The organism is Streptomyces sp. NPDC001904, from assembly GCF_040297005.1.
In the GTDB taxonomy this organism is placed as follows: domain Bacteria; phylum Actinomycetota; class Actinomycetes; order Streptomycetales; family Streptomycetaceae; genus Streptomyces.
Genome location: NZ_JBEOYI010000017.1, coordinates 1 through 115343, shown reverse-complemented (window position 1 = coordinate 115343; position 115343 = coordinate 1). Strand labels below are relative to the sequence as shown.

The window sequence follows — 115343 nt, the reverse complement described above, 5'->3', positions numbered from 1 at the left end:
TCCGGGCCACCCCGGCCCCCGGCGACTTCGAGCACTCCTCCGCGTGCTTCACTGGAGGGGCGCTCGTCCTGTAAGAGGACCTTTTCGGAACGGAAGAGTGGATTGACATGCTCCGATACACGCTGATGCGCCTCGGGATCTTCGTGGGCTGCTTCCTCGTCGTCTGGGGTCTCGTCGCCACCGGCATCGTCCCGCGCGGCCTCGGCGGCTCGAACTACCTGTGGATCATCCTGCTCGCCCTGGTGATCTCCGCGCCGCTCAGCTTCGTGCTGCTGCGCAAGGAGCGCGACCGCGCCTCCCAGAAGATCGTCGCCCGCGTGGACCGCGCGAAGGCGAACATGGAGGCCAGCCGCACCATGGAGGACGAGGCGGACGACGCCGCCCGCGCGCACCGCGCGTAACTTACGTCACACGCAGGCCCCGGCCCCGGCACCGTATCGGTGCCGGGGCGCCTGTGTTTTCAAGGTAAATGCGGCTTAAGGGGCATGCGGGCAGCGCACCCTACCCAAAGAAGCCCTTTGATGTTCCCAAAGCGCCGGTGTTAACGTTCCCGACATGAAGACGACAGCCGCGCCCCGCATCACCACGAGCGTCCCGCTCGTGGAGCGCCTGCATGTCGATCTCTGCCGCTGCATGTCCGCGGCCTGTCGCGCCTGAGCGCACATTCCGATGCAGCGACGCCGTTGACCTCGTAACACGGTCGCCGCTCCCGTACGAAGCGAAGACTCGCTGACCCCCGTACGTTCCCGCCTTGTCCCCGCGCGTCATCACTGGAGTGCTTCCGTGTCCGCGAACACCACCCCCGCCGACGCGAAGCCGGCTTCCCCGAAGTCCGGCTTCCGTATACCGAAGGTCCCGTTCTGGGCGCAGATCGTGGGCGGTCTCGTCCTCGGTGTGCTGCTCGGCTGGCTGGCCCGCAGCCAGGACATCTCCTGGCTCGTCACCACGCTCGACAAGATCGGCGGCATCTTCATCCAGCTGCTGAAGCTGGCCGTCGCCCCGCTCGTCTTCTTCGCGATCCTGGTGTCGATCACCAACCTGCGCAAGGTCAACAACGCCGCGCGCCTCGCCACCCGCACCCTGCTCTGGTTCATGATCACGTCGCTGATCGCGGTCGCCATCGGCCTCGTCATCGGCCTGGTCACCAACCCGGGAGCGGGCACCGGCCTGACCCCGAAGGACGGCGGCAAGCCGGACCACGCGGGCTCCTGGATCGACTTCCTGACGGGCATCGTCCCGGAGAACGTCATCACGCCGTTCACCGACCTGAACGTCCTGCAGATCGTCTTCATGGCCGCCGTCGCGGGCATCGCGATCCTGCAGATCGGCGAGAAGGCCAAGCCGATCCTGACCCTGTCGGAGTCGATCCTCGAACTCCTCCAGAAGGCCCTGTGGTGGGTCATCAAGCTGGCCCCGCTCGGCACCGTCGGCCTCATCGGCTACGCGATCGCCACCTACGGCTGGGACCTCATCAGCAAGTACGCGACCTTCACCGCCGACATCTACGTCGGCTGCGCCCTGGTCCTCTTCGGCGTCTACCCGCTGCTGCTCGCGACCGTAGCCAAGCTGAACCCGGTGCAGTTCTTCAAGGGCGCCTGGCCCGCCATCCAGCTGGCCTTCGTCTCGCGCTCCTCGGTCGGCACCATGCCGCTGACCCAGAAGGTCACCGAGCGCCTCGGCGTCCCGAAGGAGTACGCGTCCTTCTCCGTGCCGTTCGGCGCCACCACCAAGATGGACGGCTGCGCCGCGATCTACCCGGCGATCGCCGCGATCTTCGTCGCGCAGATCTTCGACATCAACCTCTCGGTCGGTGACTACCTGCTCATCGCCTTCGTCTCGGTGGTCGGTTCCGCCGCGACGGCCGGTCTGACGGGCGCCACGGTCATGCTGACCCTGACCCTGTCGACGCTCGGCCTGCCCATGGAGGGCGTCGGCCTGCTCCTCGCGATCGACCCGATCCTCGACATGATGCGCACGGCCACGAACGTCGCCGGCCAGGCGCTCGTCCCGGTGATCGTCTCCGCCCGCGAGAACATCCTGGACCGCGAGGCCTACGACCACGCGACCTCGTCCCCGGTGGAGGAGCCGCAGCAGGTGGCCGTCGCCGCCTGACGCGTCCCCCGGCTCGCACCACCGCCGCACCGTGCCCCGCCCCGGATCTCCGGGGCGGGGCACGGTCGTGTGCGGAGGCGGTCCGTCCGGTCCGTAGGGTGAGGGGTGCACAGCGGGTGAGAGGGAAGGCGGCTGGGGTGGGCGGCGACGGCAGGGCCGAGGCGGCGGCGCGGCAGAAGCGGTTGCCGCGGGCGGAGCGCGAGCGGCAGATGATGGACGCCGCGGTGCGGGTGTTCGGCGAGCGCGGTTACCGGGCGGCCTCGATGGACGAGATCGCCGAGCTGGCCGGGGTCTCCAAGCCGCTGGTGTACCTGTACCTGAACTCCAAGGAAGAGCTGTTCACCGCCTGCATCCGGCGTGAGGCGGCCGCCCTGATCGCCGCCGTACGGGCCGGGGTGCGCGCCGACGTGCCCGCCGACCGGCAGCTCTGGGAAGGGCTCACCGCCTTCTTCACGCACACCGCCGAGCACCCCGACGGGTGGGCGGTCCTGCACAGCCAGGCGCGGTCGGGCGGGGACCCGTTCGTGGCCGAGGTCGGCGCGATGCGGGACGAGATCGTCGCCTTCGTGACGGCGCTGATCGCCGCGGCCGCCCGGGAGGCGCACGGCGATCCCGAACTCGCCGAGCGGGAGGTCACCGGGCTCGCCCAGGCGCTGGTCGGCGCGGCCGAGGCGCTGGCCGGCTGGGCCAACACCGACCGGTCCGTCTCCGCCGGGGAGGCCGCGACGACCATGATGAACTTCGCCTGGTCCGGGCTCGGCAATCTGATGGACGGGCGGCGCTGGTCAGCCCGGTAGCCCCGTGACCTCGCCGGTCAGGTGCACCCGCTCGCCCCCGGCCGACCGCAGTTCGAAGGCCGGGCCCCGAGCCGCGTACGTCACCGTGCCCGGCAGCAGCACCGGCGCCCTGAACCGTGCTTGGACGTGAACGGGCCCGTGCGCCCCGAACTCCGCCAGGCACCGGGCCACCGTCCACATGCCGTGCGCGATGGCGCGCGGGAAGCCGAAGGCACGGGCCGTGAGCGGGTGCAGGTGGATGGGGTTGCGGTCACCGGAGGCCGCGCCGTAGCGCCGCCCGAGGTCTGCGGCGAGGCGCCACTCGGTGCCGCCGGGAAGCGGAGCCGTGGCCTGCTGCTGTTCCTGCTGCTCGCCCGGGGCGCTGTCCGTCCGGTGCCGGGCCAGATACGTGCTGGTCGACTCCCATACGGGCGTCTCGCCGGTGTCGCCCGTGGGCCGCAGACCGGTGACGACGACGGCCTCCGTGCCGCGCCGGTGGGGGCGCAGCTCCGGTATCGCGACGGTCAGCTCGTAGGTGCCGGTGGGGGCCAGGTCCCGCTGCTGGGTGATCTCGATCGAGGTGTGCACCAGTCCGAGCAGCGGCAGCGGGAAGGAGCGGGCCGACATCAGGCGCATGGCGAGGGGGAAGCCCAGGACGTGCGGGTAGGTGACCGGGAGTTCGTCGCGGGTGGTGGGGTAGGCGCAGACGCGCTCGTACGCCGTGAGGTGCTCCGCGCGGACCTGGAGTTCTGTGATCCGGGTCGCTGCGTGCGGGGGTGGGGTGCTGCCGGTGGCCCGGGGCCGCTTGAACGGTGACTGCAGCGCGCCGCGCAGCATCAGGGGGAGCAGGGGCGGGGGCGAGGTCATGGTGGCGGGGTCCTTGGGGTGGTGGGTTCGTCGGCGTGGTGGGTGCGGTGCGGCTCCGGTGGGGGCTTCTCGCGCAGTTCCCCGCGCCCCTGAGGCATGCGCTGCGCGCCGCCTCCCCTGAAGGCCGCAGGCCTGTCAGGGGCGCGGGGAACTGCGCGACCAGCCACGACGAGAGCCGCGCCCGAAGAACGACCAGGGGACGCGGGGCGCACCCCGATCACCCGGGCTCAGCGGAGCGTTCAGGCTCCGAGGAGGCTCTGGCCGCAGACCCGGACGATCTGGGCGTTGACGGCGGGGGACGCCGCGAACCAGGACGTCGTCTCGGCGACGTCCACCGGAAGCCCACCCTGACCGAGGGAGTTCATGCGGCGCCCGGCCTCCCGGATGAACAACGGAACGGCCGCCGTCATCTTCGTCTCGATGAACCCGGGCGCCACGGCGTTCACGGTGACCCCGTGCTCGGCGAGCGCGCGCGGCGCCAGCGACCGGACGAGACCGACGATGCCGGCCTTGCTGGCGGCGTAGTTGGTCTGCCCGGCGTTGCCCGCGATCCCGGCGATGGAGGCGGTGGCCACGATGGCCCCGCCGCGCCGCACGGCCCCCGCCTTGAGGAGCGAGTCGGTCGTGCGGAGCACACTGGCGAGGTTGACGTCGAGCACCGAACTCCACCGCTCGGCAGGCATGTTGGCGAGCCGCCGGTCCCGGGTGATGCCCGCGTTGTGGACCAGGACGTCCAGCCCGTCGGGAACGAACTCGGCGATGCGCTCACCCGCGTCCCCGGCCGTGATGTCGAGCGGCAGCGCCCGCCCGCCGAGCCGCTCCGCGACCTTCGCCAGGTCGGCCTCGGCGGACGGCACGTCGAGCAGCACGACCCGCGCGCCGTCGCGGACGAGCGTCTCGGCGACGGCCTCCCCGATCCCGCGTGCGGCGCCGGTGATCAGCGCGGTGCGCCCGGCGAGCGGCCGTGCCCAGTCCTCGGGGGCCGTCGCCCCGTCGGCGTCGCCGCCGACCTCGACGACCTGGCCGCTGACGTAGGCGGACCTGGGGGAGAGCAGGAAGCGCAGGGTGGACTCGGCGCCCGCCACCGGACCGGCGACCCGCACGAGGTTCACGGTCCGGCCGCGCCCGATCTCCTTGCCGAGCGAGCGGACGAAGCCCTCGAGGCCCTGCTGCACGGCCGCCTGGTGATGGTCGTCGGCCGACGGCGGGGCGCCGAGCACGACGACACGGCCGCCCGCCGCGACGGACCGTACGACGGGGTGCAGAACGGCGTGCACCTCGGCGAGCGCGTCGACGTCGGCCACGGCCGTGGCGTCCACGACGACGGCGGCGGGCCGCTCCGCACCGGCGGCGACCGTGAGCCCGGTCCCGCCCAGCAGCGCCGCCAGCTCCTCCTCGTACGCGGACGAGCCCGCCGTGACATGCAGCAACGGACCGTCGAGGGAGGGGTGTTCGGCGTTGAAGCGGCGCAGCGGAGCGGGTTGCGGAAGTCCGAGGCGTTTGGTCAGGAAGCGGCCCGGGGCCGTGCCGGTGAAGTTCAGATAGCGGTCGGCCATTGTCCAACTCCCTGCTCGGTCGTAAATTTACTTCGGAGTAAGGTTACTCAGTAGTCAGGAGTTGTCGAGATGGCCCCAGCGAAAACCGCGAAAACCCCGGTGAGCCCGGCGGCGGGGGTGCCGCGGCGCGTCGCCGTCGTCGCCGGCAGCCGGACCCCCTTCGCCCGCTCCGACGGCCCGTACGCGACCGCATCCAACCAGGAGATGCTGACGGCCGCACTCGACGGCCTCGTGGAGCGCTGCGCGCTGCAGGAGCCGGGCGCCGTGGGCGAGTTCGTGGCCGGCGCGGTCCTCAAGCACAGCCGGGACTTCAACCTGGCGCGCGAGACCGTACTCGGCTCGAAGCTGGATCCGCGCACCCCCGCGTACGACATCCAGCAGGCCTGCGGCACCGGCCTGCAAGCGGTGATCGCCGCCGCCAACAAGATCGCCCTCGGCCAGACCGAGAGCGCCGTCGCGGGCGGCTCGGACACCGCGAGCGACGCCCCGCTCGGTGTCAACGACGACCTGCGCAAGATCCTGCTGGAGGCGCGCCGGGCGAAGTCGGCGGGCGCCCGGCTCAAGGCCCTCGCCCGGATCAGGCCCGGCCACCTCGTCCCCGACATCCCGCGCAACGCCGAGCCGCGCACCGGCCTGTCGATGGGCGAGCACGCCGCGGTCACCGCCCGCGCGTGGGGCATCGCGCGCGAGGCCCAGGACGAACTGGCCGCCGCCAGCCACCAGCGGCTCGCCGCCGCGTACGACCGCGGGTTCCTCGACGACCTGGTCGTGCCGTTCCGGGGACTCGCGCGCGATCAGAACCTGCGCCCCGGCTCGACGGTCGAGAAACTCGCCACGCTCAAGCCGGTGTTCGGGACCGGGCAGCCCGGGGCGACGATGACGGCGGGCAACTCGACGCCGCTGACGGACGGCGCGGCCGTCGTACTGCTGGCGAGCGAGGAGTGGGCCGAGGCCCGCGGGCTGGCGCCGCTGGCGTATCTGACCGCGTACGAGACGGCGGCCGTGGACTTCGCCGGTGACGGCGGGGACGTCACGCGCGAGGGCGGCGACGGCCTCCTCATGGCGCCCGCGTACGCCGTGCCCCGGATGCTGGAACGGGCCGGGCTCGGCATCGAGGACTTCGACCTGTACGAGGTGCACGAGGCCTTCGCCTCACAGGTGTTGGCCACCCTGGCGGCCTGGGAGAAGCAGGGGCTCGCACCGGTCGACCGGGACCGGCTCAACGTCGCCGGATCCTCCCTGGCCACCGGCCACCCCTTCGCCGCGACCGGCGCCCGCATCGTCGCCACCCTCGCCAAACTCCTCGCGGAGCGCGAGGGTCCGGGCCGCGGCCTCGTCTCCGTCTGCGCCGCGGGCGGCCAGGGAGTGACCGCGATCCTCGAACGCGCCTGACGGCTAGGGCGATTGAGGATCCAGCTTGAGCATGGCCTCCTCGTCCGGGGAACCGGCCGGCGCCTGGTACGCCACCAGGCGCTGGCCACCGGTCCTGGCCAGCTGCATGACCTCGTACGTCAGGGTCATCGTGCCCACCTTCGGGTGGGCGAACGTCTTGGTGCCGCCGCTGCGCTCCTGCACGTCGTAGCGGTCCCAGATGCGGGTGAACTCCGGTGACTTGAGCAGGAGTTCACCGACCAGCCCGGTCAGGCGCGGATCGTCGGGGTCGCCGCCCGCGATGGCCCGCAGATGCGCGACCGACGCCGTCACCGTCTCCTCCCACGGCACGTACAGCTCGCGGCCGACCGGGTGCAGGAAGAGGTAGCGGGTGATGCTGCGCTGCTCGGCCGGCCAGTCCCACAGTCCGGGCATCAGCCGGCGGCCCGCGGGATTCGCGGCGAGCGTGAAGTTGTAGCGGTTGACGACGTACGCGGGCAGCGGCCGCAGCGCCTCCAGCATGCTCGACACCGACGGGCGCACGGTGTCCTCGTCCGTCGGGCGCGGTTCGCCGGACTCGGACGGCCGGCCCGAGGCCAGTTCGGCCAGGTCGTGCAGTCGCTCGTAGGCGTCGCCGCGCAGGCGCAGGGCGCGGCCGATGGCGTCGATCACGGCGGTCGACGGGTTCGTCTCGCGGCCCCGCTCCAGGCGCGTGTAGTAGTCCACGCTGACCCCGGAGAGCGTGGCCAGCTCCTCGCGGCGCAGGCCCGGGGTGCGGCGCAGTCCGGTGCCCGCGGGCAGCCCGACGTCGGCGGGGGTGACCTGGGCCCTGCGGGCCCGCAGGTAGCGGCCCAATTCCGTGGTTTCAGCCATGTGTTCCATTCTCCACGGCCGCCCGGCGCCGTGAGGGGGTGTGTCAGGGCCAGGAACGCCCCACCCCGGTGAAGCGCGGCCTGCCACCTTCGCGCCGCCGGTCCCAGAGTGGTGGTCGTAGCGAGTGGCCGGGGGCTTCGGGCCCAGGGAGTGCACGTCACAGGGCCGCGGCCCGGCGCCCCCGCCCACTCGCCCGTACCGGAACCGACCGGAACCGTCCGGACCGACCTGGAGGCCCCGCGTGACCACCGCCACCGCCACCCCCACCGCTCGCGCGGCGACCGCCGAGGCCGTACCCGGCCGTCGGCCGCCGGCCGCCTTCGCGCTGATCGCCGCGCTGCTCGGCTTCACCGTCATCACCATCGACGTCTCGGCCGTGAACATCGCGCTGCCCGCCGTCGGCGCCTCGCTGCACGGCGGCATGACCGGCCTGCAATGGGTCGTCGACGCCTACACGCTGCTCTTCGCCGGGCTGATGCTGTCGGCCGGCGCGCTCGCCGACCGGGCCGGAGCCCGCCGCGCCTACGCCTTCGGCGTCGGCCTGTTCACCCTCGCCTCCCTGGCCTGCGGGCTCGCCCCCGGGATCGGCACGCTCGTCGCGGCCCGGGTGGTGCAGGGCGCGGCGGCGGCCGTCGTCATGCCGGCCTCGCTGTCGCTGATCCGGCAGGCGTACGACGACGCGCGGCACCGGGCGCGGGCCATCGCGCTGTGGACGGTGGGCGGTTCGGTCGCGATGGCGGCGGGGCCCGTGCTCGGCGGGGTGCTGACCGAGTCCGTCGGCTGGCGGGCCGTGTTCTTCCTCAACCTGCCCGTCGGCGCGGCCATCCTGGCCCTGCTCGTCAAGGTCGTGCCGTCGCCGCGCAGGCCCGCGCCGATCGACGTTGCCGGGCAGGTCACGGCCGTCCTCGCGCTGGCCGGGCTGACCTTCGCCGTGATCGAGGGCGGGCACGCGGGCTGGACCTCGGTGCCGGTGCTCGGGTCGCTCGTGGTCGCCGTGGTGTCCGCCGTCGCCTTCCACGCCGTCGAGAAGCGGCACCGGGCGCCCGTGGTGCCGCCGGCCATGCTGCGCGACCGCACCGTCGCCGTCTCGCTCGCCGTCGGCTTCGCCGTGAACCTCGCCTTCTACGGCCTCGTCTTCCTCCTCGGGCTCTACCTCCAGCAGGCGCGCGGCATGTCCGCCCTGACCGCGGGCCTGGTCTTCGTGCCGCTCGCCGTGATCATCACCTCCACGAACCTGGTCTCCCCGCGCGTCGCCGAACGCATCGGACGGCGGCCGGTCATCGTCATCGGCCAACTCGTCCTGGCGCTGGCCATGTTCGTCCTGCTGCCGCTCGACGCCGGTACGCCGATGTGGCTGGTGCTGCTGCTTCTGGTGCCGACGGGGCTCGGCGGCGCGTTTGCGGTCCCCGCGCTGACGGCACTCCTGATGGACTCGGTGCCGGGGCCTCGGGCCGGTATCGCCTCGGGTCTGCTGAACGCGCTCCGGCAGACCGGTGGGGCGCTGGCCGTGGCGCTGTTCGGGTCGCTGGTGGCGGGTGACGGCTTCTCCTTGCCGGGCATGCGCGTCAGCCTGCTCATCGCGGGCTGCGTCCTCCTGGCCACGTCGGTCCTGGCCCGCGCCTTCCTCCCGGCCAAGCCCGAGTGACGCCCTCGGTCGGGTGCACCACCGTCGTGGCTGGCCGCGCAGTTCCCCGCGCCCCTGAGATGCGCACTTCGTGCGCCGTCTCATCAGAGAGGCGTGCCGCGTGCGGCATCTCATCAATGGAGGCGCGGCGAAGCCGCAGCCTCAGGGGGAGGCGGCGCGAAGCGCCTGCCTCAGGGGCGCGGGGAACTGCGCGACCAGCCACGACGAGAGGCGCACGGGGCGGACGGGGTCCCGAGACGCAGGGAGCCCGGTGATCAGCGGCGAGCGGACGCGTGGGCGTAGCGGCCCGGAGGGATGCCCACCACTCGTTTGAAGTGACGCGTCAGATGCGACTGGTCGTAGAAGCCGAGATCGGCCGCGACCTCCCCGACGGGCCGCCCGGCGAGAAGCAGCCGCCGGGCCCGATCCACCCGCCGCGCCATCAGATACTGATGCGGAGCGATCCCGTACGCGGCGCTGAACGACCGCACCAGATGCGCCGGATGAGCATCGATCACCCCCGAAGCCTCCTCCAGCCCGACCCCGTCCACCACTCGCGCGTCGAGCAACTGCCGCAACCGGTCCGCCACCCGCCGATCGGGCACGGCCCGCACCGGATCGCCGACTCCGGGCCGCAGCCGCTCCCGCAACCGCTCACCGACAAGAGCCAGCCGCGCCGCCGCCTCCAGCTCGTCACCGGGCCGGCCGAGCGCGGTGTGCAGCTGCCCGATCCGGTGCCGCAGCAGCGGATCGACCAGGTCGGGAGAGTCCGCCGCGGCCCCGATCAGCGAGGTGTCGAGGGGACCGTCGTCCGAGGCCTCCAGATACAGGACGCGCTTGCGGAAGCCGTCCGGCGTCGCGGCCGAACCGTTGTGCGGAACCCCGGGCGGCAACAGCGAGACGGTGCCGAGCGGAGTGCCGTGCTCGTGCCGCTCCAGGTCGTAGCGGATCGCGCCCTCGTCGACGATCAGCAGGGTCCAGGTGTCATGGACGTGCATCGGATAGGAGTGGTGCGTGAAATGGGCGTGGAAGACCTCCGCGACGCCCTTCACCTCGGGGCGCCACGCGGTGATCCGGTCCGGATCCGTTTCGCGCTCCACCACGCAAAGAACGTACAAGACGCGGAAGCGCCGCGCGCGGGAGTCTCACGGCATGAGCACCGACCACGACACCGCCGCCCCCGTCCGCTTCGACACCAAGATCGCCGTACTGCTCCGGGACGACCTGGAGACCTGGCAGCGGCTGAACGTGACCGCGTTCCTCGTGAGCGGCCTGGGATCCCAGCTGCCCGAGGTGATCGGCGAGCCGTACGAGGACGCCGACGCCACCCCGTACCTGCCGATGTTCCGCCAGCCGGTGCTGGTCTTCGAGGGCGGCAAGGAGACGCTGCGGGCGGCGCACGCCAAGGCGCTGCAGCGGGGCCTGCCGCGCGCCCTGTTCACCTCGGACCTGTTCACGACGGGCAACGACCGCGACAACCGGGCGGCCGTACGGGCCGTGGGCACCGACGCCCTCGACCTGGTCGGCATCGCCGTGTACGGGCCGAAGAACGCGGTCGACAAGGTCCTGAAGGGCGCCCGTATGCACCCGTGAGCAGGGTGCGGAAAGGCAGGAGCCCCGCTGCCGTGAGGCGCGGGGCTCCTTGGGTACTGCTCTAGGTTCCGGATCAGGTCACGCCGGCACCTGCCGGTGCGACCTCAGTGATCGGAAAGGTCACATGGGGGTGACGTTCTCCGCCTGCGGGCCCTTCGGACCCTGCGTGACGTCGAAGCTGACGGCCTGGTTCTCCTCGAGGGAGCGGAAGCCGTTCGCGTTGATCGCCGAGTAGTGGACGAAGACGTCCGGGCCGCCGCCCTCCTGGGCGATGAAGCCGAAGCCCTTTTCAGCGTTGAACCACTTCACGGTTCCGGTAGCCATAAGCCCTCCTATGGGCCAAAGGGTTGCCCTGCTCCAGAACCTGCAAATGCGCTTGCGAACAACTGCAAAAGTCTGAAAACGACGAGAGCCCGCGGTCACATGCTCCGCAGGCTCTGTACTGCAAGGGAAACCAAACTGCAACTTGCGGCGAGCCTAGCACGCAGGCAGCCGAACGCAATAGAGGGCAAGATCACGTCACCCACAGGTTTGACGTGATCCCGATTCGGGTTGACGGAAGCCACCCGAGGGGCCCGAGGCCCGCACCGTATCTCATGGGGTCTAGCCTCGCGATGTGGACAATTCTCCCGAGACTCCCCAGGCCGCGCGGCGCACCCGTCCGCGCGTGGGCCACATCCAGTTCCTGAACTGCATGCCCCTCTACTGGGGCCTGGCCAGGACAGGTTCCCTGCTCGACTTCGAGCTCACGAAGGACACCCCGGAGAAGCTCAGCGAGCAGCTGGTGCAGGGCGGTCTGGACATCGGTCCGATCACCCTCGTCGAATTCCTCAAGGCCGCCGACGACCTGGTGGCCTTCCCCGATCTGGCCGTCGGCTGCGACGGCCCCGTCATGTCCTGCGTGATCGTGTCGCAGGTGCCCCTAGACCAGCTGGACGGGCGGCGGGTCGCCCTCGGCTCGACGTCCCGTACGTCGGTCCGGCTCGCGCAGCTCCTGCTCGCCGAGCGCATCGGCGTGTCGCCCGACTACTACACGTGCCCGCCGGACCTCGGCCTGATGATGCAGGACGCCGACGCCGCCGTCCTCATCGGCGACGCCGCGCTCCGCGCCAACCTGCACGACGCGCCGCGGCTCGGCCTCCAGGTGCACGACCTGGGCGCCATGTGGAAGGAGTGGACGGGACTGCCGTTCGTCTTCGCCGTGTGGGCCGCGCGCCGGGACTACGCGGAGCGGGAGCCCGCGATCACCCGCCAGGTGCACGAGGCGTTCCTGTCCTCCCGCGACCTCTCCCTCGACGAGGTCACCAAGGTCGCCGAGCAGGCGGCCCGCTGGGAGGCCTTCGACGAGGAGGTCCTGGAGGAGTACTTCACGACACTCGACTTCCGCTTCGGGCCGCCGCAGCTGGAAGGCGTCACCGAGTTCGCGCGCCGGGTCGGGGAGACCACCGGATTTCCCGCCGATGTGAAGGTCGAACTTCTCGGACGCTGAGAGAACGGGACATTCGCCGGAATTCCACGGTGGGCCCCGGGTGGAATTCCGGTGAACACCGTCCCTTTCTTCCGGACCGATGTGAAATCGGGCTAAGCCGAACGCCGTATGACCCGTGCGGTGAAGGGCCTACGCTGCTGGGGTGCGTGCCGTCTCAGGACCCGGGGGAGGTTCTTCGCATGCAGCCCCTTCAGGCCGACGAACCGACGACGGTCGGCCCCTACCGCCTCCTGGGCCGGCTCGGGGCCGGCGGGATGGGCCGGGTGTACCTGGGCCGCAGCGCGGGCGGCCGGACCGTCGCCGTCAAGATCGTCCATCCGCACTTCGCGCTCGACGACGAGTTCCGGGCGCGCTTCCGGCGTGAGGTGGCCGCGGCCCGGCGGGTCGGCGGCGCGTGGACCGCGGCGGTGCTCGACGCCGACCCCGAGGCGCCGGTGCCGTGGGTGGCCACCGGATACGTCGCCGGGCCCGCCCTCGCGCAGGCCGCCGGTCCCGGCCGGGCGCTGCCCGAGCACTCCGTACGGGTGCTCGGCGCCGGGCTGGCCGAGGCGCTGGCGGCGGTGCACGGCCTGGGCCTCGTCCACCGTGACGTGAAACCGGCCAACGTGCTGCTGACCGTCGACGGCCCGCGCCTCATCGACTTCGGCATCGCGCGGGCCACCGACGGCACGGCCTCCCTCACCTCCACCGGCGTCTCCATCGGCTCACCCGGCTACATGGCGCCCGAGCAGATCCTCGGCAAGGGCGTCACCGGCGCCTCCGACGTCTTCTCGCTGGGCGCGGTCCTGGTGTACGCGGCGACGGGGGAGTCCCCCTTTCCCGGCGACTCCTCGGCCGCCCTGCTCTACAAGGTCGTCCACGAGCAGCCGGAACTGGGCTCCCTGAGCGGAGAGTTGCGGGAGATCGTCGCCGGGTGCCTGGCGAAGTCGGCCGCCGACCGGCCCGCCCCCGGCGAGGTGGCCCGCCTCCTGGCTCCCGAGGGCGCCGCGGCCCTGGTCGCCGCGGGCTGGCTGCCGGGGGCGCTGGTCGAGCAGGTGATGCGCGGCGCGGCGCGGCTCCTCGACATGGAGGGCGCGGACCCGGCCACGGGACCGGTCGGCTTCAGCAGCCCGGCCGTCACCGGCGGTGCGCCGGGCGTCTTCGGACCGCCCGACCCGTCCTACACGGCCGTACCGGCGCCGCGCGCCGGGGACGCGGTGGAGGACGCCGGGCCCGGGCGGCTGTCGATGTCCGTGTCGGCGACCTCGACCCCGGCGACGGCGAACGGGCGCGGCCGCAAGGTCAGTTGCTCGGTCGCGCTGGCCGTCGCGGGAGCCCTGGCCGCGGTCACGGTGGGCGGGATCCTCGTCGTGAACATGCTGCCGGGCTCCGGGCACGACGAGGCGGGCGGCGCGGCGGACGGCGCGCGCCCCACGGCATCCGCCCAGCCGTCGGCCCCCGCCACGGGCCGCCCGTCGGCCTCCGCCACGGCGTCGTCGCAGCCCTCCGGCGCCGTCCCCTCCTTCTACCTCGGCACCTGGGAGGGGAAGGCCACGGTCTTGGGCATCCAGGCCGACACCTACCGCGTCGAGCTGAAGCAGACGGGCGTCGGCCGCCGGCTCGGCACCGTCACCTCGACCGATCTGACGGGCAACCGCTGCGTCGACGAACTGACCCTGAAGTCCGTCACCGCGACCGAGGTGGTGGCCGACGGCAAGAAGATCTCCGGCGACGACTTCAAGTGCGCCGACGGCTCCAGCACGGTGCACCTCTCCCGCGACGGCGCGGGCCTGCGCTACACCTCCGAGTACCCGGAGGCGGGCAACCCGACGGCGGACCTGAAGCGGGCGGGGCGGTGACCGATCCGCTGGTCCTCGTCGCCGCGCTGTGGGGCGCCGCCACCGGGCTGCTCCTGCCGCGCGCCGCCTACCGCCTCTCCGTCGAGCCGGACGAACCCTGGCGCCCGGCCCGCGGCTGGCTCGGCCCCCGGCCCGGCCCCGCCGCCCCGCTCCTGGCCGCCGTCACCGCCGTCGCCTGCGCCCTGCTCGCCGCCGCCACCGGCACCCGCCCCGAGCTGGCCGCCTGGCTGCTGCTCGCGCCGCCCGCCGTGCTCCTCGCCACCGTCGACTTCGCCGTGCACCGGCTGCCCGACGTGCTGACCCTGCCGTTCGCGGGCGCGGCCCTGCTCGCGCTCGGCGCCGCCGCGCTGCTGCCGGAGCCCGGCGGGTCGTGGCGCGGGGCGGTGCTGGGGGCGCTCGGCATGGGCGCCGGGTACCTGGTGCTGCACCTGATCAACTCCCGGGGCATGGGGTTCGGCGACGTGAAGCTGGCCGTCGGCCTCGGGGCGGTGCTCGGCTGGTACGGGCTGGGGGTGCTGTTCATCGGCGCGTTCGCGGGCGTGCTGTTCAACGGCCTGTACGCGCTCGTCCTCGTCGCCGCCCGGCGCGCGGGCCGCAGGACGGAGATCCCGCTCGGCCCCTTCATGATCCTCGGGGCGTTCGCGGGGGTTCTGCTGGGCGCTCTGGCGGCCTGACGTACGCTGAGAATTCAGCTCTACCTCCTCTGAAAGGGGCCCGCACGGTGACCGAGAAGGCCGCACTGCAGTCCGTCCTCGACCGTGCCGCCGCCGGCGGGCGCATCACCCCGGAAGAGGCCGTCGCCCTGTACCGGGACGCCCCGCTGCACGCCCTGGGCGCCGCCGCCGACGCGATCCGCCGCCGCAAGTACGCGGGCATCGAGCACATCGCCACGTACATCATCGAGCGGAACATCAACTACACGAACGTGTGCGTCACGGCGTGCAAGTTCTGCGCCTTCTACGCGGCCCCGAAGGACACCAAGAAGGGCTGGACCCGCGACCTCGACGACATCCTGCGCCGCTGCGCGGAGACGATCGAGCTGGGCGGCACCCAGATCATGTTCCAGGGCGGCCACCACCCGGACTACGGTGTCGAGTACTACGAGGAGCACTTCTCCGCGATCAAGAAGGCGTACCCCGAGCTGGTCATCCACAGCCTGGGCGCCTCCGAGGTCGAGCACATGGCCCGCATCTCCAAGGTGTCGGTCGAGGAGGCGATCCAGCGGATCCACACCGCCGGGCTCGACTCCTTCGCCGGTGCCGGCGCCGAGCTGCTGCCGGAGCGCCCCCGCAAGGCCATCGCCCCGCTGAAGGAGTCCGGCGAGCGCTGGCTGGAGATCATGGAGACCGCCCACAACCTGGGCGTCGAGTCCACCTCCACCATGCTCATGGGCACCGGCGAGACCAACGCCGAGCGCATCGAGCACCTCCGCATGATCCGCGACGTACAGGACCGGACGGGCGGCTTCCGCGCCTTCATCCCGTACACGTACCAGCCGGAGAACAACCACCTCAAGGGCCGTACGCAGGCCACGCTCTTCGAGTACCTGCGCATGATCGCCATCGCCCGGATCTTCCTGGACAACGTCCAGCACATCCAGGGCTCCTGGCTGACCACGGGCAAGGAGGTCGGCCAGCTCTCCCTGCACTACGGCGCCGACGACCTCGGCTCGATCATGCTGGAGGAGAACGTCGTCTCCTCGGCCGGTGCCAAGCACCGCTCCAACCGCATGGAGATCATCGACCTGATCCGCAAGGCGGGCCGCGTCCCGGCGCAGCGCGCCACCACGTACGAGCACCTCGTCGTGCACGACGACCCGGCGAACGACCCCGTCGACGACCGGGCCTCCTCGCACATCTCGTCCATCGCGATCGAGGGCGGCACGGCGCACCCCGAGCTCAAGCTCGTCTCCACCAACTAAGGGCGTCCGGTAGCTCCGTGCTGACACTCCACACCGTCGCCGACGGGTCGTCCGTCGTCGTCGAGGGCGCCGTCGTCGCGGCGCTCGGCCCGTACGAGGAACTGGCCGCCGCGTATCCGGGGGCCCGGGTGCGGCGGTGGCCCGGGATCCTCACTCCCGGGCTGCTCAATCCGTACGGTCCGGAGATCCTGGAGCACACGTACCACCCCGATCCGCGGGAGGCCGATACGTACGGCACCGTGCCGATCGGCGGGGCCCGGGCGCGGGAGATCTTCCGCGCAGATCCGTCCCGGCTGGGGGCCAGTGCGCGGCGCGGGGTGCAGCGGTTGTTCGCGCACGGGACCGTTGCCGTCGCCGGGGAGCTGCGGGCCAAGGCCGTTCTCGACGTGGTGCAGCGCTCGGGTCTCGTGTTCGCGGCGCGGCCCGACCGTTTGCCGGGGCCCGTCTCCCTGTCGCCGAAGCCGCTCGTTCTGCTGCCGGGGCTCGCGGTGGGCGGGCCTGCGCGGTTCGCTGTTTTCGACGTTCCGGATCGGGCCGGACTGGTCGCCCGCGGGGCCGCCACCTGTGTGGCCACCGTGATCGAGGGCCGCCTGGTCTTCCGGGCCCGCTGACCCCTCCGGGGCAGTCGGGTCGTTCTCCGGCCGCGGCCCGGTGGGGGCTGATCGCGCAGTTCCCCGCGCCCCTGGACCGTCCGTCACGCGCGCCACCGTCGTGGCTGATCGCGCAGTTCCCCGCGCCCCTGAGATGCGCACTTCGTGCGCCATCTCATCAGTGAGGCGTGCCTCGTGCGGCATCTCGTCAATGGAGGCGCGGCGAAGCCGCAGCCTCAGGGGGAGGCGGCGCGAAGCGCCTGCCTCAGGGGCGCGGGGAACTGCGCGAGAAGCGGCCACCGGTGCGCGCACGGAGAACTGCCCAGGGGCGCGGGGAACTGCGCGACCGGCCCCACCTACGCGCGGGCGGCGGCGTGCCCCCTGACACAATGGCGGAGTGACCCGTGCATCCCTGGACAAGCAGCCCCGCGAAGTCGCCTCGATGTTCGACGACGTGGCGGAGAAGTACGACCTCACGAACGACGTGCTGTCCCTGGGACAGGCACGGCTGTGGCGGAAGGAGGTCGCCAAGGCCGTCGACGCCCGCCCGGCGCAGAAGATCCTCGACCTCGCCGCCGGCACCGCCACCTCCTCCCAGCCCTTCGCCCAGGCGGGCGCCTACGTCGTCCCCTGCGACTTCTCGCTCGGCATGCTGCGGGTCGGCAAGCAGCGCCACCCCTGGATGCCGTTCACGGCGGGCGACGGGACGAAGCTGCCGTTCAAGGACGACACGTTCGACGCCGTCACCATCTCCTTCGGCCTGCGCAACATCCAGGACACCGACCAGGCGCTGCGCGAGCTGTACCGGGTCACGAAGCCCGGCGGCCGCGTCGTCATCTGCGAGTTCAGCCACCCCACGGCGGCCCCGTTCCGCACGGTCTACACCGAGTACCTGATGCGCGCCCTGCCGCCCGTCGCCCGCGCCGTCTCCTCGAACCCGGACGCGTACGTGTACCTGGCGGAGTCCATCCGCGCCTGGCCCACCCAGCCGGAACTGGCCGCCCGGCTCCAGACCGCGGGCTGGACCCAGGTCGCCTGGCGCAACCTGACGGGCGGCATCGTCGCCCTGCACCGCGGCATCAAGTAGACGTGGATCTGTAACGGTTCAACTTCACTGATTTCAGGGGGCGTCGAAGGGAACCGGCGCGGCGGGAAGATGAGTCCGTTGATTGCGTGGTGACGCCTCGTGACGGGGCGGCGCCTGTGCGTCCACGGATCGGAGCGCCCCATGACGTCGTTCTGCCCGCACTGCGGAGCCGAGGCTCCGACAGAGGCCCGCTTCTGCATGAGATGCGGGAAGGAGCGCTCCCCGCAGTTCCCGCCCCCGGCGACCCCGACGGCCCTGGACCAGCCCCTGCCACCGGTCCCCGCGACCCCGCCGCCCCCGGCCCGGCCCCCGGGACCCGCCCGGCCGTCGCCGGTCGGCGCCTTCTTCGGGCGGGCCCTGCGCGGTGACTGGGCCGGCGCGGCGCAGGCCGCGCTGTGGCCCGTGGGACTGCTGCTCGTCGGCGCGGTGGCGCTGGCGATTCCCGGCTACGGCCAGGACACGGACGCCGGTGACGCCGTCGGCTTCGGCGACCGGCTGCGGATCGCCCTGACCGTGCTGATGCACGGCCTCGGCGGCAGCTTCCGGGTGACCGCGTCGAGCGGCGGCGGCTCGTCGCCGTTCGGCAGCGCGTCCGAGTCGTCGGCGGGCGGCGCGCTCGACCTCTTCATGCCGCCGCTGCTGGTCCCCGTGCTGTGGTGCACGGCCCTGCTGATCGGCGTACGGATGCTGCGGGCGCGCCTGCTCCTGGCGCAGCGGCCGGACCTGTCGTGGGGGCCGCCGCCCGCGCGCACCCTGGGCCTGGAGACCGCGGTCCGGGTCGGGCTGCTCGCGATGGCCGGGACGGTCGTGCTCGCCCTGTTCGGGCAGCCGACGATCCAGCAGGCGGAGTTCCACAGCGCCCCGTTCCTGGTGGCGCTCTGCACGCTGGCGCTCGGCACGGCCGTCACCGTCGCCGTGTTCCAGCGGGCCGACGTCGCCCAGTGGCTCGCCGTCCGCCCCGGCGTCGCGGTCGCGAGCCGCGCCTTCGGGTCCGCGGTGCGGGCGATGGCCTGGGTGCTGCCGCTGGTGCTGATCGCGGGGTTCGTCGTCGGCATCGTCGCCGACGACGGCCGGGACGGCGGCGACATCGACGGCGCCACCGGCGGCAGCGCCGTCGCCGGCATCGTGCTGATCGCGCTGTACCTGCCCAACCTCGCGGTGACCGGCCTCGGTTTCGTGTGGGGCGCACCCGTCGAGACCGATCTGCGCGGCTCCGGCTTCGCCGGCGGCCAGTACGAGCACGACGCGTACGGGCTGGGGCGGCTCGGCGACGACGTCAACAGCGGTGCGGTCGTCGGCGTCCTGGCGTTCGGCCTGGTGCTCGCGCTGCTCGTCGGCGTGCTCATCGCCCGCCGCTCGCGGGACCGGCGCGAGCTGTACCTGGGCGGCGGCTTCTTCTACGCGCTGCTGCTCGTCCTGGGCGCCGTCAGCGGGTTCTCGATGACGACCTCCGGCGGCCTCACCAGCGAGATCTCCTTCGGGGGAACCGGCGAGGGCGGCCTGGACCTGCCGCAACTGCTGCTGTTCGGGCTGCTGTGGACCGGCGGCGGGGTCGTCCTCGCCCCGTACCTGCTGCGGCTCGGCGGATCCGGCCCGGCGCCCGCCGGGGCACCGGCGGGCCCCGCGCCCGTCGCCACCGGACCGCACGAGCCGCCCCCGGCCGACGACTTCGCCGCCGCGCCCACCCGCACCAGCGCCGTGCTGCCCCCGCCGCCGAAGGGACCACCGACCCCGCCGCCCGCCCCGTACGGCGTCCCCTACGCCGCGCCGCCCGCCCCGTCCCGGGAGACCGGCCGGCCCGTGGGCGTCTGGGTCGGCACCCTCCTCGGCGCCTTCGTCATCGGCGGCGCCGCCGCGGCCGGAGTGGTGCTGGTCCGGGACGACGGCGACGGCGGCACGGACGACGCGCGGGACAACACGCCGGTCGCCGCGCAGAGCGAGCAGACCGCGCGGACCGGCGGCACCGGGGCGTCCCAGGAGCCGACCCAGGAACAGGCGCCGCCCGCATCGCCCACGCCGACCGCGAGCCTGGACACCGGCGCCCCGTCGGCGGCACCCGGGATCCCCGCGGGCTATCGCCAGGTGACCGACCCGAAGGGCTTCTCCTTCGCCGTGCCCGAGTCCTGGAGCCGGACCGGCGTCAAGAACGGCAGTCAGATCACCTACGCGGGCGGTTCCGGCCCGGAGAAGTACCTCGTCGGAGTGATCCCGATCGCGCCCTACACCTCGTACGAGAACCTCCAGAACCTGGAGAAGCACGCCGTGGAGGACCCGAAGAAGACGGACTACCGGCGGATCCGGCTGGAGCGGAACACCTTCCAGGGACAGCCGGGCGCCCTGTGGGAGTACACGTACGTGGACGAGGCCGGGCGCCTCGTCCACGGCATCGACCAGTCGTACATCGCCGCCGACGGCACCGAGTACGCCATCTTCCTCACCGGCAGGGACGACAGCTGGGCCGCGCTGGAAGAGACCTACCGGATCGGGCTCGACTCCTGGCGGCTCACGGACACGGAGTGAACGGCAACGGCGCGGCGGGCTCGTCCAGTTCGCGGCGCATGCCACCGCCCCGCGGACCGGGACCGAGGGGCTCGCGCACCCCCGCCCCGCCGCCGCCCTCGCCCTCCCCGAAGTCGAACCAGACCGTGACGGCGGCGTCCCGGGGGATCTCCACACCGGGCAGCGGGTACTGGCGCACCACGTGGTCCACGGCGGCCTCGTCCAGGGCGGGGCGGTCCGCGGGGATCAGCCGCAGACCGAACGCGAGCGCCGTGGCCTGCGCGTCGACCGCCATCAGGCCGACGAGCGCGGGCACGTGCACCTCCGGCGGATCGGGCGTGCTGGGCGTCTCGGGCGTCCTCGGCACAGATGTCACCCCCTGGGCGGTACCGGCAGGGTAGACCGCCGTACCGCCGCCCGGAAGGCCGCGGACGGCCCGCGACACCGGCAGCGGGAACAGCCGCGACACCAGCGGCCGCACCGGCTGCCGACGCAGCTACAGCACCAGCCGGAAGCAGTGCCCCTGACGGCCCGTCGGCGTCACGAACGTCTCGGCCAGCTCCATGCCGAGGCGTCGGGTCACCGCGATCGAGCGCGTGTTGAGGGCGTCGACCATCGCGACGACGCTCGGGACCCCCGCCTCCCGCAGCCGGTCGACCGTGGTGAGCGCCGCCGCGGTGGCGTACCCCTTGCCCCAGTACGCGCGCCCGAGCCGCCAGCCGATCTCGATCTCGCCGACCGGCCCCCAGGGGTGCCGCCACGGCTGGGCCCCGGCGAAGCCCATCACCTCGCCCTCCCCGTTGACCAGGGACCACAGGCAGTAGCCCAGTTCGGCGTCGTGCATGCGCTGGCGGGCCGTCGCCTCGTGGTGCACCGACAGTTCGGCGGCGGCGGCCCGGCCGCCGAGGAACTCCATGACGTCCGGGTCGTCGAACACCCGGTGCCAGGCGAAGGCGTCCTCATGGGTGGGGACGCGCAGATCGACGGCGGGAAGAGTTCGGGTCATGGGCTGGCCCTTCGGCTGAGTGATCGGTACCGCTGAATAGACTGCCCATGTCCGTGCCCCGCGGCACACCGTTTTCGAACCTGGGGAGAACCCGCCGTGACCGAACAGTCCAAGCCCCTCACCGAGAACACCGCGGACGTCATCGTGGTCGGCGCCGGGCCGGCCGGTTCGACGACCGCCTACTACCTCGCCAAGGCGGGCCTGGACGTCCTGCTCCTGGAGAAGACGGCGTTCCCGCGCGAGAAGGTGTGCGGCGACGGTCTGACCCCGCGCGCCACCAAGCAGCTCGTCTCCATGGGCATCGACATCTCCGAGGAGGCGGGCTGGCTGCGCAACAAGGGGCTGCGCATCATCGGCGGCGGCGTCCGGCTCCAGCTGGACTGGCCGGACCTCGCCTCGTACCCGGACTACGGCCTCGTCCGCAAGCGCGACGACTTCGACGAGCAGCTCGCGCGGCAGGCGCAGAAGGCGGGCGCGCGCCTGTACGAGCAGTGCAACGTCGGCGCCCCGATCATCGACGACCGCACCGGCCGCATCACGGGCGTGCACGCCAGGCTCGGCGACGAGAAGCGCGAGGTCACCTTCCACGCCCCGCTGGTCGTGGCCGCCGACGGCAACTCGACCCGGCTGTCCCTGGCGATGGGCCTGCACCGCCGCGAGGACCGCCCGATGGGCGTCGCGGTGCGCACGTACTTCACGTCGCCGCGCCACGACGACGACTACCTGGAGTCCTGGCTGGAGCTGTGGGACAAGCGCGGGCCCGGCGAGGACCGGCTGCTTCCCGGCTACGGCTGGATCTTCGGCATGGGCGACGGCACGTCCAACGTCGGCCTCGGCATCCTCAACTCCTCCAAGGCGTTCCGCGAGCTGGACTGGCGCGAGGTGTTGAAGGCGTGGTGCGCGTCGATGCCGGAGGACTGGGGCTACACGCCGGAGAACATGACGATGCCGATCCGCGGCGCCGCCCTCCCGATGGCCTTCAACCGCCAGCCGCACTACACCAAGGGCCTGCTCCTGGTCGGCGACGCGGGCGGCCTGGTCAACCCGTTCAACGGCGAGGGCATCGCGTACGCCATGGAATCGGGGCAGCTCGCCGCCGACGTCATCGTGCAGGCGCACGCCCGCCCCACCGACGCCAGCCGCGAACTCGCCCTCCAGCGCTACCCGCAGATCCTCAAGGACACCTACGGCGGCTACTACACGCTGGGCCGCGCCTTCGTGAAGATGATCGGCAACCCGAAGGTCATGAAGATCGCGACGCAGCGCGGCCTGACCCACCCGATCCTGATGAAGTTCACCCTGAAGATGCTCGCCAACCTCACCGACCCGACGGGCGGCGACGCCATGGACCGGATCATCAACGGGCTGAGCAAGGTCGCGCCGAAGGCCTGACCTCGCCCGGTTTTGCCCGGTCAGGCAGCTCGGGGCAGGGTGGACGCATGATTTTCATCGCCGTGAAGTTCACCGTCCGCCCCGAGCACACCGACTCCTGGCTGGAGAAGACCGCCGCGTTCACCGCCGCGACCCGCGCCGAGGAGGGCAACCTCTTCTTCGACTGGTCGCGCAGTGTCGAGGACCCGAACCAGTTCGTCCTGATCGAGGGGTTCCGGGACGCCGACGCGGGCGCCGCGCACGTCGGCTCCGACCACTTCAAGGCCGGCCTCGACGCCATGGCCCCGCTGATCGCCGCCACCCCCGAGATCATCAACGCCGACATCCCGAACGAGGGTTGGGGCCCGATGGGGGAGCTGACGCCGCAGGGCTGACCGCTGTCGCGCGCTCGTGAGCGCGTGCACGAAGGCCGCCGCACCCCCGGGGAAGGGGAGCGGCGGCCTTCGCCGTGCGCAGGGGTTCCTCAGAGGACGCGGACCGCGCCGCTCGCCGGGTAGCCGGACAGGTCCTGGATGACGACGCCCTTCGAGGGGTTGGCGGCATCGAGGTACTGGCCGTTGCCGATGTAGACACCGACGTGGTACGCCGAGCCCGCGCCGCCCCAGTACAGGATGTCGCCGACCTGGACGCTGGAGAGCGAGACCGAGGTGCCGGCCGTCGACTGCGCCTGCGAGGTGCGCGGCAGGTCGACACCGGCCTGCTTGAACGCGGCCTGGACGAGGCCCGAGCAGTCCCACGAGCTGGGGCCCGTACCGCCCATGACGTACGCGTCGCCGACCTGGGCCTTCAGGAAGCTGATGACGGAGGCCACGGAGCCGCTGGCGGGCGCGCTGGCGGTCTCGGTGGAGCCGGTGGAGGCCGAGAGGGTGGTGCGCTCGCTGGAGCGCGAGGCGGTCTGCGCGGCGGCCTCACGCTCGGCCTTGGCCTTGGCGGCGGCCTCGGCCTTCTTCTTGGCCTCCGCCTTCTTCTCCGCCTCGGCCTGGTCCTTCTTGGCCTGGTCCGCGGCCTTGGCGAAGGCCTCGTCCCGCTCCGCCTGGAGCTGGTAGTTGGCCGCGGCCTGCTGGGTGGCGTCCGCGGACTGGGCGACCTGCGTGGACAGGTCGGCGGTGAGCGTGGGCAGTTCGATGGTCTGCGTCACGGGCTCGGCAGCGCTGGCCGCACCCGACGCACCGGCCACTGCCAGGGTGCTGAGGACGCCACCAGTAACTCCGGCGCGCAGGGCCATCTTCGAGGCGCTGCGACGGGGCTTCCGGTGGCTGGGTATGTGAGCGGTGTGGGACATGAGTACAACCGCTATCAGGGCTTCACGGTTCTCATCAAGAAACGTGTGGTGCGCCACAGTTGTGAAGAACGGGCACGAATTCCACACCTCACAGCTCGCATTGACGCCGTAAAGGGCAATTCGGGCAGCTTTCGGTGCGGTCGATCAAGGCTGTGATCATGTGGTTTCGGCAAAACGCCCGAATTGCCCTGGGCCTACCACCGGTTGAGGCCGTTGGCCAAGCCCGGTTTCCGGGACGTTACATGGTGCGTGACGCAGGTCACACGGAACCCCTAGGGGGTGCCCCGATGTCCACTTCCGTCCTCGGCCCTCCCTCTGACGCGTGAACGCCGCGCACTATCAGCCAAAGGTGTCCAACGCCAATTTGCCTGTGAAGGCTCCGCCTTGATAGTGAACGCGCCTCTCTGACCAGGGGTAACCGGTCAAGTTGTCACCTCTGGTGATCACTCAGGCGCTTCGAGTGTGAAGATCACCGCTCATCCGACTTCATGATCCTTCGTCAGGTGGTGGAGATCACAAAGTAGTTGGCGTACCCCGTGTCGCAGATCACAGAGGAGCAGGCATAGGATGCGGGGCAAGTTGGGCTTGTGACCTGCTTCACATGTGGGCGATCTTCGACCGTTCGCAGGGGGAGTCGGGGCCGCGAGCCCGTGCAACCGCCAGCAGTCAGCGCCGACTGAGAGGAGCGAGGAGCGGTGAACGCGTATGCGCCCATCCTCGTACTGGGAGCCCTCGGGGCAGGCTTTGCGATCTTCTCCGTGGTCATGGCCACGCTTATCGGTCCAAAGCGGTACAACCGGGCGAAGCTCGAAGCGTACGAGTGCGGCATCGAGCCCACCCCCACGCCGGCCGGCGGCGGGCGCTTCCCCATCAAGTACTACCTGACGGCGATGCTCTTCATCGTCTTCGACATCGAGATCGTCTTCCTCTATCCCTGGGCCGTCACCTTCGACGCCCTGGGGGTTTTCGGGCTCGTGGAGATGCTGCTCTTCGTGCTCACCGTCTTCGTCGCGTACGCGTACGTATGGCGGCGCGGCGGCCTGGAATGGGACTGAGCCCCGTATAGGGGAGACCGGGAGCCACAGACCAATGGGACTCGAAGAAAAGCTGCCGAGCGGATTCCTGCTGACCACCGTCGAACAGGCCGCGGGCTGGGTGCGCAAGTCGTCCGTCTTTCCCGCCACGTTCGGCCTCGCGTGCTGCGCCATCGAGATGATGACGACGGGCGCGGGCCGCTACGACCTGGCGCGGTTCGGGATGGAGGTCTTCCGCGGATCGCCCCGCCAGGCGGACCTGATGATCGTCGCCGGGCGGGTGAGCCAGAAGATGGCGCCCGTCCTGCGCCAGGTCTACGACCAGATGCCCAACCCCAAGTGGGTCATCTCCATGGGCGTCTGCGCCTCGTCCGGCGGGATGTTCAACAACTACGCGATCGTGCAGGGCGTCGACCACGTCGTCCCGGTCGACATCTATCTGCCCGGCTGCCCGCCCCGGCCCGAGATGCTGATGGACGCGATTCTCAAGCTCCATCAGAAGATCCAGTCCTCCAAGCTCGGCGTGAACGCCGAGGAGGCGGCCCGTGAGGCGGAGGAAGCGGCGCTCAAGGCGCTCCCGACGATCGAGATGAAGGGGCTGCTGCGGTGAGTGACGCGCAGAGCGACGGGGCCAACCCCGAGAAGGACCGTGTTTCATCAAGTCCCTCCAACCTGCCAGGGCAGCGAGGCGACACCGGCGAGGAGATCCGCGTCCAGCGCGGCATGTTCGGCGCGAACAACGGCGGCGACACCTCCGGGTACGGCGGCCTCGTCCGCTCGATCCGGCTGCCCGGCGAAGCCGCCCGCCCGTACGGCGGCTGGTTCGACGAGGTCGCCGACGAGCTGGAGGGCGCCCTGGAGGAACAGGGCCTCGTCCCCGAGAACGCCATCGACAGGACGGTCGTCGACCGCGGCGAGCTCACCTTCCACATCGAGCGCGAGCACCTGGAGCGCGTGGCGCGGACGCTGCGCGACGACCCGGCCCTGCGCTTCGAACTGTGCACGGGCGTCTCGGGGGTCCACTACCCCGGCGACAAGGGCCGCGAGCTGCACGCCGTCTACCACCTGCGGTCGATCACCCACAACAGGCTGATCCGCCTGGAGGTGTCGATGCCCGACGCGGACCCGCACGTCCCGTCCCTGGTCGCCGTGTATCCCACGAACGACTGGCACGAGCGCGAGGCGTACGACTTCTTCGGCATCGTCTTCGACGGCCACCCCGCGCTGACGCGGATCATGATGCCGGACGACTGGCAGGGCTTCCCGCAGCGCAAGGACTACCCCCTCGGCGGCATCGCCGTCGAGTACAAGGGCGCCCAGATCCCGGCTCCGGACCAGCGGAGGTCGTACTCCTGATGACCACTTCTTCTGCCTCCCCCCGCGAGACCACCGAAGGCACCGTCTACACGGTCACCGGTGGCGACTGGGACGAGATCGCCCAGTCCGCGGCGAAGTCCGACGACGAACGCATCATCGTCAACATGGGCCCCCAGCACCCGTCCACGCACGGTGTGCTCCGCCTGATCCTGGAGATCGACGGCGAGACGGTCACCGAGGCCCGCTGCGGAATCGGTTATCTGCACACCGGCATCGAGAAGAACCTCGAGTACCGCACGTGGACGCAGGGCACCACGTTCGTGACGCGCATGGACTACCTGACGCCGTTCTACAACGAGGCGGCCTACTGCCTCGCCGTCGAGAAGCTCCTCGGCATCGAGAACGACGTGCCGGACCGGGCCTCGATCATCCGCGTGCTCCTCATGGAGCTGAACCGGATGTCCTCGCACCTGGTCTGCATCGCCACCGGCGGCATGGAGCTCGGCGCGACCACGATCATGATCTACGGCTTCCGTGATCGTGAACTCATTCTCGACATCTACGAGCTGATCACCGGCCTGCGGATGAACCACGCGTACATCCGGCCCGGCGGGCTCGCCCAGGACCTGCCGCCCGGCGCGGTGGACCAGCTGCGCGAGTTCGTGAAGAAGATGAAGAAGAACCTTCCCGAGTACGACAAGCTCGCCACCGGGAACCCCATCTTCAAGGCCCGTATGCAGGACGTCGGCTACCTCGACCTGGCCGGTTGCATGGCGCTCGGCGCGACCGGCCCGATCCTGCGCTCGGCCGGACTGCCGCACGACCTGCGCAAGGCGCAGCCCTACTGCGGCTACGAGACGTACGACTTCGAGGTCCCGACCGCCGACACCTGCGACTCCTACGGACGCTTCCTGGTCCGCCTGGAGGAGATGCGCCAGTCGCTGCACATCATCGAGCAGTGCCTGGACCGCCTGGAGCCGGGCCCGGTCATGGTCGGCGACAAGAAGATCGCCTGGCCCGCCCAACTGGCCCTCGGCCCGGACGGACTCGGCAACTCGCTCGACCACATCAAGAACATCATGGGCACCTCCATGGAGGCCCTCATCCACCACTTCAAGCTGGTGACCGAGGGCTTCCGCGTCCCGCCGGGACAGGCGTACGCCGCCGTGGAGTCGCCCAAGGGCGAGCTGGGTGTGCACGCCGTGTCCGACGGCGGCACCCGCCCGTTCAGGGTCCACTTCCGCGACCCGTCCTTCACCAACCTGCAGGCGATGGCCGCGATGTGCGAAGGCGGCCAGGTCGCCGACGTCATCGTCGCCGTCGCGTCCATCGACCCCGTGATGGGAGGCGTCGACCGGTGACCACCAGTTCTACAGGGGCTTTCAATTCTGCACAGCCTGCGGGCCAGGGCGTCAGCCTGGGCATGCCCGCGCTGCCCGCCCCCGGCTATCCGGACGACGTCCGGGCCCGTCTGGAGACGGACGCGAAGGCGATCGTCGCCCGCTACCCCGGCTCCCGCTCCGCGCTGCTGCCGCTGCTGCACCTCGTGCAGGCGGAGGAGGGCCACGTCACGCGGACCGGCATGCAGTTCTGCGCCGACGTGCTCGGCCTGACCACCGCCGAGGTGACGGCGGTGGCGACCTTCTACACGATGTACCGCCGCAAGCCGAGCGGCGACTACCAAGTGGGCGTCTGCACCAACACCTTGTGCGCCGTCATGGGCGGCGACGCCATCTTCGAGACGCTCCAGGAGCACCTCGGCGTCGCCAACAACGGCACCACGGACGACGGCAAGATCACGCTGGAGCACATCGAGTGCAACGCCGCTTGTGATTTCGCTCCCGTGGTGATGGTCAACTGGGAGTTCTTCGACAACCAGACGCCCGACTCGGCCAAGCAGCTCGTCGACGACCTGCGCGCGGGAGCGCAGGTGTCGCCCACCCGCGGCGCTCCCCTGTGCACCTTCAAGGAGACCGCCCGCATCCTGGCCGGCTTCCCCGACGAGCGCGAGGGCGCCGTCGAGGCGAGCGGCAGCGCCGGACCGGCCTCGCTGATCGGACTGCGCCTGGCCAAGGGCGAGACGCCGCCCGCGCGCGTGGTCCACCCGCGCGGCGAGGCCCGCGACACGCAGCCGCCGCACGATCCGTCGCCCGGCGAGCACCTCAGCTCGCACGACGCGCCGCAGGACACATCGGCCTCGGACCCCGACCACCCCGCGGGGCCGACCGCCGAGGAGGGGGAGTGATGACCTTGGCAGCCGAAGTCAACGACCACGACACCAGCCCGGAGAAGCTGCTCGCTCCGGTCCTGTCGGCCTTCTGGGACGAGGACAGGTCCTGGTCCCTGGACGTGTACCGCCGCCACGAGGGCTACGAGGGACTGCGCAAGGCGCTCGCCATGTCGCCGGACGACCTCATCGCCTACGTGAAGGACTCGGGCCTGCGCGGGCGCGGCGGCGCCGGATTCCCCACCGGGATGAAGTGGCAGTTCATCCCGCAGGGAGACGGCAAGCCGCACTACCTCGTCGTCAACGCCGACGAGTCGGAGCCCGGGACCTGCAAGGACATCCCCCTCCTCTTCGCGAACCCGCACAGCCTCATCGAGGGCATCGTGATCGCCTGCTACGCGATCCGGTCCGAGCACGCCTTCATCTACCTGCGCGGTGAAGTGGTCCCCGTACTGCGGCGGCTGCACGAGGCCGTCCGCGAGGCGTACGAGGCAGGGTTCCTCGGGCAGGACATCCTGGGGACGGGTCTGAACCTCGAACTCACCGTGCACGCGGGCGCGGGCGCGTACATCTGTGGCGAGGAGACCGCACTCCTGGACTCGCTCGAGGGCCGCCGTGGCCAGCCGCGACTCCGCCCCCCTTTCCCCGCGGTCGCGGGCCTGTACGCATGCCCCACTGTGGTGAACAACGTCGAGTCCATCGCGTCGGTTCCCGCGATCCTGAATCGCGGCAAGGACTGGTTCAAGTCGATGGGCAGCGAGAAGTCCGCGGGCTTCACGCTCTACTCGCTCAGCGGCCACGTCGCCAACCCCGGCCAGTTCGAGGCCCCGCTCGGCATCACGCTGCGCCAGCTCCTCGACATGAGCGGCGGCATGCGGCCCGGACACCGCCTCAAGTTCTGGACGCCGGGCGGCAGTTCCACCCCGATGTTCACCGAGGAGCACCTCGACGTCCCCCTCGACTACGAGGGCGTCGGCGCCGCGGGCTCGATGCTCGGCACCAAGGCGCTCCAGTGCTTCGACGAGACGACCTGCGTCGTGCGCGCCGTGACCCGCTGGACCGAGTTCTACGCCCACGAGTCCTGCGGCAAGTGCACGCCCTGCCGCGAAGGCACGTACTGGCTCGTCCAGTTGCTCCGCGACATCGAGGCAGGCAAGGGCTCGCCGGACGACCTCGACAAGCTGAACGACATCGCCGACAACATCAACGGCAAGTCGTTCTGCGCCCTCGGCGACGGCGCCGCCTCACCGATCTTCTCCTCGCTCAAGTACTTCCGCGACGAGTACGAGCAGCACATCACGGGCAAGGGCTGCCCCTTCGACCCGGCCCGCTCGACCGTCTGGGCCGACCGGACCGACCAGCACCGCACGGAGGTGACCGCGTGACCGTCACGACCAACGCTCCCTCCGGGGGCGGCGAGGCGGCTGTTCCGCCGGAGGACCTCGTCTCCCTCACCATCGACGGCATCGAGATCAGCGTCCCCAAGGGGACCCTGGTCATCCGCGCCGCCGAGATGCTGGGCATCGAGATCCCCCGGTTCTGCGACCACCCGCTCCTCGACCCGGCCGGCGCCTGCCGCCAGTGCATCGTGGAGGTGGAGGGCCAGCGCAAGCCGATGGCGTCCTGCACCATCACCTGCACCGACGGCATGGTGGTCAAGAGCCAGCTCTCCTCCCCGGTCGCCGAGAAGGCGCAGAAGGGGGTCATGGAGCTGCTGCTCATCAACCACCCCCTGGACTGCCCGGTCTGCGACAAGGGCGGCGAGTGCCCGCTGCAGAACCAGGCCATGTCGCACGGCCAGTCCGACTCCCGCTTCGAGGGCAGGAAGCGCACCTACGAGAAGCCGGTGCCGATCTCCACCCAGGTGCTGCTCGACCGCGAGCGGTGCGTGCTGTGCGCGCGCTGCACCCGGTTCTCCAACCAGATCGCGGGCGACCCGATGATCGAGCTGATCGAGCGCGGCGCGCTCCAGCAGGTCGGCACGGGCGAGGGCGACCCCTTCGAGTCGTACTTCTCCGGGAACACCATCCAGATCTGTCCGGTGGGCGCGCTGACCTCGGCGGCGTATCGCTTCCGCTCGCGGCCCTTCGACCTCATCTCGTCGCCGAGCGTGTGCGAGCACTGCTCCGGCGGCTGCGCGACCCGCACCGACCACCGGCGCGGCAAGGTCATGCGCCGCCTCGCGGCCAACGACCCCGAGGTCAACGAGGAGTGGATCTGCGACAAGGGCCGCTTCGGCTTCCGGTACGCGCAGAAGCCGGACCGGCTGACGACGCCCCTGGTCCGCGACGCGGAGTCGGGTGAACTGCGGCCCGCCTCCTGGCCCGAGGCGCTGGAGACCGCGGCCCGCGGGCTGACCGCGGGGCGCGGCCGGTCCGGCGTCCTCACCGGCGGCCGGCTCACCGTCGAGGACGCCTACGCGTACAGCAAGTTCGCGCGGGTCGCCCTCGACACCAACGACATCGACTTCCGCGCGCGCGTGCACAGCAGCGAGGAGGCCGACTTCCTGGCGGCCCGGGTCGCGGGTCGCGGGCGCGACCTCGACGGCACCGGCGTCACGTACACGAAGCTGGAGAAGGCCCCGGCCGTGCTCCTCGTCGGCTTCGAGTCGGAGGAGGAGGCGCCCGGCGTCTTCCTCAAGCTCCGCAAGGCCTGGCGCGGGCACGGACAGCGGGTGTTCTCCCTGGCCACGCACGGGACGCGCGGTCTGGAGAAGGCCGGCGGCACCCTGCTGCCCGCCGCGCCCGGCACCGAGACCGAGTGGCTGGACGCCCTGTCGTCCGGCGTCGGTCTGGAGGCCGGGGGAGCGGCGGCGGGCGAGGCGCTGCGCGCCGAGGGCGCCGTGATCGTCGTCGGCGAGCGGCTCGCGGCCGTCGCCGGCGGGCTGACCGCCGCCGTCCGGGCCGCCGCCGCGACCGGCGCCGCCCTGGTGTGGGTGCCGCGCCGGGCCGGTGAGCGCGGTGCCGTCGAGGCGGGCGCGATCCCCTCGCTGCTGCCCGGCGGCCGTCCGGCGACCGACCCGCGCGCGCGGGAGGAGGTCGCGTCCGTCTGGGGCGTGGCCGAACTGCCGCACCGCTACGGCCGCGACACCGGCCAGATCGTGGAGGCCGCCCTCACGGGCGAGCTGCGGGCCCTGGTGGTCGCGGGCGTCGAGATCGCCGACCTGCCGAACCCGGGACGCGCGCGTGAAGCGCTTCACGAGGTCGGTTTCCTGGTCTCCCTGGAGCAGCGGCCCAGCGAGGTCACCGACCACGCCGACGTCGTCCTGCCGGTGGCCGCGGTCGCCGAGAAGGCGGGCACCTTCCTCAACTGGGAGGGCCGGGCGCGGATGTTCGAGGCCGCGCTCAAGCCCGACCAGATGACGCGCCGCGTGGCCCCGACCGACGGGCGCGTGCTGCAGATGCTGGCCGACGCCATGGACGTCCACCTCGGGCTGCCCGACCTGCGCACCGCGCGCGGTGAGCTGGACCGGCTCGGCCACTGGGACGGCCCGCACGCCACCGAGCCCCTGGAGACCGGCGCGGTGCTGCCGCGGCCCGCCTCCGGTGAGGCCGTCCTCGCCGGACACCGGCTGCTGCTCGACCAGGGCCGTCTCCAGGAGGGCGACGAAGCGCTCGCCGGGACCCGGCACGCCGCCCACGCGCGCGTGTCGGCCGCGACGGCCGCCGAGGCGGGCGTCAAGGACGGCGACGTGCTGGCCGTCACCGGGTCCGCGGGAAGCGTCCGCTTCCCGCTCCAGATCACGGAGATGCCCGACCGGGTCGTCTGGCTGCCGCTCAACTCCGTCGGCGGGGGCGTCGCTTCGGACACCGGTGCGGTCCCCGGCGACCTCGTGAAGATCGGCCCGGCCGTCGCCGAGGCCCCGGAGGTGCAGTCATGAGCCCCATGGCGCTGAGCCCGCTCGCGCTCGAGGACCTGTCGATGTTCGGCCGCGACCCGTGGTGGCTGGTCGTCGTCAAGGCGGTCTTCTGCTTCGCCTTCCTGATGCTGACCGTGCTGTTCTCCATCGTGTGGGAGCGCAAGGTCGTCGCCTGGATGCAGCTGCGCATCGGCCCCAACCGGCACGGCCCCTGGGGCATGCTCCAGTCGCTCGCCGACGGCATCAAGCTGATGCTGAAGGAAGACCTGATCGTCAAGCGCGCCGACAAGGTCGTCTACGTCCTGGCGCCGGTCATCGCCGCGATCCCCGCGTTCATGGCGATCGCCGTCATCCCGTTCGGCCCGGCCGGCAACGAGATCTCGATCTTCGGCCACCGGACGACGATGCAGCTCACCGACCTGCCGATCGCGATGCTCTACATCCTCGCGGTCGCCTCGGTCGGCATCTACGGCATCGTGCTCGCCGGCTGGTCCTCCGGGTCCACGTATCCGCTCCTCGGCGGTCTGCGGTCCTGCGCGCAGATGATCTCGTACGAGATCGCGATGGGCGCCGCGTTCGCCTCGGTGTTCCTGTACTCGGGCTCGATGTCGACCTCGGAGATCGTCGCCCAGCAGCACGACCGCTGGTACATCGTGCTGCTGCCGGTGTCGTTCCTGATCTACATCGTGACGATGGTCGGCGAGACCAACCGCGCCCCGTTCGACATGCCGGAGTCCGAGGGCGACCTCGTCGGCGGCTTCAACACCGAGTACTCGTCCATCAAGTTCGCGATGTTCATGCTCGCCGAGTACGTGAACATGGTGACGGTCTCCGCGGTGTCGGTGACGCTCTTCCTCGGAGGCTGGCGCGCACCGTGGCCCGTCTCGACGTTCTGGGAGGGCGCGAACCACGGCTGGTGGCCGATGCTCTGGTTCGTCATCAAGGTGCAGCTGCTGCTGTTCTTCTTCATCTGGCTGCGCGGCACGCTCCCGCGCGTGCGCTACGACCAGCTGATGAAGCTCGGCTGGAAGGTACTCATCCCGGTCTCCGTGGTCTGGCTGATGCTGGTGGCGACCGTGCGCACGCTGCGCAACGAGAACTACGACTTCGCCGACATCGCGCTGTACGTCGGCGGCGGCATCCTCGTGCTCCTGCTGCTGTCGTTCGTCGTCGACATCTTCCGCGACCGGGGCGCCAAGCAGTCCCCCGAGGGCGGTGTGGCCGAGGAGCCCGCGGCCTTCGACCCGATGGCGGGCGGATTCCCCGTCCCGCCGCTGCCCGGACAGGCCCTGCCGCCCGTCCCGCGCCGACGCCCGCGCCGTGAGCGGGAGTTGATTGTCAGTGGCGGCCCCGATACTGCGAGTGACGGACCGAGTGACGCTCGTGACGGAAAGGAGGCGTCCGATGGCTGACGAGACGAACGAGAAGGACACCAGCCCCGGGTTCATGAATCCGGTCGCCGGCTTCGGCGTGACCTTCAAGGCCATGTTCAAGAAGCGGCTCACCGAGCAGTACCCGGAGCAGCAGAAGACCACCGCTCCCCGCTTCCACGGCAGGCACCAGCTCAACCGCCATCCGGACGGCCTGGAGAAGTGCGTCGGCTGCGAGCTGTGCGCCTGGGCCTGCCCGGCGGACGCCATCTACGTGGAGGGCGCGGACAACACCGAGGAGGAGCGCTACTCCCCGGGCGAGCGGTACGGCCGCGTCTACCAGATCAACTACGCCCGCTGCATCCTGTGCGGCCTGTGCATCGAGGCGTGCCCCACCCGCGCGCTCACGATGACGAACGAGTTCGAGCTCGCGGACAGCAGCCGGGCCAACCTGATCTACACCAAGGAGCAGCTGCTCGCCGGCCTGGAGGACACCATGGTCGACAGCCCGCACGCGATCTACCCGGGCATGGACGAGCAGGACTACTACCGGGGCCTGGTCACCGAGGCCGCGCCCGGCACCGAGCGCCAGGTCGCCGTCTCCAAGGGCGAGAAGCCCGCTGAGGGCGCTGGGGCCGCCGAGGCCGAGGAGGTGGAGGCATGAGTGCGCTCGCCGCCTACTCCACCTCCACCGGTGAGGCGTTCCAGTTCTGGGTCCTCGGCACCGTCGCCGTCATCGGCGCACTCTGCACGATCCTCATGAAGAAGGCCGTGCACAGCGCCCTGTGCCTGGCCGGGACCATGATCATCCTCGCGGTCTTCTACCTGGCCAACGGGGCGTACTTCCTGGGCATCGTCCAGATCGTCGTCTACACGGGCGCGATCATGATGCTGTTCCTCTTCGTCGTCATGCTGGTCGGTGTCACCGCGGCGGACTCCCTGAAGGAGACCATCAAGGGGCAGCGCTGGCTCGCCGCCGCGTGCGGTCTCGGCTTCGGCATCCTGCTGATCGCGGGCATCGCGAACGCGTCGCTGACGCAGTTCAACGGCCTGGGCAAGGCGAACGCGAACGGGAACGTGGAGGGACTGGCCTCCCTCATCTTCACCAAGTATGTCTTCGCCTTCGAGATCACCGGCGCCCTGCTGATCACCGCCACGGTCGGCGCGATGGTGCTCACGCACCGGGAGCGCACCGAGCGGGCCAAGACCCAGCGGGAGCTGGCCGAGCAGCGCGTGCGCGAGGGCAAGCACCTCCCGCCGCTGCCGGCCCCGGGTGTCTACGCCCGGCACAACGCCGTGGACATCGCGGGCCTGCTGCCCGACGGCACCCCGTCGGAGCTCACGGTCATGCAGACGCTGCGCGAGCGCGGACAGATCCGGGACGTCTCCGGTGAGGCGCTCGATGACCTCAAGGCCCTGGAGCAGCGGTCGGCCGAGCGCCTGGAGCGCAGCGAGGAGGCGTCGAAGTGAATCCGGTCAACTATCTGTATCTCGCCTGCCTGTTGTTCACCATCGGCGCCACCGGCGTCCTCATCAGGCGGAACGCGATCGTCGTGTTCATGTGCATCGAGCTGATGCTGAACGCGTGCAACCTCGCGTTCGTCGCGTTCTCCCGGATGCACGGCAATCTCGACGGCCAGATCATCGCGTTCTTCACGATGGTCGTCGCCGCCGCGGAGGTCGTCGTGGGGCTCGCGATCATCGTGTCGCTGTTCCGTTCCCGCCACTCGGCCTCGGTCGACGACGCCAGCCTGATGAAGCTGTAAGGGGTCGGAGAAATCGTGAACAACCTGATTGCGCTGCTCGTCGCGGCGCCACTGCTCGGAGCGGCCGTACTCCTGTGCGGCGGGCGGGCGTTGGACCGGGTGGGTCATCTGCTCGGCACCCTGCTCGCGGCCGGCTCCTTCGTGATCGCGGTCGTGCTCTTCTCCGATCTGCTGGGCAGGAGCCCGGAGGACCGCACGCTCAGCCAGCACCTGTTCAGCTGGATCCCCGTCGAGGGCTTCCAGGCGGACGTCGCCTTCCAGCTGGACCAGCTGTCGATGACGTTCGTACTGCTGATCTCCGGTGTGGGCACGCTGATCCACATCTACTCGATCGGTTACATGGAGCACGACGAGCGGCGCCGCCGCTTCTTCGGCTACCTGAACCTGTTCCTCGCGGCGATGCTCCTGCTGGTCCTCGCCGACAACTACCTGCTCCTCTACGTCGGCTGGGAGGGCGTGGGCCTCGCCTCGTACCTCCTCATCGGCTTCTGGCAGCACAAGCCCAGCGCGGCCACCGCCGCCAAGAAGGCGTTCCTCGTCAACCGTGTCGGTGACATGGGTCTGTCCATCGCGATCATGCTGATGTTCACGACGTTCGGGACGTTCGCCTTCAAGCCGGTGCTCGACAGCGTCGGCGACACGAGCGAGGGCAAGCTCACCGCGATCGGCCTGATGCTGCTGCTCGCCGCGTGCGGCAAGTCGGCGCAGGTGCCGCTGCAGTCCTGGCTCGGGGACGCGATGGAGGGCCCGACCCCGGTCTCGGCCCTCATCCACGCCGCGACCATGGTGACCGCGGGCGTCTACCTGATCGTCCGCTCCGGCGCGATCTTCAACGGCGCGCCGGACGCCCAGCTCGTCGTCACCATCGTCGGCGCGGTCACGCTGGTGTTCGGTGCGATCGTCGGTTGCGCGAAGGACGACATCAAGAAGGCGCTGGCCGGCTCGACGATGTCGCAGATCGGCTACATGGTGCTCGCCGCGGGCCTCGGCCCCATCGGCTACGTCTTCGCGATCATGCACCTGGTGACGCACGGCTTCTTCAAGGCGGGCCTGTTCCTCGGCGCCGGTTCGGTCATGCACGGCATGAACGACGAGGTCGACATGAGGAAGTACGGCGCCCTCAGGAAGTACATGCCGGTCACCTTCGTGACGTTCGGCCTCGGGTACCTCGCCATCATCGGCTTCCCGGGGCTGTCCGGCTTCTTCTCCAAGGACAAGATCATCGAGGCGGCGTTCGCGAAGGGCGGCACCGAGGGCTGGATCCTCGGCTCCGTGGCCCTGCTCGGCGCGGCCATCACGGCGTTCTACATGACCCGCGTGATGATCATGACCTTCTTCGGCGAGAAGCGCTGGCAGCCCGACGCGGACGGCCATGAGCCGCACCCGCACGAGTCGCCGTCGTCCATGACGATCCCGATGATCGTGCTCGCGGTCGGCTCGGTCTTCGCCGGTGGCTTCTTCTCCATCGGCGACCGCTTCCTGCACTGGCTGGAGCCGGTCACCGGCCACGACCACGGGCACGCGCCGATCAGCGCGGGCGTGGTCACCGGCGCCACCATGGTCTGCCTGGTGATCGGTGTCGCGATCGCCTGGTTCCAGTACGGGCGCCGCGAGGTCCCGGTCGTCGCCCCGCGCGGCTCGCTGCTCACCCGCGCGGCCCGCCGGGACCTGCTCCAGGACGACTTCAACCACGTCGTCCTGGTCCGCGGCGGCGAGCACCTCACGCGCTCCCTGGTCTACGTCGACCACACCCTGGTCGACGGAGTGGTGAACGGCACGGCGGCTTCCGTGGGCGGCCTCTCCGGCCGGCTCCGCAAGCTCCAGAACGGCTACGTGCGCTCGTACGCCGTCTCGATGTTCGGCGGTGCGGCGGTCATCGTCGCGGCGACCCTGCTGATGAGGGCGGTCTGATACCGATGTCCTTTCCTCTGCTGACAGCGACGGCGGTACTGCCGGCCGTGGGCGCCATCGCCACGGCCGCCGTACCGGCGAAGCAGCGCACGGCGGCCAAATGGCTCGCGCTGTTGTTCTCGCTCGCGACCCTGGTGGTCGCGGCGGTGGTCGCGGTGCGCTTCGACCCGGACGGCGACCGCTACCAACTCACCGAGTCCCACGCCTGGATCAAGGACTTCGGGGTCCGTTACGAACTGGGCGTGGACGGCATCGGGGTGGCGCTCATCGCGCTGACCGCGCTGCTGATCCCGTTCGTGATCCTCGCGGGCTGGAACGACGCGGACCCGCTGGAGACCGGAAGCAGGCGCTGGCGGCCGACGCAGGGCTTCTTCGCCCTGATCCTCCTCGTCGAGGCGATGGTGATCATCTCCTTCGAGGCCACCGACGTCTTCCTCTTCTACATCTTCTTCGAAGCCATGCTGATCCCGATGTACTTCCTCATCGGCGGCTTCGGGGACCGCGCGGGCCCGCACGGCGAGAAGGAGGCCGCGACCCAGCGCAGTTACGCGGCCGTCAAGTTCCTCCTCTACAACCTGGTCGGCGGGCTCATCATGCTGGCGGCCGTCATCGGTCTGTACGTGGTCGCCGGGAGCTTCTCGCTCTCGGAGATCGCGGCGGCCCGCGCGAGCGGCTCGCTGGACATGGCGACCAACACCGAGCGGCTGCTCTTCCTCGGCTTCTTCTTCGCCTTCGCGGTGAAGGCCCCGCTGTGGCCGCTGCACACCTGGCTGCCGAACGCGATGGGCGAGGCCACGGCCCCGGTCGCCGTACTGATCACGGCCGTCGTCGACAAGGTCGGCACCTTCGCGATGCTCCGCTTCTGCCTCCAGCTGTTCCCGGAGGCCAGCAAGTGGGCGACGCCGGTGATCCTGGTGCTCGCCCTGATCAGCATCGTCTACGGCGCGCTGCTCGCGGTCGGCCAGCGGGACATCAAGCGGCTGGTCGCGTACGCGTCGATCTCGCACTTCGGCTTCATCATCCTGGGCATCTTCGCGATGACCAGCCAGGGCCAGTCCGGCGCGACGCTCTACATGGTCAACCACGGTATTTCCACGGCCGCGTTGATGCTGGTCGCCGGGTTCCTGATCTCCCGCCGCGGCTCGCGGCTCATCGCCGACTACGGCGGTGTGCAGAAGGTCGCCCCGGTGCTCGCCGGCACGTTCCTGATCGGCGGCCTGGCCACGCTCTCGTTGCCGGGGCTCGCGCCCTTCGTGAGTGAATTCCTGGTCCTGGTCGGCACGTTCTCGCGCTACCCGGTCATCGGCATCATCGCGACCATCGGCATCGTGCTCGCCGCGCTCTACACGCTGGTGCTCTACCAGCGCACCATGACGGGCCCGGTGAAGCCGTCGAACGAGGGCATCGCCGACCTGAAGGCGCGCGAACTGACCGTCGTGGTCCCGCTGATCGCCGTACTGATCTTCCTGGGTGTCTACCCGAAGCCGCTGACCGAGCTGGTGAACCCGGCGGTCAAGCACACCATGTCCGACGTCCACAAGAAGGACCCGAAGCCGGAAGTGGAGGCGGCTCACAAGTGAGTTCCCTGGTGAGTGCTCCAGTCGTCCACAGCCTGTGGACAACGGCGGCCGACCCGATCTCCAAGATCGACGCCCCGAAGATCGAGTACGGGCAATTGTCCCCGACCTTGATCGTCATCGGTGCCGCCGTCCTGGGGATCCTGGTCGAGGCGTTCGTGCCGCGTAAGTCCCGTTACTACGTCCAGGTGTTCCTGTCGGTCGTGGCCCTCGCGGCGGCCTTCGCCGCGGTCGTCGGCCTCGCCGCCGGCGGGTACGGCACGACCAAGGCGCACATCGCGGCCATGGGCGCGATCGCCGTCGACGGACCCGCCCTCTTCCTGCAGGGCACCATCCTGCTGGCCGGGCTCGTCTCGATCTTCACGTTCGCCGAGCGGCGGCTCGACCCGGAGGCGCACGGCAACCGCGTCGACTCGTTCGCCGCGCAGGCCGCCTCCGTACCGGGCAGCGAGAGTGAACAGGCCGCCGTGAAGGCCGGGTTCACGACGACCGAGGTGTTCCCGCTCGCGCTCTTCGCGATCGGCGGCATGCTGGTGTTCCCCGCGGCGAACGACCTGCTGACGCTCTTCATCGCCCTGGAAGTCTTCTCGCTCCCGCTGTACCTCCTGTGCGCCGTGGCCCGCCGCAAGCGGCTCGTGTCGCAGGAGGCCGCGGTCAAGTACTTCCTGCTCGGCGCCTTCGCGTCCGCGTTCACCCTGTTCGGCATCGCGCTGCTCTACGGCTACGCGGGCTCGGTCTCGTACGCCAAGGTCGCGAGCGTCGTCGACGGCACGGTCACCAATATCGACCCGGCCCTCGCCGACACGATGGGCAACGACGCGCTGCTCCTGATCGGCGTCGCGCTCGTCGTCATGGGCCTGCTGTTCAAGGTCGGCGCCGTCCCGTTCCACATGTGGACGCCGGACGTCTACCAGGGCGCCCCGACGCCCGTCACCGGCTTCATGGCGGCGGCGACCAAGGTGGCCGCCTTCGGCGCGCTGCTGCGCCTGCTGTACGTGGTCCTGCCGGGCCTGCGCTGGGACTGGCGGCCGGTCATGTGGGCCGTCGCCATCGTCACCATGCTCGGCGGCGCGATCGTCGCGATCACCCAGACCGACATCAAGCGGCTCCTCGCGTACTCGTCGATCGCGCACGCCGGGTTCATCCTGGCCGGTGTGATCGCGACGACCCCCGAGGGCGTCTCGTCGGTGCTGTTCTACCTGGGCGCGTACTCCTTCGTGACCATCGGCGCCTTCGCCGTGGTGACCCTGGTGCGCGACGCGGGCGGCGAGGCGACGCACCTGTCGAAGTGGGCGGGGCTCGGCCGGCGCTCGCCGCTGGTCGCGGCCGTCTTCGCGGTGTTCCTGCTCGCCTTCGCCGGAATCCCGCTCACCTCCGGCTTCGCGGGCAAGTTCGCCGTGTTCAAGGCGGCCGCCGAGGGCGGTGCGGGCGCGCTCGTCGTCGTCGGTGTGGTGTCCTCGGCGATCGCCGCGTTCTTCTACATCCGCGTGATCGTCCTCATGTTCTTCAGTGAGCCGAAGGCGGACGGGCCGACCGTGGCCGTGCCGTCGCCGCTGACCATGACGACGATCGCGGTGGGCGTCGCGGTCACGATCGTGCTGGGCCTCGCGCCGCAGTACTTCCTGGACCTGGCGAACCAGGCCGGAGTCTTCGTCCGGTAACGCCCTCGCGCACGCGTGAGCCGGTGCCCGGCGCCCTGGGAGGGGTGCCGGGCACCTCTGTGTGCGGCCAGGTTCTCCCGAGCCTGTGGATAACTTTCGGGGTTGTCGGTGCGGACCCCTATCGTTGGCGGAGCAGTCGGACGACGGACGGGACAGACGGTATGAGCGAGGTGACGGAGAGCGAGGCCCTTGCCACGCTCCACCGCGTCTTCGGGTACGACGCATTCCGCGGCGAGCAGGAAGCGATCATCGAGCACGTCGTGGCGGGCGGTGACGCCGTCGTCCTGATGCCCACCGGCGGCGGCAAGTCGCTGTGCTACCAGATCCCGGCCCTGGTCAGACCAGGTACGGGCGTCGTCGTCTCGCCGCTGATCGCGCTCATGCAGGACCAGGTGGACGCGCTGCGGGCGCTCGGCGTCCGCGCCGGGTTCATGAACTCGACGCAGGACTTCGACGAGCGGCGGACCGTCGAGGCCGAGTTCCTCGCCGGCGAGCTGGACGTGATCTACCTCGCCCCGGAGCGGCTGCGGATCGACAGCACCCTCGACCTGCTCTCGCGCGGCAAGATCTCCGTCTTCGCGATCGACGAGGCGCACTGTGTGGCGCAGTGGGGGCACGACTTCCGGCCCGAGTACCGGGCGCTGTCCGTGCTCGGCGAGCGGTGGCCCGACGTGCCGCGCATCGCCCTCACGGCGACCGCGACGCACGCCACCCACCAGGAGATCACCCAGAGCCTCGGCATGCCGCGGGCCCGGCACTTCGTGGCCAGCTTCGACCGGCCCAACATCCAGTACCGGATCGTGCCCAAGGCCGAGCCGAAGAAGCAGCTGCTGACCTTCCTCAAGCAGGAGCACGAGGGCGACGCGGGCATCGTGTACTGCCTGTCGCGCAAGTCCGTGGAGGCGACCGCCGAGTTCCTGAGCAGGAACGGGATCGAGGCGGTGCCGTACCACGCGGGCCTCGACGCGGGGACGCGCGCGGCGCACCAGTCCCGCTTCCTGCGCGAGGAGGGGCTGGTGGTCTGCGCGACCATCGCGTTCGGCATGGGCATCGACAAGCCGGACGTGCGGTTCGTGGCCCACCTCGACCTGCCGAAGTCCGTCGAGGGGTACTACCAGGAGACCGGCCGCGCGGGCCGGGACGGGCTCGCGTCGACGGCCTGGATGGCGTACGGGCTGCAGGACGTGGTGCAGCAGCGCAAGCTGATCAACATGGGGGAGGGCGACGAGGCGTTCCGTCGCCGGGCCTCCTCCCACCTCGACTCGATGCTGGCCCTCTGCGAGACCGCGCAGTGCCGGCGGGCCCAGCTCCTGACCTACTTCGGGCAGGAGGCCCCGGCCGCGTGCGGGAACTGCGACACCTGTCTGACCCCGCCCGAGACCTGGGACGGCACGGTCGCCGCGCAGAAGATCCTCTCCACCGTGGTGCGGCTCGACCGGGAGCGGCGACAGAAGTTCGGCGCGGGCCAGATCATCGACATCCTGCTCGGCAAGCGCACCGCCAAGGTCATCCAGTTCGACCACGACCAGCTCTCCGTCTTCGGCATCGGTGAGGAGCTGAGCGAGAACGAATGGCGTGGCGTGGTGCGGCAGTTGCTGGCGCAGGGGCTCGTCGCCGTCGAGGGGGAGTACGGGACGCTCGTGCTCACCGACGACAGCGGGAGCGTGCTGGGGCGGGAGCGGGAGGTGCGGCTGCGCAAGGAGGCGCCGAAGCCCGCCTCTTCCCGGTCGTCCTCGCCCCGCGAGCGCAAGGCCAAGACCGTCGCGGCCGATCTGCCCGCCGAGCTGGTGCCCGTCTTCGAGGCGTTGCGGGCCTGGCGCGGGGCGCAGGCCAAGGAGAACGGGGTGCCCGCGTATGTGATCTTCCATGACGCCACGTTGCGGGAGATTGCTCTTCAGCGGCCCGCGTCGTTGGCGCAGTTGGGCACGCTCGGTGGGGTCGGGGAGAAGAAGTTGGCCACCTGGGGGCCCGGGGTGCTGGAGGTTCTTGCCGGGCTTGAAGGTGCCGGTGCCGTGGCCGGTGCCGGTGATGTCGAGCCGGAGTTCGACCCCGGGCCCGAGCCTGATTTCGGGCCGGAGCCGGAGCCGGAGGATGTCGACTGGTGACGCCGGCCTGCCGCGCCGTTGTTTGTCGTTCGTCCCCGGCCCGGTGGGGCTTCTCGCGCAGTTCCCCGCGCCCCTGAAGGCATGCGCCGCGCGCAGCCTTCCCCTGAGGCCGCTGCTCCGCCGCGCCTCTCTTGATGAGATGGCGCACGAAATGCGCATCTCAGGGGCGCGGGGAGCTGCGCGCTCGGTCCCGCCGGCTACGGCTGCGGCGTGATGCGGCCCGTCACTTCGCCCAGGGCCACCCGGGTCCCGGTGGGGCCGGGGGCCCAGGCCGTCATCGTCACCACGTCGCCGTCCTCCAGGAAACCCCGCTTGCCGTCGGGGAGTTCGAGGGGACGCTGCCCGTTCCAGGTCATCTCGATCAGCGAGCCGCGCTCGTTCTCGGCGGCGCCGCTGACGGTGCCGGAGCCGTAGAGGTCGCCGGTGCGCAGCGAGGCGCCGTTGACCGTCATGTGGGCCAGCATCTGCGCGCCCGTCCAGTACATGCCGGCGAAGGGCGGCTCGGAGACGACCTGGCCGTTGACGGCGACGGTGAGGTGAAGGTCGTAGCCCGCCGGGTCGAGAGCGGGGTCGGTGTCGTCCAGGTAGGGCAGCAGGGGCACGGTGCGCGCGGGCGCGGGCACGCGGGCCGCGTCCAGCGCCTCGAGAGGCGTGATCCACGCGGAGATCGAGGTCGCGAAGGACTTGCCGAGGTGCGGGCCGAGCGGCACCGTCTCCCAGTTCTGGATGTCGCGCGCCGACCAGTCGTTGAGCAGGCACAGGCCGAAGACGTGGTCGCGGTAGGCGGCGAGCGGGACCGGGGTGCCCTGCGGGGACGGCACCCCGACGACGTAACCGACCTCGGTCTCGATGTCGAGGCGGACCGACGGGCCGAAGACCGGGGCCGGGTCCTGCGGGCCCTTGCGCTGCCCGCTGGGCCGGACCACGTCGGTGCCGGAGACCACGACCGTGCCGGCGCGGCCGTGGTAACCGACCGGCAGGTGCTTCCAGTTGGGCTTCAGCGCCGCCTCGTCGGGACGGAAGAGCTTGCCGAGGTTCGTGGCGTGGTTCTCGGACGCGTAGAAGTCGACGTAGTCCGCGACCTCGAACGGGAGGTGCAGGGTGACCTCCGCGAGCGGGTGGAGGTGGGGGCGGACCACGTCGCGGTGGGCCGGGTCCGTCACCCATGACGTCACGGCACGGCGCACCTCCGACCAGGCCGTACGGCCCGCCGCGAGAAGGGAGTTGAGCGTGCGCCGGGCCAGGAGCGGGCTGTGGGGCGAACCGAGGGCGTCGGCCACCGCGCCCGCGTCCAGGACGTGGTCGCCGAGGCGGACCCCGACGCGTCGGCTCTCACCGGCGCGGCCGAAGACCCCGTAGGGGAGGTTGTGCGGGCCGAAGGGGTGGCCTTCGGGGAGGTCGAGCGGGTCGAGCGGGGTGTGCTCGGACGCGGCTGCGGCTGCCATGCCTACGTGCCTCACTTTCCAGGGTGGATCACATGGGCGGATCACACGAGTGGGCCACACGTTACGTGGACGCCGGGTGTTCGGGCAGGGGCTAAAGAGTTCGTAATGTCCGAATGACCCGTTGTTGGAGTGGTCAGTTCCGGCATAGCGTCCATGTCCGGCGAACGCGGACGGGGTGGATCCGGGTTCGGAGGGGGATCAGGACACGTGGGGGGCCCGTGGCCAGACATGCCGGTGACGCACGCGGTGCTGCCCGACCCGCGCCGCTCGCCGTGGACCGCGAGGTGCCGGGCCTCATCGTGAAGTTCGGCGACTATCCGCTGCATCACGGGGGAGTGGGTGCCATCCGCAGCCTGGGCCGCCTCGGCGTCCCCATGTACGCGATCACCGAGGACCGTTTCACGCCCGCCGCGGCATCCCGCTATCTGCGCCGGGCCTTCGCCTGGCGGACCACCGGGGCGGAGCCGCCGGAGCACCTGGTCGACGGGCTGCTCAGGATCGCGCGGCGGATCGGCCGGCCCGCCGTGCTGATCCCGACCGACGAGGAAGCGGCCGTGCTCATCGCCGAGCACCAGGGTCCGCTGGCCGGCGCGGGATACCTCTTCCCGCCCGTCGAGCCGGCGCTGCCCCGGCGTCTGGCCAGCAAGCAGGGCCTGCACGAGCTGTGCGCGGAGCACGGGTTCCCCACGCCGGCGGCGTCCTTTCCCGAGAGCCGCGCGGACATCGAGGAGTTCGCGGCGAAGGCCCGCTTCCCGGTGGTGGCCAAGAACCGGGACGCGTTCACCCGCCGGGCCCGCCCCGCGGTGGCCGGGACGACCCGGATCGCCACCCCCGAGGGCCTGCGCGCCCTCGCGCGGGACTGGGGCGAGCCGCCCGGGGTGATCCTCCAGGAGTATCTGCCGCGCGAGGACGCCGAGGACTGGATCGTCCACGCCTACCTCGATCAGGACTCCGCGCCCCGGGCGATGTTCACCGGGGTCAAGGTCCGCTCCTGGCCGCCGCACGCGGGGATGACCGCGCACGCGTACGTCGTCGACAATCCGGAACTCGCGGACCTGGCCGCACGGTTCGTGAAGCAGATCGGCTTCACCGGGATCGTCGACCTCGACCTGCGCTTCGACCGCCGCGACGGCCGCTACAAGCTTCTCGACTTCAATCCGCGGATGGGCGCCCAGTTCCGCCTGTTCGAGAACGAGGCGGGGGTGGACGTCGTCCGCGCCCTGCACCTGCACCTCACCGGCCGCGACGTCCCGGAGGGGGAACAGCGGGCAGGACACCGGTACATCGTCGAGAACATCGACCTGCCGGCCCTGCTCGCCTACCGGCGCAGCGGCTACACGACCCCGCACGCCCCGCCCCGCGCGAGCGGCACGGAGCTGGCGTGGTGGGCGGCCGACGATCCGCGGCCGTTCTTCACGATGCTTGCCCGGTTCGTCAGACCCGGCGCACGGCATCTCTACCGGCTGTGGCGGACCAACCGCCGCGGCGGCACGACCGGCATCTCCGTCTAGAGGGGCGGGGACCGGCGAGCGGTACGCGAAGCAAGAGACGCAGGGGGCAGTGCGACTGCCGTCGACTGCCGTTTCGGGGAGGGAACTTCGTGATCCATCCGGTAGCTGTCATCGGCGCGGGCCCGTACGGCCTGTCGACCGCCGCGCACCTGCGGGCGCGCGGCCTTCCCGTCAGGGTCTTCGGGGAGCCCATGGTGAGCTGGCGCTCGCACATGCCCGAGGGCATGATCCTCAAATCGGTGCCGTCCGCGTCGTCCATCGACGCGCCCCAGCGCGGCCACGACCTCGCCGACTACTGCGACGCGGCCGGCATCAGGCGCCTGGTCACGGACGAGGACCTGATCAGCGCCGAGACCTTCGTCCGGTACGGCGAATGGTTCCAGCAGCGGCTGGTGCCGGGGCTGGAGCGGGTGCGGGTCGTCTCGGTCGACCGGCGCGGCACCGCGGGCTTCGACCTGAAGCTGGACTCCGGCGAGCAGTTCACCGCGCGCGCCGTCGTCGTCGCCAGCGGACTGTCGGGCCTGGAGCACCTGCCGCGCGAGTTCGCCGCGGCCGCGCCGGACGGGCCCTCGCCCACGGGCCCGCTCTCGCACAGCGCCCAGCACCACGACCTGTCGCGGTTCTCCGGCAAGGAGCTGATCGTCGTCGGCGCGGGCCAGTCCGCCCTGGAGACGGCGGCGCTGGCGGCCGAGGCCGGGGCGAGCGTGCGGGTCGTGGCGCGCGGCCGGGGCCGGGTGCGGTTCGGCGCGCCGCCGTGGGAACAGCCGCGGCTGCGCCCGGCGACCCCGTTCGGCAACGCCTGGTCGCTGTACGCGCTCACGTACTACCCGCACCAGTACCGCCAACTGCCGCCCGGCCTGCGGCACTACCTGGTCAGGCGGGTGCTCGGCCCGCTCGGCGCGTGGTGGCTGCGGGAACGGTTCGAGGGCAAGGTCGCCGTGCGCGAGGTCGCGGCGGTGCGGCGGATCACGGTGGCGGGCGGCGCGCCGGTGGTACAGGTGGGGACGCTCGGCGGACGGCGGGAGGAGCTGACCGCGGACCATGTCGTCGCGGCGACCGGGTACCGGGTGGATCTGGCGGCGATGCCGTTCCTCGGCGACGGCCTGCGCACGCGCCTCGCGGCCAGCCGGGGGACCCCGCGGCTCGGCCCGGGCTATGTCTCGTCGGTCCCCGGCCTGTACTTCACCGGGATGCTGGGCGGGTCGTCGTACGGACCGGTGATGCGGTTCGTGTGCGGCACCGAGTTCGCCTCGCCCCGGCTGGCGGCGCATCTCGCGTCCCGCCACGGCTAGCGTCAGCCGGCGGCCACGCGTTGACCCGAAGAGATGACAAGACGGTCAGTGCTGCCTGTGCGGGCGATCGGCGCAAGGGCGGCCGGTACGCGTCGGTGCCCCGGTGCCTTTGGTCCGTATTCTTCGGATCATGCCCGCACCCGCATATGCACTCATCGCCACTGACCTGGACGGCACGCTGCTGCGAGGGGACGACACCGTCTCGGACCGGACGCGGGACGCCCTCGCGCGGGCCGCCGCGGCCGGGGCCCGGCACATCGTGGTCACCGGGCGGCCCGCACCCCGGGTGCAGCCGCTCCTCAGCGATCTCGGCGGGGCGGGGCTCGCGGTGTGCGCGCAGGGCGCGCAGTTGTACGACGCGGCGCACGACCGCCTGCTCTGGTCGCTCACCCTCGACCGGGAGCTGGCCGAGCAGGCGCTCGGAAAGATCGAGGCCGAGGCGGGGCAGGTGTACGCGGCCGTGGACCAGGACGGTGTGGACGGGCTGACGCTGATCGAGCCCGGCTATCTGATGCCGCACCCGACGCTGCCCGCCGTGCGGGTGCACCGCCGGGCCGACCTGTGGGCCGAGCCCATCAGCAAGGTGCTGCTGCGCCATCCCGCGCTGGCCGACGACGAACTGGCCGCCGTGGCACGGGCGGCGGTCGGTCCGCTCGCCACCGTCACCATGTCGGGGCCGGGCACCGTCGAACTTCAGCCGCGCGGCGTCACCAAGGCGACGGGGCTCGAACTCGCCGCCGAGCGGGTGGGCGTGGGCCCCGCCGACACCATCGCCTTCGGCGACATGCCCAACGACGTACCGATGTTCGGCTGGGCCGCGCGCGGGGTCGCCATGGCCAACGCCCACCCCGAACTGAAGGCCGTCGCCGACGAGGTCACCGCGTCCAACGAGGAGGACGGGGTGGCTGTCGTCCTGGAGCGGCTCCTGGGCTGAGCCGGGCCGGCCGTCGGGTGTCGTTCGGCTGCGGGCCCGGTGGGGGCTGGTCGCGCAGTTCCCCGCGCCCCTGAAGCATGCGCTGCGCGCAGCCTTCCCCGATGAGATGGCGCACGCAGTGCGCATCTCAGGGGCGCGGGGAACTGCGCGAGAAGCCCCACCGGCCCGCAGCCGACGAACAACCCGGAAGCCGCCGTGCGGAGAACACGTCACCCCGCCGTGCGCGGAATGCGTTCCTCCCACGTCCGGTGGAACACCACCTCGCCGCCGTCCCGGCACACCACCTCGTTCGAGGTCACGAACTCGGTGGCCGTGCAGGAGATCTCGGAGCGGGTCTGCACGGTCGCGTCCCACGCCATGTCCGGCCGGTGCAGCCGGATCGACCAGTCGGAGCGGGTGCGCGCCGACAGCGGATCGTCCTCCTGGATGGTGTACGTCTCCAGCGCGTCCTCGGTGAACTCCAGGCCGTCCGGGTAGACCCGCGTGCCGCCGTAGCGCGGGTCCACCTCCAGCTTCCACTCGCCCTTGGCGACGTCCCGGACGACCAGCCGCTCGGGGCGCTGCTCCTCCAGGGAGGCCGGGTACACGACGCCGAGCGGCGGGGACTGCTCCGGTTCCTCGAAGCGGATGGTGCCGCCCGGCTCGGCCGACCTGACCGGCAGCTCCAGCGCGCTGCCCAGCGGGTTCAGCGTGAACCCGGCCTGCGAACCGGCCTGCGGCCACACCCAGGGCCAGTACGCCGAGGAGACCGCGAGCCGGATGCGGTGGCCGGCCGGGAAGGAGTGGCCGATGCCGTTCAGCTCGAAGGTGACGTCCTCGGTCGATCCGGGCAGCCAGGGCACGTTCGCCGAACGGCCGTGCCGGGACGACAGGTTGAGCACTCCGCGGGTCACCAGGGTCGACGAGCCGTCCGGCGCGACGTCGCACAGCCGGGCCACGACCTGCCCGCGCGACGCCTCCGACGACACCCGCAGGGTGACGCGGGGGCGGCCCAGCACCCGCACGTCCTCGGGCACCTCGAACTCGAAGCAGGCGCTCTGGGCGTCCTCGTCCCGCTGGTCGGGCGGCAGGTCCGCGTCGTTGCCGAACGGGAAGAAGCGGCCCGCGTCCAGGCCCGTGTGCTGCGGGGAGCGCACGACGACGGGGGAGCCCTGGAGCGCGTAGCTCACCGTGGTGACGTTCGGGGACGGCCAGGACGGGTCGCCGACCCAGTGGCCGGGCAGGGTGTCGTAGACCGTCGCGGGCGGGTGCGAGTCGCTGATGTACGAGCGGAGTTTCGGCTCGGCCATCACTCCGGTGTCCTCGCCCTTCAGCCAGTGGTCCCACCAGCGCAGCGTCTCCTGGAGGAAGCCGATCGCCGGTCCCGGCGGCAGGCCGCGGTCCGGGTACTGGTGCGACCACGGGCCGATGAGGCCGCGCACCTGGTCGTCCGGGAGGTGCTCGACCAGCCGCAGCACCGTGTCGCGGTACGGGTCGTGCCAGCCGCCGACCGCGAGGACCCCGGCCTTGATCGCCGAGTAGTCCTCGCAGACGCTGCCGTGCTTCCAGTAGGCGTCGCGGGTCTGGTGCCTGAGCCAGGTGTGGATGAAGGGGTCCACGGCCTCCAGCCGCTCGGTCCACATCTCGCGCCAGCCGTCGCCGACGAACTGCGGGTCCGGCGGGCGCGAGACGAACGCCAGCATCGTGGCCGCCCAGGCGTGCATGTCGACGGCGAGGACCGAACCGCCCGTGTAGTGCACGTCGTTGTCGTAGCGGTCGTCCGCGGAGCAGACCGTGATGATCGCCTTCAGCGGCTCGGGGGCCAGGGCCGCGATCTGCAGGGAGTTGAAGCCGCCCCAGGAGATGCCGAACATGCCGACCTTGCCGGACGACCAGGGCTGCTCGGCCAGCCAGTTGACGACCTCGACGCCGTCGCTCAGCTCCTGCGCGTCGTACTCGTCGCCCGGCAGGCCCTCGGAGTTGCCGTGGCCGCGCACGTCGACGCGTACGGAGGCGTAGCCGTGGCCCGCGTACCAGGGGTGGCGCTGCCAGTCGCGCGGCGCCGTCCAGTCGGAGAGCCGGTAGGGGAGGTATTCGAGGAGCACCGGAACCGGTTCGTCGGTGACCGGACGCCAGACGCGGGCGAAGAGCGTCGTCCCGTCGGAGAGGGGTACGCGGATGTCCTCACGAGTCGTGCCGTAGGGGAACTCGGTCCGGATGCGGGGGGAAGCAGTGCTCATGGTGATACCTCAGTGAACGGGGTGCATGGTGCGGCGCAGCCACGGCGCCAGGGCGATCACGGCGACGCCGACCGCGATGGCGATGGCGCCGTTGACGCCGAAGTACGCGGGGTTGGAGACCTCGCCGTAGAGCTTCACGGTCTGCGCCTGGATGCCGTTGGCGAGGGCGAGGGAGAGGAACCAGAGCGACATCGTCTGGTTGGCGAAGGCCTTCGGGGCGAGCTTGGTGGTCGCCGACATGCCCGACGTCTCCAGCAGGATGTCGCCGAGGCCGAGCAGCAGGTACGAGCCGACGATCCACCAGGCGGACATCAGGTACGAGTCGCCGCTGTGCCCGGACGTGGGCAGCACCATCAGGACGAAGGACAGACCGCCGAGGATCACGCCGATGGCGATCTTGTTGGAGGCGTGCGGCTGACGCGGGCCCATCCGGGCCCAGACGGCGGCCACGACGGGCGCGAGCGCCACCTCGAAGGCGCCGAGGGCGGAGGCGTACCAGCTGGCCGGGAAGTGGAAGCCGAAGATCTCGGTCCTGGCGTTCGTCGAGGCCAGCAGCATCATCGTGGAGTAGGCCTGGAACAGGATGAAGTTGAACGCGACGGAGGCCAGGAAGAGGACCACGTAGGGCTTCAGCCGTCCGCGTTCCTCCGTCGTGACCCGGGGGCTCCTGAACATCACCACGAAGTACACGACCGGCGCGATCACCGAGATGATCGTCAGCAGGTCGACGAAGCGGTCCATGGTCAGCCAGCCCACCGCGGCCAGGAGTCCGGCGAGCGCGGCCACCACGACGGCGCCGATCACGATCGTGCGGACCGCCCGGCGCAGCGCGTCGTCGGGCAGCCGGAACTCGGCGGTGGCCTTGCGCCCGGCCAGGTGGCGGCGGCCGGCCACGTACTGGATCAGGCCGAAGGTCATGCCGACGGCGGCCGCCGAGAAGCCCCAGTGCCAGCCCTTGTGGTCACCGAGCCAGCCGGTGATCAGCGGTCCGGCGAAGGCACCGATGTTGATGCCCATGTAGTACAGCGCGAAGCCGGCGTCGCGGCGCTCGTCGTCGGTGCGGTAGAGCTTGCCGACCATGGTGGCGACGTTCGGCTTGAGCAGGCCGGTGCCGGCGCTGATCAGGCCCAGGCCCACCCAGGTCATCGTGGCGGTCGGCACCGCCATGGAGTAGTGGCCGCAGGCGATGAGGATGCCGCCCCAGAGCACGGCGCGGTAGGAGCCGAGGATCCGGTCGGCGAGCCAGCCGCCCGCGACGGAGACCAGATAGACGAGCGTGCCGTAGGCGGCCGAGACCGACGCGGCCGTGCCGGGGTCCATGCCCATGCCGCCGTGTGCGACGGTATCGGCGAAGAACAGGACGAGAATGGCCTGCATGCCCAGGAACGAGAATCGTTCCCAGACCTCCAGGCCCGACAGGGTGAGCAGCCCGCGGGGCTGCCCGAAGAAGGCGGTGTCGTCGCCCGGCGGCGGCTGGTCGGCCGCGTTGTCTGGGTCGGTGGCTATGCGGGACAAGTGGTGTACTCCCGGTCGTATCGGCTGATCAAGAACATACCGGGGGTGTCTGGGGCCCGCTCGATCTGGGTTGCACGGGCGGGCGCCCCCTGTGATCGAAACGCGACCGGATACGCTGACTTGGGTGATGGCAGCGACACATCGACAATCCGTGTCATCGACCGAATGATCGATCGAGATCGAAGCCGGGAGAGACGTTGCGAGCGAGGTCCGGAGCAGCGTCGGGACCGGCCGAGGGACCGGCCGAGATCGACCGCGTTTCGCCATGTGATCGTCGTGATCGTCAGCAGACAGGAGACCCACTCGTGACCGTCGTCGGGACTTTCGGTCTCAGCGTGAGGGACCAGGCTCTCGAAGCCGATGTCCAGGCCGGATTGGCGGCTGTCGAGGAGGGACTGCTCGAGGCCACCAAGAGCGAGGTTCCCTTCATCACGGAGGCCGCCCAGCACCTGGTGCGGGCCGGGGGCAAGCGGTTCCGGCCGCTGCTCGTGGCGCTCGCCGCCCAGTTCGGCGACCCCTACGCGCCGGGCGTCGTGCCCTCCGCCGTCGTCGTCGAGCTGACCCACCTGGCCACGCTCTACCACGACGACGTGATGGACGAGGCGGACGTGCGCCGCGGGGTGCCCAGCGCCAACACCCGCTGGGGCAACTCGGTGGCCGTGCTCACCGGTGACTTCCTCTTCGCGCGGGCCTCGCACATCCTCGCCGACCTCGGCCCGGACGCCGTCCGCATCCAGGCGGAGGCGTTCGAGCGTCTGGTCACCGGCCAGATCCTGGAGACCGCGGGCCCGTCCGACGGCCGCGACCCGGTCGACCACTACCTGGACGTGCTCGGCGGCAAGACCGGCTCGCTGGTCGCCGTGGCCTGCCGCTTCGGCGCCATGATGTCCGGCGCCGACGAGACCGTCGTGGACGTCCTGACGCAGTACGGGGAGCGGCTCGGCGTCGCCTTCCAGCTCGCCGACGACGTGCTCGACATCGCCTCCGACTCGCACGAGTCCGGCAAGACGCCGGGCACCGACCTGCGCGAGGGCATCCCCACGCTGCCGGTGCTGCGGCTCCGGGAGCGCGCCGAGCGGCTGGGCCTCGCGGAGGACCGGGAGCTCGTCGAGCTGCTCGACGCGGACCTGACCGACGACGACCGGCTCGCCGAGGCCGTCGCGCGGCTGCGCGCCCACCCGGCCCTGGAGCAGGCCCGCCGGGACACGGTGCGCTATGCGGAGGACGCCCGCGCGGCCCTCGCCCCGCTCCCGGAGTGCGAGGCGAAGGTGACGCTGACGGAGCTGTGCGACGCGGTGGTGCACCGCGCCGGTTAGGACGGCGGTACCGAGGGGCCGGACCGGGTGTGACGCAGGTCACACCCAAGGGTCGGCCCCTTCGTGTCATCCCGTAGGTGTACGCGGAGTTGATCCCGCGGGCTGACGCCTCGCCGTGGCCGGTTTGGTCAGATTGAGTACACCACTCCTGACCAATTCGGGTGAGAATGGCGGCTTGGGGTGGACGCCGCCGCCGATCACGGAGGTAGGGCAACAGACATGGCACCGTACGAAACCGAAGACAGCCAGGGATCCGGCCAGAGCGCCGTGCGCCGCAAAGCCGTCCGGTACGCGGTCCCGGTGACCGTGGTGGGGGTGGCCGCGGCGGCGATCGGGCTCGTCCCGGCGCTCGCCGACTCCGGCGACCCGGACCTGCCGAAGGTCACCGCCCGGGAACTCATCGAGAAGATCGCCGCGTCGGACACCGAGCAGCTGTCCGGCACCGTCAAGATCCACACGGATCTGGGGCTGCCCTCGCTGGGCGGCGCCGCGTCCTCGTTCGGGGGCGGTGCCGCGGGCAAGGGCTCCTCGTCGGCCGACCCCAAGGAGAAGCTCACCGAGCTGGCGAGCGGCACCCACACGCTGCGCGTCGCCGCGGACGGCCAGGACCGGCAGAAGCTGTCGGTGCTCGACGACGCGTCCGAGTACAGCGTGATCCACAACGGCGACGACCTGTGGGCCTACGACAGCGCGTCGGACGAGGCGTACCACGCCACGGCCGACGGCAAGGGCGACAAGAACGACAAGGACGACAAGGCCGAGAAGGGCCGGCGGGGCTCCGGTGCGCCCGCCACGCCCAAGGAGCTGACCGACCGGATCCTCAAGGCGTCCGGCGACCACACGTCGATCACCGTCGACGGCACGGCGCAGGTCGCGGGCCGGGACGCGTACCGGCTGCAGATCAAGCCGAAGCAGTCCGGTTCGACGGTCGGCGCGGTCACGGTGGCCGTGGACGCGAAGACCGGTACGCCGCTGAAGTTCACGCTGACCCCGGCGAGCGGCGGCGCGGCCGTCGTGGACGCGGGCTTCACCAGCGTCGACTTCGGCAGGCCCGCCGCCTCCACCTTCGACTTCAAGCCCGCGAAGGGCACCAAGGTCACCGAGGCCGACGACCTGCCGGCCCAGGACCGCCCGGGCAAGGGGCACGAGGAGTTCGAGGGCGTCCAGGGCCTCGACGGACTGACCACGATCGGCGAGGGCTGGACCTCGGTCGCCGAGCTGAAGCTGCCGAAGGAGGCGGCGGGCCTGGCCTCGGGGGCGGGCAGCGCCGACCTGCCGGCCGACGCCTCGAAGTTCCTGAGCTCGCTCGGGGACCGGGTGAAGGGCGACTTCGGCTCGGGCACGGTCTACTCGACGCGCCTGGTCAACGTCCTGGTCACCGAGGACGGCACGGTCTACGCCGGTGCGGTCACCAAGGACGCGCTGGTCAAGGCGGCCGACGCGGGCTGAGCCCGGGCAGAGCGACGACAGCGACGGTGAGGGGGCGGTGCGCACCGCCCCCTCACCGTCCGGCGTACGAGGAGGGGTATGGCGGCGTCGGCCGGCCCGGCCGTCTCGGTGATCGAGACCCGGGAGCTCACCAAGCGGTACCGCGGTGGCCAGCCGGCCGTCGACCGGCTCAGCCTGACCGTCCCGGAGGGCGCCGTCTTCGGCTTCCTCGGGCCCAACGGCTCGGGCAAGACCACCACCATCCGCATGCTGATGGGCCTGATCGAACCGACCGGCGGCACCGCCCGGGTGCTCGGCAGCCCCATGCCGCGCGCGGTGCGGAGCGTGCTGCCGCAGGTGGGCGCGCTGATCGAGGGGCCCGCCCTGTACGGGTTCCTGTCCGGCCGGGACAATCTGCTGCGCTTCGACGCGGCGGACCCCACCGCCGACCCCCGCACCCGCAGCGCCCGGGTCGCGCGGGCCCTGGACCGGGTGGGCCTGACGTCCGCCGCGGCCAAGAAGGCGAAGGCGTACTCGCTCGGCATGAAGCAGCGCCTCGGTCTGGCGGCGGCCCTGCTCCAGCCGCGCAAGCTGCTCGTCCTGGACGAGCCGACGAACGGGCTCGACCCGCAGGGCATGCGCGAGATCAGAACCCTGGTGCGGGAGCTGGCCTCGGACGGCACCACCGTCTTCCTCTCCTCGCACCTCCTCGACGAGATCGAGCAGGTCTGCACCCATGCGGCCGTGATGGCGCAGGGCCGGCTGCTCACCCAGGGCCCGGTCGCCGACCTGGCGGCGGGTGCCCGCGGGAAGCTCACCGTCACCACCCCGGACCCGGCGGACGCCCGCCGCGTACTGAAGGAGCACGGCATCACGGTCCTGGCCGCGGAGGGCGAGCGGGTGACGGCCGAGCCGCCGCCCCCGGAGACGGATCTCGCGGACCTGACCGCGGCCCTGGTGGCGGCGGGGGTGCGGGTGCGCGGGTTCGGCGTCGAGCGGGCGTCCCTGGAGGACGCGTTCGTCGCCCTGACCGGGGAGGGCTTCGATGTCGCGGGCTGAGGCGGCGGTCCGGCCGGTCCGGGCGCTGTGGACCCTCGGGCTGCTGCGCTCCGAGCTGACCATGACCTTCCGCCGCTGGCGCACGCTCGCGCTGCTGGCGGTCCTGACCGGGGTGCCGGTCCTCATCGGCATCGCCGTCAAGATCGAGACGAGCGACGGATCGGGGGTCGGCGGGGGCGGCGGCGAGGGCTCCGCGGGCCCGGCCTTCATCGCGCAGATCACGAACAACGGCCTGTTCCTGGTCTTCACCTCGCTGGCGGCGACGCTGCCGTTCTTCCTGCCGATGTCGGTCGGGGTGATCGCGGGGGACGCGATCGCGGGCGAGGCGAACGCCGGAACGCTCCGCTATCTGCTCGTCGCCCCCGCCGGCCGCACCCGCCTGCTGCTCACCAAGTACGCGACGACGATGGCGTTCTGCCTGGTGGCGACCCTCGCCGTGGCGGTCTCGGCGCTGATCACCGGCGCGATCCTCTTCCCGCTCGGCGACCTGGTCACCATCTCGGGCACGACGATCGGCTTCGGGGAGGGCCTGTGGCGGGCCTTCCTCATCGCCCTGGTCGTGGCGGCCTCCCTGCTCGGGATCGCCGCGCTCGGCCTGTTCGTGTCGACGCTCACCGGAAGCGGCATCGCGGCGATGGCGACCACGGTGGGGCTGCTGATCACGGTCCAGATCCTCGACCAGATCCCGCAGCTCCACGCGATCCAGCCGTACTTCTTCTCCCACCACTGGCTGTCCTTCGCCGACCTGATGCGCGAACCGGTCTACTGGACCGACCTGGTCAAGAACCTGGAGATCCAGGCGCTGTACGCGGCCGTGTTCGGCTCGGCGGCGTGGGCCCGCTTCACGGCGAAGGACATCACCGCGTAGCGCTAGCGCTCGTACGGGAACGCGGCGAGCGGGGCCTCCCGCGCGAAGAACGTCTTGGCCGCGCGCAGCGCCTCCTCGTCCCTGAGCACGTCGCCGGGCTTGCTGCCGTTGCCCAGCAGGACGCCGCCGAACCGCATGCCCAGGTACGCGGCCGAGTTGTTGAGGGTGCCCACCAGCGGGTCGGCGACCTCGGACTCCTCGTGCGCGAGCGCGGTCACGCCCCACAGGGTGCGCCCGGCGAGGGTCTTCTTGAAGTCGACGCCCGGCGTGCGCAGCCAGCCCGACCAGTGGTCCAGGTAGCGCTTCGTGGACGCGGAGACCGAGTACCAGTAGAGCGGCGAGGCGATCACGAGATCCGTGGCCGCCAGCGTCGCGTCCAGGAGCTCGGCCGTGGGCCCCTCCGTCGGCCGGACGTGGTCGCTGTCGTGGCGCAGGTCCTCGAAATCGGGGAGCGGATGCTCGGCGAGATCGATCCAGCGCTGGGTGACGCCCGGCGGCAGCTGCTCGGCGGCCTTGCGGGCCAGCACCTCGGTGTTGCCGCCGGGGCGGCTGCTGCCGAGGACGAAGAGGAAGCTGCGGGCGGCGCCGGTGTCCGTGGTCGTGGCGACGGTCGTGGCGGTCGTGGTCATGGTTCCCCCAGAGGTGCGCGCAAGCGGAGCGCGTACGCCGGATAGATGCGTGTGCAGTATATGCAGATGCATTTAGTCGGCGATAGGGGGGCGCTCCGGCCCGGCGGCCGCCGCCGCGGCGGCCAGATACGCGCGCACCAGGGGGCGGGAGTCGTCGTGCCGGGCGGCCACCGCGAGACGGGAGGGCGAGATGCCGCGCACCGGCAGGGCGGTGACCTCGTCGCGGACGATCAGCGGGGCGTTGCCGACGGCCAGCAGCACCACCCCCTGCCCGTTCGCCACCGCCTCATGGGTCTCCTCGGCACTGCTCACGACACCGCCGATCCGGGGCGCCCGCCCGGCGCGCGCGTCCAGGGCCAGCCAGTAGTCCCGCAGCGCCCCCGCCTCCGCGGGCAGCGCGAGGAACGGCTCGTCGAGCAGGTCCGCGAAGTCCACCGCGGCCCGCCCCGCCAGCCGGTGGCCCGGCGGCAGCGCCACGAGCCGGGGCTCCTCGGCGACCACCACCGACCGGTACCGCTCCCCGTCGGGCAGCGGCAGCCAGACGAACGCGACGTCGCTCGAACCGTCCGCGAGACCCGCGCTCGGATCGGCCCAGCCGACCTGATGGAGCGCGGGCCGCGCGTCGGGGTGGGCGGCCAGGAGGCGGGAGCGCAGGGCCGGCAGCAGGCCGCGGCCGGGGCTGGTCGACATGCCGACCACCAGGGTGTTCCGCTCGGCCGCCCGGACCCGGCGCACGTCCTCCTCGGCGCTCTCCCAGGCGGCGAGCAGCGCGCGGGCGTGCGGCAGCAGCGCCTCGCCCACCCCCGTCAGCCGCACGGTGCGCCGGTCGCGGACGAACAGCTCGGCGCCGAGCTGCCGCTCCAGCGCCCGGATCTGCTTGCTCAGGGCGGGCTGGGAGACGTACAGCCGCTCGGCGGCCCGCGTGAAGCTCAACTCGTCGGCGACCGCGGTGAAGTAGCGCAGATCGCGCCCATGGACGTCCATAACCCATGGCTATCACGGGAGGTCTTGGACGCGGACGGGGTCGCGGCAGAAGGATGGGGACATGCCGAAGGGGCAAGCCCCGCACGGCAGTTGAGCAGATGCGACGGATCATGCGAAGGGGAACCGAGATGAGCAGCGACAACAACGCCAAGGTGTGGCTCGTGACCGGCGCGACCAGCGGCTTCGGCCGGGCGATCGCCGAGGCGGCCGTCGCCGCGGGCGACACGGTGATCGGCACCGCCCGCCGCGCCGAGGCCCTGGCCGACCTGGTCGCCGCCCACCCCGACCGGGTGGAGGCGATCTCCCTCGACATCACCGACGGCGAGCGGGTCGACGCGGTGGCCGCCGAGGTCCTGGCCCGCTACGGCCGCGTCGACGTCCTCGTCAACAACGCGGGCCGCACCCAGGTCGGCGCTTTCGAGGAGACCACCGACGCCGAACTGCGGGACCTGTTCGACCTGCACGTCTTTGGTCCGGCCCGGCTGACCCGGGCGCTGCTGCCGCAGATGCGGGAGCGGCGCAGCGGCGCGATCGTGAACATGAGCAGCGTCGGCGGCCAGCTCTCCTTCGCCGGATTCTCCGCGTACAGCGCGACGAAGGCGGCCCTGGAGCAGCTGTCCGAGGGGCTCCTCGCCGAGGTCGCGCCGTACGGGATCAAGGTGCTCGCCGTGGAGCCCGGTGCCTTCCGCACCAACCTCTTCGGCAAGGGCGCCGCCTACTTCTCCGACCCGATGCCCGAGTACACCGAGACGGCCGGGGCCACCCGCCGGATGGTGGAGACCTCCGACGGCCTGCAGCCCGGCGACCCCGCCAAGGCGGCCGCCGCGATCCGGCTCGCCCTCGACGCCGACGCGACACCGCTGCGGCTGCCGCTCGGCGGGGACGCGCTGGACGCCGTCCTCGCCCACCTGGACGCCCAGCGGGCCGACCTCGCCGCGTGGGAGAAGACGTCCCGGGGCACGGACTTCGACAGCTGACGGTGCCCGGCCCGGGGGACGGGCGTCAGCACACGCAGAACTCGTTCCCCTCCGGGTCCGCCATCACGATCCACTCGCCGCCCTGGGACTTCACCCGCTCCACGACGCGCGCGCCGAGGCCGGTGATCCGCTCCGCCTCGGCGTCGCGCCGTCCCTGCTCCGCGTGGACGTCCATGTGCAGCCGGTTCTTGACCGTCTTGGCCTCCGGCACCCTCTGGAACAGCACCCGCCGGCCGAGCCCGGTCCCGGTCCGCTCGTCGACCGGGTCGTCCGGGTGGCGTACGGCGATCAGGTCCCGGAAGGCGCGCCGCCCCTGGAACGCGACGGTCTCCTCCTCGGGCAGCGCGCCGACGCCGATGAGCTGGTCGATCAGTGCGGCGTTGTCCTCCACCGCGTAGCCGAGCGCCGCCGCCCAGAAGACGGCCTGGGCGTGCGGGTCGGCGGCGTCCACGACGAGTTTCCAGTGCAGAGTCATACGTCCGTTATAGAGCCGGGCACAGACAATGGCGGGTCAGCGCGCGGTTTCCCGCTGCACGCCGGTCCCGGCCGGGTCGGGGACGGCCGTGGCGGCGGCCGCGGCCCGCGCCAGGCGTGCCCGCCCGGCCCGCGCCGAGCGCAGCGCGTCCCAGGTCAGCACCGCCAGCGCCGCCCACACCAGCCCGAATCCGGCCCACCGCTCGGCCGGCATGGCCTCGTGGAAGTACAGGATGCCGAGGGCGAACTGGAAGACCGGCGCCAGATACTGCAGCAGCCCGAGCGTGGAGAGCGGCACCCGGATCGCGGCGGCGCCGAAGCACACCAGCGGGATCGCGGTGACGAGCCCGGTCGAGGCCAGCAGCGCCCCGTGCCCGAAGCCCTCCTGGGCGAACGTCAGCCGCCCCTGCGTGCCGAGCCAGACCAGATAGCCGAGCGCGGGCAGGAACTGCACGGCGGTCTCGGCGGCCAGCGACTCGACCCCGCCCAGATCGACCTTCTTCTTCACCAGCCCGTACGTGCCGAACGAGAAGGCCAGCGCCAGCGAGATCCACGGCGGCCGCCCGTATCCCACGGCGAGCACCAGCACCGCGAGCAGGCCGACCCCCACGGCCGCCCACTGCGCGGGCCGCAGCCGCTCCCCGAGCAGCAGCACGCCGAGCGCTATGGAGACGAGCGGGTTGATGAAGTAGCCCAAGGACGCCTCGACCACGTGCCCCGCGTTCACCGACCAGATGTAGAGGCCCCAGTTCACGGTGATCACGGCGGCGGCGACGGTCACCAGCGCGAGCCGCCTCGGCTGACGCGCCAGCTCGCGCAGCCAGCCCCACTTGCGGACGAAGAGCAGCGCGGCGGCCACCACGACCAGCGACCACACCATCCGGTGGGCCAGGATCTCCCCGGCCCCCGCGGGCTTGAGGAGCGGCCAGAACAGGGGGACGAGCCCCCACATCACATAGGCCGCCGCGCCGTTGACGACCCCGGTCCGCCCCTGGTTGTCCTGCTTGCCCTCGGCCAACGCAGCCCCTCCTCCAGACACCCGGCAGCCCCGCGGCGGCCACCTCGAAAGGTAGCGCCGCGGGGCGAGGTGTGTCATTCCCGTATCGCGATACGGTCCTGACGGTCGGGCTGTCCCGGAAAGGGCTACTTCAGCGCCGCCGCGACGGCGTCGGCGAGGGGCGTGGTCGGGCGGCCGATGAGCCGCGCGAGGTCGCCGTCGCCGCGCGCGAGCAGGCCCTTGCCGATCGCGGTGTCGACGTCCACGAGGATGTCGGCGAGCGGGGCCGGGAGGCCCGCGCCGACCAGCACCTCGCGGTTCTGCTCCGGCGTCACGTTCCGGTAGACGATCTCCTTGCCGGACTGCCGGGACACCTCGGCCGCGTACTCGGCGAGCGACCAGGCGGTGTCGCCGCTCAGCTCGTAGGCGCGGTTCTCGTGGCCCTCGCCGGTCAGCACGGCGACGGCGGCCGCGGCGTAGTCGGCGCGCGAGGCCGAGGCGACGCGCCCCTCGCCCGCGTTCGCCACGACGGCGCCGTGCTCCAGGACCGGGGCGAGGTTCTGCGTGTAGTTCTCGTGGTACCAGCCGTTGCGCAGGAACGTGTACGGCAGCCCCGAGTCGAGGATCGCCTGCTCGGTGACCTTGTGCTCGTCGGCGAGGACGAAGTCGGCGTCGGGGCCGCCCAGCACGCCGGTGTACGCCAGCAGCGCCACCCCGGCCTCCTTGGCCGCGTCGATCACGGCCCGGTGCTGGGACACCCGCTGCCCGACCTCGCTGCCGGAGACGAAGAGCACGCGGTCGCCGGCCCGGAAGGCGTCCTTCAGGGTCGCGGGCGTGCCGTAGTCGGCGATGCGCAGCTCGACGCCGCGGGCGGCGAGCGCCGCCCCCTTCTCCTGGCTGCGGACGACCGCGGCGATGTCCCCGGCGGGCACCCCCGCGGCGAGCAGCCCTTCGACGACGAGGTGGCCGAGGTGGCCGGTGGCACCGGTGACGACGAGACCCATGTCCGAAAACTCCTTGATGCGGCTTGTTCGCGTTCTTCCTCACCGTAAAGGCTGCACTGTGGATTCGTAAGTACCCACTTTGAAGTAAGGTACTGGCATGGGAGTGAGCAAGGTGCGTGAGTGGACGATGTCGCCCGGCGAGGGGCTCTGTCCCCAGCGCCTCGTCCTGGAGCACGTCACGAGCCGCTGGGGCGTCCTGGTGCTGCTCGCGCTCGAGGAGCGCTCGTTCCGCTTCAGCGAGCTGCGCCGGGAGATCGGCGGGGTCAGCGAGAAGATGCTCACCCAGACGCTCCAGACCCTGGAGCGGGACGGTGTCGTCCACCGCGACGCCAAGCCCGTCATCCCGCCGCGGGTCGACTATTGCCTCACCGCGCTGGGCCGGGAGGCGGCCGAGCAGGTCCGGGCGCTCGCGGAGTGGACCGACCGGCGCCTGGACGCGGTCGTCGAGGCGCGGGAGAGGTACGACGCGGCCCGGGTCCCCGGGTCGGCCGGGTGACGTAACTTCCCCGTGCGCGGGGCGGCCGGGCCGGCGAGGGCCGTTCGGCCCGGAATGAGCGTGCCCGGTGCCGGGCAGACGCCCGGACGGGGCGTCGCTCCGCACAAACCCGCCATCCTTCCGTGCGCCCCCCGTCCGCCTCCCGCGATGTGGTACGCAGCCCGGCATCCTGAAGGGGGACGCTCGTCGCCGTTCCGAATTCGGGGGTTCATCTTTGACATGGGGACACGGGTATCGCCGCTGAGGAAGTTCGGCGGCCGGCTGCGGTCCGGGTTCGACCGCGGCCGACGCAGAGAGGAGCTGGTCCTCCAGCTGATCGGCCAGCTCGCCAGGGTGGCCGAGGAGATGCATCGTTCGAACGTCGTCCAGGCCCAGCGGGTGGCGCTGGAGCAGATGGACCGCGCCATCGACGATCCGACGCTGGCCGCGGCGCTGAGCACGCTGCCCAGCCTGACGGTCCAGAAGCGACGGCAGATGCTCTTCGTGAACCGCGAGTACGCCGTGGTGCTGCTGGCCCACCGGGTCGGCATGCTGTCGTGGAACGAGACGCTGGGCCAGCTCAGGGTGCTGTGCCGCAACGACCTCTTCCGCGAGTACTGGGGGCGCACGGTGGACCATCGCCGCAGCTACCCCGAGTCGTCCCTGGAGGGGCGCGCGGGGCAGATGGTCGACGCGATGCTGGAGGAACTGGCCGACGAGCCGGAGGAGTGGTGGGTCGTCGGCATACAGGATCCGCCGACTTCCTGAATACGCCGATGCGCTGATTCGTGGCGTACGTGCGTCATGTGCAGTGACCAATCGCGGGGTCACGCGTTTTCGTGTCGGGGGCGGCTTCTTCCTGCCCCCGCTTTGCAGTGGCAGTGTGCTGCGGCCGCCTTCCGCTGAGGGGGCGGCAGGCGGGGACTCCTCCGCAGGCGCCCGTTCCTCCCCGCCCTGTGGAGAGGACAGAGTTGAAGATTCACCACCGTCTGGGAGACGCCCCCAGGGTGCGGGGCTGTGTGACGGGTGAAGGGTGCCCGGACGTGTTCCAGCTGATCGACGGGGACTACGCGGTGATCGGCGCGGTCTTCGACGCCGCACTGCCGCCGGGCGTGACGCTCGGCCCGGGACAGCGCCTCGTCGTGGTGGACCGGGACACCCTGGTCCGGGCCCGGCGCGACATCCCCGACGTCTGAGCCCGGCCGGAGACGGAGAAAGGGGCCGGTTCCACCGAGACGGTGGGGCCGGCCCCCTGTGCGTGGCGCGCGGTCAGCCGACCACGGTCCAGGTGTCGCCGCCCGCGAGCAGCGCCCCGAGGTCCCCCTTGCCGTCGCGCTCGATCGCGGCGTCCAGCTGGTCGGCCATCTGCGTGTCGTAGACCGGCCGTTCGACGCTGCGCAGGACGCCGATGGGCGTGTGGTGCAGGGTGTCCGGGTCGGCCAGCCGGGAGAGCGCGAAGGCCGTCGTGGGGGACGCGGCGTGGGCGTCGTGGACGAGGATCTCGGAGCGGTTGGCGTCCGTCACCGGGACGACCGCGAGGTCGCCGGTGGCGGGGTCGCGGACGACGCCCTTGGAGCCGTCGGCGCCGAAGGTGATCGGCTCGCCGTGCTCCAGGCGGATGACCGCCTCCTCGGCCTGCTGCTTGTCCTTCAGCACCTCGAAGGCGCCGTCGTTGAAGATGTTGCAGTTCTGGTAGATCTCGACGAGCGCCGTGCCCTGGTGGTCGGCGGCCGCGCGCAGCACCGAGGTGAGGTGCTTGCGGTCGGAGTCCACGGTGCGGGCCACGAAGGACGCCTCCGCGCCGATCGCCAGCGAGACCGGGTTGAAGGGCGCGTCCAGCGAACCCATCGGGGTCGACTTGGTGATCTTGCCGACCTCGGAGGTGGGGGAGTACTGGCCCTTGGTGAGGCCGTAGATCCGGTTGTTGAACAGCAGGATCTTCAGGTTCACATTGCGGCGCAGCGCGTGGATCAGGTGGTTGCCGCCGATGGACAGGGCGTCGCCGTCACCGGTCACCACCCACACGGACAGATCGCGGCGCGAGGAGGCCAGACCGGTCGCGATGGCCGGGGCGCGACCGTGGATGGAGTGCATCCCGTACGTGTTCATGTAGTACGGGAAGCGCGAGGAGCAGCCGATGCCGGAGACGAAGACGATGTTCTCCTTCGCCAGGCCGAGTTCGGGCATGAAGCCCTGGACGGCGGCGAGGATCGCGTAGTCACCGCAGCCGGGGCACCAGCGCACTTCCTGGTCGGACTTGAAGTCCTTCATGGACTGCTTGCCCTCGGCCCGGGGGACGAGGGACAGAAGCGTCTCGGCGGTGTCCCCGGTTCCTTCCGTGGACTCCCTGGACCCGCTGGTCTGCGTATCAGCCATCGATGGCCTCCTTGAGAGCCGTGGCGAGCTGCTCAGCCTTGAACGGCATACCGTTGACCTGGTTGTAGGACTCCGCGTCCACCAGGTACCTGGCCCGCACGAGCGTGGCGAGCTGACCGAGGTTCATCTCGGGGATCACCACCTTGTCGTAACGCTTCAGGACCTCGCCCAGATTCCGCGGGAACGGGTTGAGGTGGCGCAGATGGGCCTGGGCGATGTGCTCGCCCGCGGTGCGCAGGCGGCGGACCGCCGCGGTGATCGGGCCGTACGTCGAACCCCAGCCGAGCACCAGCGTGCGGGCCTCGCCCGCCGGGTCGTCGACCTCGACGTCCGGCACCTCGATGCCGTCGATCTTGGCCTGCCGGGTGCGGACCATGAAGTCGTGGTTGGCCGGGTCGTAGGAGATGTTCCCCGTGCCGTCCTGCTTCTCGATGCCGCCGATCCGGTGTTCGAGGCCCGGCGTGCCGGGGATCGCCCACGGGCGGGCCAGCGTCTGCGGGTCGCGCTTGTACGGCCAGAAGACCTCGGTGCCGTCGTCGAGCGTGTGGTTCGGGCCGGACGCGAACTGCACCCGCAGATCGGGGAGTTCGTCGACCTCGGGGATCCGCCAGGGCTCCGAGCCGTTGGCCAGGTAGCCGTCGGAGAGCAGCAGCACCGGGGTGCGGTAGGTGACCGCGATCCGGGCCGCCTCCATGGCCGCGTCGAAGCAGTCGGCCGGGGTGCGGGGGGCGACGACCGGGACCGGCGCCTCGCCGTTGCGCCCGTACATCGCCTGCATCAGGTCGGCCTGCTCGGTCTTGGTGGGCAGCCCGGTGGACGGGCCGCCGCGCTGGATGTCCACCACCAGCAGCGGCAGTTCGAGGGAGACCGCCAGACCGATCGTCTCCGACTTCAGCGCCACCCCCGGCCCCGACGTCGTCGTCACCGCGAGGCTGCCGCCGAAGGCCGCGCCCAGCGCGGCGCCGATCCCGGCGATCTCGTCCTCCGCCTGGAAGGTGCGCACACCGAAGTTCTTGTGCTTCGACAGCTCGTGCAGGATGTCGGAGGCCGGGGTGATCGGGTACGAGCCCAGGTACAGCGGCAGATCCGCCTGCCGGGAGGCCGCGATCAGCCCGTAGGACAGCGCCAGGTTCCCCGAGATGTTGCGGTAGGTGCCCACCGGGAACGCGGACTGCGCCGGGGCCACCTCGTAGGAGAACGCGAAGTCCTCGGTCGTCTCGCCGAAGTTCCAACCCGCCCGGAAGGCCGTCAGGTTGGCCTTCATGATCTCGGGCTTCTTGGCGAACTTCGCCTTGAGGAACTTCTCCGTGCCCTCGGTCGGCCGGTGGTACATCCACGACAGCAGGCCCAGCGCGAACATGTTCTTGGAGCGCTCGGCCTCCTTGCGGGAGAGGTCGAACTCCTTGAGCGCCTCCACCGTCAGCGTGGTCAGCGGCACCGGGTGGACGTGGAAGCCGTCGAGCGAGCCGTCCTCCAGCGGGCTGGCCGCGTAACCGACCTTCGACATCGCCCGTTTGGTGAACTCGTCCGTGTTGACGATGACTTCGGCGCCGCGCGGCACGTCCCCGATGTTCGCCTTCAGGGCCGCCGGGTTCATCGCCACCAGGACGTTCGGCGCGTCGCCCGGCGTCAGGATGTCGTGGTCGGCGAAGTGCAGCTGGAAGGAGGAGACGCCCGGCAGCGTGCCGGCGGGGGCCCTGATCTCCGCCGGGAAGTTCGGCAGGGTGGACAGGTCGTTGCCGAACGAGGCGGTCTCCGAGGTGAACCGGTCACCCGTGAGCTGCATACCGTCACCGGAGTCGCCCGCGAACCGGATGATGACCCGGTCCACACGCCGTACGTCCTTGCTGGATCCACTCGTCGGTGTGCGCTGTTCCCCGACCACAGCACTGTCGGCCTGCTCGGTTGCGCTACTGACCTGGCTCGTCACTGAACTGGACCTCCCTCGAGGCGGCTGTGCGGGCAGGGCCGTCCCACCGGCCTTCCCCAGGCCCACCCTACGTCTGTAAGGGTCACCTTCTTCTGAGCAATCGCATCCTGGATCGAGAAAAGAGCCAGTGTCGCCGGAGCCTGTATCTGACAGAGTGTCAGGTGATCACGAGTTCAGGTAGGTGAGGACGGCCAGAACCCGGCGGTGATCCCCGTCACTCTGCGACAGGCCCAGCTTCAGGAAGATGTTGCTCACGTGCTTCTCCACCGCGCCGTCGCTCACCACGAGCTGCCGGGCGACCGCCGAGTTCGTCCGGCCCTCCGCCATCAGGCCGAGGACCTCGCGCTCGCGCGGGGTGAGGTTCGCGAGGACGTCCTGCTTGCGGCTGCGGCCGAGCAGCTGGGCGACGACCTCCGGGTCGAGCGCGGTACCGCCCTCGGCGACCCGCACGACCGCGTCCACGAACTCCCGGACCTCGGCGACCCGGTCCTTGAGCAGATAGCCCACGCCCCGGCTCGATCCGGCCAGCAGTTCGGTGGCGTACTGCTCCTCCACGTACTGCGACAGGACCAGGACCCCGAGGTCGGGGAAGCGGGCGCGCAGCTTGACCGCCGCGCGCACGCCCTCGTCCGTGTGCGTGGGCGGCATCCGTACGTCCGCCACGACCACGTCCGGGAGCTGGTCCTGGTCGCCCAGCTCGGTGATCGTCTTGACCAGCGCCTCGCCGTCGCCCACCCCGGCGACGACCTCGAGTCCGCGGTCGGTCAGCAGCCGGGTCAGCCCCTCCCTGAGCAGCACTGAATCCTCGGCGATGACCACCCGCACCCTGTCCTCCACGTTTTCCGGCCCCCCAACGCCCCGGGACACCTGTCACCGGGGCAGTCATGAACAGGACCAGCATCGCAGGAACCGGGGGTGGGCGGGGGTGAGCGGCACGAATGCCCCGGGTGCCGTCGTGGGCGCTACGCCCGCCGCCACGGCAGCTCGGCGGTCACCCGGGTCGGCCCGGCGGGGGGCGAGTCGACCAGCAGGATCCCGTCGACCGCGCCGAGCCGCCCGGCCAGACCCGCGAGGCCCGAACCGGCGTCGGCCGCCGCGCCGCCCACCCCGTTGTCCTGGACCTGGAGCATCAGCCGGTCGCCGGTGCGCCACACGTCGACCGTCGCCCGGGTGGCCCGGCTGTGCTTGCTGATGTTCTGCAGCAGCTCGGAGACGGTGAAGTAGGCGATGCCCTCGATGGCGGGCGCCGGGCGCTCGTCGAGGTCCACCTCCACCGTCACCGGCACGGTGCACCGCGAGGCGACGGAGGACAGGGCCGCGTCCAGGCCGCGGTCGGTGAGGACCGCCGGGTGGATGCCGCGGGCCAGGTCCCGCAGCTCCTGGAGCGCGGTCTTCACCTCGCCGTGCGCCTCGTCGACCATGCGCGCGGCGGCCTCGGGGTCCTCGGTGAGCTTCTCCTTCGCCAGACCCAGCTCCATGGCCAGGCTGACCAGACGGGCCTGCGCGCCGTCGTGCAGGTCGCGCTCGATGCGGCGCAGGTCGGCGGCGGCCGTGTCGACCACGACGCCCCGGTCCGACTCCAGCTCCACCACGCGCGAGGCCAGCCGCGACGGGCCGAGCAGCCCGCCGACCATCAGCCGGTCCACCGTCGTCAGGCCCCGGACGACCCACGGCGTCGCGAGCACCACGAGCAGGCCGGCCAGCGAGGTGACCGTGATCTCGAAGGGGTTGTCCAGGTAGACGGAGTGGCCGGCGTCGCCGTAGAGCTGCAGCCCGTTCTGACCCGCGTACATCGGGAAGACCCACTGCCACAGCGGGTACGTGAACAGCGTCCACCCCGTCGCCCAGAACGTCAGCGCCACCGAGAACGCGAAGGTCGCCCACGGGAAGTGCAGCACCCCGTACAGCAGGTGCCGCCACGAGACCCCGCTCTTGAGCGTCGCGCCCATCCAGGCCAGCGGGCCGCCGCCCTTCCGCGGGCGCACCGGCTCCGGCGTGCCGACGTCCAGGCCGAGCAGACCGCGCGCCCGGGCCCGCTCCAGGGCGCCGAAGCCGCGCGCCCCGGCGAGACCGGCCGCGAGGACCGGCACCCCGATGAAGGTGATCAGCAGGCCCGCGCCGAGCGACATCATCGTCACCGACCAGACGAAGAAGACGATGCTGATCGGCAGGGACAGCAGCTGGTAGCAGAACTCCCGCCAGGTGCGGCCCTCGACCGGCGCGCGCAGCCACGCCGGGATCCGGCTCGGGCCGCGGCGCGGGGTGCCGTCGTCGCCGCGGTGGCCGTGGTGGCGGCCGTCGTCGTACGAGTACGCGTACTCGTCGCCGTATCCGTACTGCTGCGTGGCCATCGGGGTGCCGTCCGTTTCTGCTGAGCGGGCTGGTGTGCCGTGCTGATTCCAGGGTCCCCGGCGACGGGGGACCGGGCCATGCGGTGGATCGGCGTCTTCGGCCGGGGGTTATCCCTACCCCCGGTCGCGCCAGGGCAGCTCGGCTGTCACCGTCGTGCCGGCGCCCTCCGGCGAGTCCACGACGAACAGGCCGTCGACCGCGCCGAGCCGCTCCGCGAGCCCGGCCATGCCGGTGCCCTTGTCGAGGCTCGCGCCGCCGCGCCCGTCGTCCTGGACCTGGAGCATCAGCCGGTCGCCGCTGCGCCACACGTCGACGCTGGCCTGCGTGGCCCGGCTGTGCTTGCTGATGTTCTGCAGCAGCTCGGAGACCGTGAAGTAGGCGATGCCCTCGATCGCCTCGGCGGGCCGGGCCGGAAGGTCGGCCGTCACCTTCACCGGCACCGTGCAGCGCGCGGCCACGGAGGACAGGGCCGCGTCCAGGCCGCGGTCGGTGAGGACCGCCGGGTGGATGCCGCGGGCCAGGTCCCGCAGCTCCTGGAGGGCGAGCTTCACCTCGCCGTGCGCCTCGTCGACCATGAGCGCCGCCGCGTCGGGATCCTCCAGGAGCTTCTCCTTGGCGAGGCCGAGCCCCATCGCCAGATTCACCAGGCGGGCCTGCGCGCCGTCGTGCAGGTCGCGCTCGATGCGGCGCAGGTCGGCGGCGGCCGTGTCGACCACGACGCCCCGGTCCGACTCCAGCTCGGCGATCCGCTGCTCCAGCTCGTCCGACGGCGAGAGCAGCGCGCGGATCATGGCCCGGTCCGCGTTGGCCAGACCCCGCGCGATGAACGGCAGCACCGGCCACAGCACCAGCAGCGACGGCAGCATCAGCGCGAACGTCAGCACGCTCCACGGCAGCCGGATCACCTCGTACAGCACGGTCCGCCAGCCCACCGGGTCCTTCAGACCGTTCCACAGCCAGGCGAAGAACCCGCCCGCGTTGCGCACCGGCAGCGGGCTCGGCTCGTCGATCCGCACGTCGAGCAGCGCCCGGGCGCGGGCCCGCTCCGCCCGCCCCAGCAGCCGCGCGCCGCGCAGCCCGCCGGCGATCAGCGGCAGTCCGATCACGGTCACCGTCAACCCGGCGCCGAGCGCCAGCATCGTCACGGCGTACACGAAGCCGACGATCGACAGCGGGAAACTGCTCAGGAGATACGCGATCTCCTTCCAGGTGTGCCGGTCGAGGGCGAAACGCGCCGGCGGCAGCACGGGACGGTCGGCGTCCGTGCTGCCCGGGTCGCCGTCCGTGGCGTCGGGAACGTGGAGTGGGTCGGTCATAACCGAAAGAGTGCCCTGCGCCCGACGGGCGGCGCCATGAGGCGGACCGCCCGGGAGGAACGGGGGATAACCCCACCTCGCCGACCACCCGCACGGCACCGGACTGCTTACCGTTCCTTTAACAGGCCCTAGACTCCCTGTCCGTACAGATCGTCGAACACGAACCAACAACGAACACGCGAGGGGCGCTGAGACGTGACCGTCATCGCGGCGGACTACTTCCACTCGTACTCGGTGGTCGGGCTGCTCGCCGTCGTCGGCGTGCTCTTCGTCGCCGTGGCCTTCGGCGCGGGACGGCTGCTGCGCCCGGTGGTGCCCACCCCGGAGAAACTCCTCACGTACGAGTGCGGTGTCGACCCCGTCGGCGAGGGCTGGGCCCACACCCAGGTCCGCTACTACGTGTACGCGTTCCTCTACGTGATCTTCGCGGTCGACTCGATCTTCCTCTTCCCCTGGGCCACGGTCTTCGCCGCGCCGGGATACGGCGCCACCACCCTGGTCGAGATGTTCATCTTCCTCGGCTTCCTCGCCGTGGGCCTGCTGTACGCATACAAGAAGGGCGTCCTTACGTGGGCGTGAGTGACGTGGACGTGAGTGATGTGACTTCCTCGGAGCCGGTGGCGCTGCCCGATCCCCTGGGCCCGAAAAGGCTGGGCGTGCTCTCGCGCCTGGCGCCCGAGCCGATGAAGGTGGTCCTCAACTGGGGCCGCCGCTACAGCCTGTGGGTCTTCAACTTCGGACTCGCCTGCTGCGCCATCGAGTTCATCGCCGCGTCCATGGCCCGGCACGACTTCATCCGCCTCGGCGTCATCCCGTTCGCGCCGGGACCGCGCCAGGCGGACCTGATGGTCGTCTCGGGCACGGTCACCGACAAGATGGCCCCGGCCGTGAAGCGCCTGTACGAGCAGATGCCCGAGCCGAAGTACGTCATCTCCTTCGGCGCCTGCTCCAACTGCGGCGGCCCCTACTGGGACTCGTACTCGGTGACGAAGGGCGTCGACCAGATCATCCCGGTCGACGTCTACGTGCCCGGGTGCCCGCCCCGCCCCGAGGCGCTGCTCCAGGGCATCCTCAAGCTCCAGGAGAAGATCGCGCGCGAGTCGCTGGGCGAGCGGTACGCCTCCGCCGACGCGGCCGCGGGACGTCCCTCGGCGGCGGCGCTGAGCAGCGGCCTCGTCGAGCCGCCGAAGCCGGGGGAGGGCCGATGAGCGCGGGCTGGCTGCCGGACCCCGTCGAGGAGCTCTTCGGCGCCGGGGCGACGGCCGAGGAGGCGTACGACCTGCTGACCGTGGACGTCCCGGCCGCGGAGTGGACCGCCTCCCTGGAGACGGCCCGTACGCGCCTGGGGTGCACGTACTTCGACTGGCTGAGCGCGGTCGACGAGCCCGGCGCCGGGTTCCGCGTCTGCGCGCACGTCGCGGCCGTCGCGCCCGGGTCCGTACGCCGTCTGCTGCTGCGCACGACCGTCTCCCACGAGGCGCCGGTGCTCGCGTCGGCGGTCGGCGTGTACGCGGGCGCCGCCTGGCACGAGCGCGAGACGCACGAGATGTTCGGCGTCGACTTCACGGACCATCCCGGGCTCGACCCGCTGCTGCTGCCCGACGGCTTCGAGGGGCATCCGCTGCGCAAGGACTTCGTGCTCGCGGCGCGGGTCGCGAAGGCGTGGCCGGGGGCCAAGGAGCCGGGTGAGTCCGCGGCCGGGCACGGCGGGCCCAAGCGCCGCCAGATGCTGCCGCCCGGCGTGCCCGACCCGAACGAGTGGGGCCCGCTGAAGGGCCAGCTGCCGCCCGCTCCGGCACGGCCCGCGCGGGGCGCCGGGCGTGCTGCCGGTGCCGCTGCCGGTACGGGTGCCGGTGCCGCCGGGGAGCGTCCGGCGCGACGCACCCGGTCGGCGAGCCAGGGGTCGGCGAGTCAGGCGGCTCCCGAGACGGCCGCGGCGGCGCCGGAGACTCCGCCGGAGGCGCCGGAACGTCCCGCTCGGCCCGCCCGCCGTGCGCGCAGCGCGTCGCAGGGCTCGGCGAGCCAGCGGCCCGAGCCGACGACGGAGGCCGAGCCGACGCCGGAGCCGGCGCCCGGGCCCGCGGCGAAGCCCCGGACGAGCGACGCCCCGTGGCACCACGCCAAGCCCGCGTTCGACGAGGAGCCGAAACCGGCCGCGCCGCCGGAACCGGCGGCCGAGGAGCACCCCCCTGCCGGCTCCGCCGACTCCGACGACTCCGCCACCACCGAGGGAGGCACGCAGTGAACGACGCTCTCGACGTCGCCCTGCGCCTCGTCGTCGTCTTCGTCGCCTTCCTGGTGCTGCCCCTGGTCGTCGGCCAGACCGAGCACAAGGTCATGGCCCACATGCAGGGCCGGCTCGGCCCGATGTACGCGGGCGGTTTCCACGGCTGGGCCCAGCTCGTCGCCGACGGCGTCAAGTTCGCGCAGAAGGAGGACGTGGTCCCGGCCGACGCCGACCGCCGTGTCTTCCAGCTCGCCCCGGCCGTCGCCCTGCTGCCCTACCTCCTCGTGCTGCTCGCGATCCCGGTCGGGCCGGGCGACGGCGCGGTCGGCCAGGTCATCGACGCGGGCATCTTCTTCGTGCTCGCCGTGCTGGGCGTCGGCGTGCTCGGCTCGCTGATGGCGGGCTGGGCGAGCGCCAACAAGTTCTCCCTGCTCGGCGGTCTGCGCACGGCCGCGCAGCTGCTCGCGTACGAACTGCCGATGCTGCTCGCGGCGGCCTCGGTCGCCATGGCCGCCGGAACGGTCTCGCTGCCCGGCATCCTCGACGCCTTCGAGTGGTGGTGGCTGCCCTGGCAGATCGTCGGCGCGCTCGTCTTCTTCGTGGCGGGCCTCGCCGAACTCCAGCGGCCGCCCTTCGACATGCCGGTCGCCGACTCCGAGATCATCTTCGGCGCGTACACCGAGTACACGGGCCTGCGCTTCGCGCTGTTCCTGCTCGCCGAGTACGCGGGCATCGTCGTCCTGTGCGGCCTGACCACCGTCCTCTTCCTGGGCGGCTGGCACGGCCCGTGGGGCGCGGACGGCCTCGGCTGGGTCTGGACCCTGCTCAAGACGGCCGTCCTCGCCTTCGTCGTGATCTGGCTGCGCGTCTCCTACCCCCGTCTCCGCGAGGACCAGCTCCAGAAACTCTCCTGGACCCTCCTCGTCCCGCTCGCCCTGGCGCAGATCGCGCTCACCGGCATCGTGAAGGTGGCGATCTCTTAATGCCCCCGATTCCTGGGTCCGGCCTCGCCAAGGGCCTCGCCGTCACCCTCCGCACGATGACGAAGAAGACCGTCACCGCGCAGTACCCGGACACCCAGCCCGAACTCCCGCCGCGCACCCGCGGTGTGATCGGCCTGTTCGAGGAGAACTGCACGGTCTGCATGCTGTGCGCCCGCGAGTGCCCGGACTGGTGCATCTACATCGACTCCCACAAGGAGACGGTGCCGCCCGCCGTGGAGGGCGGCCGCGAGCGCTCCCGCAACGTCCTCGACCGCTTCGCCATCGACTTCTCCCTCTGCATGTACTGCGGTATCTGCATCGAGGTGTGCCCCTTCGACGCGCTGTTCTGGTCCCCGGAGTTCGAGTACGCCGAGACCGACATCCACGAACTCACCCACGAGCGCGACAAGCTCCGCGAGTGGATGTGGACGGTGCCGGCCCCGCCCGCGCTCGACCCGGCGGCCGAGGAGCCCAAGGAACTCGCCGCCGCCCGCAAGGCCGCGGAGAAGCTGGCGGCGGCGCAGGCGGCCGAGGCGGCCCCCGCCGCGCCCGGAGAGGAGAGCACCGGATGACCGGCCCCGCAGCCCTCGCGGCACCGGCCGCCGGCAGCCACGGGTTCCTCTCCCCGACCGGCGTCGAGATCGCCTTCCTCCTCGTCGGCCTGGTCACCTTCGGCGCCGCGGTCGTCACCGTCACCACCAGGCAGCTGGTGCACGCCGCCCTGTGGCTCGTCGTCGCCCTCGGCGGCCTCGCCGTCGAGTACCTCCTGCTCACCGCCGAGTTCATCGCGTGGGTGCAGGTCCTCATCTACGTCGGTTCCGTCGTGGTCCTCCTGCTCTTCGGACTGATGCTGACCCGGGCGCCCATCGGCCGCTCACCGGACGCCGACAGCCCCAACCGCTGGGCGGCCCTGACCGTCGCGGTGGCCTCCGCCGCGGCCCTGGTCTGGGTCGTCGTCGACGCCTTCCGCACGACCTGGATCGACCTGGACCACGGCGCCGCCCAAGGCAGCACGGCGGTCACCGGCTCGGTCCTCTTCCGGCACTGGGTGCTGCCCTTCGAAGCCCTGTCGGTGCTGCTGCTCGCGGCGCTGGTCGGCGCGATCGTCCTGTCCCGCAAGAAGAACGCCGGAGCGAAGGAGGGCGACCGCTGATGCATCTCGCCTATCCCACCGTCCTCGCCTCCCTCCTCTTCTGCACCGGCCTGTACGGCGTACTGGCCCGCCGCAACGCGATCCTGGTCCTGATGTCGGTCGAGCTGATGCTCAACGCCGTCAACCTGAACCTCGTCGCCTTCGACGTCTGGCTGCGCGACACCCTGCACGCCGGCCAGGCCCTCACCCTGTTCACCATCGCGATCGCCGCCGCCGAGATCGGCATCGGCCTGGCGATCGTCCTGGCCGTGTACCGCAACCGCGGCACCTCGGACATCGACAGGCTCCGCGACGCCGCCGAACCGCACGACCCGGCCGACGACCCGCACGACCCGTCCGGTCCGTCGGGGGCCCCGGCCGACGAACCCGGCGCCGAGGAGAAGGCAGAGGCCACCGCGTGACCACCACGACCCTCGCCGTCCTCGTCCCCCTCCTGCCCTTCCTCGGAGCCGTCGCCGGACTCCTGCTCGGCCGCACCGCGCCCGGGTTCGTCCGCCCGCTGGCCGTCCTGCCGACGCTCGCCGCGCTGATCCTGGCCGCGGCGGTCGCCGTCCAGCAGGGCGGCGGCTCGGGCAACGGCACCACGGCCCTCGACGCGCACACCGAACTCACCCCGACCGGCTCCGTGCCGATCGAACTCGCCCTGCACATCGACGGCTTCGCCGCCCTCGTCGCCGTCCTGGTCGGCCTGGTCGCCACCTGCGTCCAGCTGTACTCGACGGGCTATCTGCGCGACGACCCGCGCTACCCGTCGTACGCCGCGATCGTCTCCCTCTTCACCTCCGCGATGCTGCTCGTCGTCTACACGGGCGACCTGATGGTGCTGCTGGTCGGCTGGGAGGTCATGGGCATCTGCTCGTACTTCCTCGTCGGCCACTACTGGGAGACCCCCGAGGCGCGCGCCGCCTCCCTCAAGGCCTTCCTCGTCACGAAACTCGGTGACGTCCCCTTCCTGATCGGCCTGTTCGCGCTCGCCACGGACGCCGGCTCCTTCCGCATCACGGCGATCCTGGGCAAGGTCACGAGCCAGGGCGGCCTCGACCACCCGACGCTCATCGCGCTGCTGCTGCTCGCCGGAGTGGCGGGCAAGTCCGCGCAGTTCCCGCTGCACACCTGGCTGCCCGACGCGATGGCGGGCCCCACGCCCGTCTCCGCGCTGATCCACGCCGCGACGATGGTCGCCGCCGGTGTCTACTTCGTCGCCCGTCTCCTCCCGGTCTTCGCCGCCTCGCGGGCGGCCCTGATCGTGCTCGCGGTGATGGCCGGCGTCACGATGCTCGGCTCGGCACTCGCCGCGCTCGCGCAGGACGACATCAAGCGCGTCCTCGCGTACTCGACGATCGGCCAGCTCGGCTACATGACCGGCGCCCTGGCCGTCGGCGACCGCGGTGCCGCCGTCTTCCACCTCCTCACGCACGGCGCCTTCAAGGCGCTGCTGTTCCTCGCGGCGGGCGTGGTCATCCACGCCGCCGGCACCAACTCACTGGCCGCGATGTCCCGCATGGGCAACCTGCGGGCCCGCGTCCCCGACGCCTTCTGGACGATGACCGTGGCGCTGCTCGCGCTCGCCGCGATCCCGCCCTTCAGCGGCTTCTTCTCCAAGGAGGCGGTCCTCGGCGCCGCCGAGCACACCGCCACCGGTCACGCCGTCGGCGGCCAGGCGATCCCCGCCGCGTCCGGCTGGATCGTCCTCGTCGCCGCCCTGTTCACGGCCCTGCTCACCGCCGCGTACGCGACCCGGCTGTGGCTGCTGGCCTTCAACGGCCGCGGACCCGAGGCCCCCGACCACGGCAGGCAGCCGGTCGTGATGACCGCCGTGCTGTGGATCCTGGCGATCCCCTCCTTCGCCCTCGGTCTGTCCTTCCTGCGGCTGCCCGACTGGTTCGACGGGCACTCGCTCGCCCCGACGCTGACCACCTCGGTCCTCGGCACGGGCTTCGCCCTCGTCGGCGGCCTGGTCACCTACGCGGCCTGGCGGCACACCACCGCGATGGCGGCCCGCGCCACCGTCCCGATCGGTGCCGTCGCGATCGACACCGAGCAGGGCGACGGCGGGCTCGTCGAGGCCGAGGCCATCGCGAGCCACGCCCCGGCCTACGGAGACGTCGCGAGCGCCCCCGACCCGGCCGACCCGGGCCGGCTCGTGCTGGGCCCGCTGCACCGGCACGCCGCCGCCGGCTTCCACCTGGACGCCCTCTACACGGCTCTCTTCGTCCGCCCCGTCCGGGCCGCCGCCGCACTGGTCGGCTTCCTGGACCGCGCGGTCGTCGACACCTACGTCCGCGCGGCGGCCGAGGCGCCCAAGGCGCTCGGCTGGGCCGTGCGCCGCGCCCAGACCGGAAACGTGCAGACCTACCTCAGCGCCCTGCTCGCAGGCACCGTCGTCCTGGTGGTCGCCGTCGTCCTCGTCGCCACCGCCGGAGCGTGAGCAGCCGTGATCGATATCAGCGAATCCGTGATGCAGTTCCTTCTCGCACTGATCGTCGTCGGCCCGCTCATCGGCGCCGTCCTCGCCCTGCTGCCGGCCCCGCCCGGACTGAAGGGGAAATCCCCGGACCAGGCCGTGCTCCGCCACGGCGTGACCGTGACCGGCGCGATCCTTCTCGCCGCGATCGTCCTCGCGCTGGGCTTCGACCACGACCAGCCGTCCAGGATGCAGGCCACGACGGACATCAGCTGGATCCCGGCGCTGCACGTGCGGATCCACCTCGGCATCGACGGCATCTCCCTCCCCCTCCTGGTGCTCACGGCGCTGCTGACGTTCCTGTGCGCGCTGTACTCCTACTTCAAGATGCCGTCGGGCCCGTCCCCCAAGGCGTTCGTCGCCCTGATCCTGCTCCTGGAATCGGGCACGCTGGCCACCTTCGCCGTCCTGGACCTCCTGCTCTTCTTCCTCGCCTTCGAGATGGTGCTCATCCCGATGTACTTCCTCATCGCCCGCTGGGGCGGTGCCGACCGTGCCGCGGCGGCCTGGAAGTTCATCCTGTTCACCCTGCTCGGCTCGGTCGTGATGCTGCTCGGCATCCTCCTTATCGGCGTTAAGTCGGGCACCTTCGACATGGTGGCACTCGCCACTGACAACGGCCGGGGCCTGAGCACGTCCGTGCAGGTCGTCGCCGTTCTGGCGATCGGGATCGGGCTCGCCGTGAAGACCCCGATGTGGCCGCTGCACAGCTGGCTGCCGGACGCCCACACCGCCGCCCCGACCGTCGGCTCGGTCCTCCTCGCCGGTGTGCTGCTGAAGATGGGCACGTACGGGTTCGTCCGGATCCTGCTCCCCGTCGCCCCCGACGGCTTCCGCACGTTCGCGCCCTACCTCGCCGCCCTCGCCGTCATCGGGATCATCTACGGATCCCTGGCCTGCCTGAACCTCGCCAAGCAGGGGGCTAGGGGCGACCTCAAGCGCCTCATCGCCTACTCGTCCGTCGGCCACATGGGCTTCGTGCTCCTCGGCATCGCCTCGATGAGCCCGACCGGCGTGAACGGCGCCCTGTTCGCCAACATCGCCCACGGCCTCATCACCGGTCTGCTCTTCTTCCTCGTCGGCGCCCTCAAGGACCGCACCGGCACCAGCGACCTCGACACCCTCGCGGAGCAGGGCGGCATGGCCCTGTACGGCAAGGCCCCGCGCCTGGGCGGACTGCTCGCCTTCGCCGCCGTCGCCTCGCTCGGCCTGCCCGGACTCGCCGGATTCTGGGGCGAGATGCTCGCCCTGTTCGGCGCGTTCCGGCCCGCGGGCGACCTCAGCCGTCCCGCCTTCCTCGTGTTCATGGCCATCGCCGCGCTCGGCACCCTGCTCACCGCCGCGTACATGCTCATCCTGGTCCGCCGCGTCTGCATGGGCCCGCGCCCGCAGCAGGCCCCGGCGCTCGCGGACGTACGGGCGTACGAGTTCGCCGCCTGGACCCCGCTCGTCGCCCTCACCGTCCTCGCGGGCCTGTGGCCCGCCGCCCTGCTCGGCCTCACGAACCCGGCCGTGCAGAAGCTCCTCGCAGGAGGCCTGAAGTGATCGCCGTCGCCGCGCCCTCCGTGGCGTCCCTCGTCCAGTCCGTCGACTGGGTCGCGATCGCGCCGCCCGTGATCGCCGCCGTCGCCGCCCTCGTGGTCCTGGTCGCCGACCTCTTCGTGGGGGACGCGCGCAAGGCGGTCCTCGGCTGGATCTCCGTCGCGGGCCTGGCCGCCGCCGCGCTCGCGCTGATCCCGCTGATCGGCGACGAACGCTCCACCTTCTGCCTCACGGGCGCCCCCTACGAGGCGTGCAGCTACACGGCGGACCGCTTCACCCTCGTCGTCCAGTTCCTGGTCCTCGCGGGCGCCCTGCTCACCGCGCTCCTGTCGATCAGCGCGCTCAAGGACGCGAAGAACGCGGACAAGCCGCTCCCCGAGGGCGAGTACTGGTTCCTGCTCCTGTCCTCCGCCGCGGGCGCCGCGCTGCTGCCCGCCTCCCGGGACCTGGCCACGCTCGTCGTCGCCCTGGAGGTGGCCTCGCTGCCCGCCTTCGCCCTGGTCGGGCTCAAGCACGGCGACCGGCGCTCCTCGGACGCGGCCCTGAAGTTCTTCCTGTCCTCCGTCACCGCCACCGCCGTCACCCTGCTCGGCGTGAGCTTCGTCTACGCCACCACGGGCAGCCTGCACCTGACCCGCGTGGCCTCGGAACTCACCCACGTGAACGGTCAGTTCCACACCCTCGCGCAAGCCGGCGTCGCGCTCACCCTCGTGGGCTTCGCCTTCAAGACGGCCGCCGTCCCGTTCCACTTCTGGGTACCCGACACCTACGTGGGCGCACCGCTGCCGATCGCCGCCTACCTGTCGGTCATCGGCAAGGCGGTCGGCTTCTCCGGGCTCATCCTCGTCACCGTCGTCGCGTTCCCGTCGTACGCGAACGTGTGGGGCCCGGCGCTCGCCGCCCTCGCCGCGCTGACCATGACCGTCGGCAATGTCGCCGCCCTGCGCCAGCAGGCCACGCGCGCGTACAGCGCCGTACGGCTGCTCGCCTGGTCCTCCGTCGGCCAGGCCGGGTACCTCCTGGTGCCGATCGCCGCGGCCGCGTACTCCGACGACCCGCAGAAGTCGATCGGCTCCACGCTCGCCTACGCCCTCATGTACGCGGCCGTGAACCTCGGCGCCTTCGCCGTGGCCGCCCTGGTCGCCCGCACGAAGCCGCTCAATCGCGTCAGCGACTACCAGGGCCTGTACGCCTCGCGCCCGCTCGCCGCGCTCGTCCTGGGCTTCTTCCTGCTGTGCCTCGCCGGGCTGCCGCCGGGCATCATCGGCCTCTTCGCCAAGGTCACCGTCTTCTCGGCGGCCGTCGACGCGGGCCTGGGCTGGCTCGCCGTCGTCATGGCGGTGAACGTCGTGATCGCGCTCTTCTACTACCTCCAGTGGACCGCGGCCCTCTTCCGCGCCCCCGAGGGCGAACCGTCGGCCCACCGGATCCCGGTGCCGCTCACCGCCGCGATCGCCCTGACGGCCGTCATCGGCGTGGCCCTCTCCGGGGCTCCACAGCTCATCCTTCACTTTGTGAACAATGGGCTGTTCTTGTAACAGGGTGACAAGCGTACAAGTCTCTTTGGTACGTTTTGGGGTCGCCTGGTTTAGGCATGCCCCAGTCAACCTCGATACCCAGGAGCAGTACCGTGCTGAGCGGGTTCAAGACATTCATCCTCCGCGGGAACATCATCACCACGGCCGTCGGCCTCGCCATCGGAACGGCGTTCACCGCTCTGGTGACGGCCTTCACCACCGCGTTCATCACCCCTCTCCTGGGGTGGGCCACCGGCTCCATCGGTGACTACTCCGACGCGGTCTTCGAGGTCGACGGGGTGAAGTTCTTCTACGGGAAGTTCATCGACGCCACGATCGCCTTCTTCATCACCGCGGCCGTCCTGTACTTCCTGATCGTCATGCCGATGATGAAGTTCCAGGCCCGCATGGACCGCAACAAGCCGGTCGACATCAAGGCCTCCCTGCGCGACTGCCCGCGCTGCTACGCGCAGATCCCGGGCATCGCCACCCGCTGCCCCCAGTGCACCAGCGAGATCGAGCCCGACCAGAAGGCTCTGGAGATCGCCGGGATGCTCCCCGAGCAGCAGGTGCAGGAGAAGGTCTGACCCGTACGGCCTACACGCGCACCCCGTCCTCCGGGCGTGCACAAGGGAACTAGTCCTCCTCGTCTGGCGTTGACCAGTACGGGAGGGTCCACTGGACAGGAACACGCGCGACACGCGCACCAGTGGCCAGCAAGAGACAGAGCAGTGGGTTCCCCTGCCGCACCACCAGGAGGGCGTACCGTGCACCGCCGGCACAACGGGCTGAAGACCGCCGTACTCCTCGGAGGGCTCTCCGCCCTCATTCTCGTGATCGGGAGTTTCTTCGGTCGTACGGGGCTGATCATCGGCCTCGTCATCGCCATCGGGACGAACGCGTACGCGTACTGGAACAGCGACAAGCTGGCCCTGCGCGCGATGCGGGCCCGCCCGGTCAGCGAGTTCGAGGCACCCGCCCTGTACCGGATGGTGCGCGAGCTCTCCACGCAGGCGAGGCAGCCCATGCCCCGGCTGTACATCTCGCCCACCGAGGCGCCGAACGCGTTCGCGACGGGCCGCAATCCGCGCAATGCCGCCGTGTGCTGCACCGAGGGCATCCTGCGCATCCTGGACGAGCGCGAGCTGCGCGGTGTCATCGGACACGAGCTCAGCCATGTCTACAACCGCGACATCCTGATCTCGTCGGTCGCCGGCGCCCTGGCCTCCGTGATCATGTTCCTGGTGAACTTCGCCTGGCTGATCCCGGTCGGCCGTTCCAACGACGACGACGGGCCCGGCATCTTCGGGATGCTCCTGGTCATGATCCTCGGCCCGCTCGCCGCGTCCCTCATCCAGCTCGCCATCAGCCGCTCGCGCGAGTACGAGGCCGACGCCTCCGGCGCGCAGCTGACCGGCGACCCGCTGGCCCTGGCCAGTGCCCTGCGCAAGCTCGACGCGGGGACGAAGCAGCTGCCGCTGCCACCCGAGCCCCGGATCGAGACGGCGAGCCACATGATGATCGCCAACCCCTTCCGCCCGGGCCAGGGAATGTCCAAAATGTTCTCCACGCACCCGCCGATGGCCGAGCGCATCGCGCGGCTGGAGCAAATGGCAGGAGGCCCCCGCCGGTGAAGACCGTCCTGAACGTCATCTGGCTCGTCCTGAGCGGCTTCTGGCTGTTCCTGGGCTATCTGTTGGCAGGCGCGCTGCTCTGCATCACGATCATCGGCATCCCGTTCGGCATCGCCGCGTTCAGGATCGGCGTCTACGCCCTGTGGCCCTTCGGGTACACCACGGTCGAGCGCGGGGACGCCGGCGCGCCCTCCTGCGTCGGCAATGTGCTCTGGCTGGTCCTGGCGGGCTGGTGGCTGGCGCTCGCCCACATCTTCACCGGCATCGCCCTGTGCGTGACGATCATCGGCATCCCGTTCGGCATCGCCAACTTCAAGATGATCCCGATCTCGCTCCTGCCGCTCGGCCGTGACATCGTCCGCACCGACCAGCCGTTCGCGGCGCGGTAGGACCCGGCCCGGACCGCACCCGATTCCCCGCACCCGATTCCCCTCAACCGCAACCGTAACCGGCCTACTTGTCGTCTTTCAGGGCAGTAGTGGATCAAGGGATCGCGACGTCGTCGCAGCGCCCGTCCACAGCAACGCCCCATGAAAGAGAGGCAGTCACGGCATGGGCATCATCAGCTGGATCATCCTGGGCCTGCTCGCCGGTGCCATCGCCAAGATTCTGCTCCCGGGGCGCGACCCGGGCGGCCTGGTCGGCACCACGCTCATCGGGATAGCCGGCGCCTTCATCGGCGGCTGGATATCGGCGCAGTGGCTCGACAGGCCCGTCAGCAAGGACTTCTACGACGGCGCGACCTGGGTCTCCGCGATCGGCGGCGCGCTCGTGCTGCTGATCCTGTACCGCATCTTCTTCGGCAACTCCCGCGAGCGGCACTGAGCCCGCTCCGGCCCACGCGGCCCGCACACCACCGCTCCTGCGCGCGTGGTGTGCGGGCCGCGCTGTCGTCAGACCGTCGTCCTGGTGCCGTCGACCGCGGCGCTGGAACCGAAGGCCTTCACGGCCTGGTAGTAGGTCCAGGCGGTCGAGTCGCACGAGGTCTTCTTCAGGCCCGAGTAGCCGGCGCAGACGCGCTTGAGGTCCGCGTAGAAGGCGTCGTCGAGGCGTGACTTGCTGGTGGTGAACGTGCCGGCCGCCTTGTGGTTGCGGTACCCGAAGTCGTGCCGTGCGCAGGCCGTCTGGAAGGGGAAGCCGAAGGGGTTGTCGGGGGACGTGGTGCAGTAGTCGGTCGACCAGTCGAAGCCGTACGCCGACCAGGCACCCTGGTTGCCGCGGGCCGCGACCCAGGCGTCGTAGCTGGCCGCGCTGGTCTGCGTCCAACTGCTCAGCACCTGCGCCTTGTCGGCCGGTGCGGCTGTGGCGGGGGAGGCGAACGCCACGATTCCGGACACGGTGGCGACGAGCAGGGTGGCGAGGCGACGACGCATCTGATTCCTCCAGCGGGCGGGCGCGGGGTCTTTCCCGGCGCGGCACGCCCCAGGCTGGGAGCCGTTGCTATGCGAAGCCTTCACGGGGGCTATACGGAATGCGCGGCGGATGGTGGCCGTCGCGTGCCGGGGCCGGTTCTCGGCGCGGACGGCCGACGGATCTCGCGCGCCCTATAGGGCCGAGATAGGCCCTGCGGAGAGCCTCCGCTCGGAGCGTCGCGCCGTCATGCGGTGTGCGCGCTCCTTGAGGTCCGCATCGGTACACCGTTCTGGGAGCGTGAGTCGGTTGGCACTTTCCGAGGTTCACAACGAGGTCCGCCTGCCGGTCACCGCAGCCCAACTCGGTGTGTGGGTGGCTCAGCGGCTGGCACCGGAGAGCCCCCTCTACCAGTGCGCCGTCCACTTCGACTCGGCCCCGCTCGACATCGAGGTGCTGCGCCGGTCCGTCGCCCTGGCCGTGGCCGAGACGCAGGCACTGCGCGCCCGGTTCGGGGACGACGGCGAGGTCTTCCAGTCCGTCGCCGACACGGTCGACGCCCCGGTGGACGTCGTGGACTTGAGGACCGATGCCGACCCGGAGGCCGCTGCCCGCGCCTGGATGGACCGCGACCTGGCCACCGTTCCCGACCTGGAGGCGGGACCGCTGTCCCGGCACGCGCTCCTGGTCCTCTCCGACCAGCGGCACTTCTTCTATCTGCGCTACCACCACATCGTCCTGGACGGCTTCGGCCAGACCCGCTACCTGGACCGCCTGGCCAGGATCTACACGGCGCTGAGCGCCGGGCGGCAGCCCGAGCCGGCCCGCCCCCGCGGGCTCGACGTGCTCGTGGCCGAGGAGAGCGCCTACCAGGGCTCGACGCACCACGCCGGCGACCGCGCCCTCGTGCTGGAGCGGCTGGCCGGCGCCGAGGAACGCCAGAGCCTCTCCGAGGGCGTGGCCGGCGCCTCGCCGCGCGCCCTGCGACTGCGCACCGACCTGCCGGCCGAACTGACCGGCGCGCTCACCGCCGTCGGCCACTGGCCCGCCGTCGTCGCCGCGGCCACCGCCGTCTACCACAGCCGGATGCTCTCCGTCGACGACGTGGTCCTCGGGATACCGGTGGCCGCGCGCCGCACTCCGGCCGCGCTCGCCACCCCGGCCATGCTCGCCAACGACCTGCCGCTGCGGCTCACCGTCGGCCCCGACGCCACCTTCACGGAGCTGGTCCGCGCCGTCCGCACCGAACTCGGCACCCTGCTGCGGGCCCAGCGCCTGCGCCGCGAGGAACTGCACCAGGCCCGTGAACTGACCGGCACGGACGCCGCCCTGTTCGGTACGGCCGTCAACGCCATGTCCTTCGACGCCCGGGTCCGCTTCGGCGAGGCGCTCCTCACCCCCCGGCAGCTGTCCAACGGACCGGTGGCCGACCTGGCGATGGCCACGTACGGAGACCCCGCCGCCGGCGAGGTCGTGCTCGAACTCGCCGCCAACCCCGCGCTGTACACCGAGGACGAACTCCGCGCCCACCAGGAGCGGTTCCTGCGGCTGCTCGGCTCGCTCGCGGACGCCCCCGACGCCCCCGTCGGCCGGGCCGCGCTCCTCGACGCCGAGGCCGCCGAGCTCCTGCTGCACGCCCCCAACGGCACCGCGGGCGATGTTCCGGGCGCCCTGGTCGACCTCTTCGAGCGGCAGGCCGCCGCGACGCCCGACGCCGTGGCCCTGCGCGCCGACGAGACCCTCACGTACGCGGAACTCGACGCCCGCGCCAACCGGCTCGCCCGCCTGCTCGCCGACCGGGGCACGGGCCCCGAGTCCCTGGTCGGGGTGGCGCTGCCGCGCACCGCCGGCCTGATCGTGACGCTGCTCGCCGTCCTGAAGACCGGCGGCGCCTACCTGCCCATCGACCCCGAACACCCCGCCGACCGGCGCGCGATGATCCTCGCGGACGCCGCTCCCGGCCTGCTGGTCACCACCACCGGCACCGAGGTGCCCGCCGGTGTGCCCGCGCTGCTGCTGGACACGGTGGACCTGCGCGCCGGTGACGCGAGCCCGCTCGGCCGCCCGCAGGACCCGCGCTCCACCGCGTACGTCATCTACACCTCCGGCTCCACCGGCCGCCCCAAGGGCGTGGCCCTGGAACGGTTCGCGATGGACAACTTCCTCCGGGCGATGGCCCTCGCGGTGCCCGTCGGCCCCGCCGACCGGCTGCTCGCCGTGACCACCGTGAGCTTCGACATCGCCGTCCTGGAGATCTTCCAGCCGCTGCTCGCCGGGGCCCGCGTGGTGTTCGCGAGCCGCGACGAGGTGCTCGACCCGGACGCGCTGCGGGCGATCGTCGAGCGCGAGGGCATCACCGTCGTGCAGGCCACGCCCAGCCTGTGGCAGCCGCTGATCGAGACGCGGCCGGAGGTCTTCGCCGGGGTGCGCGTGCTGACCGGCGGCGAGGCCCTGCCGCAGTCGCTGGCCGGCCCGCTGGCCGAGCACGCCGCGAGCGTCACCAACATGTACGGCCCCACCGAGACCACCGTCTGGTCGATGACCGCCCCCGTCACGGCCGGCGACGGCCCGGTCTCGCTCGGCACGCCGATCCTCAACACCCAGGTGTACGTGCTCGACACGGCCCTGCGACCGGTGCCCGCCGGGTACAGCGGCGAGCTGTACATCGCCGGTGACGGCGTGGCCCGCGGCTACCGCGGACGGCCCGGCCTGACCGCCGAGCGCTTCGTCGCCAACCCCTACGGCCCCGGGCGCTTCTACCGCACCGGAGACCTGGTGCGGCGCGAGCACGACGGCTCCTTCACCTTCCTGTCCCGCCTCGACCACCAGGTCAAGGTGCGCGGCTTCCGCATCGAACTCGGCGACATCGAGGCCGCGCTGCTCGCGCACCCGCCGGTCGAGCGGGCCGCCGTGCTGATGCGCGAGGACCGCCCGGGCGACAAGCGCCTCGTGGCGTACATCGTCTCGCCGGAGGGCGACTCCCCGGCGCTGCGCGGCCACCTCGCCGACACGCTGCCCGAGTACATGGTGCCGGGCGCCGTCGTGGTCCTCGACGCGCTGCCGCTGACCCCCAACGGCAAGCTGGACCGCCGGGCGCTGCCCGCCCCCGTGCGCGTCGCGCTGTCCGACGGCCGCGCCCCGCGCACCGACCTGGAAGCGCGCCTGTGCGCCCTGTACGCCACCGTCCTCGGCGTCGAGTCCGTCACCATCGACGACGACTTCTTCACCATCGGCGGCACCTCCCTCTCGGCCACCCGCATCGTCAGCCACGCCGCCGTCGAAGGCCTCACCGTGGCCATCCGCGACCTGTTCCGGGCCCGGACCGTCGCCCGGCTCGCGCCGACCTGCGCGGTGGGCGGCCCGGCCGGTGCGGCGCCCGCGAAGAAGCTGCCCGCCGCGCTGCCCCAGGCCGAACTGGCCGCGCTGTTCGCCGACTCCGGCGTGGAGGAGGTGCTGCCGCTGACGCCGCTGCAGGACGGCATCGTCGTGCACAGCCTCACCACGGACGAGGACCGCGACGTGTACAGCGTGCGCATCAGCCTCGACCTGGCCGGTGACGTGGACGCCGAGCGGCTGCGCGCCGCGCTCGGCACCGTCGTCTCCCGGCACCCCGTGCTGCGCTCCGCGATCGCCCACGAGGACGTGAGCCGTCCGGTGCTCGTGGTGCGCGGACGGGCCACCGTGCCCTGGCGCGTGCACGATCTGCGCGGCCGCGCGGACCGGCTCGACGCGGTGCTGCGCGCCGAGACCGCCGAGCCCTTCGACCTCGCCCGCGCGCCGCTGCTGCGCGCCGCCCTGCTGCGGCTCGACGAGGGCTGGCGGCTCGTCGTCACCGGCCACCACGCCGTCCTGGACGGCTGGTCGGTGCCGGTGCTGCTCGGCGAGGTGCTGCGGGCCTACGCCGGAGCCGACCCGGGCGCCGAGCCCCGCCCCTACCGCGACCACCTCGCCTGGCTGGCCGCACAGGACCACGAGGAGTCCGCCGCCGCATGGGGCGAGGCCCTCGCCGGTGTCCGGCCGACCCTGGTGGGCGCGGCGCACGGGCCCGCCGAGGAGGCCGTACGCCTGGAGGGGACGCTGGACGCCGCGACCACCGGGCGCCTGACGCACGCCGCCCGTGACCTGGGCGTCACCGTCAACTCCCTGGTACAGGCGGCCTGGTCCGTCGCCCTGCGCGAGCTGACCGGCCGGGACGACGTGGTGTTCGGCGTCACCGTGGCGGGCCGCCCCGCCGAGGTGCCGGGCGTGGCCGGGATGATCGGCCTGTTCGTCAACACCGTCGCGCTGCGCGCCCGTCCGGGCTCCGCCCGCACCCTGGCCGAGCTGGCCCGGTCCGTCCAGGACGACCAGGCCGACCTGCTCGCGCACCAGTACCTGCCGCTGGTCGACGTGCAGCGGGCGGCCGGTGTCTCCTCGCTCTTCGACACCGTCGTCGCCTTCCAGAACTACCCGGTGGACCGGGCGGCGCTGGACGCGACGGCCCGCGAGAGCGGTCTGGTGGCGGGCGCCGCCGACGTCACCGACGTCAACCACTACCCGCTCACGCTCACCGCCGTCCCCGGCGAGCGGCTCACGGCACGGCTCGTGTGCCGGCCGCACCTGTTCGACCCGGCCGCCGCGCAGAGCCTGCTCGACCGGTTCACCGCCACCCTCGCCACGTTCGCCGACGCCCCCGCCTCGCTCGTCGCCGAGCTGGTCCCCGACCGCGGGGCCGCGGTCGGCGAGGACCGGCGTGACCTCGCCGAGCTGCGCGGCTTCCGCTTCGAGACGGCCGAGGTGGAGGCCGTCCTCACGGCTCAGGCCGATGTGGTGCGCGCCGCCGTCGTGGTCCGTGAGGACACCCCCGGCGAGCGCCGGCTCGTCGGCTACCTGGTGCCCCGCCGCGGCGCCACGGTCGACGTCCCGGCCCTGCGCGACGCGGTGGCCGCCGAGCTGCCGGACTACATGGTCCCCTCGGTCCTCGTCACCCTGGACACCCTGCCGCCCGCGCCCGGCGGCGGGATCGACAGGCGCGCGCTGCCCGTTCCGGTGATCACCGGTGCCGCCCCGCGCGCCCCGCGCACCCCCGCGCAGGAGCTGCTGTGCGCGCTGTACGCGGAGGTGCTCGGCCTCGCCGCGGTCGGCATCGACGAGGACTTCTTCGCGCTCGGCGGCGACAGCATCCTCGGCTTCCGGCTGCTGAGCCGCGCCCGCGCCCGTGGTGTGTCGTTCGGCTTCCGCGATCTGTTCGAGCTGCGCACGGTGGCCGCGCTCGCCGAGGTCTGCTCGGCGTACGAACCGGGCGCCGCGCCCGCCGGGATCACCCTGCCCGTCTCCGCGGACGAGGCCGAGCGCCTGGCCGCCGAGCCCGGCGTCGAGTCCGTGCTCCCGCTCTCGCCCAACCAGCAGGGCCTGCTGTTCCACCACGCCTTCGACGACTCCGGCGCCGACCCGTACACCCTGCAGATCGTCCTCGACCTCGCCGCGCCCCTGGATCCCGTACGGCTGTCCGCGGCACTCGACCGGGTGCTGCTGCGCCACGAGGCGCTGCGCGTCTCCTTCCGCAGCTCCGAGGAGCAGCGGGCGGTGCAGCTCGTGCACGAGGCGCCCGGCGTGCCGGTGCGCGAGGCGGACGCGGCCGACGACACCGCGTTCGACGCCCTGCTCGACGAGGACCGCGCCACCCGCTTCGACCTGAGCCGTCCGCCGCTGGTGCGGGCGACCACGGTGCGGCGCGCCGACGGCACGGGCTCCCTGGTCCTGACGATGCACCACATCGTGGTGGACGGCTGGTCGTTGCCGATCGTCGCCCAGGACCTCTTCGCCGCGTACGCGGATGCGGACGCCGTACCCGTGGCGGCCGGGCCGGCGCGCTACCGCGACCACCTCGCATGGCTCGACGGCACCGACCGCGAGACGTCGCTCGACGTGTGGCGGACGGCGCTCGCCGAGGTCACCGAGCCGTCGCGGGTCGCCACCGGGCACGGGGACCGCGTCCTGGAGCCGGTGCGCCAGGAGCACCTGCTCGACACCGCCGACACGGCCGCCCTCGGCGCGGTCGCCCGCCGGTACGGCGTCACCGTCAACACCCTGGTGCAGGCCGCCTGGGCCATCGTGCTGCGCGGTCTGACCGGCCGCGACGAGGCGCTGTTCGGCGTCACCGTGGCAGGCCGCCCGGCCGAACTGGAGGGCGCGGGCGACCTGGTGGGCCTGTTCATCAACACCGTGCCGCTGTCGGTGCGTCTCGACGCGGGCGAGCGGCTCGGCGATCTCGCCGTACGGCTCGGCCGCGAGCAGTCCGCGCTGCTCGACCACCACCACGTGGCGCTCGGTGACATCCAGCGCGCCCTGGGCATGGGCGAGCTGTTCGACACCCTGCTGAGCTTCGAGAACTACCCGCTGGACCCGGCCGGGATCACCGCCCGCGCGCAGGCCGCCGGACTCGAACTGGCCGACGCCCGCGTCCGCGACGGCAGCCACTTCGCCATCAGCGTCGTCGTCGAGCCCGGCGAGCGGATGCGGCTGCGGGTGCGCCACCAGCCGCACCTGGTGGACGAGGTCACCGCACGGACCGCCGGTGCCGAACTGCTCGCGACGCTCCGGGCCTTCGTCCGTGCCCCCGAGCTGCCGCTGGGCCGGCTCGCCAGGACGGAGGAGACCGCGCCCGTGGCCGCGTCCGCGACGCCGTCCGCGGACACGACCCTGCCCGCGCTGTTCGCCGCGCAGGCGGCACGCACCCCGGACGCGCCGGCCGTCCTCGCCGGTGGCGAGAGCCTCACCTACCGGCAGCTCGACCGGCGCTCCAACGCGCTGGCCGCCGAACTCGTCGCGCGCGGCGCCGGTCCCGGCAGCCTGGTCGCGGTACTGCTGCCCCGCTCGGCGGAGCTGATGGTCGCGCTGCTCGGCGTCCTCAAGTCCGGCGCCGCCTACGTGCCCGTGGACCCCGCCTACCCGGCCGACCGCATCGCCGTGATCCTGGAGGACAGCGCCCCCGCGCTCGCCGTCACCACCGAACCCGCCCTCGTGCCCGCGGGCCTGGCCACCGTGCGTCCCACCACCGCCGAGGCCGACGCGATCGGCCGCACGCCACGGGCCGAGGACGCCGCGTACGTCATCTTCACCTCCGGCTCCACCGGCCGCCCCAAGGGCGTCGTCGTCGAACACCGCGCGCTGGGCGCCTATCTGGCGCGCGCGGCCACGGCCTACCCGGACGCGGCGGGCACCGCCCTCGCGCACACCTCGGTCTCCTTCGACCTCACCGTCACCTGCCTCTACACCCCGCTGGTCGCGGGCGGCCTGGTGCACCTCGCCGAGCTGCCGGACGCCATCGGCGCCGCACGGCCCACCTTCCTCAAGGGCACGCCCAGCCATCTGCGGCTGCTCGACACGCTGCCCGACGAGGTGTCGCCGACCGGCACACTGGTCCTGGGCGGCGAGGCGCTGCGCGGCGAGATGCTGGCCGGCTGGCGGGCCGCGCACCCCGAAGCGACCGTCGTGAACGCGTACGGGCCGACCGAGGCGACCGTCAACGTCATGGAGTTCCGCGTCGAGCCGGGCGAGCCGCTCGCCGACGGCCCGGTGCCGATCGGCCGCGCGTTCCCGTACGCGCGTGTGCACCTGCTCGACAGCGGCCTGCGGCCGGTACGCCCCGGTGCGCGCGGTGAGCTGTACCTCGCGGGTGACGGGCTGGCGCGGGGCTATCTGGGAATGCCCGGCCAGACCGCGCACCGCTTCGTGGCCGATCCGTTCGGCCCGGCGGGCAGCCGGATGTACCGCACGGGCGACCTGGCGAGGCTGCGGCCCGACGGCATGATCGAGTATCTCGGCCGGGTCGACGACCAGGTCAAGGTGCGCGGCTTCCGCATCGAACTCGGCGAGGTCGAGGCCGCCGCCGAGGCCGTGCCCGGCGTCCGCCGTGCCGCCGCGGCCGTCCGCGGCACCGCCGGCGAACCCCGCCTGGTCGGCTACCTGGTGGCGTCCGACGGCGGGCGGACGGCCGAGGTCGAGGCACGGATGCGCGCGGTGCTGCCCGAGTACATGGTGCCCGCCGCGTTCGTCGTCCTGGACGAGCTGCCGCTGACCCCGAACGGCAAGGTGGACCGGGCGGCCTTGCCCGAGCCCGCCACCACCGCGGGCACCGCCGGCCGCACGGCCTCCGGAGGCCTGGAGGAGCGGCTGCTGGGTCTGTTCGGGCAGGTGCTGGGTCGTGCGGATGTGGGTGTGGAGGACGACTTCTTCGCGCTGGGCGGCGACTCGATCATGTCGATCCAGTTGGTCGGGCGGGCGCGTGCGGCGGGTCTGCGGTTCTCGGCGCGGCACGTCTTCGAGCACCGCACTCCGGCCCGGCTCGCCGCCGCACTCGGTGGTGAGGCGTCCCGTGATCCGTTGCAGGAGCGGCTGTTGGGCCTGTTCGGGCAGGTGCTGGGTCGTGCGGACGTGGGTGTGGAGGACGACTTCTTCGCGCTGGGCGGCGACTCGATCATGTCGATCCAGTTGGTCGGGCGGGCGCGTGCGGCGGGTCTGCGGTTCTCGGCGCGGCACGTCTTCGAGCACCGCACTCCGGCCCGGCTCGCCGCCGCACTCGGTGCGCAGGGGCAGGAGGCGCCCACCGCGGGAGCCGCGCCGGGCCCGCGGAGCGCGCCGTTGCTGCCGCTGATGCGCCGGCTCGTCACCCGTGGCCGGTTCGACCAGTACCACCAGTCCGTCACCCTGACCCTGCCCCCGACCACCCGCGAACACCTGGCCGCCGCGCTCGGCGCGCTCGTCGAGCGGCACGAGACACTGCGGATGCGCGTCGACGACGGCGAGAGGTTCACCGTCGCGCCGGTGGACAGCGGCGCCGTCCCCGCGGACGCGCTGCTCACCCGTGTCGCCGCCGCCCCGGACGCGACCGACGAGGAGCTCACCGCCCTCGCCGCCGCGCACACCGCCGCGGCCCGCGACGCCCTCGACCCGGCCGCGGGCCGGATGCTGCGGGCCGTCTGGATCGACCGCGGCACCGAGCGCCCCGGCCGGCTGCTGCTCGTCGTCCACCACCTGGCCGTCGACGGCGTGTCCTGGCGCATCCTCGTGCCCGACCTCGCCGAGGCGTGGACGGCGGTCACCGAGGGCGGCCGGCCCGCGCTCGCCCCGGTGGGCACCTCGTTCGCCGCGTGGGCCGGTGCGTTCACCGCGCTGCCCGCCGACGACGCCGCGCATTGGCGGGACGTGCTCACCGCGGACGATCCGCTGATCGGCGACCGGCCCCTCGACCCGGCCCGTGACCTGCGCGGCGACGCCGGACGGCTGACCGTCCGGGTGCCCGCCGACGTGACCGGCGCGCTCCTGGACGCGCTGCCCGCCGCCTACCACGCCGGGCCGGACGACGTCCTGCTCACCGCGCTCGCCGCCGCCGTACCGCTGTGGCGCGGCGACCGCGCCGGACTCCTCGTGGACGTGGAGAGCCACGGCCGTCACGAGGAACTGGTCCCGGGCGCCGAACTCGCCCGCACCGTCGGCTGGTTCACCGTCGCCCACCCCGTACGCCTGGACACCGCGACGGCCGACCCGGGTGCCGTCCTGGCGGGCACGGACGCCGTGGGCGACGCCCTGCGCGCCGTCAAGGAGCAGTTGCGCACCACTCCCCGCCACGGCATCGGCCACGGCCTCGCCCGCCACGCCGACCCGGCCACCGCGCAGGAGTTCGCGGAGCTGCCCGAGGCACAGATCGGCTTCAACTACCTGGGCCGCGTCAGCTTCGCCGGGGCGCTCGCGCCCGGCTGGGAACTGGCCGCGGTCGGCGCCGACGACGCCCCCGACGTGCCGCTCTCGCACACCGTCGAGGTCAACGTCGCCGCCCACGAAGGCCCCGGGGGAACGGAACTCGTCGCCACCTGGACCTGGGCCCGCGCCCTGGTCCCCGACGCCGAGGCGGCCCGCCTCGCCGACCTGTGGGACAGCGCGCTGCGCGGCCTCGCCGCACACGGCGAGCGCCCGGACGCGGGCGGCCGCACCCCGTCCGACCTGCTCGTCACCCTCACCCAGGAGGAGATCCGCGAGCTGGAGGCCGACCCGGACGTGGCCGAGCTGCTGCCGCTCGCCCCGCTCCAGGAAGGCCTGCTCTTCCACCACCAGTACGGCGACGGCGCCGACGACCCGTACATCTCGCAGCTCCGCGTGGAACTCACCGGCGCACTCGACCGCTCCCGGCTGCGGGCCGCCGCCGCCGAGGTGCAGCGCCGCCACCCCGCGCTGCGGGCCGCCTTCCGCCGCACCGCGCAGGGCACGCCCGTCCAGGTCGTCCTCGCCCGTCCCGGACTCGACTTCACCGAGGTCGCGCTGACCGACCGCGCCGAGCTCGACGCGGTCTGCGCGGCCGACCGCCGGCGCGGCTTCGACATCACCGCCGCACCCCTGATCCGCTGGACCGTCGCCTCCCTCGGCGAGCGCCACACCCTCGTCGTCACCGCCCACCACAGCGTCCGCGACGGCTGGTCCATGCCGATCGTGATGGGCGACCTGATGGCCCACTACCTGGGCGACGCCCTGCCGCAGGCCCGCCCGCACCGCGCGTACCTGGCGTGGCTGGCCGACCAGGACCGCGCGGCAGCCGAGGCCGCGTGGGGCGAGGCGCTCGCCGGGCTCGACGGCGGCACCCTGCTGTCCACCGGACCGGCCCCGGCCGCACAGGAGCCCGGCCGCCTCGACCTGACCGTCGGCGGACTCGACGTGCAGGCCGCCGCCCGCCGCCTCGGCGTCACCGTCAACACCCTGGTGCAGAGCGCCTGGCTGCTGCTCGTGGCCCGGCTCACCGGACGCGACGACGTCGTCACCGGCACCACCGTCAGCGGCCGGCCCGCCGACCTGCCCGGCGCGGCCGACATGGTCGGCCTCTTCGTCAACACGGTGCCGCTGCGGGCGGCCCTGCGCGCCGACGAGCCGGTCGGCGACTTCGCCCGCCGCCTCCAGCTGGAGCAGGCCCGGCTGACCGAACACCACCACCTCGGCCTGGTGGACATCCGGCGCCGGGCCGGACACGGCGAACTCTTCGACACCTCCATGGTGTTCGAGAACTACCCGCTGGACGTCGACGCGCTGGCCGCCGTGGCCCGCCGCGCCGGTCTGGAGGCCGGCGAGGTCACCCACCACGCCGTCACCCACTACGCCCTCGCCATGGAGGCGAGCCCGAGCGCCGACGGACTCCGGCTGCGCCTGCACCACCGGCCCGATGTCCTCGGCGCCGAACAGATGGCTGTGGTGGCCGAGTTGCTGCCGCGGCTGCTGCGCACGGTCGTCACCGAGCCCGCCACCCCGGTCGGCCGGATCCCCGGGTACGCACCCGACGCCCTCCTCGCGCTCGGCCGGGGACCCGAGGACGCCGCCGACCCGCGCACCTGGCCCGAGCTCTTCCTCGACCAGGTCCGCCGCATCCCCGACGCGCCCGCCGTCGTCTCCGGCGCGCGGACGCTCACCTTCCGCGAACTCGCCGACCGGGCAGGCGCGCTGGCCCGGCTGCTGGCCGAGGCCGGCGTCGACGCCGAGCGGCGGGTGGGCATCGTCCTGCCGCGCTCCGTCGACCTGGTCGTCGCCCTGCACGCGGTCGCCCTCGCGGGTGGCGCCTTCGTCCCCGTCGACCCGGCCCACCCGGCCGAGCGCATCGCGCAGACCCTCACCGACGCGGCGCCCCTCCTGGTCCTCACCACCACCGGCACCGCCCTGCCCGAGACCGGAGTGCGCCGCCTCGACGTGGACGCGCTGGACCTGACCGGCGAGGGGCTCGTCCGGCCGGTGCGCGCCGAGCAGGCCGCGTACGTCATCTACACCTCGGGCTCCACCGGCCGTCCCAAGGGCGTCGTCGTCACCCATGCCGGCATCCCCGGCCTGGCCCGCGCCCAGAAGGCCGGCTTCGACGTCGACGAGAGCGCCCGCGTCCTGCAGTTCGCCTCGCCCAGCTTCGACGCGTCCGTCTCCGAGGTGGCCGTCACCCTGCTGGCCGGCGCCTGCCTGGTCGTCGCCCCCCGCGAGGAGCTGCTGCCCGGCGCCCCGCTGGCCCGCACCGTCGCCGCCCACGGCGTCACCCACGCCACGCTGCCGCCGGCCGCGTTGCGCGAACTGCGCCCCGACGACCTGCCGACCCTGCGCAGCCTCGCCGTCGCCGGTGAACAGTGCCCGCCGCAGGTCGCCGAGGTCTGGTCCGCGGACCGTCGCATGATCAACGCCTACGGGCCGACCGAGACGACCGTGTGCGCCACCATGAGCGCCCCGCTGGCCGGATTCGGCGTACCGCCCATCGGCACCGCCCTGCCGGGCCTCGCGGTCCGGGTCCTCGACGCCCACCTCCAGCCCGTCCCGGCCGGTGTGGTGGGGGAGCTGTACGTGTCCGGAGCCGGTCTCGCCCGCGGCTACCTGGACCGTCCGGGACTCTCCGCCGAACGCTTCGTCGCCGATCCCTTCGGCGCTCCGGGCACCCGCATGTACCGCACCGGCGACCAGGTCGCCTGGCGCGAGGACGGACAGCTGGTCTACGTCGGCCGCGCCGACCGCCAGATCAAACTGCGCGGCTTCCGCATCGAACCGGGTGAGATCGAGGCGGCCGTCGCCCGGGCCCCCGAGGTCGCCGCGAGCGCCGTCGTCGTCCGCGAGGACCGGCCGGGCGACCGCCGCGTGGTCGCCTACGCGGTGCCCGCCCCCGGCGCCACCGTCGTCCCCGAGACGCTGCGTGCCCGGCTGCGCGAGGTGCTGCCCGACCACATGGTCCCGGCCGCCGTCGTCGTCCTCGACCGGATCCCGGTCACCGTCAACGGCAAGCTCGACCAGGCCGCGCTGCCCGCGCCGCGCTACGACGCCACCGCGGGCCGCCCCGGCGGCGACCCCGTCGAGGAACTGCTGGCCGGCGTCTTCGCCGAGGTGCTCGGCGTGGACCGGGTCGGCGCGGACGACTCCTTCTTCGACCTGGGCGGCCACTCGCTGCTCGCCATGCGCCTGGTCGCCCGGGTGAGCGCCGTGCTCGGCACCGAACTCGCCGTGCGCGACGTCTTCGAGACGCCCACCGTGCGCGAACTCGCCCGGATCGCCGCGGGCGGCCCGCGCGCCACCGGCGCCGCCCCCGGCGAACTGCCGCGCCCCGAGCGGCTGCCGCTGTCGTACGCCCAGCAACGGCAGTGGTTCCTGGACCGCTTCGACGGCACGAACTCCGCCTACCACATCCCGATGGCGCTCCGGCTGACCGGCGAACTCGACGAGGCGGCGCTCGCCGCCGCCCTCGACTCCCTGGTGGACCGGCACGAGAGCCTGCGCACCCTGATCGCCGAGGACGAGGACGGCCCGTACCAGCGGATCGTGACCACCACCCTGTGGTGCGAGCGGATCTCGGTCACCGCGGACCACCTGGACGCGGCGCTGCGCGAGGCCGTCGCCCGGCCCTTCGACCTGACCGCCGAAGTGCCCCTGCGCGTGCACCTGTTCGCGGTGGGTCCCGACGAGCACGTCCTGCTCGTCGTCGTCCACCACATCGCCGGCGACGGCGCCTCCGTCCCGGTGCTCGCCCGCGACCTCGTCGCCGGCTACCGCGCCCACCTCGACGGCGGCGCGCCCGAAGAGGCGGGCTCCGCACCGGGTTACGCCGACTTCGCGCTGTGGCAGCGCGCGGCGCTAGGCACCGAGGACGACCCGGACTCCCTGCTGAGCCGCCAGCTCGACCACTGGATGGCCGCGCTCGACGGCCTGCCCGAGGAGCTGGCGCTGCCCGCCGACCGGCCCCGCCCGGTGGCCGGACCGCACCGCGCGGGCCGTCACCGCCTGGAGATACCGGCCGGCCTGCACGCCGAACTCGCGCGCGGCGCGAAGGAGTTGAAGGCCACCCCCTTCATGGTGGTGCAGGCCGCCCTCGCGGCACTGCTGTCGCGGCTCGGCGCGGGCACCGACATCCCGCTCGGCTCCCCGGTCGCCGGACGCTCCCACGCGTCGCTGACGGACGTGGTGGGCCTGTTCGCCAACACCCTGGTGCTGCGCACCGACGTCTCCGGCGACCCGAGCTTCACCGAACTCGTGCGCCGGGTGCGGGAGACCGACCTGGCCGCGTTCGCGCACCAGGACGTGCCGTTCGAGCGGCTCGTCGAGGCGCTGCGCCCCGAGCGTTCCGCCGCCCGCCACCCGCTGTTCCAGGTGGTCCTGGAGTGGGGCGACGACGACACCCGCGCCCTGGACTCCCTGCGCGGACTGCCCTCGCTCGCCGTCGCACCCCTGCACCTGACCGTGGACGCCGCCAAGTTCGACCTGGTGTGGCACCTGCGCCCGCGGCTCACCCCCGAGGGCACCCCCGCGGGCATCGCGGTGGACCTGGAGTACAGCGCCGACCTGTTCGACGCCGCGACCGTCGCGGCCCTCGGCGAGCGGCTGGTCCGGCTGCTCGGCGCCGCGCTCGCCGAGCCCGGCCGCCCGGTCACCGACCTGGACGTCCTCTCCGCCGACGAGCGGGCCCTGCTGCTCACCGACTGGGCGCACACCCCCGCCGGGCCGACCGGCCCGCTCGCGGCCCACGACACGATCGTGCGCCGCTTCGAGGAGGCCGCCGCCGCCCGGCCGGACGCCGTCGCCGTCACCGGCGAGGACGCACAGGGCCGCCCGAGCTCCCTGACGTACGCGCAGCTCAACGCCCGGGTCAACCGGCTCGCCGCACTCCTGCGGGAGCGGGGCGCGGGCCCCGAGCGGTTCGTCGCCCTGGCCCTGCCCCGGGTGACCGACCTGGTCACGGCCGTGCTCGCGGTCCTCAAGTCCGGCGCCGGCTACCTGCCGGTCGACCCGGCCTACCCCGCCGAGCGCGTCGCCCTGCTCCTCGGCGACAGCCGGCCCGTCGTCACCGTCGGCACCCGCGCCACCGTGGCCGCACTCGGCGGCGACGCCACGTGGATCGCCCTCGACGACCCGGACGTGATCGAGGACCTCGCCGCACGGGGCGCGGCCGACCCGGAGCCCGCCGCGGGCACCGACCACGCCGCGTACGTCATCTACACCTCCGGCTCCACCGGCACCCCCAAGGGCGTGGTGGTCACCCACCGCAACGTGCTGCGCCTCTTCGACGCCACCGACCACTGGTTCGGCTTCGGCGCCGACGACGTGTGGACCCTCTTCCACTCCTACGCCTTCGACTTCTCGGTGTGGGAGCTGTGGGGCCCGCTGCTGCACGGCGGCCGGCTCGTGGTGGTGCCGCACGCCGTCAGCCGCGAGCCGCGCGCGTTCCTCTCCCTCCTGGAGCGCGAGCGCGTCACGGTCCTCAACCAGACCCCGTCCGCGTTCCACGAGCTGATCCGCGCCGACGAGGCCGTGGGCGGCGCCGACCTGGCGCTGCGCTACGTCGTCTTCGGCGGCGAGGCCCTCGACCCGGCCCGGCTCCTGCCCTGGTACGAGCGGCACGCCGACGACAGCCCGGTGCTGGTCAACATGTACGGCATCACCGAGACCACCGTGCACGTCACCCACCGGGCGCTCACCGCGCGGCAGGTGCGGGACGGAGCGGCCGGCGTCATCGGTGTCGGCATCCCCGATCTCGGGGTGCACGTCCTCGACGAGCGGCTGCGGCCCGTCCCGGCCGGCGTCGTGGGGGAGATGTACGTCTCCGGCGCGGGCGTCGCCCGCGGCTACGCCCACCGTCCGGGGCTGACGTCTGGCCGCTTCGTCGCCGACCCGTTCGGCGCGCCCGGCACCCGCATGTACCGCTCCGGCGACCTGGCCAGACGCCGCCCCGACGGCTCGCTCGACTACCTCGGCCGGGCCGACTCCCAGGTCAAGGTGCGCGGTTTCCGCATCGAACCCGGCGAGATCGAGGCGGTGCTGCTCGCCCGGGAAGGGGTGGCCCAGGCCGCCGTCGTGGTCCGCGAGGACACCCCCGGCGACCAGCGGCTCGTGGCGTACGTGGTCACCGCGGACGGCACGGTTGCGGCGGCCGCCGCCGAACTGCGCGAGGCGGTGGCCGGGGCGTTGCCCGCGCACATGGTGCCCTCCGCCGTGGTCGCGCTCGACCGGCTCCCGCTGACCGTCAACGGCAAGCTCGACCGCAAGGCGCTGCCCGCCCCGCAGGCACCCGCCCGCACGGCGGGCCGCGCCCCCGCGAACCCGGCCGAGCAGCTCGTCGTGGACGCCTTCGCCGAGGTGCTCGGCGTGGACCGGGTCGGCGTGGACGACTCCTTCTTCGACCTGGGCGGCCACTCGCTGCTCGCGATGCGCCTGGTCACCCGGGTACGCGCCGCGCTGGGCGCCGATCTCGGCGTGCGCGACCTGTTCGAGTCGCCGACCCCGGCCGCCCTCGCGCGCCGCGCCGCGGACGCCGGGGGAGCGCCGCGGCCCGCACCGACCGCGCGGCCGCGCACCGAACGCGTTCCGCTCTCGTACGCCCAGCAGCGGCTGTGGGTGCTCGACCGGCTCGGCGGCCACGACGGCGCGTACAACATCCCGATCGCGCTCCGCCTGACCGGTGCCGTCGACGCGGACCGGCTGCGCGAGGCGCTCGGTGACGTGGTGGCCCGGCACGAGAGCCTGCGCACCCTCGTCGACGACCGGGGCGGCGACGGCGCCGACGCCTGGCTGCGGGTGCTGCCCGAGGCCCGCGTCGACCTGCCGGTCGTGCCGGTGCGCCCCGAGGACCTCGACGAGCGCGTCGAGGCGGGCGCCACGGCCGGCTTCGACCTGAGGGCCGAAGTGCCCATCCGGGCACGCCTGTTCACGGTCGGCCCCGACGAGCACGTCCTGCTCGTCGTGGTCCACCACATCGCGGGCGACGGCACCTCCATGCCGGTCCTCGCCAGGGACCTCGCGACCGCCTACGCGGCCCGCCTGGACGGCGCGGCCCCCGCCTGGGAGCCGCTGCCCGTGCAGTACGCCGACTACGCGCAGTGGCAGCGCGAGTTCCTCGGCGACGGCGACGGCACCGAGATGGAGCGGCAACTCGGCTTCTGGGAAGGCGCGTTGAGCGGACTGCCCGAGGAGCTGACCCTCCCGGCCGACCGGCCACGCCCGGCGGTCGGACCGCACCGCGCGGGCCGGGAGACCTTCGAGGTGCCCGAGGAGCTGTACCAGCGGGTGGGCCGCGTGGCCCGGGAGCTGAGGGCCACCCCCTTCATGGTGGTGCAGGCCGCCCTCGCGGCACTGCTGTCCCGGCTCGGCGCGGGCACCGACATCCCGCTCGGCTCCCCGGTGGTCTCGCGCGCCGACGAGTCCCTGGCCGACGTGGTCGGCTTCTTCGTCAACACGCTGGTGCTGCGCACCGACGTCTCCGGTGACCCGAGCTTCGCCGCCCTCGTGGACCGGGTGCGGGAGAGCGATCTGGCCGCGTTCGCCCACCAGGACGTGCCGTTCGAGCGGCTTGTCGAGGCACTGCGGCCGGAACGCTCCGCCGCCCGCCACCCGCTGTTCCAGGTGGCGCTCAGCCTGGACGGCGCGGGCGGCACCGCGCTCGCCGAGGCCGGCCGGATGCCCGGACTGGCCGTCGAGCCGCGCCCGGTGGCGCCGTCCGTCGCCAAGTTCGACCTCACCTTCACCCTCACCGAGCGGCTCGGCGCCGACGGCACACCGCTCGACTGGAGCGGCGGCGTCGAGTACAGCGCCGACATGTTCGACGCGGAGACGGTGGCGCGCCTGGCCCGCCGCCTGGTGCGGTTCCTGGACGTGCTCACCGCACGGCCCGGGGCACCCGTCTCGGCCCACGACGTCCTGGTGGACGGGGAACGCGAGCGGATCCTCGGCAGCTGGCTGGAGACCACCGCCCCGGTCGCCCCGGCGAGCCTGCCCGACGCCATCGCACGCCACGCGGCCGAGCGGCCGGACGCCCCCGCCGTCACCTTCGGGGACACCACACTCTCGTACGCCGAACTGGACGCGCGTGCCAACCGGTTCGCGCACGCCCTGCTGGCCCGCGGGGTCGCCCCCGAGTCACGCGTCGGCGTCCTGATGGAGCGCTCGGACACCCTGGCCGTCGTCCTGCTCGGCATCGTCAAGGCCGGCTGCGCCTACGTCCCGCTCGCTCCCGCCAACCCGGACGAGCGCCTGGAGTGGCTGCTCGACCAGGTGCAGGCACCGCTGCTCGTCGTGGACGAGGCCTGCCGCGAGCGGGCCGGGAGGCTGGACACCGGGGCCGGGCTGGTGGACGCCGGGGCCGACGTCTCGCACCTGCCGGTCACCGCGCCGGCCGCTCCGGTGGACCCGCGCCGGCTCGCCTACCTGATGTTCACCTCCGGCTCCAGCGGGCTGCCCAAGGGCGTCGCGATCTGCCACGGCGACATCGTCCAGCTCGCCGCCGACCGCTGCTGGGACGGCGTCACCGACCGGGTGCCGCTGCACTCCCCGCACGCCTGGGACGCCTCGATCCTGGAGTTCTGGGTGCCGCTCGTGCGCGGCGGCGAGGTGCTGGTCGTGCCGCCCGGCGACCTGGACGTGAGCGACCTGCGGACGCTGATCGCGGACTCCGGGATCACCTCGCTGTTCCTGACCGCCGGCCTGTTCCGGGTGCTCGGCCAGGAGATCCCCGAGGCGTTCGCCGCGCTCCGGCAGGTCGCCACCGGCGGCGACGTCGTCTCCGGCACGGCCGTGCGCCGGATCCTGGAACACGCCCCGCACCTCAGGGTCGTCAACGCCTACGGACCGACCGAGGTCACCGTGATGGCGCTGTCCCACCGCGTCGACCCGGCCGCGCTCGACGGGCGCTCGCACAGCGTGCCCATCGGCCGCTCCCTGGACGCCATGCGGCACTACGTCCTCGACGACGCGCTGCGGCCCGTGCCGCCGGGCGTCACCGGCGAGCTGTACGCGGCCGGCCCGGGGCTGGCCCGCTGCTACTGGAACCGCCCGGACCTCACCTCCGACCGGTTCGTCGCCGACCCGTACGGCCCGCCCGGCACCCGGATGTACCGCACCGGCGACCTCGCGCGCTGGACGGCCGCAGGGCTCGTCGAGTTCGCCGGCCGCGCCGACGAGCAGGTCAAGCTGCGCGGCTTCCGGATCGAGCTCGGCGAGATCGAGTCCGCGCTGGCCGCGGACCCCGGCGTCACCGCCTGCGCGGTGATCGTCCGCGAGGACCGGCCCGGCGACAAGCGCCTGGTCGCCTACACGGTGGCCGGACCCGGCTACGACCGGGCGGAGCTCGGCGCCCGCCTGGGCCGCACGCTGCCCGACTACATGGTGCCCGCGGCGATCGTCGAACTGACCGAGCTGCCGCTCACCGCGATCGGCAAGCTGGACCGCAAGGCGCTGCCCGCACCCGAGTTCGGCAGCGCGGGCGGCCGGGCGGCCGCGAACACCGAGGAGGAGATCCTCGTCCGGCTCTTCGCCCGGGTGCTCGGCCTGCCCGCGGAGTCCGTCGACGCCGACAGCGCCTTCTTCGACCTCGGCGGCGACTCCATCATGGCCATCCAGCTGGTCAGCGCCGCCCGCCGCGAAGGCCTCACCATCACCGGCGCGGACGTCTTCACGCACCGCACCGTCGCCGAACTGGCCCGCGCCGCCGCGGCGGCCGGGGCGCCCGAGCAGGGCGAACCGGACGAGCCCGTCGGGGAGCTGCCGGCCTGGCCCATGCTGCACTGGCTGGCCGAACGGCAGGTCCCGGTGGACCGGTTCAACCAGACCACCGTGCTCAACGCCCCTGCCGCGCTCGACCTGGACCGGCTGCACGCCCTGGTCGGCGCGCTGCTCGCCCGGCACGACAGCCTGCGTCTGAGGGTGGCCGTCGACGACCCGGCGGACGCCGCCACCTGGCAGGTGGAGGTCCCCGCCCCGGACGCCGTGCGGGCTGCGGACCGGGTGACGCGGGTGGACGCGGCCGCGCTGTCACGGACCGCACTCGACGACGCCGTACGGGAGCACGGCACGGCGGCCGTCGAGCGGCTCGACCCCGCCGCGGGCGCCATGCTGGAGATCGTCTGGTTCGACCGGGGCGAGCGGCCGGGCCTGCTCCTGGTCGCCGTCAACCACCTGGCCGTCGACGGGGTGTCCTGGCGCATCCTGCTGCCGGACCTCTTCCACGCCTGGGACGACGTCCTGGCCGGCCGCGAGCCCGTGCTCGACGCCGGCGGAACCTCACTGCGCCGGTGGGCGCAGCGGGCCGCCGAACGCGCCCGGTCGCCACGGACCCTGGCCGAACTCGACCACTGGACCGGCACGTTGCGCGGCGGCCCCGCCGTCGGCGCGCGCCCGCTGGACGCGGCCGTCGACGTGCTCGCCGCCGCGCGGCGGCTGCGCCGCACCCTGCCGGCCGAGGTCACCGGGCACCTGCTCACCACCGCCCCGGCCGTGGTCGGCGCGGGGGTGGACGACGTGCTGCTCGCCGGCCTCGTCCTGGCCGAGGCCCGCAGGCGCCGCGACCCGCACACCGCCGTCCTGATCGACGTGGAGAGCCACGGCCGGGAACGTGACGGAGCACTGGACCTGTCCCGCACCACGGGCTGGTTCACCGCCCTGTACCCGGTGCTCCTGGACACCGCGGGCGTCGATCTCGACGAGGCGCTCGCGGGCGGCCACGCCGCCGGAACCGTGCTCAAGCACGTCAAGGAGCAACTGCGGGCCGTGCCGTCGGAGGGCCTGGGCTACGGCCTGCTGCGGCACCTCAACCCGGAGACCGCCGCCGCCTTCGAGGGGCTGCGCACCGCGGGGATCGGCTTCAACTACCTGGGCCGGTTCGTGGCCGGCGAGACCGGCGACTGGTCGGTCGCCGCGCAGGTCCCGCGCCCCGAGGGCGAGGACCCGGCGACCCCGCTGGCCCACGCCGTCGAGATCAACGCCTACGTCGAGGAGAGCGCCGAGGGACCGCGCCTCGGGGCGACGTGGACGTACGCCCCCGGTGTCCTCACCGAGGACGAGGTCGCCGCGCTCGCCGACGGCTGGTTCGCGGCGCTGACCGCCCTCACGGAGCACGCCCAGCGGCCCGACGCCGGCGGTCTGACCCCGACCGACGTGGGGCTTATAGAGATCACACAGAGCGAGATTGAAGAGTTCGAGGACGAACTGGCCTCGGACTGGGAGATATGAAGTGGCGAGAAGCACCCGCACAGTCGATGACATCCTGCCTCTCTCCCCGCTCCAGAGCGGCCTGTTGTTCCACAGCGTCTTCGACGAGGCCACCGCGGACATCTACACCGTCCAGTCGACCTTCCACCTGGCCGGCCCGCTCGACGCGGGCCGCGCCCGGGAGGCCGCCGAGGCGCTGCTGCGCCGGCACGCGAGCCTGCGGGTCGCCTTCCGCCAGCGCAAGGACGGGGAGTGGGTGCAGATCGTCGCGGCCCGGTACAAGCTGCCGTGGACCGAGATCGACCTGTCCCACCTCCCGGCGGAGCAGGCCGACACCGAGGCGCGCGAGGCCACGCTCGCCGACCGGGAGCAGCGCTTCGACACCGGCCGGCCGCCGCTGATCCGCTTCACGCTGATCCGGCTCGGCGCCGAGAGCCACCGCCTGGTGCTCACCATTCACCACACGGTGCTCGACGGCTGGTCCCTGCCGACGCTTCTGAAGGAGTACCACGCGCTGTACCTGTCGGGCGGCGACGCCCGCGGGCTTCCGGCCGTGGCCCCCTACCGGGACTACCTGGCCTGGCTGTCCCGCCAGGACGCCGACGCGTCGCGGGCCGCCTGGGACGCCATGCTCGACGGCCTGACGGCGCCCAGCCTGGTGGCCGGCGCCACCGAGCACACCCCGCAGGACCCCGGGCGCCACGAGTTCGGGCTCACCGTGGAGCAGACCCGGGCCCTGACGGCCCGGGCCCGCTCCGCCGGCGTCACCGTCAACACCGTGGTGCAGGCGGCCTGGTCGCTGGTGCTCGCCGGCCTGACCGGCACCGACGACGTGGTCTTCGGCGTCACCGTCAACGGCCGTCCGGCCGAGCTGCCCGGCATCGAGTCCATGGTCGGCCTGTTCATCAACACCCTGCCGCTGCGCGTCCGGCTGCGCCCGGAGCAGTCCGCCGGTGAGCTCCTCGCCGCGGTGCACCACGCGCAGGCCGAGCTGATCGCCCACCAGTACCTGGGGCTGTCCGAGGTGCAGCACCGCACCGGTCTCGGCCCGCTCTTCGACACGTCCGTCGTCTTCGAGAACTTCCCGTTCGACTCCGCGCCGGCCGTCTCGGGGGAGAGCGACCCGCTGCGGGTGGTGGGCGCCGAGAGCCACTCCGCCAACCACTTCCCGCTCAGCCTCGTCGGCATGCCGCAGGACGCCCTGCGCTTCAAGCTCTTCCACCAGCGCGAGCTGTTCGACGACACGGCCGCCGCGGCCGTCGCCGAGCGCTTCCTCGGTCTGCTCGACACCCTCGTGCACGCCCCCGAGCGGCCGCTCGGCCGCATCGACGTGATCGGCGCGGACGAGACCGCCCGCGCGCTCGCCGCCGCGGCCGGATCCGACGGCGCCGCGGCCGCCGGCGCCCGACTGCCCACCCTGCCCGAGCTGTTCACCGCCCAGGCCGCCGCCACCCCCGACGCCCCCGCCGTGCGCGCCGGCGACCGGGTGCTCACGTACCGCGAGCTCGACGCGCGCGCCAGCCACGTGGCCCGCACGCTCGTCGAGCGCGGTGTCCGTGCCGGACGCACGGTGGCCGTGCTGCTGCCGCGCGGCATCGACCTCGTGGTGGCCCTGCTCGGCGTCGCCAAGTCCGGTGGCGCGTACGTGCCGTTGGACCCCGAACACCCGGCCGAGCGCATCGCCGCGGTGCTCGCCGACGCCGACCCGGTGCTCGCCCTGGCGGCGCCGGGCCTCGCCCTGCCGGACACCGAGACGCTGGCGGTCACCGGCGAGGAGGCCGCCTCCTTCACCGCGACCCCGCACCCGCACGACCCGGCCTACCTGATCTTCACCTCCGGCTCCACCGGCCGCCCCAAGGGCGTCGTCGTCGAGCACCGCTCCCTGGCCGCCTACCTCGTCCGGGCCCGCGACGCCTACCCGGACGCCGCAGGCCTCACCCTCGTGCACTCCTCGGTCACCTTCGACCTCACCGTCACCGGCCTGTACACCCCGCTGGTCTCCGGCGGCTGCGCCCACCTCGCCGAACTCCCGGACGCCGTGGGCGGCCCGCGCCCCACGTTCCTCAAGGGCACGCCCAGCCATCTGGAGCTGCTCGACACCCTGCCCGGCGAGGTCTCGCCGTCCGGCACCCTCGTCCTCGGCGGCGAGGCCCTGCGCGGCGAGGCCGTACGCGGCTGGCGCGCCGCCCACCCCGACGCCACCGTGATCAACGCGTACGGGCCGACCGAGGCGACCGTCAACTGCCTGGAGTTCCGGATCGAACCGGGCACCGAACTCGCCGACGGGGCCGTCCCGATCGGCCGCCCCTTCGCCGACACCCGCGCCTACGTCCTGGACGCCGCCCTGCGCCCGGTCGCCCCCGGCGTCGCCGGTGAGCTGTACGTCTCCGGCGTGGTCCTGGCCCGCGGCTACCTCGGCCGCCCCGACCTCACCGCCGAGCGCTTCGTCGCCGACCCCTACGGCCCGCCCGGCACCCGGATGTACCGCACCGGCGACCTCGCCCGGCGCCTGGCCGACGGCACCTTCGTGCACGCCGGCCGCGCCGACGACCAGATCAAGCTGCGCGGCTTCCGCATCGAACCCGGCGAGATCGAGGCGGCGGCCGCCGCCCACGCCGACGTCACCCGCGCCGTGGTCCTCGCCCGCGAGGAGGAGGCGGGCGACGCCCGCCTGATCGCCTGGGTGACCCCCGAGACCGTGGACACCGACGCGCTGCGCGCCCAGCTCGCCGCCACCCTGCCGCCCTACATGGTCCCGGCCGCGATCGTCGCCCTGCCCGCGATCCCGCTGACCCCCAACGGCAAGATCGACCGCAGGGCGCTGCCCGTCCCCGAGGCGACCGCGACCGCGCTGCCCGTCCAGCGCGCCCAGCGCGACCCGCGCGAGGACCTCGTGGCCGAGCTGTTCGCCGGGGTGCTCAAACTCGCCTCCGTCGGCCCCGACGACGACTTCTTCGAACTGGGCGGCCACTCCCTGCTCGCCATCCGCCTGGTGAGCCGGCTGCGGGCGGGCCTGGGCGTCGAACTCTCCGTCAAGCACCTGTTCCAGAACTCCACCCCGGCCGCCCTGGTCCGCTCCCTCGGCGAGACCGAGGAGGCGCGCCCGGCGCTCGTGCGCGGCGAGCGCCCCGAGCGGCTGCCGCTCTCCTACGGCCAGCAGCGCCTCTGGTTCCTGCACCGCATGGAGGGGCCGAACCCGGTCTACAACCTGGCCTCCGCGCTGCGCCTGACCGGCCCGCTCGACCACGCCGCGCTGCGCGCCGCGTACGCCGACGTCGTGGCCCGCCACGAGAGCCTGCGCACGATCATCGCCGAGGACGAGCAGGGTGCCCACCAGATCGTCCTCGCGGACGTCCGCCCCGAGCCGGTCCACGTGCGCTGCACGGAGGAGGAGCTGACGGACCTGCTCGCCGAGCACGCCCGCCACCCCTTCGACCTCGCCGCCGACCTGCCGCTCAAGCTGTTCCTGTACGAACTCGCCGAGGACCGGCACGAACTGCTCGTGCTGCTGCACCATGTGGCCGGCGACGGCTGGTCCACCCCGCTGCTCACCCGCGACCTGACCCGCGCCTATGCCGCACGGGCCGGGGGCGCCGCGCCGCAGTGGCAGGAACTGCCCGTGCAGTACGCCGACTTCGCCCTGTGGCAGCACCGCCTGATGGGCTCCGAGGACGACCCGGACAGCCGTGTCTCGCGCCAGCTCGCCTTCTGGAGCGAGACCCTCGCGGAGCTGCCCGAGGAACTCGCCCTGCCCACCGACCGGCCGCGCCCGGCCGTCGCCTCCTACCGCGGCGACAACGTCACGATCAGCCTGCCCGCCGCCCTGCACCGGGCCGTCGCCGAGCGCGCCCGCGCCGCCGACGCCACCGTCTTCATGGTCGTCCAGGCCGCGCTCGCCGTCACCCTGTCGCGGCTCGGCGCCGGGGACGACATCCCGCTCGGCTCCCCGGTCGCGGGCCGCCTCGACGAGGCGCTCGACGACCTCGTCGGCGACTTCATCAACACCCTGGTGCTGCGGACCGACGTCAGCGGCGACCCCACCTTCACCGAACTCCTCGCCCGCGTACGGGAGACGGACCTCGCGGCCTGGTCGCACCAGGACCTGCCGTTCGAGCGGCTGGTCGAGGTGCTCAACCCGGCGCGCTCGCTGGCCCGCTCGCCGCTGTTCCAGACCCTGCTCGCCTTCAACAACACCGGCGGCCCGGCCGGTTCGGGCCCGGCCGAGGCCCGGCTCGGCGCGCTCGCGGTGACCGCGCGCGGCGGCGTCGGCAGCGGCGTCGCCAAGTTCGACCTCGCCTTCAACCTGCGCGAGCGGCACACCCCGGACGGCGCCGCGGACGGCATGACCGGCATCCTCGAGTACGCCGCCGACCTGTTCGACCACAGCACCGCCGAACGCCTGGTGGAGCGCTTCACCGCCGTCCTGGCCCGCCTCGTCGCGGAGCCGGACCGGCCCGTCGGCGCCGTGGACGTCCTCCTCGAAGGGGAGCGCACGGCCGCGCTCACCGCCCCCGGCGACACCGCCCGCGCGGCCGAGGACCGCTGGTTCCTGGACGGGTTCGAGCGGCAGGCCGCCCGGCGCCCGGACGCCCCGGCCGTCACCGCGGGCGACGTCACCCTCTCGTACGGGGAACTGAACCGCCGCGCCAACGCGATGGCCCGCCTGCTCACCGAGCGGGGCGCCGCCCCGGAGCGCTTCGTCGCCGTCGCCCTGCCCCGCACCGCCGACCTGCTCGTCACCCTGCTCGCCGTGCAGAAGTCGGGCGCCGCCTATCTGCCGCTCGACACCAACTTCCCCGCCGACCGCATCCACCGCATGATCACGGACGCGGACCCGGCCGTCCTCGTCAGCACGGGCGAGCTGCTGCCCGGACTGCCCGACGTGCCCGTGCCCACCGTCCTGGCCGACGAGGCGGACCTGTCCGGCTACGCCGACGACGACCTCGGCGCGCGCGCCGCGGCCGGCAACGCCGCGTACGTGCTGCACACCTCCGGCTCCACCGGCGTCCCCAAGGGCGTCGTGGTGCCGCGCGGCGCGCTCGACAACTTCCTGCGGGCGATGGCCGACCGCTGTGCGGTCACCGCCGACGACCGCCTCCTGGCCGTCACCACCATCGGCTTCGACATCGCCGGCCTGGAGCTGTACCTGCCGCTCGCCCTCGGCGCGTCCGTCGTGGTCGCCGGGCCCGACACCGTGCGCGACCCCGAGGCGCTGCGCGCCGCCGTCACCCGGCACGGCATCACCCTCATGCAGGCCACCCCCACCCTGTGGCGGGCCGCGACCGGACGGGACGCCTCGTTCCTGGCCGGGGTGCGCGTCCTGGCCGGCGGCGAGGCGCTGCCCGCCGACTTGGCCGCGACGCTCACCGCCGGCGCGCGCTCGGTGCTCAATGTGTACGGGCCCACGGAGACCACCATCTGGTCCACCGCGGCCACCGTCACCGACCCCGGCGCCGTCGACCTCGGCGAGCCCCTCGACAACACCGGCGTGTACGTGCTCGACGGCCTGCTGCGCCCGGTCGCCCCCGGCGTCCCGGGCGAGCTCCATCTGTCCGGCGCCGGACTCGCCCGCGGCTACCTCGGGCAGCCCGGCCGCACGGCCGAGCGGTTCGTCGCCGACCCGTTCGGCGCCGCCGGCACCCTGATGTACCGCACCGGAGACGTCGTGCGCCGCACGGCCGCCGGGCGCCTGGAGTACGTCGGCCGCGGCGACCAGCAGGTCAAGCTGCGCGGCTTCCGCATCGAGACCGGCGAGATCGAGGCGGTGCTCACCGCCCACGCGGACGTGACGGCCGCGGCCGTCGGCGTACGCCCCGACGCGGCAGGCGAGCCCCGCCTGGTCGCCTGGGTCGTCACCGACCTGGACGCGCCCGCCCTGCGCGCCCATGTCGCCGCCGCCGTCCCCGAGTACATGGTCCCCGGCGCCTTCGTGGCCCTGCCCGAGCTGCCCCTGACCGCCAACGGCAAGCTGAACCGGGCCGCGCTGCCCGACCCCGCCGAGACGCGGGACACCGCGGGCCGCCCGCCGCGCTCACCGCAGGAGGAGATCCTGTGCGGCCTGTTCGCGGAGATCCTGAGCCGTCCCCGGGTCTCCATCGACGACGACTTCTTCGCCGTCGGCGGCCATTCGCTCGCCGCGATGCGCCTGGTCGGCCGGATCCGCTCGGTGCTCGACGTGGACCTGCCGATCAGCGTCCTGTTCGAGGCGCCCACCGTCGCCGCGCTCGCCGCCCGGCTCACCGGCGCCGGCACCGCCCGTACCCCGCTGACCGCGGGCGAGCGTCCCGAGCGGCTGCCCGCCTCCCCGGCCCAGCAACGCCTCTGGTTCCTCGGTGCGTTCGAGGAGGCCGGCAGCCCCACGTACAACGTGCCGGTGGTGCTGCGGCTCAGCGGCACCCTCGACGAGCAGGCGCTGACCGCCGCGCTCACCGACGTCGTCACCCGCCACGAGACCCTGCGCACCGTCTTCGCCGAGGACGCCGAAGGCCCGTACCAGATCGTGCTCGCACCGCGTCCGGTCCCGGCCACCGCACGGCCCGCCACCGAGGAGGAGCTGCCCGCGCTGCTCACCGAGGCCGCCCGCATCGGCTTCGACCTCGCCGCGGACATCCCGCTGCGCGCCCACCTGTTCGCCCTCGCGCGCGACGAGCACGCCCTGCTGCTCGTCATGCACCACATCGCCGGTGACGGCGGCTGGTCGGTGCCGCTGCTCGTCAAGGACCTCGCCACCGCCTACGCGGCCCGGCGCGGCGGCGGGGAACCCGGCTGGGAGCCGCTGGCCGTGCAGTACGCCGACTACACGCTGTGGCAGCGCGAGGTGCTCGGCTCGGCCGACGACCCGGCGAGCGAGCTCGGCCGGCAACTCGCCCACTGGCGCGAGGCGCTCGCCGACCTGCCCGAGGAACTCACCCTGCCCGCCGACCGGCCGCGGCCCCTCACCGGCACCGGCCGGGGCGCCGACCTGCGGCACCACGTACCGGCCGAGCTGCACGCCGGACTGGAGGCCCTCGCGCAGAAGCACCGGGCGAGCCTGTTCATGGTGGTCCAGGCCGCCGTCGCGGTCACGCTGTCCCGGCTCGGCGCCGGCGAGGACATCCCGCTCGGCACGCCCAGCGCGGGCCGCGTCAACGAGGCGCTCGACGGCCTCATCGGCTTCTTCGTCAACACCCTGGTGCTGCGCACCGACCTGTCCGGCGACCCCACGTTCGCCGAGGTGCTCGACCGGGTCCGCACCACCTCCCTGAACGCCTACGCCCACCAGGACGTGCCGTTCGAGCGTCTCGTCGAGACCCTCAACCCGGACCGCTCCCTCGGTCGCCACCCGTTGTTCCAGACGATGGTCACCTGGAACAACGCGGCCCAGGACGCCACCAACCGGCTCGCCGAGGACCTGCCCGACCTGCGGATGCGGGTCGGCGAGGTCGACGCGCAGGTGGCCACCTTCGACCTGCTGTTCGCCTTCTCCGACCTGCGCACCGAGCGGGGCGCCCCGGACGGTCTCGCCGTCCGCCTCGAATACGCCACCGATCTGTACGACCCGGCCACGGCCGAACTGTTCGTGTCCACCCTGGCGACGGTGCTCGGCGCGGTCACCGCCGACGCCGAGCGCCCCGTGCACCGCATCGACGTCCTGCCCGGGGCCGCCCGTGCCCGGCTGCTCGACGCGTCGACCGGCCCCGCCCCGCGCCCCGGCGCGCCGCTGGCCCGGCTGCTCGCCGCGCAGGCCGAACGGACCCCGGACACCGTCGCCGTCACCGACGCGCACGGCAGTCTCACCTACCGCGCACTGCACGAGCGTGCCCGCGCCCTGGCCGTCGAACTGCGCGGCCTCGGGCTCGGCCCCGAGGGCCGGGTCGCCGTCGCCCTGCCGCGGGGCACCGACCTCGCCGTCGCCCTCGTCGCGACGCTCACGGCCGGCGCGGCCTACGTGCCCCTCGACCCGGAACTCCCCACCGAGCGGCTCGCGTTGATGCTCGCCGACACCGCGCCGGGCGCGCTGGTCACCACGGCCGCCACCGCCACCGCCGCGGCCCTGCCCGCCTCCGGCGTGCCGCAGCTCCTCGTGGAGGCGCCCCGGCCCGCCGCCGGCCCGGCGCCGGCCTTCCCCGAGGCGCTGCCCGGGCACCCGGCGTACGTGATCTACACCTCCGGATCGACCGGCCGCCCCAAGGGCATCGTCATGCCGTACGGCGCGCTGGCCAATCTGCTCGCCTGGCACGAGCGGACCCTGCCCGCGGCGCCCGGCACCGTGGTGGCCCAGTTCACCGCCGTCGGCTTCGACGTGTCCGTGCAGGAGATCCTGTCGGCCCTGCTGACCGGCAAGACCCTCGCCGTGGTCCCCGAGGACACCCGGCGCGACCCGCGCGAACTGGCCCACTGGCTCGCGGAGCGGCAGGTCGCCGAGTTGTACGCGCCGAACCTGGTGATCGACGGCGTCCTGGAGGCGGCCCGCGAGTGCGGCGCCGACCTGTCGGGCCTGCGCCACCTCGTCCAGGCCGGCGAGGCGCTGACCCTGCGCGAACCGGTGCGCGCCCACCACGCCGCCGCGCCGACCCGCCTGCACAACCACTACGGGCCCGCCGAGACGCACGTGGTGACCGCGTGGACGCTGCCCGCCGACGTCGCGTCCTGGCCCGGCACCCCGCCGATCGGCCGCCCGGTCGACGGCGCCGGCGTACGGCTCCTGGACACCGGACTGCTGCCCGTGCCGCCCGGCGTCGTCGGCGAACTCCACCTGTCCGGCACGGCGCTGGCCCGCGGCTACCTCAACCGCCCCGACCTCACCGCCGAACGCTTCGTCGCGGACCCCTACGGCCCGCCCGGCGCCCGGATGTACCGCACCGGCGACCTGGCCCGCACCACCGCGGACGGCGAACTCGTCTACGTGGGCCGCGCCGACCACCAGGTCAAGATCCGCGGCTTCCGCATCGAGCCCGGCGAGATCGAGACCGCGCTCACCTCGCACGAGGACGTGCTGCGCTGCGCCGTCGTGGTCCGCGAGGACACCCCCGGCGACAAGCGGCTCGTCGCCTACGCGGTGGCCCGCCCGGGCGCCTCGCCCGCCGCGTCCGCGCTCCGCGTCCACCTCGGCGGCCTCCTGCCGGCCCACATGGTGCCCGCCGCGTACGTGCTGCTCGACGAGCTGCCGCTGACCCGCACGGGCAAGCTGGACCGGGCCGCGCTGCCCGCCCCCGCGCAGGACGCGACGGCGGTCCGCAAGCCGCGCACCGCCCGCGAAGAGGCGCTGTGCGGTCTGTTCGCCGAGGTGCTGGGCCGCCCCGTGGTCGGGGTCGACCAGGACTTCTTCGACCTGGGCGGCCACTCGCTGCTCGCCACCCGCCTGGTGGCCCGCGTCCGTACCGTCCTCGGGGTCGAACTCGCCGTCCGCGGCCTGTTCGAGCAGCCCACGCCCGCCGGACTCGCGGCTCTGCTCGACGAGGCCGACGGCGCCCGACCGGCGGTGACCCGCCGCGAGCGGCCCGCGCGGATCCCGCTCTCGCCCGCCCAGCGCCGGCTGTGGTTCCTGCACCGCATGGAGGGGCCGAGCGCGACCTGGAACATGCCCACCGCCCTGAAGCTGTCCGGCGCCCTCGACGAGGACGCGCTCGGCGCGGCCCTCGGGGACGTCGTGACCCGGCACGAGTCGCTGCGCACGGTCTTCGCCGAGGAGGCCGGCAGCGGCTACCAGGTGATCCGCACGCCCGAGGAGGCCCTCGCCGCGCTCGGCACCCCCGCCGCCACGGAGGTGGCCCCCGAGGCCCTGGCCGGACGGCTGGCCGAGGCGGCCGCCCGCCCGTTCGACCTCGCCGCCGAGCCGCCGCTGCGGGTCACCCTGCTGCGCACCGGTCCGCAGGAGCACGTCCTGCTGCTCGTCCTGCACCACATCGCCACCGACGGCTGGTCGGCGCCGGTCCTCGCCCGCGACCTCGTCGAGGCGTACGCCGCACGCCGCACCGGGGAGCGCCCCGGCTGGGCCGAACTCCCCGTCCAGTACGCCGACTACACCCTGTGGCAGCGCGACGTGCTCGGCGCCGAGGACGACCCGGACAGCGTGGCCGCACGCCAACTCGACTACTGGAAGCAGGCGCTGGCCGAGCTGCCCGAGGAGCTGGTGCTGCCCGCCGACCGGCCGCGGCCCGCCACGGCCTCGCACCGGGGCGACGCGGTGCCCTTCCATCTGCCCGCCGATCTGCACGCGGGCCTCGCACGGCTCGCGGGCGAGCACCGGGCCAGCCTCTTCATGGTGGTCCAGGCCGCCTGGGCGACGCTGCTGTCACGGCTCGGCGCGGGCGACGACATCCCGGTCGGCACCCCGATCGCGGGCCGCACGGACGAGGCGCTCGACGACCTGGTCGGCTTCTTCGTGAACACCCTGGTGCTGCGCGCCGACCTGTCCGGCGACCCCACCTTCACGCAGCTCGTGGACCGGGTGCGCGAGACCTCGCTCGGCGCCTACGCCCACCAGGACGTGCCGTTCGAGCGGCTGGTGGAGGTGCTCAACCCGACGCGTTCGATGGCCCGCCACCCGCTGTTCCAGACCATGCTGATGTGGAACAACAACGACGACCGGCTCGCGGCCGGTCCGGCCGGCGGCCTGGGCGGCCTGACCGCCGGGACGCTGCCGCTGGGCACCAGGGTCGCCAAGTACGACCTGACACTGGCCCTGAAGGAGGCCCACGCCGCCGACGGCGGCGCGGCCGGACTGCACGGCCATCTGGAGTTCGCGACGGACCTGTTCGACCGGTCCACCGCGGAGAGCCTCGTGGAGCGGTTCACCCGTGTCCTGCGCACGGTGGTGGAGCGTCCGGAGACCGCCGTGGCGGAAGTGGACGTGATGGCCCCGGGAGAACGGGAGAGAGTACTCAGTGAGTGGAACGACAACGGCCGTGAGGTCCCGGACGTCACCCTCACGCGGCTCCTCGCGGACCGTGTGGCGGTGTCGCCTGAGGCGTGCGCTCTGGTCTTCGGTGACCTGGCCCTCTCGTACGGGGAGCTGAACGACCGGGCCAACCGGCTCGCGCACTGGCTCATCGCACAGGGCGCCGGACCGGAGCGCCTGGTGGCCGTCGCCCTGCGCAGGTCGCCGGAGCTGCTGGTCGCGCTGCTCGCCGTCCTCAAGTCCGGTGCCGGGTACGTGCCGGTGGACCCGGACTTCCCCGAGGAGCGCATCGCCCACATCCTTCAGGACGCGGCGCCGGTCCTGTGCCTGACCGACGACCTGCTCGCCGGGACGGACCTGTCGCCGTACGGCTACCAGGACCCGGTGGTGCACGGGATCTCGGGCGAGAACACGGCGTACGTGATCTACACGTCGGGGTCCACGGGCCGGCCGAAGGGTGTCGCCGTTCCGCATGCGGCGCTGGTGAACTTCCTTGCGGCGATGCAGGACCGGTTCGCGCTGACCGAGTACGACCGGCTGGCGGCGGTGACGACGGTCGGGTTCGACATCGCGGGTCTGGAGCTGTTCCTGCCGTTGCTGCACGGTGCGCAGGTCGTCCTGGCCCCGCGTGACGTGGTCCGCGACCCGGCCGCGCTGGCCCATCTCGTCGACGACTCCGGCGCCACGCTCATGCAGGCCACCCCGAGCCTGTGGCAGGCCCTGGCCGAGACCGGCGGGATCCCCAGATCGCTGCGTGTTCTGGTCGGTGGTGAGGCGCTGCCCGCGGGTCTGGCGCGCAGGCTCGCCGAGGGCGGCCGGAAGGTGACGAACCTGTACGGGCCGA

Annotated in this window: 79 protein-coding genes; 57 read left to right on the top strand and 22 right to left on the bottom strand. The window is 72.6% G+C overall.

The features are described from left to right. Positions 1-107 precede the first annotated feature (107 nt). From ABT127_RS25150 to ABT127_RS25140, 3 genes are all read left to right on the top strand, one after another. Positions 108-401: a DUF4229 domain-containing protein gene (locus ABT127_RS25150; RefSeq protein WP_351454154.1), complete on the top strand. Its 294-nt coding sequence runs from the start codon at positions 108-110 to the stop codon at positions 399-401. A gap of 382 nt (positions 402-783) precedes the next feature. Continuing rightward, positions 784-2112: a dicarboxylate/amino acid:cation symporter gene (locus ABT127_RS25145; RefSeq protein ID WP_351454151.1), complete on the top strand. Its 1329-nt coding sequence runs from the start codon at positions 784-786 to the stop codon at positions 2110-2112. A 209-nt stretch (positions 2113-2321) separates the two neighbouring features. Further along, on the top strand, positions 2322-2909 hold the full coding sequence (locus tag ABT127_RS25140; RefSeq protein WP_351454356.1) for a TetR/AcrR family transcriptional regulator: 588 nt from the start codon (positions 2322-2324) through the stop codon (positions 2907-2909). Here the strand turns inward: ABT127_RS25140 and ABT127_RS25135 are convergent. Both ABT127_RS25135 and ABT127_RS25130 read right to left on the bottom strand, forming a co-directional pair. After that, on the bottom strand, positions 2898-3755 hold the full coding sequence (locus tag ABT127_RS25135; RefSeq protein WP_351454148.1) for a MaoC family dehydratase: 858 nt from the start codon (positions 3753-3755) through the stop codon (positions 2898-2900). The two genes, ABT127_RS25140 and ABT127_RS25135, sit on opposite strands and share 12 nt — an antisense overlap. A 239-nt stretch (positions 3756-3994) precedes the next feature. Then, positions 3995-5311: a 3-oxoacyl-ACP reductase gene (locus ABT127_RS25130; protein ID WP_351454146.1), complete on the bottom strand. Its 1317-nt coding sequence runs from the start codon at positions 5309-5311 to the stop codon at positions 3995-3997. A 69-nt stretch (positions 5312-5380) separates the two neighbouring features. On the opposite strand from ABT127_RS25130, the gene ABT127_RS25125 reads away from it, so the two are divergent. Continuing rightward, positions 5381-6703: an acetyl-CoA C-acetyltransferase gene (locus ABT127_RS25125; RefSeq protein ID WP_351454143.1), complete on the top strand. Its 1323-nt coding sequence runs from the start codon at positions 5381-5383 to the stop codon at positions 6701-6703. 3 nt (positions 6704-6706) lie between these two features. Here ABT127_RS25125 and ABT127_RS25120 read toward each other — a convergent pair whose 3' ends face one another. Next, positions 6707-7555, bottom strand: a complete 849-nt coding sequence (locus ABT127_RS25120; protein WP_351454140.1) for a helix-turn-helix domain-containing protein — start codon at positions 7553-7555, stop codon at positions 6707-6709. A 241-nt stretch (positions 7556-7796) separates the two neighbouring features. Here ABT127_RS25120 and ABT127_RS25115 point away from each other — a divergent pair, with 241 nt between their 5' ends. Next, positions 7797-9200 (top strand): MFS transporter, encoded by a 1404-nt coding sequence (locus tag ABT127_RS25115; protein WP_351454138.1) that lies wholly within the window; start codon positions 7797-7799, stop codon positions 9198-9200. A gap of 254 nt (positions 9201-9454) precedes the next feature. Here ABT127_RS25115 and ABT127_RS25110 read toward each other — a convergent pair whose 3' ends face one another. After that, positions 9455-10282 (bottom strand): helix-turn-helix transcriptional regulator, encoded by an 828-nt coding sequence (locus ABT127_RS25110; RefSeq protein ID WP_351454135.1) that lies wholly within the window; start codon positions 10280-10282, stop codon positions 9455-9457. A gap of 49 nt (positions 10283-10331) precedes the next feature. Here ABT127_RS25110 and ABT127_RS25105 point away from each other — a divergent pair, with 49 nt between their 5' ends. Next, positions 10332-10772: a DUF2000 family protein gene (locus tag ABT127_RS25105; protein ID WP_351454132.1), complete on the top strand. Its 441-nt coding sequence runs from the start codon at positions 10332-10334 to the stop codon at positions 10770-10772. A gap of 120 nt (positions 10773-10892) precedes the next feature. On the opposite strand, the gene ABT127_RS25100 is transcribed toward ABT127_RS25105, so the two are convergent. After that, positions 10893-11096 carry a cold-shock protein gene (locus tag ABT127_RS25100; RefSeq protein WP_006138897.1) on the bottom strand — a complete coding sequence of 68 codons (204 nt, stop codon included), beginning with the start codon at positions 11094-11096 and terminating at the stop codon, positions 10893-10895. A gap of 292 nt (positions 11097-11388) precedes the next feature. On the opposite strand from ABT127_RS25100, the gene ABT127_RS25095 reads away from it, so the two are divergent. The 7 genes from ABT127_RS25095 to ABT127_RS25065 all read left to right on the top strand — a co-directional run bounded on the left by ABT127_RS25095 (position 11389) and on the right by ABT127_RS25065 (position 20217). Beyond that, a complete protein-coding gene (locus ABT127_RS25095) occupies positions 11389-12261 on the top strand; it encodes a menaquinone biosynthetic enzyme MqnA/MqnD family protein (RefSeq protein ID WP_351454130.1) in 873 nt (290 codons plus the stop codon). A gap of 179 nt (positions 12262-12440) precedes the next feature. Then, positions 12441-14099, top strand: a complete 1659-nt coding sequence (locus ABT127_RS25090; RefSeq protein WP_351454127.1) for a protein kinase domain-containing protein — start codon at positions 12441-12443, stop codon at positions 14097-14099. After that, the gene (locus ABT127_RS25085) at positions 14096-14773 is read left to right on the top strand and encodes a prepilin peptidase (protein ID WP_351454125.1); all 678 of its coding nucleotides are present in this window, start codon (positions 14096-14098) and stop codon (positions 14771-14773) included. The genes ABT127_RS25090 and ABT127_RS25085 overlap by 4 nt, the downstream gene beginning before the upstream one ends. A gap of 47 nt (positions 14774-14820) precedes the next feature. Beyond that, positions 14821-16020, top strand: a complete 1200-nt coding sequence (gene mqnC / locus ABT127_RS25080; protein WP_111663751.1) for a cyclic dehypoxanthinyl futalosine synthase — start codon at positions 14821-14823, stop codon at positions 16018-16020. Between the two features lie 17 nt (positions 16021-16037). Beyond that, the gene (locus tag ABT127_RS25075; RefSeq protein ID WP_351454121.1) at positions 16038-16631 is read left to right on the top strand and encodes an imidazolonepropionase-like domain-containing protein; all 594 of its coding nucleotides are present in this window, start codon (positions 16038-16040) and stop codon (positions 16629-16631) included. A 376-nt stretch (positions 16632-17007) separates the two neighbouring features. Then, positions 17008-17697 carry a demethylmenaquinone methyltransferase gene (locus ABT127_RS25070; protein ID WP_351454118.1) on the top strand — a complete coding sequence of 230 codons (690 nt, stop codon included), beginning with the start codon at positions 17008-17010 and terminating at the stop codon, positions 17695-17697. Positions 17698-17838: 141 nt separating this feature from the next. Next, the gene (locus ABT127_RS25065; protein WP_351454115.1) at positions 17839-20217 is read left to right on the top strand and encodes a zinc ribbon domain-containing protein; all 2379 of its coding nucleotides are present in this window, start codon (positions 17839-17841) and stop codon (positions 20215-20217) included. On the opposite strand, the gene ABT127_RS25060 is transcribed toward ABT127_RS25065, so the two are convergent. Together ABT127_RS25060 and ABT127_RS25055 are read right to left on the bottom strand one after the other, a co-directional pair. Beyond that, positions 20201-20563 carry a PASTA domain-containing protein gene (locus ABT127_RS25060; RefSeq protein WP_351454113.1) on the bottom strand — a complete coding sequence of 121 codons (363 nt, stop codon included), beginning with the start codon at positions 20561-20563 and terminating at the stop codon, positions 20201-20203. The two genes, ABT127_RS25065 and ABT127_RS25060, sit on opposite strands and share 17 nt — an antisense overlap. A 129-nt stretch (positions 20564-20692) precedes the next feature. Then, the gene (locus ABT127_RS25055) at positions 20693-21202 is read right to left on the bottom strand and encodes a GNAT family N-acetyltransferase (RefSeq protein ID WP_351454110.1); all 510 of its coding nucleotides are present in this window, start codon (positions 21200-21202) and stop codon (positions 20693-20695) included. Between the two features lie 96 nt (positions 21203-21298). Between ABT127_RS25055 and ABT127_RS25050 the strand changes: the two genes are divergently transcribed. Then, the gene (locus tag ABT127_RS25050; RefSeq protein WP_351454107.1) at positions 21299-22594 is read left to right on the top strand and encodes a geranylgeranyl reductase family protein; all 1296 of its coding nucleotides are present in this window, start codon (positions 21299-21301) and stop codon (positions 22592-22594) included. A 47-nt stretch (positions 22595-22641) separates the two neighbouring features. Then, positions 22642-22968, top strand: a complete 327-nt coding sequence (locus tag ABT127_RS25045) for a putative quinol monooxygenase (RefSeq protein WP_351454104.1) — start codon at positions 22642-22644, stop codon at positions 22966-22968. 89 nt (positions 22969-23057) lie between these two features. Here the strand turns inward: ABT127_RS25045 and ABT127_RS25040 are convergent, their stop codons facing one another. Beyond that, a complete protein-coding gene (locus ABT127_RS25040) occupies positions 23058-23876 on the bottom strand; it encodes a C40 family peptidase (RefSeq protein ID WP_351454102.1) in 819 nt (272 codons plus the stop codon). Positions 23877-24571: 695 nt separating this feature from the next. Here ABT127_RS25040 and ABT127_RS25035 point away from each other — a divergent pair. The 15 genes from ABT127_RS25035 to recQ all read left to right on the top strand — a co-directional run bounded on the left by ABT127_RS25035 (position 24572) and on the right by recQ (position 42703). Beyond that, on the top strand, positions 24572-24931 hold the full coding sequence (locus ABT127_RS25035; RefSeq protein WP_007383963.1) for an NADH-quinone oxidoreductase subunit A: 360 nt from the start codon (positions 24572-24574) through the stop codon (positions 24929-24931). A gap of 34 nt (positions 24932-24965) precedes the next feature. Continuing rightward, a complete protein-coding gene (locus ABT127_RS25030) occupies positions 24966-25520 on the top strand; it encodes a NuoB/complex I 20 kDa subunit family protein (protein ID WP_006133126.1) in 555 nt (184 codons plus the stop codon). Beyond that, the gene (locus ABT127_RS25025) at positions 25517-26266 is read left to right on the top strand and encodes an NADH-quinone oxidoreductase subunit C (RefSeq protein ID WP_351454099.1); all 750 of its coding nucleotides are present in this window, start codon (positions 25517-25519) and stop codon (positions 26264-26266) included. Before ABT127_RS25030 ends, ABT127_RS25025 begins: the two co-directional genes overlap by 4 nt. Continuing rightward, a complete protein-coding gene (locus tag ABT127_RS25020; protein ID WP_351454096.1) occupies positions 26266-27588 on the top strand; it encodes an NADH-quinone oxidoreductase subunit D in 1323 nt (440 codons plus the stop codon). Before ABT127_RS25025 ends, ABT127_RS25020 begins: the two co-directional genes overlap by 1 nt. A 62-nt stretch (positions 27589-27650) precedes the next feature. Further along, entirely contained in the window at positions 27651-28472 is an 822-nt protein-coding gene (nuoE, locus tag ABT127_RS25015; protein WP_351454093.1) for an NADH-quinone oxidoreductase subunit NuoE, read from the top strand. Next, positions 28469-29839, top strand: a complete 1371-nt coding sequence (gene nuoF, locus ABT127_RS25010; RefSeq protein WP_351454090.1) for an NADH-quinone oxidoreductase subunit NuoF — start codon at positions 28469-28471, stop codon at positions 29837-29839. The genes nuoE and nuoF overlap by 4 nt, the downstream gene beginning before the upstream one ends. Next, complete coding sequence (locus tag ABT127_RS25005) at positions 29836-32334, top strand: NADH-quinone oxidoreductase subunit G (RefSeq protein ID WP_351454087.1); 2499 nt, start codon at positions 29836-29838, stop codon at positions 32332-32334. The genes nuoF and ABT127_RS25005 overlap by 4 nt, the downstream gene beginning before the upstream one ends. 11 nt (positions 32335-32345) lie before the next feature. Then, positions 32346-33725 (top strand): NADH-quinone oxidoreductase subunit NuoH, encoded by a 1380-nt coding sequence (gene nuoH / locus ABT127_RS25000; RefSeq protein WP_351454353.1) that lies wholly within the window; start codon positions 32346-32348, stop codon positions 33723-33725. Then, positions 33718-34347 carry an NADH-quinone oxidoreductase subunit NuoI gene (nuoI, locus tag ABT127_RS24995; protein WP_351454084.1) on the top strand — a complete coding sequence of 210 codons (630 nt, stop codon included), beginning with the start codon at positions 33718-33720 and terminating at the stop codon, positions 34345-34347. The genes nuoH and nuoI overlap by 8 nt, the downstream gene beginning before the upstream one ends. Beyond that, positions 34344-35153, top strand: a complete 810-nt coding sequence (locus ABT127_RS24990) for an NADH-quinone oxidoreductase subunit J (protein WP_111663766.1) — start codon at positions 34344-34346, stop codon at positions 35151-35153. Before nuoI ends, ABT127_RS24990 begins: the two co-directional genes overlap by 4 nt. Next, positions 35150-35449, top strand: a complete 300-nt coding sequence (gene nuoK / locus ABT127_RS24985) for an NADH-quinone oxidoreductase subunit NuoK (RefSeq protein WP_111663767.1) — start codon at positions 35150-35152, stop codon at positions 35447-35449. Before ABT127_RS24990 ends, nuoK (ABT127_RS24985) begins: the two co-directional genes overlap by 4 nt. A 15-nt stretch (positions 35450-35464) precedes the next feature. After that, positions 35465-37360 carry an NADH-quinone oxidoreductase subunit L gene (gene nuoL, locus ABT127_RS24980; protein ID WP_351454079.1) on the top strand — a complete coding sequence of 632 codons (1896 nt, stop codon included), beginning with the start codon at positions 35465-35467 and terminating at the stop codon, positions 37358-37360. 5 nt (positions 37361-37365) lie between these two features. Continuing rightward, entirely contained in the window at positions 37366-38940 is a 1575-nt protein-coding gene (locus ABT127_RS24975) for an NADH-quinone oxidoreductase subunit M (RefSeq protein WP_351454077.1), read from the top strand. A gap of 8 nt (positions 38941-38948) precedes the next feature. After that, positions 38949-40598, top strand: coding sequence for an NADH-quinone oxidoreductase subunit NuoN (gene nuoN / locus ABT127_RS24970; RefSeq protein WP_351454074.1), 1650 nt, complete (start codon positions 38949-38951; stop codon positions 40596-40598). Positions 40599-40759: 161 nt separating this feature from the next. Continuing rightward, positions 40760-42703: a DNA helicase RecQ gene (gene recQ / locus ABT127_RS24965; RefSeq protein WP_351454071.1), complete on the top strand. Its 1944-nt coding sequence runs from the start codon at positions 40760-40762 to the stop codon at positions 42701-42703. 197 nt (positions 42704-42900) lie between these two features. On the opposite strand, the gene fahA is transcribed toward recQ, so the two are convergent. Next, the gene (gene fahA, locus ABT127_RS24960) at positions 42901-44148 is read right to left on the bottom strand and encodes a fumarylacetoacetase (protein ID WP_351454068.1); all 1248 of its coding nucleotides are present in this window, start codon (positions 44146-44148) and stop codon (positions 42901-42903) included. A 218-nt stretch (positions 44149-44366) separates the two neighbouring features. Between fahA and ABT127_RS24955 the strand changes: the two genes are divergently transcribed. The 3 genes from ABT127_RS24955 to ABT127_RS24945 all read left to right on the top strand — a co-directional run bounded on the left by ABT127_RS24955 (position 44367) and on the right by ABT127_RS24945 (position 47885). Next, entirely contained in the window at positions 44367-45659 is a 1293-nt protein-coding gene (locus ABT127_RS24955; RefSeq protein WP_502971776.1) for a carboxylate--amine ligase, read from the top strand. Positions 45660-45748: 89 nt separating this feature from the next. Further along, positions 45749-46951, top strand: coding sequence for an FAD-dependent oxidoreductase (locus ABT127_RS24950; protein WP_351454065.1), 1203 nt, complete (start codon positions 45749-45751; stop codon positions 46949-46951). A gap of 130 nt (positions 46952-47081) precedes the next feature. After that, positions 47082-47885: an HAD family hydrolase gene (locus ABT127_RS24945; protein ID WP_351454062.1), complete on the top strand. Its 804-nt coding sequence runs from the start codon at positions 47082-47084 to the stop codon at positions 47883-47885. 209 nt (positions 47886-48094) lie between these two features. Here ABT127_RS24945 and ABT127_RS24940 read toward each other — a convergent pair whose 3' ends face one another. After that, a complete protein-coding gene (locus ABT127_RS24940; protein ID WP_351454059.1) occupies positions 48095-50104 on the bottom strand; it encodes a CocE/NonD family hydrolase in 2010 nt (669 codons plus the stop codon). 9 nt (positions 50105-50113) lie between these two features. After that, positions 50114-51610: a peptide MFS transporter gene (locus ABT127_RS24935; RefSeq protein WP_502971779.1), complete on the bottom strand. Its 1497-nt coding sequence runs from the start codon at positions 51608-51610 to the stop codon at positions 50114-50116. Between the two features lie 314 nt (positions 51611-51924). Here ABT127_RS24935 and ABT127_RS24930 point away from each other — a divergent pair, with 314 nt between their 5' ends. The 4 genes from ABT127_RS24930 to ABT127_RS24915 all read left to right on the top strand — a co-directional run bounded on the left by ABT127_RS24930 (position 51925) and on the right by ABT127_RS24915 (position 56290). Beyond that, on the top strand, positions 51925-52935 hold the full coding sequence (locus tag ABT127_RS24930) for a polyprenyl synthetase family protein (RefSeq protein WP_351454054.1): 1011 nt from the start codon (positions 51925-51927) through the stop codon (positions 52933-52935). A 219-nt stretch (positions 52936-53154) separates the two neighbouring features. Then, a complete protein-coding gene (locus ABT127_RS24925; RefSeq protein ID WP_351454052.1) occupies positions 53155-54384 on the top strand; it encodes a LolA family protein in 1230 nt (409 codons plus the stop codon). A gap of 78 nt (positions 54385-54462) precedes the next feature. After that, positions 54463-55422: an ABC transporter ATP-binding protein gene (locus tag ABT127_RS24920; RefSeq protein ID WP_351454049.1), complete on the top strand. Its 960-nt coding sequence runs from the start codon at positions 54463-54465 to the stop codon at positions 55420-55422. Beyond that, entirely contained in the window at positions 55409-56290 is an 882-nt protein-coding gene (locus tag ABT127_RS24915) for an ABC transporter permease (protein ID WP_351454047.1), read from the top strand. Before ABT127_RS24920 ends, ABT127_RS24915 begins: the two co-directional genes overlap by 14 nt. A gap of 2 nt (positions 56291-56292) precedes the next feature. Here ABT127_RS24915 and ABT127_RS24910 read toward each other — a convergent pair whose 3' ends face one another. Together ABT127_RS24910 and ABT127_RS24905 are read right to left on the bottom strand one after the other, a co-directional pair. After that, entirely contained in the window at positions 56293-56919 is a 627-nt protein-coding gene (locus ABT127_RS24910) for a flavodoxin family protein (RefSeq protein WP_351454044.1), read from the bottom strand. Positions 56920-56991: 72 nt separating this feature from the next. Continuing rightward, positions 56992-57903, bottom strand: coding sequence for a LysR family transcriptional regulator (locus ABT127_RS24905; protein WP_351454042.1), 912 nt, complete (start codon positions 57901-57903; stop codon positions 56992-56994). 128 nt (positions 57904-58031) lie between these two features. On the opposite strand from ABT127_RS24905, the gene ABT127_RS24900 reads away from it, so the two are divergent. After that, positions 58032-58880 (top strand): oxidoreductase, encoded by an 849-nt coding sequence (locus tag ABT127_RS24900; protein ID WP_351454039.1) that lies wholly within the window; start codon positions 58032-58034, stop codon positions 58878-58880. Between the two features lie 25 nt (positions 58881-58905). Here ABT127_RS24900 and ABT127_RS24895 read toward each other — a convergent pair whose 3' ends face one another. The 3 genes from ABT127_RS24895 to ABT127_RS24885 form a co-directional block, all read right to left on the bottom strand. Next, positions 58906-59355 (bottom strand): VOC family protein, encoded by a 450-nt coding sequence (locus ABT127_RS24895; RefSeq protein WP_351454037.1) that lies wholly within the window; start codon positions 59353-59355, stop codon positions 58906-58908. A 36-nt stretch (positions 59356-59391) separates the two neighbouring features. Then, complete coding sequence (gene rarD, locus ABT127_RS24890; RefSeq protein WP_502971778.1) at positions 59392-60306, bottom strand: EamA family transporter RarD; 915 nt, start codon at positions 60304-60306, stop codon at positions 59392-59394. Between the two features lie 191 nt (positions 60307-60497). Beyond that, a complete protein-coding gene (locus ABT127_RS24885) occupies positions 60498-61355 on the bottom strand; it encodes an SDR family oxidoreductase (RefSeq protein WP_351454032.1) in 858 nt (285 codons plus the stop codon). A 97-nt stretch (positions 61356-61452) separates the two neighbouring features. On the opposite strand from ABT127_RS24885, the gene ABT127_RS24880 reads away from it, so the two are divergent. The 3 genes from ABT127_RS24880 (at position 61453) to ABT127_RS24870 (ending at position 63026) form a co-directional block, all read left to right on the top strand. Further along, the gene (locus tag ABT127_RS24880; protein ID WP_351454030.1) at positions 61453-61851 is read left to right on the top strand and encodes a winged helix-turn-helix transcriptional regulator; all 399 of its coding nucleotides are present in this window, start codon (positions 61453-61455) and stop codon (positions 61849-61851) included. Between the two features lie 219 nt (positions 61852-62070). Continuing rightward, positions 62071-62598 carry a DUF6082 family protein gene (locus tag ABT127_RS24875; protein ID WP_351454027.1) on the top strand — a complete coding sequence of 176 codons (528 nt, stop codon included), beginning with the start codon at positions 62071-62073 and terminating at the stop codon, positions 62596-62598. Between the two features lie 275 nt (positions 62599-62873). Then, positions 62874-63026 (top strand): hypothetical protein, encoded by a 153-nt coding sequence (locus tag ABT127_RS24870; protein WP_351454024.1) that lies wholly within the window; start codon positions 62874-62876, stop codon positions 63024-63026. A 73-nt stretch (positions 63027-63099) separates the two neighbouring features. Here ABT127_RS24870 and ABT127_RS24865 read toward each other — a convergent pair whose 3' ends face one another. From ABT127_RS24865 to ABT127_RS24845, 5 genes are all read right to left on the bottom strand, one after another. Then, on the bottom strand, positions 63100-64206 hold the full coding sequence (locus ABT127_RS24865; RefSeq protein WP_502971775.1) for a 2-oxoacid:ferredoxin oxidoreductase subunit beta: 1107 nt from the start codon (positions 64204-64206) through the stop codon (positions 63100-63102). Beyond that, positions 64199-66136, bottom strand: coding sequence for a 2-oxoacid:acceptor oxidoreductase subunit alpha (locus tag ABT127_RS24860; protein ID WP_351454021.1), 1938 nt, complete (start codon positions 66134-66136; stop codon positions 64199-64201). The genes ABT127_RS24865 and ABT127_RS24860 overlap by 8 nt, the downstream gene beginning before the upstream one ends. A 165-nt stretch (positions 66137-66301) precedes the next feature. Then, on the bottom strand, positions 66302-66961 hold the full coding sequence (locus ABT127_RS24855; RefSeq protein WP_351454345.1) for a LuxR C-terminal-related transcriptional regulator: 660 nt from the start codon (positions 66959-66961) through the stop codon (positions 66302-66304). A gap of 137 nt (positions 66962-67098) precedes the next feature. After that, on the bottom strand, positions 67099-68487 hold the full coding sequence (locus tag ABT127_RS24850; protein ID WP_351454019.1) for a sensor histidine kinase: 1389 nt from the start codon (positions 68485-68487) through the stop codon (positions 67099-67101). Between the two features lie 114 nt (positions 68488-68601). Further along, the gene (locus tag ABT127_RS24845; RefSeq protein ID WP_351454016.1) at positions 68602-69804 is read right to left on the bottom strand and encodes a sensor histidine kinase; all 1203 of its coding nucleotides are present in this window, start codon (positions 69802-69804) and stop codon (positions 68602-68604) included. 195 nt (positions 69805-69999) lie between these two features. Here ABT127_RS24845 and ABT127_RS24840 point away from each other — a divergent pair, with 195 nt between their 5' ends. The 14 genes from ABT127_RS24840 (at position 70000) to ABT127_RS24775 (ending at position 82149) form a co-directional block, all read left to right on the top strand. Continuing rightward, positions 70000-70383, top strand: a complete 384-nt coding sequence (locus tag ABT127_RS24840) for an NADH-quinone oxidoreductase subunit A (RefSeq protein WP_111663797.1) — start codon at positions 70000-70002, stop codon at positions 70381-70383. A gap of 11 nt (positions 70384-70394) precedes the next feature. Continuing rightward, a complete protein-coding gene (locus ABT127_RS24835) occupies positions 70395-71012 on the top strand; it encodes an NADH-quinone oxidoreductase subunit B (protein ID WP_502971774.1) in 618 nt (205 codons plus the stop codon). Continuing rightward, positions 71009-72049 carry an NADH-quinone oxidoreductase subunit C gene (locus ABT127_RS24830; protein ID WP_351454014.1) on the top strand — a complete coding sequence of 347 codons (1041 nt, stop codon included), beginning with the start codon at positions 71009-71011 and terminating at the stop codon, positions 72047-72049. The genes ABT127_RS24835 and ABT127_RS24830 overlap by 4 nt, the downstream gene beginning before the upstream one ends. Beyond that, positions 72046-73014 carry a complex I subunit 1/NuoH family protein gene (locus tag ABT127_RS24825; protein WP_351454011.1) on the top strand — a complete coding sequence of 323 codons (969 nt, stop codon included), beginning with the start codon at positions 72046-72048 and terminating at the stop codon, positions 73012-73014. The genes ABT127_RS24830 and ABT127_RS24825 overlap by 4 nt, the downstream gene beginning before the upstream one ends. Next, the gene (locus ABT127_RS24820) at positions 73014-73586 is read left to right on the top strand and encodes a NuoI/complex I 23 kDa subunit family protein (RefSeq protein WP_351454008.1); all 573 of its coding nucleotides are present in this window, start codon (positions 73014-73016) and stop codon (positions 73584-73586) included. The genes ABT127_RS24825 and ABT127_RS24820 overlap by 1 nt, the downstream gene beginning before the upstream one ends. Beyond that, positions 73583-74167, top strand: a complete 585-nt coding sequence (locus tag ABT127_RS24815) for an NADH-quinone oxidoreductase subunit J family protein (protein ID WP_351454005.1) — start codon at positions 73583-73585, stop codon at positions 74165-74167. Before ABT127_RS24820 ends, ABT127_RS24815 begins: the two co-directional genes overlap by 4 nt. Further along, positions 74167-74568, top strand: a complete 402-nt coding sequence (gene nuoK / locus ABT127_RS24810) for an NADH-quinone oxidoreductase subunit NuoK (RefSeq protein WP_351454003.1) — start codon at positions 74167-74169, stop codon at positions 74566-74568. Before ABT127_RS24815 ends, nuoK (ABT127_RS24810) begins: the two co-directional genes overlap by 1 nt. Continuing rightward, the gene (locus tag ABT127_RS24805; RefSeq protein ID WP_351454000.1) at positions 74565-76595 is read left to right on the top strand and encodes an NADH-quinone oxidoreductase subunit 5 family protein; all 2031 of its coding nucleotides are present in this window, start codon (positions 74565-74567) and stop codon (positions 76593-76595) included. The genes nuoK (ABT127_RS24810) and ABT127_RS24805 overlap by 4 nt, the downstream gene beginning before the upstream one ends. 6 nt (positions 76596-76601) lie before the next feature. Beyond that, positions 76602-78176, top strand: coding sequence for a complex I subunit 4 family protein (locus ABT127_RS24800; RefSeq protein WP_351453998.1), 1575 nt, complete (start codon positions 76602-76604; stop codon positions 78174-78176). Beyond that, the gene (locus ABT127_RS24795; RefSeq protein WP_351453995.1) at positions 78173-79711 is read left to right on the top strand and encodes an NADH-quinone oxidoreductase subunit N; all 1539 of its coding nucleotides are present in this window, start codon (positions 78173-78175) and stop codon (positions 79709-79711) included. The genes ABT127_RS24800 and ABT127_RS24795 overlap by 4 nt, the downstream gene beginning before the upstream one ends. A gap of 92 nt (positions 79712-79803) precedes the next feature. Beyond that, entirely contained in the window at positions 79804-80277 is a 474-nt protein-coding gene (locus ABT127_RS24790; protein WP_351453992.1) for a large conductance mechanosensitive channel protein MscL, read from the top strand. Between the two features lie 180 nt (positions 80278-80457). After that, positions 80458-81324 (top strand): zinc metalloprotease HtpX, encoded by an 867-nt coding sequence (gene htpX / locus ABT127_RS24785; RefSeq protein WP_351453989.1) that lies wholly within the window; start codon positions 80458-80460, stop codon positions 81322-81324. Continuing rightward, positions 81321-81713, top strand: coding sequence for a YccF domain-containing protein (locus tag ABT127_RS24780; protein WP_351453987.1), 393 nt, complete (start codon positions 81321-81323; stop codon positions 81711-81713). Before htpX ends, ABT127_RS24780 begins: the two co-directional genes overlap by 4 nt. 163 nt (positions 81714-81876) lie before the next feature. Then, positions 81877-82149 carry a GlsB/YeaQ/YmgE family stress response membrane protein gene (locus ABT127_RS24775; RefSeq protein WP_111663809.1) on the top strand — a complete coding sequence of 91 codons (273 nt, stop codon included), beginning with the start codon at positions 81877-81879 and terminating at the stop codon, positions 82147-82149. Between the two features lie 68 nt (positions 82150-82217). On the opposite strand, the gene ABT127_RS24770 is transcribed toward ABT127_RS24775, so the two are convergent. Then, complete coding sequence (locus ABT127_RS24770) at positions 82218-82697, bottom strand: phospholipase (protein WP_351453984.1); 480 nt, start codon at positions 82695-82697, stop codon at positions 82218-82220. 109 nt (positions 82698-82806) lie between these two features. Between ABT127_RS24770 and ABT127_RS24765 the strand changes: the two genes are divergently transcribed. Further along, positions 82807-103641, top strand: a complete 20835-nt coding sequence (locus ABT127_RS24765; protein ID WP_351453983.1) for a non-ribosomal peptide synthase/polyketide synthase — start codon at positions 82807-82809, stop codon at positions 103639-103641. Between the two features lies 1 nt (position 103642). Beyond that, positions 103643-115343 (top strand): non-ribosomal peptide synthetase (locus ABT127_RS24760; RefSeq protein WP_351453981.1); only part of this gene is annotated, 11701 nt, incomplete at its 3' end.

Bases quoted from the DNA above. Each gene is read 5' to 3' on its own strand.
- ABT127_RS24915 (WP_351454047.1), top strand. From the start codon at position 55,409: ATGTCGCGGGCTGAGGCGGCGGTCCGGCCGGTCCGGGCGCTGTGGACC.
- ABT127_RS24900 (WP_351454039.1), top strand. From the start codon at position 58,032: ATGAGCAGCGACAACAACGCCAAGGTGTGGCTCGTGACCGGCGCGACC.
- ABT127_RS25055 (WP_351454110.1), bottom strand. From the start codon at position 21,202: ATGACCCGAACTCTTCCCGCCGTCGATCTGCGCGTCCCCACCCATGAG.
- ABT127_RS25105 (WP_351454132.1), top strand. From the start codon at position 10,332: ATGAGCACCGACCACGACACCGCCGCCCCCGTCCGCTTCGACACCAAG.
- ABT127_RS24990 (WP_111663766.1), top strand. From the start codon at position 34,344: ATGAGTGCGCTCGCCGCCTACTCCACCTCCACCGGTGAGGCGTTCCAG.
- ABT127_RS25130 (WP_351454146.1), bottom strand. From the start codon at position 5,311: ATGGCCGACCGCTATCTGAACTTCACCGGCACGGCCCCGGGCCGCTTC.
- ABT127_RS24880 (WP_351454030.1), top strand. From the start codon at position 61,453: ATGGGAGTGAGCAAGGTGCGTGAGTGGACGATGTCGCCCGGCGAGGGG.
- ABT127_RS24830 (WP_351454014.1), top strand. From the start codon at position 71,009: ATGAGCGCGGGCTGGCTGCCGGACCCCGTCGAGGAGCTCTTCGGCGCC.
- fahA (WP_351454068.1), bottom strand. From the start codon at position 44,148: ATGGCAGCCGCAGCCGCGTCCGAGCACACCCCGCTCGACCCGCTCGAC.
- nuoE (WP_351454093.1), top strand. From the start codon at position 27,651: ATGCCCGCGCTGCCCGCCCCCGGCTATCCGGACGACGTCCGGGCCCGT.
- ABT127_RS24875 (WP_351454027.1), top strand. From the start codon at position 62,071: ATGGGGACACGGGTATCGCCGCTGAGGAAGTTCGGCGGCCGGCTGCGG.
- ABT127_RS24770 (WP_351453984.1), bottom strand. From the start codon at position 82,697: ATGCGTCGTCGCCTCGCCACCCTGCTCGTCGCCACCGTGTCCGGAATC.
- ABT127_RS24895 (WP_351454037.1), bottom strand. From the start codon at position 59,355: ATGACTCTGCACTGGAAACTCGTCGTGGACGCCGCCGACCCGCACGCC.
- ABT127_RS24845 (WP_351454016.1), bottom strand. From the start codon at position 69,804: ATGACCGACCCACTCCACGTTCCCGACGCCACGGACGGCGACCCGGGC.
- rarD (WP_502971778.1), bottom strand. From the start codon at position 60,306: ATGTGGGGGCTCGTCCCCCTGTTCTGGCCGCTCCTCAAGCCCGCGGGG.
- ABT127_RS24850 (WP_351454019.1), bottom strand. From the start codon at position 68,487: ATGGCCACGCAGCAGTACGGATACGGCGACGAGTACGCGTACTCGTAC.
- ABT127_RS24905 (WP_351454042.1), bottom strand. From the start codon at position 57,903: ATGGACGTCCATGGGCGCGATCTGCGCTACTTCACCGCGGTCGCCGAC.
- ABT127_RS24820 (WP_351454008.1), top strand. From the start codon at position 73,014: ATGCCCCCGATTCCTGGGTCCGGCCTCGCCAAGGGCCTCGCCGTCACC.
- ABT127_RS24815 (WP_351454005.1), top strand. From the start codon at position 73,583: ATGACCGGCCCCGCAGCCCTCGCGGCACCGGCCGCCGGCAGCCACGGG.
- ABT127_RS25135 (WP_351454148.1), bottom strand. From the start codon at position 3,755: ATGACCTCGCCCCCGCCCCTGCTCCCCCTGATGCTGCGCGGCGCGCTG.
- ABT127_RS24775 (WP_111663809.1), top strand. From the start codon at position 81,877: ATGGGCATCATCAGCTGGATCATCCTGGGCCTGCTCGCCGGTGCCATC.
- recQ (WP_351454071.1), top strand. From the start codon at position 40,760: ATGAGCGAGGTGACGGAGAGCGAGGCCCTTGCCACGCTCCACCGCGTC.
- ABT127_RS24975 (WP_351454077.1), top strand. From the start codon at position 37,366: ATGTCCTTTCCTCTGCTGACAGCGACGGCGGTACTGCCGGCCGTGGGC.
- ABT127_RS25030 (WP_006133126.1), top strand. From the start codon at position 24,966: ATGGGACTCGAAGAAAAGCTGCCGAGCGGATTCCTGCTGACCACCGTC.
- ABT127_RS24765 (WP_351453983.1), top strand. From the start codon at position 82,807: ATGGTGGCCGTCGCGTGCCGGGGCCGGTTCTCGGCGCGGACGGCCGAC.
- ABT127_RS24945 (WP_351454062.1), top strand. From the start codon at position 47,082: ATGCCCGCACCCGCATATGCACTCATCGCCACTGACCTGGACGGCACG.
- ABT127_RS25040 (WP_351454102.1), bottom strand. From the start codon at position 23,876: ATGTCCCACACCGCTCACATACCCAGCCACCGGAAGCCCCGTCGCAGC.
- ABT127_RS24885 (WP_351454032.1), bottom strand. From the start codon at position 61,355: ATGGGTCTCGTCGTCACCGGTGCCACCGGCCACCTCGGCCACCTCGTC.
- ABT127_RS25150 (WP_351454154.1), top strand. From the start codon at position 108: ATGCTCCGATACACGCTGATGCGCCTCGGGATCTTCGTGGGCTGCTTC.
- ABT127_RS25090 (WP_351454127.1), top strand. From the start codon at position 12,441: ATGCAGCCCCTTCAGGCCGACGAACCGACGACGGTCGGCCCCTACCGC.
- nuoK (WP_351454003.1), top strand. From the start codon at position 74,167: ATGCATCTCGCCTATCCCACCGTCCTCGCCTCCCTCCTCTTCTGCACC.
- nuoI (WP_351454084.1), top strand. From the start codon at position 33,718: ATGGCTGACGAGACGAACGAGAAGGACACCAGCCCCGGGTTCATGAAT.
- ABT127_RS25020 (WP_351454096.1), top strand. From the start codon at position 26,266: ATGACCACTTCTTCTGCCTCCCCCCGCGAGACCACCGAAGGCACCGTC.
- ABT127_RS24865 (WP_502971775.1), bottom strand. From the start codon at position 64,206: ATGGCTGATACGCAGACCAGCGGGTCCAGGGAGTCCACGGAAGGAACC.
- ABT127_RS25120 (WP_351454140.1), bottom strand. From the start codon at position 7,555: ATGGCTGAAACCACGGAATTGGGCCGCTACCTGCGGGCCCGCAGGGCC.
- ABT127_RS24925 (WP_351454052.1), top strand. From the start codon at position 53,155: ATGGCACCGTACGAAACCGAAGACAGCCAGGGATCCGGCCAGAGCGCC.
- ABT127_RS25140 (WP_351454356.1), top strand. From the start codon at position 2,322: ATGATGGACGCCGCGGTGCGGGTGTTCGGCGAGCGCGGTTACCGGGCG.
- ABT127_RS25065 (WP_351454115.1), top strand. From the start codon at position 17,839: ATGACGTCGTTCTGCCCGCACTGCGGAGCCGAGGCTCCGACAGAGGCC.
- ABT127_RS25045 (WP_351454104.1), top strand. From the start codon at position 22,642: ATGATTTTCATCGCCGTGAAGTTCACCGTCCGCCCCGAGCACACCGAC.
- ABT127_RS25100 (WP_006138897.1), bottom strand. From the start codon at position 11,096: ATGGCTACCGGAACCGTGAAGTGGTTCAACGCTGAAAAGGGCTTCGGC.
- ABT127_RS24910 (WP_351454044.1), bottom strand. From the start codon at position 56,919: ATGACCACGACCGCCACGACCGTCGCCACGACCACGGACACCGGCGCC.
- ABT127_RS24940 (WP_351454059.1), bottom strand. From the start codon at position 50,104: ATGAGCACTGCTTCCCCCCGCATCCGGACCGAGTTCCCCTACGGCACG.
- ABT127_RS24920 (WP_351454049.1), top strand. From the start codon at position 54,463: ATGGCGGCGTCGGCCGGCCCGGCCGTCTCGGTGATCGAGACCCGGGAG.
- ABT127_RS25125 (WP_351454143.1), top strand. From the start codon at position 5,381: ATGGCCCCAGCGAAAACCGCGAAAACCCCGGTGAGCCCGGCGGCGGGG.